General features: G+C 46.0%; 120 protein-coding genes, 1 tRNA gene, 1 other RNA gene and 1 other annotated feature (2 of these 123 running past the window's edge). Of the genes, 61 read left to right on the plus strand and 61 right to left on the minus strand.

What is annotated here, in order from left to right; all coding sequences use genetic code 11:
- Window positions 1-638: the end of a cation-transporting P-type ATPase gene (locus KNO95_RS03560; RefSeq protein WP_214878315.1), read on the plus strand. 2026 nt of this gene lie to the left of the window's left edge; the window shows 638 of its 2664 coding nt (coding positions 2027-2664); the start codon falls outside the window, past its left edge; it ends in the stop codon at window positions 636-638.
- A 60-nt stretch (window positions 639-698) separates the two neighbouring features.
- Window positions 699-827 (plus strand): hypothetical protein, encoded by a 129-nt coding sequence (locus tag KNO95_RS14445; RefSeq protein WP_026826038.1) that lies wholly within the window; start codon window positions 699-701, stop codon window positions 825-827.
- Window positions 828-892: 65 nt separating this feature from the next.
- Here the strand turns inward: KNO95_RS14445 and KNO95_RS03565 are convergent, their stop codons facing one another.
- From KNO95_RS03565 to KNO95_RS03575, 3 genes are all read right to left on the minus strand, one after another.
- A complete protein-coding gene (locus KNO95_RS03565; RefSeq protein ID WP_026826037.1) occupies window positions 893-1165 on the minus strand; it encodes a hypothetical protein in 273 nt (90 codons plus the stop codon).
- A 64-nt stretch (window positions 1166-1229) separates the two neighbouring features.
- Complete coding sequence (locus KNO95_RS03570) at window positions 1230-1871, minus strand: hypothetical protein (protein WP_026826036.1); 642 nt, start codon at window positions 1869-1871, stop codon at window positions 1230-1232.
- Between the two features lie 84 nt (window positions 1872-1955).
- The gene (locus KNO95_RS03575) at window positions 1956-2312 is read right to left on the minus strand and encodes a PilZ domain-containing protein (RefSeq protein WP_026826035.1); all 357 of its coding nucleotides are present in this window, start codon (window positions 2310-2312) and stop codon (window positions 1956-1958) included.
- A 147-nt stretch (window positions 2313-2459) separates the two neighbouring features.
- On the opposite strand from KNO95_RS03575, the gene KNO95_RS03580 reads away from it, so the two are divergent.
- Window positions 2460-2708 (plus strand): hypothetical protein, encoded by a 249-nt coding sequence (locus KNO95_RS03580; protein WP_026826034.1) that lies wholly within the window; start codon window positions 2460-2462, stop codon window positions 2706-2708.
- A gap of 39 nt (window positions 2709-2747) precedes the next feature.
- Here the strand turns inward: KNO95_RS03580 and KNO95_RS03585 are convergent, their stop codons facing one another.
- From KNO95_RS03585 to KNO95_RS03610, 6 genes are all read right to left on the minus strand, one after another.
- Entirely contained in the window at window positions 2748-3443 is a 696-nt protein-coding gene (locus tag KNO95_RS03585) for a queuosine precursor transporter (protein ID WP_026826033.1), read from the minus strand.
- A 533-nt stretch (window positions 3444-3976) separates the two neighbouring features.
- Complete coding sequence (locus KNO95_RS03590) at window positions 3977-5170, minus strand: hypothetical protein (RefSeq protein WP_026826031.1); 1194 nt, start codon at window positions 5168-5170, stop codon at window positions 3977-3979.
- A gap of 207 nt (window positions 5171-5377) precedes the next feature.
- A tRNA-Thr gene (locus KNO95_RS03595) sits at window positions 5378-5448 on the minus strand.
- Window positions 5449-5555: 107 nt separating this feature from the next.
- Entirely contained in the window at window positions 5556-7949 is a 2394-nt protein-coding gene (locus KNO95_RS03600) for an immune inhibitor A domain-containing protein (protein WP_026826030.1), read from the minus strand.
- 138 nt (window positions 7950-8087) lie between these two features.
- Window positions 8088-8879 carry a class I SAM-dependent methyltransferase gene (locus KNO95_RS03605; protein WP_026826029.1) on the minus strand — a complete coding sequence of 264 codons (792 nt, stop codon included), beginning with the start codon at window positions 8877-8879 and terminating at the stop codon, window positions 8088-8090.
- Window positions 8880-8919: 40 nt separating this feature from the next.
- Window positions 8920-9231 carry a hypothetical protein gene (locus KNO95_RS03610; protein WP_026826028.1) on the minus strand — a complete coding sequence of 104 codons (312 nt, stop codon included), beginning with the start codon at window positions 9229-9231 and terminating at the stop codon, window positions 8920-8922.
- Between the two features lie 181 nt (window positions 9232-9412).
- On the opposite strand from KNO95_RS03610, the gene KNO95_RS03615 reads away from it, so the two are divergent.
- The 7 genes from KNO95_RS03615 to KNO95_RS03645 all read left to right on the plus strand — a co-directional run bounded on the left by KNO95_RS03615 (window position 9413) and on the right by KNO95_RS03645 (window position 16305).
- Window positions 9413-10276, plus strand: coding sequence for a cation diffusion facilitator family transporter (locus KNO95_RS03615; protein WP_026826027.1), 864 nt, complete (start codon window positions 9413-9415; stop codon window positions 10274-10276).
- Window positions 10277-10363: 87 nt separating this feature from the next.
- Entirely contained in the window at window positions 10364-10840 is a 477-nt protein-coding gene (locus tag KNO95_RS03620) for a GNAT family protein (protein ID WP_026826026.1), read from the plus strand.
- Between the two features lie 47 nt (window positions 10841-10887).
- Window positions 10888-11877, plus strand: coding sequence for a LacI family DNA-binding transcriptional regulator (locus KNO95_RS03625; RefSeq protein WP_026826025.1), 990 nt, complete (start codon window positions 10888-10890; stop codon window positions 11875-11877).
- A 109-nt stretch (window positions 11878-11986) separates the two neighbouring features.
- The gene (locus tag KNO95_RS03630; RefSeq protein ID WP_026826024.1) at window positions 11987-12925 is read left to right on the plus strand and encodes a carbohydrate kinase family protein; all 939 of its coding nucleotides are present in this window, start codon (window positions 11987-11989) and stop codon (window positions 12923-12925) included.
- Window positions 12926-12927: 2 nt separating this feature from the next.
- Window positions 12928-14358, plus strand: coding sequence for a sucrose-specific PTS transporter subunit IIBC (locus KNO95_RS03635; protein ID WP_026826023.1), 1431 nt, complete (start codon window positions 12928-12930; stop codon window positions 14356-14358).
- Between the two features lie 19 nt (window positions 14359-14377).
- A complete protein-coding gene (locus tag KNO95_RS03640; RefSeq protein WP_026826022.1) occupies window positions 14378-15796 on the plus strand; it encodes a glycoside hydrolase family 32 protein in 1419 nt (472 codons plus the stop codon).
- Between the two features lie 95 nt (window positions 15797-15891).
- Entirely contained in the window at window positions 15892-16305 is a 414-nt protein-coding gene (locus KNO95_RS03645; RefSeq protein ID WP_026826021.1) for a YhfM domain-containing protein, read from the plus strand.
- A 32-nt stretch (window positions 16306-16337) separates the two neighbouring features.
- On the opposite strand, the gene KNO95_RS03650 is transcribed toward KNO95_RS03645, so the two are convergent.
- Entirely contained in the window at window positions 16338-17183 is an 846-nt protein-coding gene (locus KNO95_RS03650; protein ID WP_026826020.1) for an alpha/beta fold hydrolase, read from the minus strand.
- A 116-nt stretch (window positions 17184-17299) separates the two neighbouring features.
- On the opposite strand from KNO95_RS03650, the gene KNO95_RS03655 reads away from it, so the two are divergent.
- The 5 genes from KNO95_RS03655 (at window position 17300) to KNO95_RS03675 (ending at window position 21322) form a co-directional block, all read left to right on the plus strand.
- Window positions 17300-18307 carry a helix-turn-helix transcriptional regulator gene (locus KNO95_RS03655; protein WP_026826019.1) on the plus strand — a complete coding sequence of 336 codons (1008 nt, stop codon included), beginning with the start codon at window positions 17300-17302 and terminating at the stop codon, window positions 18305-18307.
- A 200-nt stretch (window positions 18308-18507) separates the two neighbouring features.
- The gene (locus KNO95_RS03660; RefSeq protein ID WP_214878317.1) at window positions 18508-19368 is read left to right on the plus strand and encodes a metal-dependent hydrolase; all 861 of its coding nucleotides are present in this window, start codon (window positions 18508-18510) and stop codon (window positions 19366-19368) included.
- An 8-nt stretch (window positions 19369-19376) separates the two neighbouring features.
- The gene (locus KNO95_RS03665) at window positions 19377-20141 is read left to right on the plus strand and encodes a DUF817 domain-containing protein (RefSeq protein ID WP_026826017.1); all 765 of its coding nucleotides are present in this window, start codon (window positions 19377-19379) and stop codon (window positions 20139-20141) included.
- An 89-nt stretch (window positions 20142-20230) separates the two neighbouring features.
- Window positions 20231-20656 (plus strand): hypothetical protein, encoded by a 426-nt coding sequence (locus tag KNO95_RS03670; protein ID WP_214878319.1) that lies wholly within the window; start codon window positions 20231-20233, stop codon window positions 20654-20656.
- Window positions 20657-20797: 141 nt separating this feature from the next.
- Window positions 20798-21322, plus strand: coding sequence for an LptM family lipoprotein (locus KNO95_RS03675; protein WP_026826015.1), 525 nt, complete (start codon window positions 20798-20800; stop codon window positions 21320-21322).
- Between the two features lie 401 nt (window positions 21323-21723).
- Here the strand turns inward: KNO95_RS03675 and KNO95_RS03680 are convergent, their stop codons facing one another.
- Complete coding sequence (locus KNO95_RS03680) at window positions 21724-22026, minus strand: hypothetical protein (protein WP_214878321.1); 303 nt, start codon at window positions 22024-22026, stop codon at window positions 21724-21726.
- Window positions 22027-22233: 207 nt separating this feature from the next.
- On the opposite strand from KNO95_RS03680, the gene KNO95_RS03685 reads away from it, so the two are divergent.
- The 4 genes from KNO95_RS03685 (at window position 22234) to KNO95_RS03700 (ending at window position 26104) form a co-directional block, all read left to right on the plus strand.
- Window positions 22234-23094, plus strand: coding sequence for an ABC transporter permease subunit (locus KNO95_RS03685; RefSeq protein WP_026826012.1), 861 nt, complete (start codon window positions 22234-22236; stop codon window positions 23092-23094).
- Window positions 23094-24134: an ABC transporter permease gene (locus tag KNO95_RS03690; protein WP_026826011.1), complete on the plus strand. Its 1041-nt coding sequence runs from the start codon at window positions 23094-23096 to the stop codon at window positions 24132-24134. The genes KNO95_RS03685 and KNO95_RS03690 overlap by 1 nt, the downstream gene beginning before the upstream one ends.
- Window positions 24135-24239: 105 nt before the next feature.
- A complete protein-coding gene (locus tag KNO95_RS03695; protein ID WP_214878323.1) occupies window positions 24240-25151 on the plus strand; it encodes an NAD(P)-dependent alcohol dehydrogenase in 912 nt (303 codons plus the stop codon).
- A gap of 263 nt (window positions 25152-25414) precedes the next feature.
- Window positions 25415-26104: a VOC family protein gene (locus tag KNO95_RS03700; RefSeq protein ID WP_026826009.1), complete on the plus strand. Its 690-nt coding sequence runs from the start codon at window positions 25415-25417 to the stop codon at window positions 26102-26104.
- A gap of 21 nt (window positions 26105-26125) precedes the next feature.
- Here KNO95_RS03700 and KNO95_RS03705 read toward each other — a convergent pair whose 3' ends face one another.
- Window positions 26126-26935: a GGDEF domain-containing protein gene (locus KNO95_RS03705; RefSeq protein WP_026826008.1), complete on the minus strand. Its 810-nt coding sequence runs from the start codon at window positions 26933-26935 to the stop codon at window positions 26126-26128.
- Window positions 26936-27153: 218 nt separating this feature from the next.
- Here KNO95_RS03705 and KNO95_RS03710 point away from each other — a divergent pair, with 218 nt between their 5' ends.
- The 3 genes from KNO95_RS03710 to KNO95_RS03720 are packed head-to-tail and all read left to right on the plus strand — an operon-like array spanning window position 27154 to window position 28972.
- Window positions 27154-27690, plus strand: coding sequence for a Rossmann-fold NAD(P)-binding domain-containing protein (locus KNO95_RS03710; RefSeq protein WP_026826007.1), 537 nt, complete (start codon window positions 27154-27156; stop codon window positions 27688-27690).
- Window positions 27687-28073, plus strand: coding sequence for an NUDIX hydrolase (locus KNO95_RS03715; protein WP_026826006.1), 387 nt, complete (start codon window positions 27687-27689; stop codon window positions 28071-28073). Before KNO95_RS03710 ends, KNO95_RS03715 begins: the two co-directional genes overlap by 4 nt.
- Window positions 28070-28972 (plus strand): alpha/beta fold hydrolase, encoded by a 903-nt coding sequence (locus tag KNO95_RS03720; protein WP_214878325.1) that lies wholly within the window; start codon window positions 28070-28072, stop codon window positions 28970-28972. Before KNO95_RS03715 ends, KNO95_RS03720 begins: the two co-directional genes overlap by 4 nt.
- Before the next feature lie 16 nt (window positions 28973-28988).
- On the opposite strand, the gene KNO95_RS03725 is transcribed toward KNO95_RS03720, so the two are convergent.
- Window positions 28989-30212, minus strand: a complete 1224-nt coding sequence (locus KNO95_RS03725) for an MFS transporter (RefSeq protein ID WP_026826004.1) — start codon at window positions 30210-30212, stop codon at window positions 28989-28991.
- Between the two features lie 67 nt (window positions 30213-30279).
- Window positions 30280-30533 (minus strand) — a binding site (T-box leader).
- Window positions 30534-30634: 101 nt separating this feature from the next.
- Between KNO95_RS03725 and KNO95_RS03730 the strand changes: the two genes are divergently transcribed.
- A complete protein-coding gene (locus tag KNO95_RS03730) occupies window positions 30635-32287 on the plus strand; it encodes a M3 family metallopeptidase (protein WP_214878327.1) in 1653 nt (550 codons plus the stop codon).
- Between the two features lie 23 nt (window positions 32288-32310).
- Here KNO95_RS03730 and KNO95_RS03735 read toward each other — a convergent pair whose 3' ends face one another.
- A complete protein-coding gene (locus KNO95_RS03735) occupies window positions 32311-33549 on the minus strand; it encodes an MDR family MFS transporter (RefSeq protein ID WP_026826002.1) in 1239 nt (412 codons plus the stop codon).
- A gap of 127 nt (window positions 33550-33676) precedes the next feature.
- On the opposite strand from KNO95_RS03735, the gene KNO95_RS03740 reads away from it, so the two are divergent.
- On the plus strand, window positions 33677-34441 hold the full coding sequence (locus KNO95_RS03740) for an AraC family transcriptional regulator (protein WP_051545976.1): 765 nt from the start codon (window positions 33677-33679) through the stop codon (window positions 34439-34441).
- Here KNO95_RS03740 and KNO95_RS03745 read toward each other — a convergent pair.
- The 5 genes from KNO95_RS03745 to KNO95_RS03765 form a co-directional block, all read right to left on the minus strand.
- Window positions 34428-34589, minus strand: coding sequence for a hypothetical protein (locus tag KNO95_RS03745; RefSeq protein WP_161634150.1), 162 nt, complete (start codon window positions 34587-34589; stop codon window positions 34428-34430). The genes KNO95_RS03740 and KNO95_RS03745 overlap by 14 nt on opposite strands.
- Before the next feature lie 248 nt (window positions 34590-34837).
- Window positions 34838-35122, minus strand: a complete 285-nt coding sequence (locus KNO95_RS03750; protein ID WP_026826000.1) for a hypothetical protein — start codon at window positions 35120-35122, stop codon at window positions 34838-34840.
- Complete coding sequence (locus tag KNO95_RS03755; RefSeq protein ID WP_214878329.1) at window positions 35106-35585, minus strand: helix-turn-helix transcriptional regulator; 480 nt, start codon at window positions 35583-35585, stop codon at window positions 35106-35108. Before KNO95_RS03755 ends, KNO95_RS03750 begins: the two co-directional genes overlap by 17 nt.
- A 29-nt stretch (window positions 35586-35614) precedes the next feature.
- Window positions 35615-35911 carry a hypothetical protein gene (locus KNO95_RS03760; protein WP_026825998.1) on the minus strand — a complete coding sequence of 99 codons (297 nt, stop codon included), beginning with the start codon at window positions 35909-35911 and terminating at the stop codon, window positions 35615-35617.
- A 98-nt stretch (window positions 35912-36009) separates the two neighbouring features.
- Window positions 36010-37215: a cation:proton antiporter gene (locus tag KNO95_RS03765; RefSeq protein WP_026825997.1), complete on the minus strand. Its 1206-nt coding sequence runs from the start codon at window positions 37213-37215 to the stop codon at window positions 36010-36012.
- A 118-nt stretch (window positions 37216-37333) separates the two neighbouring features.
- Between KNO95_RS03765 and KNO95_RS03770 the strand changes: the two genes are divergently transcribed.
- The 5 genes from KNO95_RS03770 (at window position 37334) to KNO95_RS03790 (ending at window position 40708) form a co-directional block, all read left to right on the plus strand.
- Window positions 37334-37702 (plus strand): PH domain-containing protein, encoded by a 369-nt coding sequence (locus KNO95_RS03770; protein WP_026825996.1) that lies wholly within the window; start codon window positions 37334-37336, stop codon window positions 37700-37702.
- Between the two features lie 99 nt (window positions 37703-37801).
- Window positions 37802-38482: an LPXTG cell wall anchor domain-containing protein gene (locus tag KNO95_RS03775; RefSeq protein WP_026825995.1), complete on the plus strand. Its 681-nt coding sequence runs from the start codon at window positions 37802-37804 to the stop codon at window positions 38480-38482.
- Window positions 38483-38488: 6 nt separating this feature from the next.
- Complete coding sequence (locus tag KNO95_RS03780) at window positions 38489-39157, plus strand: hypothetical protein (protein WP_214878331.1); 669 nt, start codon at window positions 38489-38491, stop codon at window positions 39155-39157.
- A 153-nt stretch (window positions 39158-39310) separates the two neighbouring features.
- A complete protein-coding gene (locus KNO95_RS03785) occupies window positions 39311-39718 on the plus strand; it encodes a GNAT family N-acetyltransferase (RefSeq protein ID WP_326931452.1) in 408 nt (135 codons plus the stop codon).
- A 9-nt stretch (window positions 39719-39727) separates the two neighbouring features.
- Window positions 39728-40708: a Gfo/Idh/MocA family protein gene (locus KNO95_RS03790; RefSeq protein WP_026825993.1), complete on the plus strand. Its 981-nt coding sequence runs from the start codon at window positions 39728-39730 to the stop codon at window positions 40706-40708.
- 139 nt (window positions 40709-40847) lie between these two features.
- Here the strand turns inward: KNO95_RS03790 and KNO95_RS03795 are convergent, their stop codons facing one another.
- Together KNO95_RS03795 and KNO95_RS03800 are read right to left on the minus strand one after the other, a co-directional pair.
- Entirely contained in the window at window positions 40848-44234 is a 3387-nt protein-coding gene (locus tag KNO95_RS03795) for a dynamin family protein (protein WP_026825991.1), read from the minus strand.
- Between the two features lie 16 nt (window positions 44235-44250).
- Window positions 44251-44871: an NAD(P)-dependent oxidoreductase gene (locus KNO95_RS03800; protein WP_026825990.1), complete on the minus strand. Its 621-nt coding sequence runs from the start codon at window positions 44869-44871 to the stop codon at window positions 44251-44253.
- A 175-nt stretch (window positions 44872-45046) separates the two neighbouring features.
- Between KNO95_RS03800 and KNO95_RS03805 the strand changes: the two genes are divergently transcribed.
- The 5 genes from KNO95_RS03805 (at window position 45047) to KNO95_RS03825 (ending at window position 49327) form a co-directional block, all read left to right on the plus strand.
- Window positions 45047-46138 (plus strand): FUSC family protein, encoded by a 1092-nt coding sequence (locus KNO95_RS03805; protein ID WP_026825989.1) that lies wholly within the window; start codon window positions 45047-45049, stop codon window positions 46136-46138.
- A 252-nt stretch (window positions 46139-46390) separates the two neighbouring features.
- Window positions 46391-46858 carry a hypothetical protein gene (locus KNO95_RS03810; protein ID WP_026825988.1) on the plus strand — a complete coding sequence of 156 codons (468 nt, stop codon included), beginning with the start codon at window positions 46391-46393 and terminating at the stop codon, window positions 46856-46858.
- 137 nt (window positions 46859-46995) lie between these two features.
- Window positions 46996-47238, plus strand: a complete 243-nt coding sequence (locus tag KNO95_RS03815) for a WGR domain-containing protein (protein WP_034771062.1) — start codon at window positions 46996-46998, stop codon at window positions 47236-47238.
- A gap of 65 nt (window positions 47239-47303) precedes the next feature.
- Window positions 47304-47831, plus strand: a complete 528-nt coding sequence (locus KNO95_RS03820) for a PH domain-containing protein (RefSeq protein WP_026825987.1) — start codon at window positions 47304-47306, stop codon at window positions 47829-47831.
- Window positions 47828-49327 carry a PH domain-containing protein gene (locus KNO95_RS03825; protein WP_026825986.1) on the plus strand — a complete coding sequence of 500 codons (1500 nt, stop codon included), beginning with the start codon at window positions 47828-47830 and terminating at the stop codon, window positions 49325-49327. The genes KNO95_RS03820 and KNO95_RS03825 overlap by 4 nt, the downstream gene beginning before the upstream one ends.
- Window positions 49328-49539: 212 nt before the next feature.
- Here KNO95_RS03825 and KNO95_RS14450 read toward each other — a convergent pair whose 3' ends face one another.
- Entirely contained in the window at window positions 49540-49662 is a 123-nt protein-coding gene (locus KNO95_RS14450) for a hypothetical protein (protein ID WP_255349577.1), read from the minus strand.
- Window positions 49663-49944: 282 nt separating this feature from the next.
- Here KNO95_RS14450 and KNO95_RS03830 point away from each other — a divergent pair, with 282 nt between their 5' ends.
- From KNO95_RS03830 to KNO95_RS03845, 4 genes are all read left to right on the plus strand, one after another.
- On the plus strand, window positions 49945-51207 hold the full coding sequence (locus KNO95_RS03830; RefSeq protein ID WP_026825985.1) for an NCS2 family permease: 1263 nt from the start codon (window positions 49945-49947) through the stop codon (window positions 51205-51207).
- 752 nt (window positions 51208-51959) lie between these two features.
- Complete coding sequence (locus KNO95_RS03835) at window positions 51960-52682, plus strand: hypothetical protein (RefSeq protein ID WP_026825983.1); 723 nt, start codon at window positions 51960-51962, stop codon at window positions 52680-52682.
- 122 nt (window positions 52683-52804) lie between these two features.
- Window positions 52805-53392, plus strand: a complete 588-nt coding sequence (locus KNO95_RS03840) for a hypothetical protein (protein WP_152538885.1) — start codon at window positions 52805-52807, stop codon at window positions 53390-53392.
- Between the two features lie 25 nt (window positions 53393-53417).
- Window positions 53418-53879 (plus strand): NUDIX hydrolase, encoded by a 462-nt coding sequence (locus KNO95_RS03845; protein ID WP_026825981.1) that lies wholly within the window; start codon window positions 53418-53420, stop codon window positions 53877-53879.
- Window positions 53880-53927: 48 nt separating this feature from the next.
- On the opposite strand, the gene KNO95_RS03850 is transcribed toward KNO95_RS03845, so the two are convergent.
- The gene (locus KNO95_RS03850) at window positions 53928-54638 is read right to left on the minus strand and encodes a GntR family transcriptional regulator (RefSeq protein ID WP_026825980.1); all 711 of its coding nucleotides are present in this window, start codon (window positions 54636-54638) and stop codon (window positions 53928-53930) included.
- Window positions 54639-54775: 137 nt separating this feature from the next.
- Between KNO95_RS03850 and bglA the strand changes: the two genes are divergently transcribed.
- From bglA to KNO95_RS03880, 6 genes are all read left to right on the plus strand, one after another.
- Window positions 54776-56212: a 6-phospho-beta-glucosidase BglA gene (bglA, locus tag KNO95_RS03855; protein ID WP_026825979.1), complete on the plus strand. Its 1437-nt coding sequence runs from the start codon at window positions 54776-54778 to the stop codon at window positions 56210-56212.
- Between the two features lie 89 nt (window positions 56213-56301).
- Window positions 56302-57111 (plus strand): MBL fold metallo-hydrolase, encoded by an 810-nt coding sequence (locus KNO95_RS03860; protein WP_051545975.1) that lies wholly within the window; start codon window positions 56302-56304, stop codon window positions 57109-57111.
- Between the two features lie 69 nt (window positions 57112-57180).
- Entirely contained in the window at window positions 57181-57504 is a 324-nt protein-coding gene (locus KNO95_RS03865; protein ID WP_026825977.1) for an ArsR/SmtB family transcription factor, read from the plus strand.
- A gap of 87 nt (window positions 57505-57591) precedes the next feature.
- The gene (locus KNO95_RS03870; protein WP_214878333.1) at window positions 57592-58416 is read left to right on the plus strand and encodes an SDR family oxidoreductase; all 825 of its coding nucleotides are present in this window, start codon (window positions 57592-57594) and stop codon (window positions 58414-58416) included.
- 192 nt (window positions 58417-58608) lie between these two features.
- Window positions 58609-59163: a helix-turn-helix domain-containing protein gene (locus KNO95_RS03875; RefSeq protein WP_026825975.1), complete on the plus strand. Its 555-nt coding sequence runs from the start codon at window positions 58609-58611 to the stop codon at window positions 59161-59163.
- Complete coding sequence (locus KNO95_RS03880; protein ID WP_051545974.1) at window positions 59156-60109, plus strand: alpha/beta hydrolase; 954 nt, start codon at window positions 59156-59158, stop codon at window positions 60107-60109. The genes KNO95_RS03875 and KNO95_RS03880 overlap by 8 nt, the downstream gene beginning before the upstream one ends.
- Window positions 60110-60143: 34 nt before the next feature.
- Here the strand turns inward: KNO95_RS03880 and KNO95_RS03885 are convergent, their stop codons facing one another.
- Complete coding sequence (locus tag KNO95_RS03885) at window positions 60144-60980, minus strand: alpha/beta hydrolase (RefSeq protein WP_026825974.1); 837 nt, start codon at window positions 60978-60980, stop codon at window positions 60144-60146.
- Window positions 60981-61164: 184 nt separating this feature from the next.
- Between KNO95_RS03885 and KNO95_RS03890 the strand changes: the two genes are divergently transcribed.
- On the plus strand, window positions 61165-61923 hold the full coding sequence (locus KNO95_RS03890) for a glucose 1-dehydrogenase (RefSeq protein ID WP_214878335.1): 759 nt from the start codon (window positions 61165-61167) through the stop codon (window positions 61921-61923).
- A gap of 16 nt (window positions 61924-61939) precedes the next feature.
- On the opposite strand, the gene KNO95_RS03895 is transcribed toward KNO95_RS03890, so the two are convergent.
- Window positions 61940-62734, minus strand: a complete 795-nt coding sequence (locus KNO95_RS03895; RefSeq protein ID WP_026825973.1) for a helix-turn-helix transcriptional regulator — start codon at window positions 62732-62734, stop codon at window positions 61940-61942.
- Between the two features lie 151 nt (window positions 62735-62885).
- A complete protein-coding gene (locus KNO95_RS03900) occupies window positions 62886-63146 on the minus strand; it encodes a DUF1294 domain-containing protein (RefSeq protein ID WP_026825972.1) in 261 nt (86 codons plus the stop codon).
- Window positions 63147-63354: 208 nt separating this feature from the next.
- Here KNO95_RS03900 and KNO95_RS03905 point away from each other — a divergent pair, with 208 nt between their 5' ends.
- Entirely contained in the window at window positions 63355-64137 is a 783-nt protein-coding gene (locus KNO95_RS03905) for a LysM peptidoglycan-binding and 3D domain-containing protein (protein WP_026825971.1), read from the plus strand.
- A gap of 46 nt (window positions 64138-64183) precedes the next feature.
- Here KNO95_RS03905 and KNO95_RS03910 read toward each other — a convergent pair whose 3' ends face one another.
- Window positions 64184-65404 (minus strand): cation:proton antiporter, encoded by a 1221-nt coding sequence (locus KNO95_RS03910; RefSeq protein ID WP_034771057.1) that lies wholly within the window; start codon window positions 65402-65404, stop codon window positions 64184-64186.
- 110 nt (window positions 65405-65514) lie between these two features.
- On the opposite strand from KNO95_RS03910, the gene cls reads away from it, so the two are divergent.
- Complete coding sequence (cls, locus tag KNO95_RS03915) at window positions 65515-66981, plus strand: cardiolipin synthase (protein WP_026825970.1); 1467 nt, start codon at window positions 65515-65517, stop codon at window positions 66979-66981.
- A 45-nt stretch (window positions 66982-67026) separates the two neighbouring features.
- Here cls and KNO95_RS03920 read toward each other — a convergent pair whose 3' ends face one another.
- The 5 genes from KNO95_RS03920 to KNO95_RS03940 form a co-directional block, all read right to left on the minus strand.
- The gene (locus KNO95_RS03920; RefSeq protein WP_026825969.1) at window positions 67027-68004 is read right to left on the minus strand and encodes a hypothetical protein; all 978 of its coding nucleotides are present in this window, start codon (window positions 68002-68004) and stop codon (window positions 67027-67029) included.
- Window positions 68001-69029 (minus strand): DUF58 domain-containing protein, encoded by a 1029-nt coding sequence (locus KNO95_RS03925; RefSeq protein WP_026825968.1) that lies wholly within the window; start codon window positions 69027-69029, stop codon window positions 68001-68003. The genes KNO95_RS03920 and KNO95_RS03925 overlap by 4 nt, the downstream gene beginning before the upstream one ends.
- A gap of 1 nt (window position 69030) precedes the next feature.
- The gene (locus KNO95_RS03930) at window positions 69031-69939 is read right to left on the minus strand and encodes an AAA family ATPase (RefSeq protein WP_026825967.1); all 909 of its coding nucleotides are present in this window, start codon (window positions 69937-69939) and stop codon (window positions 69031-69033) included.
- Window positions 69940-70052: 113 nt separating this feature from the next.
- Complete coding sequence (locus tag KNO95_RS03935; protein WP_026825966.1) at window positions 70053-70751, minus strand: amino acid ABC transporter permease; 699 nt, start codon at window positions 70749-70751, stop codon at window positions 70053-70055.
- A 7-nt stretch (window positions 70752-70758) separates the two neighbouring features.
- Window positions 70759-71607 (minus strand): transporter substrate-binding domain-containing protein, encoded by an 849-nt coding sequence (locus KNO95_RS03940; RefSeq protein ID WP_214878337.1) that lies wholly within the window; start codon window positions 71605-71607, stop codon window positions 70759-70761.
- 259 nt (window positions 71608-71866) lie between these two features.
- On the opposite strand from KNO95_RS03940, the gene KNO95_RS03945 reads away from it, so the two are divergent.
- On the plus strand, window positions 71867-72400 hold the full coding sequence (locus tag KNO95_RS03945) for a GNAT family N-acetyltransferase (protein ID WP_214702010.1): 534 nt from the start codon (window positions 71867-71869) through the stop codon (window positions 72398-72400).
- A 132-nt stretch (window positions 72401-72532) separates the two neighbouring features.
- Here the strand turns inward: KNO95_RS03945 and KNO95_RS03950 are convergent, their stop codons facing one another.
- The 6 genes from KNO95_RS03950 to KNO95_RS03975 form a co-directional block, all read right to left on the minus strand.
- Window positions 72533-72985, minus strand: a complete 453-nt coding sequence (locus KNO95_RS03950) for a GNAT family N-acetyltransferase (protein WP_214878339.1) — start codon at window positions 72983-72985, stop codon at window positions 72533-72535.
- 18 nt (window positions 72986-73003) lie between these two features.
- Window positions 73004-73714 (minus strand): MBL fold metallo-hydrolase, encoded by a 711-nt coding sequence (locus tag KNO95_RS03955; protein ID WP_214878341.1) that lies wholly within the window; start codon window positions 73712-73714, stop codon window positions 73004-73006.
- Between the two features lie 12 nt (window positions 73715-73726).
- On the minus strand, window positions 73727-74344 hold the full coding sequence (locus tag KNO95_RS03960; RefSeq protein ID WP_026825962.1) for an NUDIX hydrolase: 618 nt from the start codon (window positions 74342-74344) through the stop codon (window positions 73727-73729).
- A gap of 154 nt (window positions 74345-74498) precedes the next feature.
- Complete coding sequence (gene parC / locus KNO95_RS03965; RefSeq protein WP_214702007.1) at window positions 74499-76904, minus strand: DNA topoisomerase IV subunit A; 2406 nt, start codon at window positions 76902-76904, stop codon at window positions 74499-74501.
- A gap of 2 nt (window positions 76905-76906) precedes the next feature.
- On the minus strand, window positions 76907-78874 hold the full coding sequence (parE, locus tag KNO95_RS03970; RefSeq protein ID WP_214878897.1) for a DNA topoisomerase IV subunit B: 1968 nt from the start codon (window positions 78872-78874) through the stop codon (window positions 76907-76909).
- 126 nt (window positions 78875-79000) lie between these two features.
- Entirely contained in the window at window positions 79001-79405 is a 405-nt protein-coding gene (locus KNO95_RS03975; RefSeq protein WP_214698617.1) for a CoA-binding protein, read from the minus strand.
- A 341-nt stretch (window positions 79406-79746) separates the two neighbouring features.
- Here KNO95_RS03975 and KNO95_RS03980 point away from each other — a divergent pair, with 341 nt between their 5' ends.
- Entirely contained in the window at window positions 79747-80790 is a 1044-nt protein-coding gene (locus KNO95_RS03980) for a GGDEF domain-containing protein (protein ID WP_214702006.1), read from the plus strand.
- 15 nt (window positions 80791-80805) lie between these two features.
- Window positions 80806-81819, plus strand: coding sequence for a tyrosine-type recombinase/integrase (locus tag KNO95_RS03985; protein WP_214702005.1), 1014 nt, complete (start codon window positions 80806-80808; stop codon window positions 81817-81819).
- Window positions 81820-81881: 62 nt separating this feature from the next.
- Here KNO95_RS03985 and KNO95_RS03990 read toward each other — a convergent pair whose 3' ends face one another.
- The 3 genes from KNO95_RS03990 to KNO95_RS04000 form a co-directional block, all read right to left on the minus strand.
- The gene (locus tag KNO95_RS03990; protein ID WP_214702004.1) at window positions 81882-83027 is read right to left on the minus strand and encodes a hypothetical protein; all 1146 of its coding nucleotides are present in this window, start codon (window positions 83025-83027) and stop codon (window positions 81882-81884) included.
- Window positions 83024-84235 carry a hypothetical protein gene (locus KNO95_RS03995; RefSeq protein ID WP_026825956.1) on the minus strand — a complete coding sequence of 404 codons (1212 nt, stop codon included), beginning with the start codon at window positions 84233-84235 and terminating at the stop codon, window positions 83024-83026. The genes KNO95_RS03990 and KNO95_RS03995 overlap by 4 nt, the downstream gene beginning before the upstream one ends.
- Window positions 84236-84310: 75 nt before the next feature.
- Entirely contained in the window at window positions 84311-85471 is a 1161-nt protein-coding gene (locus tag KNO95_RS04000; RefSeq protein WP_214702003.1) for a MalY/PatB family protein, read from the minus strand.
- A gap of 114 nt (window positions 85472-85585) precedes the next feature.
- Here KNO95_RS04000 and KNO95_RS04005 point away from each other — a divergent pair, with 114 nt between their 5' ends.
- Window positions 85586-86248: a M48 family metallopeptidase gene (locus KNO95_RS04005; RefSeq protein ID WP_214878343.1), complete on the plus strand. Its 663-nt coding sequence runs from the start codon at window positions 85586-85588 to the stop codon at window positions 86246-86248.
- An 11-nt stretch (window positions 86249-86259) separates the two neighbouring features.
- Here the strand turns inward: KNO95_RS04005 and KNO95_RS04010 are convergent, their stop codons facing one another.
- The 4 genes from KNO95_RS04010 to KNO95_RS04025 all read right to left on the minus strand — a co-directional run bounded on the left by KNO95_RS04010 (window position 86260) and on the right by KNO95_RS04025 (window position 90400).
- Entirely contained in the window at window positions 86260-87165 is a 906-nt protein-coding gene (locus tag KNO95_RS04010; protein ID WP_214701999.1) for a methyl-accepting chemotaxis protein, read from the minus strand.
- Window positions 87166-87322: 157 nt separating this feature from the next.
- Window positions 87323-88621, minus strand: a complete 1299-nt coding sequence (locus tag KNO95_RS04015; RefSeq protein WP_214878345.1) for a hypothetical protein — start codon at window positions 88619-88621, stop codon at window positions 87323-87325.
- Entirely contained in the window at window positions 88618-89916 is a 1299-nt protein-coding gene (locus tag KNO95_RS04020) for a hypothetical protein (protein ID WP_214701995.1), read from the minus strand. Before KNO95_RS04020 ends, KNO95_RS04015 begins: the two co-directional genes overlap by 4 nt.
- A gap of 100 nt (window positions 89917-90016) precedes the next feature.
- The gene (locus KNO95_RS04025) at window positions 90017-90400 is read right to left on the minus strand and encodes a DUF302 domain-containing protein (protein ID WP_214701993.1); all 384 of its coding nucleotides are present in this window, start codon (window positions 90398-90400) and stop codon (window positions 90017-90019) included.
- 161 nt (window positions 90401-90561) lie between these two features.
- Between KNO95_RS04025 and KNO95_RS04030 the strand changes: the two genes are divergently transcribed.
- From KNO95_RS04030 to KNO95_RS04045, 4 genes are all read left to right on the plus strand, one after another.
- Window positions 90562-90957 carry a Spx/MgsR family RNA polymerase-binding regulatory protein gene (locus KNO95_RS04030; RefSeq protein WP_026825949.1) on the plus strand — a complete coding sequence of 132 codons (396 nt, stop codon included), beginning with the start codon at window positions 90562-90564 and terminating at the stop codon, window positions 90955-90957.
- Between the two features lie 265 nt (window positions 90958-91222).
- Window positions 91223-92323 carry an AI-2E family transporter gene (locus KNO95_RS04035; RefSeq protein ID WP_214701991.1) on the plus strand — a complete coding sequence of 367 codons (1101 nt, stop codon included), beginning with the start codon at window positions 91223-91225 and terminating at the stop codon, window positions 92321-92323.
- A gap of 271 nt (window positions 92324-92594) precedes the next feature.
- Entirely contained in the window at window positions 92595-93839 is a 1245-nt protein-coding gene (locus KNO95_RS04040; protein ID WP_214701990.1) for an MDR family MFS transporter, read from the plus strand.
- Window positions 93840-93982: 143 nt separating this feature from the next.
- Window positions 93983-95476, plus strand: coding sequence for a peptide MFS transporter (locus KNO95_RS04045; RefSeq protein ID WP_026825946.1), 1494 nt, complete (start codon window positions 93983-93985; stop codon window positions 95474-95476).
- Window positions 95477-95517: 41 nt separating this feature from the next.
- Here the strand turns inward: KNO95_RS04045 and KNO95_RS04050 are convergent, their stop codons facing one another.
- On the minus strand, window positions 95518-96813 hold the full coding sequence (locus tag KNO95_RS04050; protein ID WP_026825945.1) for a glutamine synthetase family protein: 1296 nt from the start codon (window positions 96811-96813) through the stop codon (window positions 95518-95520).
- Between the two features lie 189 nt (window positions 96814-97002).
- On the opposite strand from KNO95_RS04050, the gene KNO95_RS04055 reads away from it, so the two are divergent.
- Window positions 97003-98040: an SDR family oxidoreductase gene (locus KNO95_RS04055; protein ID WP_214701989.1), complete on the plus strand. Its 1038-nt coding sequence runs from the start codon at window positions 97003-97005 to the stop codon at window positions 98038-98040.
- A gap of 26 nt (window positions 98041-98066) precedes the next feature.
- On the opposite strand, the gene KNO95_RS04060 is transcribed toward KNO95_RS04055, so the two are convergent.
- Window positions 98067-98387: a YflT domain-containing protein gene (locus tag KNO95_RS04060; protein WP_026825943.1), complete on the minus strand. Its 321-nt coding sequence runs from the start codon at window positions 98385-98387 to the stop codon at window positions 98067-98069.
- An 86-nt stretch (window positions 98388-98473) separates the two neighbouring features.
- Window positions 98474-98689, minus strand: coding sequence for a hypothetical protein (locus KNO95_RS04065; RefSeq protein ID WP_214878347.1), 216 nt, complete (start codon window positions 98687-98689; stop codon window positions 98474-98476).
- Between the two features lie 98 nt (window positions 98690-98787).
- Between KNO95_RS04065 and KNO95_RS04070 the strand changes: the two genes are divergently transcribed.
- Window positions 98788-99846 (plus strand): GTP pyrophosphokinase, encoded by a 1059-nt coding sequence (locus KNO95_RS04070; RefSeq protein WP_026825941.1) that lies wholly within the window; start codon window positions 98788-98790, stop codon window positions 99844-99846.
- 87 nt (window positions 99847-99933) lie between these two features.
- On the plus strand, window positions 99934-100371 hold the full coding sequence (locus KNO95_RS04075; RefSeq protein WP_026825940.1) for a MarR family winged helix-turn-helix transcriptional regulator: 438 nt from the start codon (window positions 99934-99936) through the stop codon (window positions 100369-100371).
- A gap of 84 nt (window positions 100372-100455) precedes the next feature.
- Here the strand turns inward: KNO95_RS04075 and KNO95_RS04080 are convergent, their stop codons facing one another.
- The 5 genes from KNO95_RS04080 to KNO95_RS04100 all read right to left on the minus strand — a co-directional run bounded on the left by KNO95_RS04080 (window position 100456) and on the right by KNO95_RS04100 (window position 105877).
- Window positions 100456-101103: a class F sortase gene (locus tag KNO95_RS04080; RefSeq protein WP_251129235.1), complete on the minus strand. Its 648-nt coding sequence runs from the start codon at window positions 101101-101103 to the stop codon at window positions 100456-100458.
- Complete coding sequence (locus tag KNO95_RS04085) at window positions 101048-101845, minus strand: DUF4397 domain-containing protein (protein WP_026825938.1); 798 nt, start codon at window positions 101843-101845, stop codon at window positions 101048-101050. Before KNO95_RS04085 ends, KNO95_RS04080 begins: the two co-directional genes overlap by 56 nt.
- Window positions 101846-102093: 248 nt before the next feature.
- Window positions 102094-102801: a glycerophosphodiester phosphodiesterase gene (locus KNO95_RS04090; protein WP_214701987.1), complete on the minus strand. Its 708-nt coding sequence runs from the start codon at window positions 102799-102801 to the stop codon at window positions 102094-102096.
- Window positions 102798-104270 (minus strand): carboxypeptidase M32, encoded by a 1473-nt coding sequence (locus tag KNO95_RS04095; RefSeq protein ID WP_214878349.1) that lies wholly within the window; start codon window positions 104268-104270, stop codon window positions 102798-102800. The genes KNO95_RS04090 and KNO95_RS04095 overlap by 4 nt, the downstream gene beginning before the upstream one ends.
- Before the next feature lie 74 nt (window positions 104271-104344).
- Window positions 104345-105877 (minus strand): FAD-dependent oxidoreductase, encoded by a 1533-nt coding sequence (locus KNO95_RS04100; protein ID WP_214878351.1) that lies wholly within the window; start codon window positions 105875-105877, stop codon window positions 104345-104347.
- Window positions 105878-106070: 193 nt separating this feature from the next.
- On the opposite strand from KNO95_RS04100, the gene KNO95_RS04105 reads away from it, so the two are divergent.
- Window positions 106071-107042, plus strand: coding sequence for a D-alanyl-D-alanine carboxypeptidase family protein (locus tag KNO95_RS04105; RefSeq protein ID WP_251129238.1), 972 nt, complete (start codon window positions 106071-106073; stop codon window positions 107040-107042).
- 334 nt (window positions 107043-107376) lie between these two features.
- Window positions 107377-108858 carry a sodium/proline symporter PutP gene (gene putP, locus KNO95_RS04110; protein WP_026825933.1) on the plus strand — a complete coding sequence of 494 codons (1482 nt, stop codon included), beginning with the start codon at window positions 107377-107379 and terminating at the stop codon, window positions 108856-108858.
- A gap of 43 nt (window positions 108859-108901) precedes the next feature.
- Here putP and KNO95_RS04115 read toward each other — a convergent pair whose 3' ends face one another.
- The 8 genes from KNO95_RS04115 to rnpB all read right to left on the minus strand — a co-directional run bounded on the left by KNO95_RS04115 (window position 108902) and on the right by rnpB (window position 115181).
- Entirely contained in the window at window positions 108902-109207 is a 306-nt protein-coding gene (locus tag KNO95_RS04115) for a hypothetical protein (RefSeq protein ID WP_026825932.1), read from the minus strand.
- Between the two features lie 15 nt (window positions 109208-109222).
- On the minus strand, window positions 109223-109777 hold the full coding sequence (locus KNO95_RS04120; protein WP_026825931.1) for a hypothetical protein: 555 nt from the start codon (window positions 109775-109777) through the stop codon (window positions 109223-109225).
- A gap of 79 nt (window positions 109778-109856) precedes the next feature.
- Window positions 109857-110678 carry a YihY/virulence factor BrkB family protein gene (locus KNO95_RS04125; protein WP_214698655.1) on the minus strand — a complete coding sequence of 274 codons (822 nt, stop codon included), beginning with the start codon at window positions 110676-110678 and terminating at the stop codon, window positions 109857-109859.
- Between the two features lie 103 nt (window positions 110679-110781).
- The gene (locus tag KNO95_RS04130; protein ID WP_251125018.1) at window positions 110782-112200 is read right to left on the minus strand and encodes an alanine/glycine:cation symporter family protein; all 1419 of its coding nucleotides are present in this window, start codon (window positions 112198-112200) and stop codon (window positions 110782-110784) included.
- 67 nt (window positions 112201-112267) lie between these two features.
- On the minus strand, window positions 112268-113170 hold the full coding sequence (locus KNO95_RS04135; RefSeq protein ID WP_214701984.1) for a Gfo/Idh/MocA family protein: 903 nt from the start codon (window positions 113168-113170) through the stop codon (window positions 112268-112270).
- 52 nt (window positions 113171-113222) lie between these two features.
- A complete protein-coding gene (locus KNO95_RS04140) occupies window positions 113223-113405 on the minus strand; it encodes a hypothetical protein (protein WP_251125019.1) in 183 nt (60 codons plus the stop codon).
- 121 nt (window positions 113406-113526) lie between these two features.
- Complete coding sequence (locus KNO95_RS04145; protein WP_214701981.1) at window positions 113527-114690, minus strand: THUMP domain-containing class I SAM-dependent RNA methyltransferase; 1164 nt, start codon at window positions 114688-114690, stop codon at window positions 113527-113529.
- A 123-nt stretch (window positions 114691-114813) separates the two neighbouring features.
- An RNA gene (rnpB, locus tag KNO95_RS04150) (RNase P RNA component class B) lies at window positions 114814-115181 on the minus strand.
- Window positions 115182-115301: 120 nt separating this feature from the next.
- Between rnpB and KNO95_RS04155 the strand changes: the two genes are divergently transcribed.
- Window positions 115302-115343: the 5' portion of a hypothetical protein gene (locus KNO95_RS04155; RefSeq protein ID WP_214698660.1), read on the plus strand. Its footprint extends 363 nt past the window's final position; 42 of the gene's 405 nt are visible here — the first part of the coding sequence; its start codon is at window positions 115302-115304; the stop codon falls past the right edge of the window.

Consider the following 115343-nt stretch of genomic DNA (forward strand, 5'->3'; position numbering starts at 1 on the left):
ACTTGAAGAAAACAATCCTCTTCTTACTCCCTACAAACGGTGGACAGGCGTTACTCGTTGCGATGAGTATCTTGCTTGGGGCAGCAGCACCACTCAGTCCTGTTCAAATTTTATGGGTGAACATGGTCGTCGCAATTACCTTATCACTGGCAATTGCTTTTGAACCTCTTGAAGAGAGCACGATGAAGCGTCCTCCACGACCGGCGAACGTGCCACTTCTCAGTCGCTATTACATTTTCCGTGTCACATTCGTGTCGATATTGATTGGAGGAGGTAGTTTGTGGATTAATTACATGCTCGGTGATTTCGATTATTCAACCGAGAAATTACAGACAATTACCTTAAATGCAATCGTCATGGCACAGTTGTTCCATTTATATAACTGTCGCACCGAGTTGGTCCCTGCGTTCAATCGTCGGTTCTTCGACAATAAGATCGCTTTCCTCGTATCAGGTTTACTCATCGCTCTTCAATTGTTCATCACGTACGTGCCGTTCATGCATACGCTGTTCGGGACTGCACCACTTACGTGGGAAGATTGGATTTACCCAGTGGCATTTGGAGCCGTGGTGTTTGTCATCGTTGAAATCGAAAAAGCTATCTCAAGACGAGTGATCGGAAATCAAAACATTCACTAATACGTTTCATGTATGTAGAAAACGGATAAACAAATGGAGTAACGACGAAGGAGGGATACGATGAAACGAGATGAATCACAACCAGGGGTACATCCAGATCCAATTCCAGATGATGAATCGAACCCGGCTAAGAAGCCGGCTCCGACACAACACCCTGACCCAAATCCCGAAGAAGAGTCGGACGAATAAACAAGTTACCTGTGTATAATAAAACCTCCTCGTCTGAATCGGCGAGGAGGTTTTTGGTGTAGAGGTTACTTTGTCATTTTTGAGGAACGGCTGTTTTGTAGACGATTGAACTTTTTCTCATCCGTATGTTCTGTGATGATAAAATCACCGACGGGACATTCCCATTTTCCTTTTGCGACAACGCATTCACGCAATGTCACCTGGTCATCATACAGATCAAGCTCTAGTGTTTCTTTTAAAAATTGATCTACTTTTTGATTTGGCACTTTAGCATATTCATTCAATTCGAGTACTTCATTTTTAACAGTCACATAAGATGTGACCTGAAAATAGCGCATGTGATGGTCTCCTTTATAACAAATCTAATTTTTAGTATAGCCGTTTATGAGACAAAACGGGACATCAATGTTGCATTTCAACACGTTCGCGCTTCGGAGGAGCTTCGTTAAACGGTTTCTGATGTCGAATGATGAGCCAGAAGATTAAGCCGAACAGCGGGATGTACGGAAGTGGCCAAAGGCTCATCTTATAGCGTTTCGCATCCCGATTCATTAATGTGATTTGAATGAACGCCAATAAGAAAAAGTCAACGGTCATTGTTCGCACAAACTGATTATTCTCTACATACGACCAATATTCTGAGACATTTCCCGTATTCGCGGCAGCGATGAACAGTCCGATCGTCACCAATAGCAACACGACACCAAGGATACGCGTCGGAAGCGGTTTGACCGGGGTCGGATAAGGAGATTGTCTCGCAAAAGCCAAATAAGGAGCGAGTAAGAAGCCACCTACGAAAAAACTACTGATGGCAGCGATGAGCGGATTCGGCTTCAGCTGATTCACTTCTGACCAAAGAAGCGGGAACATCGCTAACGGAAACACACCTAAGATACTAAAGAGTGAGAGAGAATAGCCTTCATACGCATCGGTATTATAAGTCAAAAAGTCGATTAGAAAGCGCCCGTCAAACGGGACGTTCTGACCTAAGATGGCCAACGCGATGGCCGCCCCCCATGGAATCAATAAAAATTTTCTAGTCATACGAACACCTCGCCAATGATTGATAGTTGTAGTATACCCTCTTTTGTAAACACGAAAAAATGAGAAGATGCATCATGCATGTTCTCATTTATTTTCACGTGCATACGTTTTAATCATCGTGACGAGTTGTTGGGTTTCTTCCATTTTTATATCAAGCATGATTCCATAGTCATAAAGAGTTCCCAATTGATTGCGATGTTTAACGTATCCAATCAGTTCGATCGGTTGGAGAGTTGGAACGAGATCGAGGACAAAATGTACTTGTAAGTCATTAGAAAGTGGAAAAAGATAATCCGAGCGTAATTTTAATCCGTGAGAACTTACATTGAGAAGTAGCCCCTCGCCATCATATAATTCTTTGTCTCCCCAAATCAGTTTGTAAGGAATTATACGCGGATTTGGTAGTATATAGCGGAAAGTTTCCTGTCTGCGATAACGCATCAATTCACCCCATTTCTCTACTCGTTATATCGGTACTGGATAATTAAAAATGAAGAGGAAATGCTTATAAAATTATTATGTACTTGCTTTACAAAAGTGAAAACGCTTTCTATAATAAGTGTACGTTTTGAACAGGGAGGAGATCAGATGAATGTCCATGATTTACTCCGGCGATACGCGATTCAATCACCAGTCATCTACGAAAAAAAACATAACGGGGAATGGGTTAAACTTGAGCGTTTGCCTGTCTATACCATTCTTGAAGTTGAAATGAATGATCAAACGATCGAGGCGGTCGCCATTGATGCGTTTAAGGCCATCACAGTTTGTCGAGATGAGACGTCGATTGAAGCCGCTCGGCCTTATGCTGTGCGTATCCAAATCGAACGACCATGAAGAAATGCCGTAACTTCAAACGAGAAGTTACGGCATTTCTTATGCAGCATCTTGTTTTGTTTCGTCTTGTGGATTTGTCCGTTTTGCATAATACATGAATGGTGTAGCCATCCATGCAATTACAAACTTCGCCACGTACGTCGTGATAAAGATATTCCACCAAATGTCCCATTCCATCCCCCAGAAAGCGATAATACAGAACGTGAACGTATCAATCAATTGAGATAATACGGTCGAACCGGTTGTCCGGAGCCATAGCTTTTTCTCGCCCGTTTTTGCGCGAATTTTCGAATAGACGAAGACATCGAACAACTGAGAGACTAAATAGGCGGCAAGGCTACCGAGTGTGATCAATGGTAGCATCGAGAAGAGTGCCTCAAAACTCTCGTGCATGAAGAGCGCCTCTTCAAACGGTTCATACAAAAGGGCGTACTGCATGAGTACCGTTGAGACGATCAAAATGAAAAATCCGAGCCATACCCCTTTTCGGGCAACTGCTCGCCCGTATTTTTCATTCAAAATGTCCGTCGCTAAGTAAAGCGAACCGTAGACGATGTTACCGAGCGTAAAAATGTATCCGCCAATTACAATCTGTTGCGTGACTTGAATATTTGCGACGACAGAAGCCATCGCAATCCAAGCGTATAGTCCGACCCGACCAAATAATTTGTAGCTAACGACGAGAAGACCGAGTGTAAGGATGGCGGAAGGAATCCATAACCATTCGTTTAGCATGAATCATGCTCCTTCCTTTAACTATTCAATAATTTCAACTTTTCAAGTTTATAGAGGAACGGAAATGATGTCAAGGTGAGGGGGGATGAAGAAGTTCTCGTTGATGTGTACCAGCAATCAAAAAGTACCTCCTGAAACATTCAGGAAGTACAGCTTGTTGACTAACATGAATAATATCGCTCGCCTTTTTGGCGCCCACGCTTTCCTGCAGGAGTCGAGGCGTCGTCGGGCGAGCAACGCAAACGGTCGTCATCTGGCGGCCGTTTGTCTTTTTCTGAGGCCTCGACGGCCGAAGAAAAAGCTCGGCAGGTGCTTTTAACCGCTTGGTTTAGCGGTATTCTTGATGCCTCCGACGAGAATCGAACTCATGCTTCAGCATTACCATTTCCATTTTGGGATTTAGTGGGAGAATATTCAGGAGAGGTATGGCTTGGTTGAGCTATTCTGTAAGTCATTATTGTAAGTTATTGGTGTTTAATACTATGATTTCGCCTGTGCATGAGCGGTAAGTGTGCACAATGCTGTGCACAAAATTAGTTGTAGGTAAGGGGAGAATCTGATATCACTGACTCGATATAGCCTTTCTCAAAGGTTAAAGAGGATTCCATATCCGAGAGTAACGTAATCAGTTCATCTTGTTCAGATTGAGTAGCTGAGTATCGTGAAGTAAATTCTTCATAACCTTGCAATGCTCCCAATAAGATTTCTGTTTTTTCGAGTGCGATGCTGTATTCTTTCGTAACTCGTTCATCCCTTGTGTTTTCAATCGCATATTTTAAGTCGCTCTCGTATTTGATTGCGATTTGAAATATAGTTTCGATAGATTGAGGAACATAACTAGGTTCGTGTGTTCTTAAGAAGTCTTTCGCAGCGGAAATATCAAATAACATACGATCAATATAACTAGTGATGTGGAACGCGCTGTTCATTTCATCTTGCGTGTATGCGACCGTGTCATTAAACTCGCTTCTGCTATCGACTTGTAGAATTGTATCTTCTAATTGAATCTTATATAAGCGTTTCGTACGTGTGCTCTCTGTATATTCAACCGGCTCGTCCCAACTCTCCCAAGTGTCGGAGAGTTGCATTGTTTCAAGTGAATATGCCGTTGCCTGCAAGTCCTCTTCAAGTTCAAACAAATTTTGCGTGTGTAACTCGACCGCGTCTTTTAGTGCCATCTCATTCACAATCTCAGACGCTTTCTGTAATTGGTTGCGAGAAGTGGTGATCAATTCTTCCATCGCATCGAAACGAGCTTGGATTTCTTCCAAAGGGAGGTCGCTACATGGTCCATCGCATTCGCTCATATTTTTCTTAATGAGGGTGAGAAGGGCGTCGGTCCGCGTAATAACTTCATTTACTTCGTTGTATCGATCTGTATATTCAGCAGGAACTTTTGGTAAAGGCGTGAGTTCGTCCATCACTAAATTAGTATCGACGGTAGCTGTATCTTCATTATCATCTTCAAGAGTGGCTGATGACTCACTTTCGACCTTGTCAGTTTGCTTAACAGTTTCGTCCGGTTGCATAAAAGTGAAGACAAAACCAAAGAGGATTGAAGCGACTAACACTCCATTGATTCTACGTAATGTACGTTTGTATCTTTTTTTAACCTCAACGCTACCAGTGTAATCGTTTTTTCTTTTCCAATAATCGTGTCTAGCAATCCCTGCGATGACAGCGACTGTAAATGCGATTGCTGTTAAAATTTGAAATTGCGAAGGCATGTTCCTACCCCTTTCTTATTATCAGAACTATCGTACCATCTATAGTATATATACCTATATTTGTTAAATAAAGTTTCGATTCAACAAAATTGCGCTCGCGACACCGAAAAACGAAAACTGTGCCATTTTTGTGCCACACCAAAAAGAAAGCACCTCCTGCAAGAAACAGGAAGTGCCCTAAACCGCATTGTTAAGCGGTATTCTTGATGCCTCCGACGAGAATCGAACTCGTGCTGCAGCATTACCATTGCTGAGGTCTGCCACTAACCTACAGAGGCGTTACACCCACTATGTTACACAGGTTAATCGCCTTTTTCAAGCTTTTTCAGAATAATAAGACCTCTAGTCTTCGGTAACCGAAGACTAGAGGTCGGATGAATCATGCTTATTTTGTTCGGATCCACACAGCACCTGCAGAGTTGTCTTTCGCTTCACCGACTACGTCAATGACAAGGCCGTATTGCGGGAGTTTACGTCCTGCATCTGGAATGAGTGAGTTGATGTACGAATTCGCATCATTGAACTGCTTCACGCCAGCTTGTGCTTTGTAGTCATAGATACCACGACTTGGTGAATCGATATACCAAGCGAGCGTCTTATCGAGACTGAATGCAGCGTCAGCGATTTGGTAACGTGTGCTACCTGTCACTGTCTGTTGTCCATTCAAGTTACCGATAAGCGCTTGTGGATGTGAATCGACGACACCGAGGAAGCCTTCACCAGGGTGGACACCGACCCAGTTGTCTGTATACGAGTCATCACCGTACCATACGACTAGACCTGTGTTGTATTTCACGCCACGGCCGTTGAGAAGACCCATATCCGACCCGGCATGGTTACGCCACTCGAGGTAGTAGTAGTGTGGTTTTGAATCGTATCCGTCTGAAGAAACGAATCCATCGAGAGTGACGGCTTCAGCGCCTTCCGCATCATCTGCGAAGAGCGTTGTTGATTCTGATTTGATTGACAAGTTGTCGACTGCGAAGCCTTTCATCGCGACGCCGCCGTCTGTCACGTATTCAAAGACGATTTGAACATCTTGTCCAGCAAATTGTGAGAGGTCGTATGATTTGTTGACCCATGCACCGTTCGTCGTCTCAGCAGGGTAACCTGCTTCGTTTGCACCGTTGACGTCGTCACCGAATACATCGAGAACGACTTCTTGACCACCGCTGAGGGCTTTAATGTACAAGTAATCATAGTCAGATTCGACTTCATAGAATGAATCGAATGTGAGGACTCCGTCAGCACCGAGTTTCACACTTGGTGTCGCCATCTCTGTGTGGATGTCGTCACCCTTTGTCGAGTAGTAATAGCGATCGCCATAAGCTGGTTCGATTCCTTTTATCTTCTTATCAGGAAGGTTGACTTTGACGATGCCTGGGTTGTTTGATTTCGTCACAGACTGGTCGAGTTGTGAGACGAACCCTTGTGAGTTGATGTCTTCAAGGTCGACTTCTGTGATGTTCGCCCAGTTTCCACCCATGATTTTTTGGAAGTACTCTTTGTTTTGTGGTGAGAAGCTTGTCGGTTCCGTACCTGCGACTTTACCGGCCCAGCTACCGCCACTCATGATAGACCATGACTGTACCGGCTCACCTTGACCTGTGTACTGCGTATCGTACTCATCTGGAAGACCGAGATCATGTCCAAATTCGTGTGCGAAGACTCCGACTGCGCCATCTTCAGGTTGAATCGTATAATCGTACGCAGCCATTTTTCCGCCCCAGTAAGGAACTGTAGCTTCTGTGTCGGCTACTGGATATACACCGTCGAGAACCCAGCGGTGTGACCAAACCGCATCGTCACCAAGCGCACCGCCACCAGCTTCTTGACCAGTACCTGCGTGGATAATCATCAAGTGATCGACGAGACCGTCCGGCTCGTTGAAATCGCCGTCTCCATCTAAGTCGTAAAGGTCATATTGGTCGTGCTCTGCGAGGTCGATACCAGATGCGACCGCTGCATTCAACGCATCTTTGACGAGTTGACGTGGACCAGGCCCGACGTTATCGTGTCCACCATCACCTTTGTCCGCCCCATAGTCTTTCGCAGTCCCTGGAACGGTCAACCATTCAGAAACTTCACCATCAACTGTGTAGCTTCCACCTGATTGTTCTTCATAATACTGTTTGAACGTCCGGACTTTCTCTCCATTGAAGAGTTCGAATGACTTGTCACCAAACATATAGTTCTCGTAATGTTCTTTACTGAAATTATCACTATACATATAGCCCGGTTCTTGGATGATGTTGTTGTGTTTGAAGTCGCTATACTCGACGAGAAGGACGAGGACTTTGTCTTCACGAACAGCTCCGTTGTATGCAGACTGTTGTGCAGGGGATACTTTTACTTGACCATTTGGTTTTCCTTTTCGATAGTTCGCTTGTCCTTTTTTCGCTTTGTCGAGAATTCGTTCTGTTTCTTTTTCGAATTGAGTATGTACCTTCTCTTTTGCTTTTGAAGCCTTTTCATTCAGTTTTTCATCATGCTTATGTGGATCTTTTGCTGCACCTTGCTTTTTCGAGATATATGCGTCGACCGCTTTCATACGTTCAGATGCAGATAACCCCTTTTTGATGACGCCCCGTTTCTCGAGCGCTTTCGCGAGACGGTCTTCGTCGATAATGTTGTGGTCGAACGGAGCGAGTTCGCTCGTTGCCGGACCGGGTGGCGCAACCGCTAAAGGGGCAGCACCTGCAGCCGGAACGATACTGACTGTCATGGCAGAAGTCATGAGAGCCGCGAGTGTCGTTCGACGAATAGAACGTTTTTTCATTTGTGTGAACCTCCTGTAAATAGATAATGGGAAAATGTGTGAGCTTGATGTAAATGTACCTTTTGTGTCTGATTAATGTCAATATTCAGAAAATAATAAACAAAAAAGGAGTCTAATGACCTATTTAGTCAATATGAACTAAATAGACTTAGACTCCAAGTCGATATATCCGTAATGGAACTTCGACGTTTTACGTTTTATATGAGTGAAACCATAGCGTTCAAAGGTATCGCTCTCAAAATGCGCCTTCAAGACAATTCGTTTCTTGGCTACTCGTTTTGCTTCTGCAATCAACTCTTGAGTGAGAGGAGAAGTGTCAGCGATCGAGCGAAGTGGGTTCAAATGAACCGATTCTGAAATCGTTTTTTCAAACATCGGATCAAAGTAAATACAATCAAACGAATTTTCCGCACACGTTTTCAAATAGTCGAGTGAATTGGCGTGAACGACCTCAATGCGGCGCATCGCCTCAGTCACATGCTCATCTTTTTCTACCCAAACGGCCATGCCTTCTCGAACGAGTTGCGCCGTGATAAATTGACTTTCGATTCCGACCATTTTTCCTGTTGTGCCGACTGCATGGCTCATGACGATGCTGTCCGATCCCAGACCGAGCGTACAATCTAACATTCGATCACCCGGTTTAGCTTGTAATGCATCAATGAGTGGATCTGTTCCACCACGACTAAGTTGTTTCACTCGAAAGACCGAGCTAGAAGGATGAAAAAAGAATGGTTCTGTACTGTGCAGTGGTGTGTATTCGACGCGTCGTTTATCAAATACAAGTACATCTTGGTGATGGCGTTTCTTCAGCTCATCAATCGAATGTTTGCGTCGATCGACAAACTTCAACTTGTACTCTGCAGCATATCTATGCGCCCGAGACAAAACTTCGTCTGTCGGGCGTAAACAGGTGGTTACGATATACATGTTACTAGCTCCTCCATAAAAAATGAGACGCCGCTGCGTCTCATTTTTTCTTACTGAGTAAGTCTGATAGTTCATCGATAAGTGCTTTATGAGAAGCAAGTTCTTTCTTCTTCTCATCGTTCACGTTCACCGGACGCTTTGAACGGCTTTGCAGTGCTTCAAGCGTCTCATCGATTGATGATTTCAACGTATCTCGTTCTTCAGGTTTCAAGGATACTTCATGCGGATTTTCTCCAGAGGCATCTAACTCGCGAAGGCGTGCCATCAATTGCTTCGCCTCGCGATTCAAATCGACGAGTAATCTGTCAATTTGTTCCAATCTTAATTTGATTCCATCTCGTTCTGTAAACATTTGTTTCACCTCTTTTTACGGTTTAACCCTAAGGTCTCTTCCTGTTTACTTTACCATAAAATTTGTTAAACGAAACTACCGGGAATTTATTCCATTTATTTTGGCTGTAAGAAACATTGTTTCTCTATCCCCACATGAAGTTCACCTGCTATACTAACTGAGCTAAAAAGGAGGTGGGGGGATGGAAACGACAAATCATCCACCAAAAGCGCTCAAAGGAGCGATTGTATCGATCACAACCTATTTGATCTTATCTATAGTAAAAGTATTTTTTGGTTATCTATATGAATCTGAGGCTGTGCTAGCCGATGGATTCAACAATACGACAGATATTATCGCGTCGGTCGCCGTATATATCGGAATTCGGGTTGCGGCTTTTCCTCGAGACGCTGAACATAAATACGGACACGCGAAGATGGAAACAATCTCGGCGTTGGTTGCTTCATTGATCATGGTTGCAGTCGGTATCTTTGTATTCTTCAATAGCCTGTCTAACTTAATCGGAGGAGAATATGCAGAACCGAACCCATTAGCAGCCGTCGTCGCGTTAGTCAGTGCGCTCGTCATGTTCGCTGTATATCGCTTCAATTTGAATCTTTCGAAGAAAACAAAATCACTGGCGCTAAAGGCAGCGGCGAAAGATAACTTGGCAGATGCGATGATTTCGATTGGGGCAACACTCGGTGTTCTATTCGCATATTTTCAGCTCCCTTGGATGGACACGGTTTTGGCAGTTGTCATTGCCGGTATGATTATCCGCACAGCGATACAAATCTTCTTAGATGCCACACATCAACTCTCAGATGGGTTCCCGCCACATCTTGTGGAATCATATGAGGAGACAATCGAACAGTTCGAACGGGTGAAAGAAGTCCGTGAAATCAAAGGACGACATTTAGGGAATCACGTGATGCTCGACGTGACAATTGCAGTTGATGGGGATTTGACGGTGGATTCGGCTCATGAATTGTGTGACGAAATCGAACGGAAACTGGATGAACAACATGCTGTCGACTCGGTTCATATTCATATTGAACCGATATGACGTTCGGTTATCTTTTGCGCTTCATGAGTAGATTCGTTTATAATAAGCGCAGACAGATATTGAACTACTAGTTAAGGAGGGCACGGGATGAACATCGTGCGTCAACCTATTCGCCAAATTGATGAGATCGAATATGAACACTTTCAAAAATACGGAGAAAACTCATATGGTGTTTCTGCCGAAGAGTTGAAAGGCATCTTTGAAGAGATGGGGACAGAACAACTCTATCACGCAAAAGAGCACAGCTATGGAGAAGACTTTTATTATGATTTGATGGTCGACGACGAACTTGTCGGTAAAGTATTGTTGCTCAAGCTTGCTAGAGTATATCAACTCGACCTGATGGTGTTTGATCCGTATAAAAATAAAGGGTATGCGACTGAAGGGCTACGTCTTGCCTTACTAGATTCGGAGTTATTAGACGGACAGACCGTCCGCGCTGGCATTCCACCAACGAGTCCTCACCAACAAGAGATGCAACAAGTCCTTTTGCGAAATGGATTCGAAAAGCGGAACGGCCTGTATTATTTAAATTTTAAGAAACGATATGTAGTAAACCATTAAGCTGACGGCGTCTCGCACGTCAGCTTTTTTCATATGGAGGGGTAAGGATGAAACAAGTCACCATTAAAGATATCGCCGAGCTCGCAGGAGTCGCAAAAAGTACAGTCTCGCGCTATTTGAACGGAGGTTCTGTCGGCAAGGCGACGAGAGAAAAACTCGACCGGGTCATTCGAGAGACGAATTATGAACCGAATCAGTTCGCGCAAAGTCTCAAGTCGAAACAGACGAAGATGATTGGTGTCATCGTTCCACGGCTCGATTCATATGCATCCTCGCGGACGATGATGGGAATTGACGAACGGCTTACTGATCGAGGGTATCAGATGCTCGTCGTCAATACGGCACAGCAGACAGAGCGTGAAATCGAACAGTTATACAACTTGACCAAACAAAAGGTCGCAGGGATCATTTGGCTTGGGACAACGGTCACAGAGCGTCACCTTGAGGCAATTGAAGCGATTCAAATCCCTGTCTTACTGATTGGTCAGCAGCATGACAAGGTGCACAGCCTCGTATATCCGGACCATGAAGCGGCTTTTGCACTTGGTACACAATTCACGGAGTGGGGTCATCGAGACGTAGTCTATGTCGGAGTATATGAATCGGATATCGCGGTCGGCCAAGACCGCCGCGACGGATTTTTAAAGGCGTTTCATGAGTCGGGGGCACACGTCAAAGTCATTCAAACGACGTTTAAGATTGAGGACGCCATTCCAATCGGGGAACAATTAGCGAATGATATCGGTTCAGTCTCTCTCATCGTCTGTGCGACAGACAACATCGCACTTGGCGTATTGAAAGGATTGGCGAATCGTGGCATCTCTGTCCCGAATGATGTTTCTGTCAGTGGATTCGGAGGCTACGATTTTACGGAAGTCTTACATCCATCCATCACGACCGTCCATCTTCCATATCGCCGAACTGGTGCTAAAGCAGCCGATATGATGTTGCAACTTTTACATGGTGAACAAGTTCCGATGAAAACGTTCACAAATTTCGAATTAAAAGTGCGCGAAAGCGTTGACAATATAAAATAAATGATTTATATTCGTGTTGCGGAACCGGTTCCGTAACATTTTTTTAAATCATTTTGGAACCGGTACCAATCATACTTAGAACTTATTATGATTTATGGAGGTGGACGATATGAACACCGTACATTGTATCGGCGAATTGTTGATTGACTGGGTATGTGAAGATGCGTCAAGCGATCTCGTTAAAGGGACGACGTTCGTCAAGAAAGCAGGAGGCGCACCTGCGAATGTCGCGGCAGTCGTCAGTAAGCACGGGGGACAATCGAGTTTCCTCGGACAGGTTGGAGACGACCCGTTTGGTCTCTTCTTGAAACAGACGTTAATCGAGAACGGCGTCCGAACAGAAAACCTTGTGGAATCTGGAAATACGACATTTGCATTCGTATCGATTCAAGAAGACGGAGAGCGGGACTTCACATTCCGTCGCGGAAGTGACGGAGAGTTCGCTTTCGAGTCGATCGACTTATCGGTAATCGAGTCAGGAGACATCATTCATTTCGGCTCGGCGACAGCATTACTTGATGGAAAATTGAAAGACGCGTACTTCAAGTTATTGCAATTTGCAAAGCGGGATGGCTTGTTTATCTCGTTCGACCCGAACTATCGAGATGCATTGATCACGGACCTCGAGCAATTTAAACAAGATGCGAGACACTTCATCGCGGAATCGGACTTCATTAAATTGAGCGAAGAAGAAGCACACTTGTTAACCGGAGAAGAACAACTAGAAGACGCTGTTCGTGCACTGCTTGAATTAGGTGCAAAACAGATTGCCATCACACTAGGGTCTCGTGGGACGTTGATTGCGACAAGCGCGCATCATGAAATCGTTCCTTCAATCTCAATCGACAGTGTCGATTCGACGGGAGCGGGAGATGCGTTCGTCGGTGCCTATTTGTATCGTTTGGCGACACTCGGATTTGATTCGGCGCGATTACTGGCTGACATTGAATATGCAAACGTAACAGGAGCATTGACTTGTACGGCATACGGCGCTATACCAGCCATTCCATCACGAAAACTTGTAAATGAAACGTTAGGAGGGAAATGAAAATGGATTACAAAAAAGAAGCAGCATCGATCTTAGAGGCGATTGGTGGGAAAGAAAACGTTGCGGCAGCCGCCCACTGTGCGACTCGCCTTCGACTCGTATTGAACGATGAGTCGAAGGTCGATGAGAAAGCTCTCGAACAACTCGATGTTGTCAAAGGGACGTTCTCTACGGGAGGACAATACCAAATCATCATCGGACAAGGTACGGTCAACAAGGTATATGCCGAGTTCTCACAGATGACTGGTCTTGGAGACATGTCAACGACAGACGTGAAGTCAGCCGGAGCGAAAAAGATGAACCCGCTCCAACAGTTCGTCAAAATGTTATCGGATATCTTTGTTCCAATCATCCCGGCCATCGTCGCCGGCGGTCTCTTGATGGGGATCAACAACTTATTGACGGCACCGGATTTGTTCTTTGACGGACAATCGTTGATTGATCAGTATCCAGGCATGGCGGATCTCGCAGCGATGATCAATACGTTCGCAAACGCTGCCTTCGTCTTCTTACCAGTACTCATAGGGTTCTCCGCAGCCAAGCGGTTTGGTGGTAATCCATATCTTGGTGCGGCACTAGGAATGATCATGGTTCACCCGGACTTGATTAACGCATATGCACAGGCAACGGTTGAAGACATTCCGGTTTGGAACATCTTCGGTCTTGAGATTGAAAAGTTAGGATACCAAGGACAAGTCTTACCAGTCCTCGTCTCGACGTATATTTTATCGAAGCTTGAAATCAACATCCGGAAGTTCATGCCGGCGTCACTTGACATCTTGCTTACGCCATTACTTTCACTTCTCTTCACAGCGTTCATCACGTTCGCTTTCGTGGGTCCAATCACACGTGAAGCAGGGAACCTAATCATTGATGGATTGGTGTGGACGTATGATTCACTCGGATTCGTCGGTGGCTTGATCATGGGTCTTCTCTACGCCCCAATCGTGATCACAGGGATGCACCATAGCTTTATTGCGATTGAGACACAGCTTCTCGCTGATATCGCCGAAACAGGCGGATCGTTCATCTTCCCGATCGCTGCAATGTCGAACGTCGCGCAAGGAGCGGCTACTCTTGCGGTCTTCTTCTTGACTCGCGATAAGAAGATGAAAGGTGTAGCTTCTGCATCAGGGATTTCAGCATTACTTGGAATCACAGAGCCTGCCATGTTCGGGGTCAATTTAAAACTTCGTTATCCGTTCGTTGCAGCCATCGTCGGTTCAGCCATCGCGTCCGCGTTCATCGTTGGAAACGACGTATTGGCAGTAGCGCTTGGTGCTGCTGGATTACCAGGGATCATCTCAATCGCACCGGGGTCAATCATCTCGTATATCATTGGCATGGCGATTGCATTCGCTGTGACGTTCGGGTTGACATTCATCCTTGCGAAACGACAAGCAAAAAAAGAAGCGGTCAAACAAGCCGCGTAACGAAAAAGGAAGTGACACTATGAATTGGACGAAGGCCGAACGTTATCGTTCACTCCGTGACGTGAGCGCCCTCGAGATGGAGGTGCTCCGTGCAAAGACGACCGCATCCCCATGGCGGTTTGGATACCACATCCAGCCGCCTACGGGCCTCCTCAACGACCCGAACGGCTTCACGTATTACGATGGAGAATACCATTTATTTTATCAATGGTTTCCGCTAGGGCCAGTTCACGGTCTCAAACATTGGTACCATGTCAGTTCAACCGATCTCGTCCATTGGACAGACCGCGGGGTGGCGTTAGTCCCTGAAACGAAAGAAGATTCCCACGGTGCCTACTCTGGAAGTGGTTTCGTTGTAGACGACACCCTTCATGTGATGTATACCGGGAATCATCGCACAGACGATTGGACGCGTCACGCCTCGCAAATTATCGGTGTATTGCGTGACGGGATGATTGAACGTCGCAATGTGGCCATCCCGGATATTCCAGCAGGCTATACGGAACATTTCCGTGACCCGAAGGTGTGGGAAGAAGATGGAACGTATTACGCGATTGTCGGTGCGCAACGCACGGATGAGACGGGATGTGTCGTCTTATATCGTTCGACAGATTTAAATGACTGGACGTTTTTAGGTGAAGTAAAGACCGAACTCGAAGAGTTTGGTTACATGTGGGAATGTCCTGATGTGTTCGAACTTGACGGGAAACACGTGCTCATCTTTTCTCCGCAAGGGATCAAGCCCGAGGGTCATCGCTACCACAACATCTATCAGTCCGGATATTTGACCGGTGACCTCGACTTGAATACGAGTACATTCAACCACGGTGCATTCGAAGAATTGGACTTCGGGTTTGACTTTTACGCCCCGCAAACGACGGAGCATGATGGCCGTCGCATCTTAGTCGGTTGGATGGGCTTACCGGAGATTGAATATCCGACAGACCGGTACGGCTGGGCGCATGCATTGACGCTACCTAGAGAGCTGTCTCTTGAAAATGGCGTATTGAAGCAACGACCAGTCCCTGAAATGAAGCAACTTCGAACTAATCAGTTCGTAAATGAATCAGGCGCGCATATCGAAGTGATTTCGCCCGAACGTTATGAATTGGAATTGTCGACGTCCGGAGAAGACTTCGAGCTCGAACTGTTGAAGACAGAAGATGAGTCGCTCGTGATTCGGTACGAGAAAGAAACACAGGAATTGACCATCGATCGGACGAATGCGGGTGAACCGTTCGCAACCGAGTTCGGGACGACCCGAACAATAGTGCTCGATGTCACATCTTTACATCTGTTCGTCGACTCGTCGAGTGTCGAATGTTTCGTCAACGACGGTGACGCCGTGGCAACGCTTCGTGTTTTCCCAAATGATGACGAGAAACGGATTCGCTATGTCGGAGAGGATGCAACTTTGGTTGGTTGGAAATATGAATGAGTGTAAAAGCTGAGCGATTGCTCGGCTTTTTTATTTTGCAAATGTTGAAACCGTTTTGATTGATAATACGTACATTAGACGAGAGGAGTGAAATGATGGATAAATGGATTCGGTGGGCAGGTGAAATTCGTAAGGCGACATTGTCTTATAAAATCGATACAGAAGAACTGGAACGAGAAGAAATGGAACGCGTGATGGTGGCGGAGTCAACGGAGCGTGGAACATTCAATCCAGAAGTAGCGTTAGAGTTTCACGAATTGGATCAGGTTAAGGTGTTCGCGGAAATGCTACGAAGTTCAGAAGAAATCGAAGAAATCGAAATCGAAGTGGCACCCGATTTTGATCTTACGGTGCAATATAAAGGTGGAGAGAAAGAGCGTTATCAGCTTTGGCTCGGTCAATTGAACCGTCCAAGTGTACTCGCGGGATTTAATCGAGCAGGCAGTCTATGGAAATTGCCAGAACATACGACCAATCATTTGATACAAGTTTTGGGATTGGATGGTTAATAGAGAAAAAGCACCTCTTGTGTTGAGATGCTTTATGAGTTAAATCGGATGAATCGTTCGATTTGTCGCTCTGACTTTCTCGCGTGCCGTCCGACCCAAATCAAGTGACCGGGACTGTTCAGAATCGATAGTTGAGCATGTGGGATTAAGCGCTTCGCGTAATGGGCATGGCGAACCGGAACGGCCTTATCGTTTTTGGAATGGACGATATAGGTCGGGCAGGTGACACCGAGTAAGACCTCACTTGAAACACGTTGTTTCAAATCGAACTGTGCACCGAGTCCAAACGCCATCTGATTCGCGACACGTTTAAGGAGGAAGATGTCGTAGGGTGACACCTCTTCTCGAATCGTCTCGAGTGCCAACACACTTGTCGATTGGATCATACGGGCTGTCGCTTCGAATGGATGTTTTTGAATGGCACGAGCGATGAACTGTTTCATGATGTATTGAAGTGCGATAAATGCGGGTTGGACAACATTTCGACTGACCGTGTCCCGATATGGAAAATCGACGACACTCGTCACAGCGGCAGCGAGTGTCAAGCTGAGTACACGCTGATTCTGTGAAGCGAGCTCGATGGCGGTCGGTCCTCCTGCAGAGATGCCATAGACATGATACCGCTCAATCTGTAGCATCTGCATCAAGTGATGGAGTTGTGTCGCAAACGCTTGAGGAGATGCTGAAAAAGAGTAGGGAGTTTCTCCATATCCAGGCCGAGATGGGACAATGACCCGGAAACCGGACAAAACGAGTTGGTCCACATGGTATGGTTCTAGACTTGAGGATTGGGTCCCATGAATCAGTACGATGACGGGACCGTGACCACGGTCTATATATTCGATTTTTGAGCCGTTGACGTGTGCATAATATTTCACTAGAGATGGCGCCTCCTTAAACAGTTTGTAATGGAAAATACCTTTATTTCGTGGAAATAAAATGATAATGTCTGTTTATACATAATTTAGATAGAGAAACGAAAGGGGATAGAACCGTGAATAACCGAGAGCGGTTACTTGAAGTTCGACGTTTCTTCGAACGTTACACGGACGAAGCGAATCCAAAGACACTAGAAGATTTGCTCGAGTACTTGTCAACGATTGGAGATACTTCTAAGTTAGCAAAAAAATCGGTGAAAGACGATATCCAGGCACTGAATAATTCGGGGTTTGAAGTGCAGGATGAATTGGAGAAGAATGGTCTCGCCAAAAAATATTGGCATTCGGCCCGCTTATTTGAGATTCATGAACTTCGGATGATGGTCGATGCGATTGTCGCAGCGAAATTTATCTCGGAAGACGTGACCGAGGAAATCGTAGAGAAGCTTCAAATGCTGACGAGTATCCCTGAAGCGAAGACGCTACAATCGATCATCAAGACGCCGAAGAAAAAACACGGACACATTCCTTACCATATCGACCGAATCCAACGAGCTATTCATGAGCGAAAAGCCATCTCGTTCCAGTATACAGATGTCGTCGGATTCGATGTGACGAAACGAACGTTCCCGCTTCGCCGTGACGGAGAACGATACGTCATCAATCCGATTGACTTGCATTGGAATCACGAGCAGTATTACTTGATCGGTATTGACGAATCGATTGGAGAAGTGCGAAACTACCGGGTCGACCGAATCGTCAACTCAGAGATTGTGGAAGACGGCACCATCCGTCCGAAACATCACCTACCTGATGATTACTATCAAAAGTCGTTCAATATGTATAACGGTTCTGACGAACAAATTGTCTTGTCTGTAGACGAACGAGTACTCCCGGTCATCTTTGATAAGTTAGGGGAGGACGTTTCTGTGTCGGAATATGAAGAACGATTCCTCATCCGTTTCGATGCGGCCGTATCTGACGGATTCATTTACTGGTTGCTCTCATTAGGCGCACAAGTAGAAGTGGTCGAACCGCTCACACTTCGTGACCATATGAAAGCCACGATTGAGAAGATGGCAACTACTTATGAATATACAAGCATTCATTCATCCATCGAGTAAGCAGATATGCTATACTGCTTGCGACACTAGATGAAGGGGGACAGGCGGATGTTGAATTGGATGCCATTGATCATTCCGATTGTCGCTGTCATTTTCGTAACGATCGTCGCAAGACGCGCCATGAAAATGGATAAAGAGAATTAATAAGAAGAGACATCGTCCAGGACTGGGAGATGTCTCTTTCGCTATGGAGGTAGAACGTGGATACGATTACGCATACGTTATTCGGTTTGACACTATATGGTGCAGCCGATAAACGTGATTTACAACAACATGAAAAACGAGCCTTGTTCGTCACGACACTCGTCGGGAGCCAAATCCCGGACAGCGATGTGATTTCTCGGCTATGGGACACAGAAGGCATGTATCAGATGTGGCATCGCGGCATCACCCACTCGATTTTCCTCGTCCCGCTCTTTGCCTTGCTCATCTACATACTCGTTCGTCTTCTCTTTCGCGTGACAGATATCCGCTATTTTTGGTGGGCACTGTTGTCCGTGTTCATACACAACACATCTGACTTGTTCAATGCGTGGGGGACGGGCTACTTTGAACCGTTCTCGGACGTGAGGATTACGTTTGGTGTGATTCCAATTGTGGATTTCGTCTTTTGGGGGATCTTCTTGGTCGCCTGGCTCGTCGCCCGTAAACAAGAAGTCCGCTATAAGACATATCGGTATGCATGGGCGTCTCTCGTTTTGTATGTCGCGATTCAAAGTGCGCAAGGAGCTTACTTGTATCAGACATATGCAGATGAACATGACGAAGTGGCGCTATCGGCTTCATTTATCCCAACTCAGTTCACCGTCATCACGAAGACTGACGAGAACGTATCGCTCTTTAAAGATTCCATTTATCAAGAAGCGACCTTGCAATACGAATTGACGAGTGCCGAAAAGACGAGTCTTGAGCCATTGTTTGAAGCGAATCAAGAGGCGCTTACTCTGACAAAATGGTCACCGTTCGTCGTCATCGTGGCAGACGAAGAACGGCTCGGCGTCTTTGACCCACGTTTTTATGACGGAGAGTCTTCATTTTTATACGAATATATCGAAAGGTAGGGCAACGGATGGGACGTATACGTTATCTCTTTATCTTCGCTTACGAACAGGCACTCAGTTGTATCTTTCCGGTCGCCATCTTTGGTGCGCTTGCCGTCACAAAGTTTGTCGAGTTGCCACTTCCTCGATATGACGTCTTACTCATCTGGTGTTTGTTCGTCCAAGTGGTCCTCGTGAAAACGGGACTCGAAACGATGGAAGAAATGAAGGTCATCAGCTGGTTCCATGTCATCGGTCTTGGTCTTGAACTATTCAAAGTGCAGATGGGGTCATGGAGTTATCCAGATGAGGCGTTCACGAAAGTGTGGGGCGTCCCGCTCTATGCCGGATTTATGTATGCGAGCGTCGGAAGTTATGTCGTTCAGGCGTGGCGTCGTCTCGATTTACAGTTCACGAAAATGCCGAACCCGATCATCGCCTTCGGACTTGGCATCACGATTTACTTCAACTTTTTTTGGCATCATGTGTGGCTAGACCTACGATGGCTATTGATCGCACTCATCTTTTTGGCGTTCGGCCGTTCGATTGTCTCGTATAAACTCGATGACCGTCGATTCGAGATGCCGGTCGTCCTATCGTTCTTCTTGATTGCTTGTTTCATCTGGCTGGCAGAAAATATTGTCACCTTTTACAACGGCTGGGCGTATCCGGATCAGTTGAACGGTTGGGCCCTCGTCGATTTAGGTAAACTGTCGTCATGGTTCCTACTCGTCATCATCAGCATCCTCCTTGTCGCTTGGCAAAAGCGAAAACTGGAATATGAAATAACTTAAACTCGACTTGTGTCGAGTTTTTTGATTGAGAAGAAGAATCGAATCCTTTTTCGAGGGAATTCGTATTAAAGATTGAGGTGATTGGGTTGTTGGAGGTTGTATTCTATTGGTTGATTGGATTATTGTGTCTAGGTTCACTTGTCATCTATTGGATGGATTGGCGCAAGACACGCAATCGTGTAAAATTAGGCCAAGCCGTTCTCGCGGGCATCGCGTCAATTGTTCTTGTTGGAATGGCAGGTATGGAAACGTATGACCGCATGACGACGAATTACATCGTCGAGACCGGAGAGTGTTATGTCGTTGATGACCGATCATCGAAGGGTTCATCGAACGTGACGCTATGGTTCGGCAAGCGATCATATGGTTTCAAGGAAATTCCGGACGTTACATATGGTCCAGGATATGTGTTTACATGTCGCGCGACGATGACGAAGCAGATGCAATCAGGAATCGATTATGAGTTGCGCACACGAGATGGTGAATTATTGTATTCAACCAAGTTAGAGGATTGATGAGGTGACGGATACTTACTTAAATTAGAATTCGTCAATTTTGAATTCACTTTTGAAAATGTATGAAAAAAGGAGAAAGATGTAAATAATTAAAGGGTAAATGGTATATTATACGTATGAATCATCATGGGGGGCATTGAGTTGAAGAAAATGCTTATTTGCTTGATCTTATTGATTGCGACCTTGAGTGGCTGCGGATTGGGTGCATCGCAACAGATGCCAATCGAACTGTATAGTGGAAAACCCTTACATATCGCCGTGATCGGGGAACTACCGGAAGTTGAACTAGAACAGGTGAAATTCAATACGATATCTTTTCAAGAGTTAGAGAATATCAATACTATTTCTTCTGCATATGATGCCGTCTGGATCATGAACAGTCAATTTGATATAGCGGATCAAGAGAGATATGTAGAAGTCTATACAGCTTTAAGTATCCCGATCTTCTTTATCGGTACGAAAAAGAGCTATCTTCCATTCGTATTTGAAGATATGACTTATAATGATGCACCAGACATTCCAGGCGACTATGTCGCTGGTTATTTGCAAATTGACCAGGAACAGTTTCAATTCTGGGGTTTTGAGTTGAACGACAACGAAGTAACCGAGCGGAATGTTTTAGATGCATATATGCGAATTTTTACAGTGATTAGTGAGTTACAGTAGTTGAGTAAGTAGGAACATCGCTCTTAAGTGCGGAATTTTTCGACATTTTTGGTCAAGTTGACATATAAAGCATCTACTGAATTTGCACGTGTAGCAATGAATGTAGGTTGTGACATCGAATCATTGTTAAACGAAAACGTGTTCGAGGCTAAAAACATAGCTTCGTACACGTTTTTATTGTCATTTTTTCTTATATGTACGCGATAAAAGTAGCATGATGCTGATAAAAGCTAGTCCTCCTACCATATTTGTTACGAACAATATGTAGTGAGACGAGAAGAGACGTGATGTGGCCTGGTATAAAAATGAAAATGCAATCACTACAAAAATGAGAATTCCAAAAGGGTTAGCGAAAGTCGCAAATAATTTATTTTCCATAGTCACGCTCCACTTATGATTATTTACTTTTTCGATTGCATCATGCGTGTCCGTTTTCTATCTAAAAATATCGGAAGGAGATTCAAGAAAATTGCGGCAATCGTCAAGAACCATAGCGCACGCGACATGCCGGGTACGACATCCGATATGGGAGCCCAGTCCTCAGACTCCACCCACATATTGAGCAAGCTATACTCGGCGCATAGCGTGAGAGCAGTCAAGGATAAGGCGATTGCCATTGTCAGTTTATAATCTTTCTCCATCATAAAGACAGTCAAGTTCAAAAGCGTGGCTCCAATCGCTGCTAGTCCAAATATAATCCACATGTTTCAACCTCCTAAATATTTCTACAAATTCATGATAGCATACATTGTGATCCACATTAATTTCTGAAAATTGTTTCTATTCACATAATAATTATGCTAGAATCAATAGAACGTGTCTTTGGATATAATTCCCTTTACAAAATGAAAGAATACCGGACATCCTTTCACGCGTTTGGTTGAGATAAGTAATTTAAAGGAGACAGAACTATGGGCTATATTGCACGGAAATCTGCACATCTTGTCATCGCATTTTTTGTCTTGATTGCGATTAGTGCCTTACCGACGCTCGTCGTTCAGACCGATTTTAGTCTGACGAATTACTGGAGCGGCATCCAACAACAGTTGGACCAACTGCAAAAGCTTGACGAGATTACATACTACAACATCACCGCTCAAACAGATTTACCTTTGTTGCCGGAACTTGGACCGCTCGTCAAAGAGTCGGTCATCATTTTTACGACAGCACTCGCCCTGTCGACTATGCTTGGTCTCATGTATGCCTACTTCTATTATCGTAGCGGTAGTCGTGTTCGCACGGTTCTACACCAAACGAGTCAGACGCTTGAGATGGTGCCTGATTTATTTTGGTTAATCTTTTCACAGTTTCTCGCCATTTCCATACATAAAGCAACGGGATTTGACCGAATTGAAGTAGCTGGCGGGTTTGCCGAATACATACGATTTCTACCGATTGTCACTTTGACACTTACGACATTGTTCTTTTTTATCAAATGGCTGACCATCCATATCCATGAACAAGAGGCCATCCCTTACCTTGAACTTGCCCAAGCGAAAGGGATTCGACCGAGTGGACTATTTTGGAAGCATTTGTTGCCGAACATCATCTATCGCTTTTACCTCTTTTTTCGTTCAAACCTCATCACCATCTTATCGACGCTTCTCATCGTCGAATATTTATTTAACGTCCAGGGACTGTTTCGATTCGCCGCCTACAATCCACAGATGGAGATCTTGCTCGTCATTTTATTCGTCATCTATATCCCGATTTTTCTGTTGGATCTATTCATTGAGTGGATCATTCCGAATGCCTGGAAAGGAGGGATTTGATGCGTCGAGTATTATTACGTGATCCGATTTTTATCGTCTGTTTCGTCATCGTAGTCGGTCTATTGTTGATGAGTTTTGGAAATACCGTACTTCGTGATGGGAACGTTGACCAAACCCTTATGCTCTACTCGGATGAGGGGAGACTCATCGGAATCCCACCACTTGAACCGTCAAAAGATCAGTGGCTCGGGACGGATAATGCTGGATATGATTTGTTTCAGATGTTCGTCGAAGGTTTTAAGTGGACTGTCGGGATTTGTGCGATTGTCGCGCTTGGGCGCATGACGATCGGTTTATTGGTTGGGATTCCGCTTGCTTTCCGCGGAGCACGATTAAATCACTTCTTTAAAACGTTGCTCGATGGATTCTTGATTTTACCGATTTCTTTACTCGCATTGATGATGCTCGCGTCGACGATGACATTTTGGGATTCGACACAAGTACCTCCACTATTGGAGCGAGTGAAGATCGAGCTAATCGTCTTAGTCGTTCTCGGACTACCTGCCGTCACGTTATATCTCATCACTGAGATTCGCCAATTGCTACAACAAGAGTTCATGATTGTTGCCGAGACGCTTGGTGGGAGTGTCTGGCATCGTGTGAGACTACATCTCTTGCCCCATCTGATTCCGACGCTTGTCATCGTCTTTATGCAACAGTTCGTGCAGACGCTCATGTTGCTCATTCATCTTTCGTTGTTTGGGATTTTCTTCGGAGGAACGGTTCTATTACATGAAGGGATCATGCCGACCGTCTATGAATGGTCTTCGATGTTTGGATACTACTTCAGACAATTCACAGCAATGACATGGATGACAAATCATCTATTCCTTGTCCCGGCGATTGCGCTCGCTGCGCTTATTTTTATCTTTAATGTATTGACGAGTCGACTCGAACGGGCATTCCGCCTACGTCGCCAAGAACCGAGGGTGACCGAGATGAAATTTGCACAATCGGAAGCGGCAGCCGCGTCACTCGACAATCCGTTTTCACTCGTCGATGTGAGTTTATCAGTAAAGAATGAACCGGATGATCTCTGAAGATATCATCTGGTTTTTTTTATGTGCCAAATCGACTGAACGGTCACGATTGCGGGAACGTATATAACAGAATGAGGTGGTTAGTCAATAAAGGAGTGAATCGACGTGAAAGCTGCGATTTGTACCGCATATGGGGGTCCAGAAGTGATCGTCATCCAAGAAGTGGACCGACCGAAGCCGAAAAGCAATGAGCTGCTGATTCAAGTACATGCATCGGCCGTTCATTCAGGAGATCGGCGACTTCGTGCACTGGACGTTCCTGCACTCGGAAAACTACCGATGCGAATGGTAATGGGGTTCAAGGCGCCAAGACAACCGATCCTTGGTGTCGTGTTGGCAGGTGTGGTGGTAGAGGTCGGTGGCGGTGTAAAGAGTTTTCAAGTAGGAGACAACGTCTATGCGCTCACGGGAATGCGGTTTGGCGGATATGCAGAATTCGCTTGTGTGAAAGAATCAAAATGTGTGGTTCAGATGCCTGAGCATGCCAGCTTTATTGAGGCGGCGGCACTTCCATTTGGAGGGACAACCTCGTTACATTTTTTACGGAAGGCACACATCGACCGGGCGAAGAACGTTTTGATTTATGGTGGCGCAGGTGCTGTCGGTTCGACTGCCGTTCAGATTGCGAAATATTTTGGTGTACATGTCACAGCAGTTTGTCACGAGCGGAACGTGGATCTCGTGAAGCGACTCAGGGCTGATGTGGTCGTCGATTATACGAAAGAGGGGTATGACTTTGAATTAAATACGTATGATGTGGTCTTTGATGCCTCAGGGAAAATCGATAAACGATTAGCGAAAGCCCATGTGAGCGAGAACGGGACATTCAGTTCTGTTGCGGGACAGGGACCGGCGAGTGAACGCAAAGAGGATTTGATATTTTTGAACGAATTGTTTGAATCAGGAGCATTGCAACCCGTCATTGATACGGTTTATCCACTCGATGAGATTGTTGAGGCACACCGATACGTCGAACAAGGTAAAAAATTTGGGAATGTGATCGTGACAGTCAATTAGGAATAAACACCAGAGGATGAGTTGTTGATGCCATCAAGTGCAACGGATGGAACGCATGAATACGGATATCTGTTGTGTAGGGAAATCTTTATTGGTTTAGATGGATAAAAGACGCATGATCATTTGTCTATCATTTTCAATCCGATCGGGGTTGGGATGTTTATTGAATCATGCCTATAAAATAATGTTATTTCACATACCATCAGTGTACAACTTATCATTGAATTGAACCTAGTACAAAATTGTAACCGAGGAGGAATATCATGAGAATCACAGAAGTTACACTTTACACGAACCGGCTTGACGAAATGAAACATTTCTATTCGGAAAAGCTTGGACTATCCGTCGTTGACGAAGATTCGACCCGATTGCGAATCAACTTAGGGGAAGATACCTTGATATTTCAAGGGGCAGTAACGGACCAAGAGCGACAATACCATTTCGCAATCAATATTCCGGCTAACCGGTTCAAAGAAGCGAAGGAATGGATCATGTCACGTGTCCCGCTTTTAACCGAAGAGGGGGAGGACGAAATTTATTTTGAAGGAATCGATGCATCATCGCTTTACTTTTACGACGCGGACGAGAATGTCGTTGAGTTGATTGCTCGACATTCGATTAATCCGGAAAGTAACATCGAGTCCTTTTCGTCAAATGAATTTCTTGGAATCGGCGAGATGAGTTTGACGGTAGAAGACCCGTCTCTCGTCGCTCAAACGTTTGAAAAGATTGGTGTGGAGCGGAGGGATGGTAACCCAGTCGACCCCCATCATTTAAACTTCATTGGTCCTCCAAATCACGATACATACATTCTGCTCGTACCTCGAGGGCGCGTTTGGCTCTTTTCACCAAAATTGTCGATTCCGAGCCCGATTCAGATGGTACTTGGTCAACAATACATCGTCGAAATGGATGAGAAACACGAATTTCATATTCACTCCATCAAAAAATGAGTTCACGATTGAACTCATTTTTTAGTCTTTAGATTCGACATATCGATGAATTTCTTCTAATCGTATGGTTGCGTTCTCTAAGTTCACCTCAAACGATTTGTCTGAGCATGGAACTTTAAGAGCTTTGCCATTTTGAAGAGAATAATCTAGTAATAATGGTCTGATTCGTTCATGTACAATTTGTGCATTTTCGATGGAGGTTCGAGGGAAAATCATGGCGAACGTGTCTTGTGCAACCCGATATTTCTTATCTGTTCGTCGAGTCGCTTCATGCAGCTCGTCACTAAAATAGTCCAAAAACCACTCATATTCACTTGAACCGTACCGTTTCTCAAAATCATCGAGAATCGGCAATGTGATGAATGCCACCACGAACGTTTCACCGTGGCGAATCAACCGATCCCGTTCAGCCTCTACATCCATCAAAAACCGATCTCGGTTATCAAAACCGGTCTCCGGGTCGATTGCAATCAACTGACTGACTCTCGCTTCCGCAACCTTTAGTGAAAACTGGGCATGAAACAGGTTGACTTGTAGCCAGTAAGACAAACCCGTCAAAACCGCTAATAGTAATAAAATGTATAGTTGCGCGGTAGCGGCCGTCGCATACACAGGCATGTTGATTAAAAAGTAAGCTGCGAATCCTAATAGAACGAGTACACCAGACCCGCGATGTATGAGCAAAGTTGAAAGATAAAGAATCGGAATACAGATCATCCACCAAACAGGTAGATGATTCACGATCAACAGAGAGGAAAATAGAATACTACATGTCAACGATACAACGATGAGTGCAATCAGTTGTAGTGACATCGCTGTCCATAGTCTCATAAGTATCCTCCCTCTTGAAAGAAATAAATTGCAATAGTAACACTATTATCCATTTTCCGAAATAGTGATTGTTCAAACCGATTCAAACACTTGTTTCATTATAAGTGATTCATCCTGTTATGAAAGGCTTATTTTTGAAAAGACGTGAATGTTTCCGAACACTTCTTTACGAAAAGAAGAATGAATGATTGGTGTATAATGGAAATCGAGGTGATGGCATGAATCGAAAACACATATTGCTCGTCGGGGGGACGGGGATGTTGGCAGGACTCACATCTTATTTAGCGATCGAACATGATGTCACGGTCATTGGACGGGATAAAGAAAAAATGGCAAGCATCGTAAAACAGAATCCTGAAACGTGTCATCCACTGATTGTTGACTATCGCGAGGAAGAAGTACTTTCAAACGCACTACAGCGAGCAGTGAAACAAAACGGTCCGTTTGATCGAGTCATCGCCTGGGTGCATCGTGGCTCAGGGAGAGCGATGCAACTCATTTTGGATCATTCGGAGACTGCAGAGGTGATACATATTTTAGGTAGCCGGGCGAATCCGGAGTATGAGAAGGGCGCTTTATATATACATGAACAACAAACATATCGACAAGTTCAATTAGGTGCGAAACATGATGCAGGAAACTTACGCTGGTTGACGCATGAGGAAATTGTACACGGTGTGATTGACGCCATTGAGCACTCATCCGATTATCAATTAATCGGTCAATTGGTAAATAAGGGAGGTATGAATGGATGAAACAGTGGATTGGATCAGCTGCTTTATGTATGAACGAAGAAAAGAAAGTCCTGTTCGTAAAGAATCGTGACGTACAACAATGGAGTTTGCCATCAGGTGGTTTAGAAGATGGGGAAACGCCGGAACAATGTTGTCTGCGTGAAGTGTTAGAAGAGACGGGCTATCGCATTTCGATTGATCAACGACTACATATCAAACGAGCTATCATCTCAAGTTATCGAGTCGAAACGCACTATTTTTCGGCAACGTGTGACGAGCGGATGGCGACCGCAACTATCGACTCGGACATCGATGAAGTCAAATGGTGGTCGATTCATGAAATAGAGCGATTGGAACTTGCATTTCCAGAGGATCTTGAGCTGATTAAACGGTGGAGTATATGAATAGTTTGATTGAAGTCAATGGACATCACATGGAATATCGGTTATTCGGTTCAGGGGAACGTCTTATCGTGATCACGACAGCTATGGGAGGTTCATTCGAAGAGTGGGTTTCTCTTTCTGAACAATTAAGTGAGTCGTATCAAGTATTACTTTATCATCGTTCCGGTTATGGTGAGAGTGAGATGAATAGGCGTTCGAGTCGAACGTCATCTCATCTTTTTGAATGTACTGAATTATTGAATACCCTTCAGCTAAATCAACCAATCATATTAGTCGGTCATTCTTACGGAGGTCTGTGCGCGCAACACATGGCCAAAGTTTTTCCGAATAGAGTAGGAGGCATCGTACTCGTCGATTCTACTTCCCATGATTTTTCTATATTAGACGACATAGAAACCCCGGTGATGGACCGTCAATATTCAGATGAAGATTGGCGGACGATGTGCCATTCCTATGCAATCCTTTCAAAAGAAGAACTAGTGAAAGTTCATCAGCCAGAACTTTCACTTGAGCAACAAGGCTTATCATCAGATGCACGCGCACGTCTTAAACGATTTTATCAATCTCCGCAATTGTATAAAACGATGTTGGAAGAAGAATCGTTCTGGTGTGATGACGCCGCGATCATCAAACAAATGGGCACTTTTTCATCGATTCCGTTAATTGTCATCGGCAGAGACCATGAAGCGATGATTCAGGAAGGAATAAATGGAGGGGTGCCTGAGTCAGAAATTCGCTTACTAGAAGAGACATGGCATGAACTCATTCATCAACAATTGAGTTTATCGAATCAATCGGAACTCATCATCGCGGAGAATGCAGGACACCAAATTCACTTGCAACGACCAGACATTATCATCGAGGCCATACATCGAATCGAACGAGCCAGTCGCATTTAAACGACCGGCTCATGAATCAAGACGCTTCTTCAATTTGATTTTGAGTGAAATACTCCCGTTTCAAAGGATCGCGCATGACATACATCGTGTAACAACCGATTAGGAAGAAGGCAATCGAGAATGCGAGATAGACCGGGCGAATCCCAATCATTTCGGCAAGGAGTCCAATCCCGAATGTGAGGACGATGACGAGTAGCGACTCTGCCACATTGATAACGCCCGAGAACCGACCCATGATTTCGACAGGAACATGGTGTTGATAGAATGACAAAAATCCGGTATTGGCGAACGCAAGCGCGAACGTAAGAATAAAAAATCCGATGGAAGCTATCGTGAACGAAGAAGAGCCTGCGAACAGGAGATAGCCGACCGGGGTCATGATTGCCCCGAATCCGATACAAAACGATAAGGATAAACGGTGACTCCATCTTGAATTGATGAGTGATCCAACGATAATCCCAATCCCAGCGATACTGACGAGAAACCCATATCGGCTCTCAGACAAGTGAAGGACTTGGGTCGCAAATGACGCTTCCAACGAATCGAGTCCAGACATGAAGATGGTCATGAGACAGAACAATCCATAAATGAGCGTCACATATCTGGCATTCGAAGCGAATCGGATAACGACCTTCCAATCGTCAATAATCATCCGAATAGAGAATGGTTCAACAGACGCTTCTACTCGAAGATGAGATGGAAGGCGCGATAGCATAGCGACCGAGACAACGAGTGCGAACGCGTTCACGAAAATTGCGGTTGTTGGACTCCCAACTAGGAAGAGTAGTCCGGCAATTGTTGGACCTAAAATAAACCCGGATGACTGTACAAAGTTCTTCATCGCATTGAACTTTTGTCGATTCGAGGCAGGTACGAGTCGCGTCATGTAGACCAGACTCGATGATTCGAATAACGAGCTCATAACGTTGAGAAGAAAGACGATCCCGTAGATGAGCCACAGTGACTCGATCCAGCCTAAGCTGAATACGAGGCTCGCACGTAGACCATCGAGTAACATCATCAGTCGCCTCGTATCGACCCGGTCAATCAGGCTACCTGACCAAAGATTGGAGATGAGCGATGCGAGTGGGACTAATACATAGAGAATCGATACGGCGAAAGGGGATCCCGTCATCTCAAGTACAATCAAGTTGAGCGCAATAAAGTATACCCAGGCACCGAGATTTGAGATTCCGACACTGACGAGCAGTAGCGCAGAGGTTTTTCGAAACGATTTCAAGCGTATCACTCCTTCTATTTTTGATCACTTTCGGCACGAAAAAAAATCCCACCCCCAAGAACGAATTCTTGGGGACGAGATTCTCATCGTGGTGCCACCCCTGTTCGTCCGCACGTCACCGCACGAACCTTGTTCGGTACTGCCGAACGAGTCGGACTATACCTCAACTCTATAACGGGAGTGCCCGTCGCCATATCCCTCGGGGTGAGTTCCATAGCGCTGCTCGGAGTCTTGTTTCGATCAATCCTCTTTACCCCTTTTCACCGGACGGGGCTCTCTACGAAAGATTCATTGATGTACTGTTCTCTTCATCGCGTTTATCAGATCATTTTCGTAAGGATAGCATATTGTGAAAAAATTGGAAACAAAAATTTCGGTTATAACCATAATATAGAAAGTTAATTAAGAATTGAGGTGCAGTGTTGATTAACTATAAAGAAATAAAAGAGACGAACCAAGTACTTGCGACTGTTCATAAAATTGATTCCAATCAGTTAGATGGCTTCATTTCGAAACATTCAGCATTGATTGGGAAATATGATGAATACGTCACAAAGAGCTATATTGACCTTCAGCGAGACATCGATAACGAAGAAGCAAATCAAAGACAACATCATGTTCAAATCGTTATAAAACCTGCACTCAATGAACTCAAAAGACATGTTTCACGAATTACCTTACAGTCTATAGAGGATGAGCATCATGTCACTCGCCTAATGCGAAATCGGATGAGTCTTTATCATGAAGAGAATGTTAATTTATTGATTGAAGAGGATCAACTCATACAGAGATATATGCAAGCAATCGGTCAATTGACTGACCCGACAGATGATTCTAGATCGATTGTGGAACTTCAAGGAGACCTATACGATGTTGACGAAGCCATCCGAAAACAGGCTTTTACGCATATGTATAAAGCGTATGTCTCAAAAGAAGATGTCATTAATGAATGCTTGAAAAGTCTTATTCAAAATCGGGAACAGCAGGCACAACGCTTAAATGATAAGAGTTACCGTGAACTAGCCTTCATGAAACTAGGACGTTTAGATTATGGACCTGAGGAATGTATAAGATTTGCGAATCAAGTGAGTGAACATGTTAAGCCACTTCGCCGCTCATTCCAGCAGCTACAGACAAAGAAGTTGAAGAAATCGAAACTTTCGCCATGGGATTCATTGATTTCTCCTTTTTCGGATGATCACAATCTATCTGTTTCGTCGAATGAATTAATCGATGGAACGGAACGAATCTTGAATGAAATCGATCCTTACTTTGAAAAACTGTTTATTGACATGCGTGCGAAGGGCCATCTCGATCTATCACCTCGACCGAATAAAGCGGAAGGTGGATTTTGTGAATCTTTACCTGACTCAAAATCATCTTTCATTTTTATGAACCGTTTCGGCGGATTTGATGACTACATTGTGTTATTGCATGAAATGGGTCACGCCATCCACCATGATTTCTCACAGCAACACCTATTTTTCGAAGCGCAAACCATTTCGTTTGAAGTCGGCGAATTCGCAGCCATGTTACTAGAGCTATTTTCGATGGACCATTGGACAACTATCTTTTCAGATGAACGAGCTTTAATTCAAGCTAAACTGGAACATTTTCGATTGATTATCGAATTTTTGCCAAGTGTTTTCATCGTGGATCGGTTTCAACACAATCTATATGATCTAGAAAAGAATATAGATTCATTTGATGATATCTTCAAACGCTTGGTTGATCAATACGATACAGATTTGATTGATTGGAACGATGTGAGCGATGTAAAGGGTAAACAGTGGATGCGTGTCATTCATCTTTTTGAAACACCATTCTATTACATAGAATATGCGCTCGCTCAGATTGCTGCACTTCGCATGTACATGCAGTACAAGCAACATCCAGTCAACACTCTGAAAAAGTATAGGAAAGCATTAGCTTTAGGTGGTACTGCTTCTGTCCTTGAAACTTATCGAGTAGCAGGCGTATCCTTGTTTCCATCTGAGGAAGAATTGGTCGAGTTGACTGATTTCTTAAATGCTGAAATCGAACAGCTAGTGAAGCAACTGAATAAAATCGATTGAATCAGACATGAATGTTCATATGACTAAGAGGCTTGGTGTTTAATTATAGTCGGTAATTCATTCAGTTGTTTTAAAATTGAGCGATAGAAGAAGATTGCGAATATGCCAAAGCCAATATACGTCATGGTCATCCAAATGGGTGACACGAATTCATAAGCCGATACACTGATTGCGCCGATTAGAAGCGCGCCTCGGTAACGTAGACCATTCACGGCCAAGTATTGACTGCGGAGATGGTCTTCTATGAGTCGAACTAGTATGGCTTGGTGGATGGGTACATATAGCAGTTCTCCAAACGTGAAACAAGCCGTACCGATTACTAACATGGAAAGATCATGTGAAACCGGTAAGATGGCGAATCCAAGACTGAACAGTGTGACACCCGTGTATAGTAGCGCACGTTCAGAGATGGATTTAGTCCAACGCATCAAAACGAGACCGAGCAGTAACACGAGAATCGTATTCTCCGCTCGAAGCAATCCGAGAACACTCGTCCCATCTAGTGAGAAATGGAAGAACGGGACAGCGTGTAACGTTTCAGCAAAGTGAATCGCGAGATAATGCGTAAGCTGCAACTCTAATGACAACGTCAAAATACCTGCGACGAGGTATTTCAAAAAGAGTTGGTTCCTCATGACCGTCTGGTATCCCGTCCATACACCAGTGGGGTTCTGTCCTTTACGCGGAAAAGGTTTATAGTTGTCTTCGAGTTTGAAGGAAATCAGGAAGACACATCCGAATGAAAGAATGGCTGCCGATACTAACAAGTAGAAGAGATGCTGTTCGAAGAAAAAGCCGCCGATTAGGCTACCGATGACGATGGACCCGTTCATGAGCCAGTAACTGAGTGTATACAAATATTTTCGCTGCTCGGGTCGGCTATCATCGATTAAGATGGCTTCGTTTGCTGGCGTGATGGCACTACTCAAGAGATTACTAAAAAAGAAAAAGATAAATAATAAAACGGCACTGTCGATTACTTGAGAACATGCGATTGCCATACCGATATAACATGCGAAACGTAGTACTTCTCCGATGAAGAGAATTCGCTTTCTTCCGTAACGATCGGACAGATGGCCTCCATAGAGACTTGCGATGAATGAGGCAATCATCGTCAAGACGATGAGCGGTCCGGTCTCGGTTGCACCGAACTGGCGAACAAAATAAATCGTCAAAAAAGGGAATACGGCGGTTTGAGTCAGCTTTTGAAAGAAGTTCAAGCCAAGTCTTACTTTTAGGTTAGGATGAAGCGATTGAAACATGTGAATCACCATCTTTTCATAAGGTCAGTGAAGTGGCCGCTTAACTGTTATGAACAGTATGCGTGATTTGAAGTGAATCATCGTGCACTATATTGCTCGATTTTTGCGCAATAATCTGGAGGGGTATATGGAACAATTATTTACACTGCCTGACGTCGTCATACGTTACGTCTCCTCTAGTGGGGATTGGACGACAGAAAGAGAAGAGAGCAAAGAAGACATCGTCTGGGTGCTCGTGTTGGAAGGGAAAATTGGGATTGAGGTGGATGCATTCGAATATCGTCTCCAAGACAGCGAATCGATTGTGGTTCAACCGAATCAGTCCTATCGACTATTCGCTGATTCAACTGAAACGACTTATGTGAGTTTTCGGTTTATTGCGAGTCGATTGAACGGGTTTGAAAACAGGGTCAATCCAATGTTTCCTTCCATAGCGGTCATGTCGACAAGAAGACTGTTAGGGGAGTGGTCAAGTCGAGGATTTTTAGAGATTGATATTACAGATGATGTGATGACGTTCATTCAGAGTCACCTCATCCACACTTCTTTAGATGATGAAGACTTATTTGCACCGGTTTTGCGTGTCATTCATGATTCTTATCATACGGAGCTTCGCATCGAAGAATTGAGTCGAATCGTCCATCAAAGTAAGTATCAGTTCATACGGAACTTTCGAGAGCGAATCGGTCAGACGCCGTATCAATACATCACGAGACAACGCCTGATTCATGCGAAGTCGCTCCTTCGCTATTCGAATCTTACACTACTCGCAATCAGCCAAGAAGTCGGATTCAATAGTTCGGCTCAACTGAACAAGCATTTCACGGAATGGGTAGGCTGCACCCCGGCTCGATTCCGTGAGAATAAAGGGCATCAGCTCAAACGTGATTAGAGAGCTTCAATCGATCTTGAATTTGGTGGGGGAGGGCGTTGAACGGTCCCTTCAAGCGTTGTACTGCATCCACATGATAAAACGTGCTCGTCTCCTTCATATTCATCATCTGGTCACCCAAATCGTATAGGAAAACGTGTTTATTCATCCCGAGAGCAATCCCGAGTTCAACATGTGCGCCTTTACCTCCAGGCAAGAGGATGACGACGAAGTCCGCTGATTGAATTCCAGAAACCTCTTCTTCGCCAATCGAGCGTAACGCATCAATTGAAGCGGCGCGTAGTCATACGTGTGGGTGTGGCCGAGCGCAATCAGCTCATTACACATGAACCGTACGTCTTCGATATTTGAAAAGCTTGAACCGACATAAAATCGCATGTGAAAACCTCCAATTCGTTATAGATGATTCATCTGGTAAAGAGCCACTTTATAAAATAAAATGATCAACAAGCAGCAAAGTACAAGGAAAGAAATCACGCTAATCAGGACGAATTTCATCAAAGAAAGTGGAACGTATGATTGAATCAAGCGTGTCAAATAAAGCGAAGAGAGGACGAGCAAAATGATTGTGCCGATAAACCAAATGGAACCAGTCATTACATTCGGAATCAGCCAAAAATAAGCGATTGTCATCACGATTAGACTGAAAGCCATCATCAAATCTTTACGCTTTCGCGTCATCTGACACCTCTTGCTGATGTTCCAACTTCAATCGTACCTGTTCGGCATCCTCTGCATCAAACGTGCTGTACCACCTCACATGGTTGAGATCGATGATCCGATAATGTCCGCTGATGATATTTTGCTGAAGAGTGAAGTGGGGACCTTCCTCGATTTCGTGCCAAAAAACACGTCCGCCGAGCGTCTTTTCTTTCGGTTCGTATGTGTTCGCGGTTGCGATCAGTTTGACGAACTCGACAGGATCGTCACCAATTAGGTGTATGAGAACCTCACTCTCATTGAACAGCGCGCATAGCGTCACAACCGTCGACCAACTCGCTTCATTCCGCTCCTTCTCGATTTGAATGAGCGTTTTTTTGGATATGCCGAGTAAGTTCGCCATCTCTTCCTGTGAATTCTGGGATTCGATACGAATCAATTTCATTTTTCGAGAGACTTGTTCAATAAATTCGGATTTTTGCATAAGCGCTCCTTCCTTCCTGTTTGTCTGAATTACAGCGTCGCTGAGCTAATGAAAATCAAGATCCACGAGATTCCGAGAAACACGGTGAATAAAAAGAGACAAACGATGACATAACAGCAAATGTATTGCCAATAGGACAACCGTTTCGATTGATAAAAATGGTATGTAAAACTGAATGTCGCAATGCCGATGACTAAGAAAGCGGCGAGATCCCAGATGATTCCGACTTTCAAGAACGATGGAGTAAGATATGATGCAACAAGAGCAAGTACAATCGTCACCACTCCAGTAGAAATGGCAGCGGATGGTGTTGAAGTATTTTCCAACAAATCACCTCCTAGTATATTACAAGTGTAATTTTACACTAAAAGTGGACAATGTCAATTTCAGAATCTAAAAAACCCTTCTCTAAGGAAGGGTTCCGTCACTCGTCATGTTTATTCGTTAAATATGTCGTCAGTGGATAGACGCCGATGCTTTGTAGCACAAGAGAGAGAAGAATGACGGCAAACGCGAGAGATATCATTTCGCTCGAGCCGTTAATGTTCTCTGCCTCTAGCCAGAGGACGAGGGCAATCGACATCGTTCCTTTAATCCCGGACCAAGTAAGGAGAGAAGTCGCTGTCAAATCGTCTTTAAATTCTCTACGCCATTCGGGAACGGTATAAACTAGACCGCCGACGACGATAAACCGGGTCACGATTGAAAGTAAGAATAAAAGAACAGCGAACGTCCAGAGAGATACAGACAAATAGCTGGTCGCCTCGATTCCAATCAATAAGAACAAGAGGGCGAGCAATATCGGAATGACGATATCCCAGAAACCATCAAGATGACGCTTGACCGATTCGTAATCCGCTTTTGTTCCGAGTTCGTGTGACAACATCATACCTGCTGTCACCGTTGCGAGGACACCAGACACTTCTAGCGCATCGGCGAGATAGAAGGCGCCATATGCAGTCACGATCGTCAACATGACGAGCTCATGCTTTTTAAAGCTGACAATCATCAATTTCTTAAGTAAAAATCCAGAAATGAAGCCAATACCGATCCCACCAGCAGACACAATCAAAAAATCAGTTAAAAAGCTGAGCGTGGAGAATCGTTCTCCAGTCGCGAACATACTGAGAAAGATTGTGAAGATGACGACACTCGTCCCATCGTTCACCATCGATTCGCCTTCGACGACGTCCGCAATCCGCTTCTCCCCTTTACTCCGTTTTAAAATCGCAGTCACGGAAACGGGGTCGGTCGGAATCAAGATGGACGCTAATAAGAAGGAAGCGGTCAACGTGAGCGGGGTGAAGAGCTCGCTGATCCAAAACGTGCCATATCCCATCAAGATGGCGGTCAAGACAAGACCGACCGTACTCAATATCGCGATGATCCCAAAGTTATCTTTCAAGTCGTTATACTTAAATTGATAGGCCGACGTAAAAAGTAAAGCCGGCAGGAACACTTCAAAAATCATATCTTTCGTAATGAATACGGAATCAAAGAAAGTGATATAAGATAGTCCAATCCCAATCAAGACCAAGATGACCGGGACAGGGAAGTAATTTCGTTTGGAATCAATCAAATAAATGAGATAGCCAATGAGTAGTAATGTGATGACCTGTTGCGCGATCATGACGACGTCCTCCTCTACATCAACATGCTATACACTATCTTCCCATTCAAGGTCTAATCAAACGAGAATTGTGGAATATAGGGGATAGTACATTCAATTCATTAAGGAGGGAATCAAGATGGGAAACCCGATTGGAGATTTATCTTGGACGTTTTATTCGGAGTGTGAGGTGCCGAGTGATATCACGGAGTCATTCATCGACGGGGAGCGAGCGGTCGCTGCCTATAAGACAGTACGTGACGTCGCTGTCTTCACGAACAAACGTCTGATTGTGCGCGACGCGCAAGGACTCACGGGGAAGAAGATTGAAGTCTACTCGCTTCCGTACGACTCGATTAATATGTACTCGACGGAGAATGCAGGAAGAATGTTTGACTTGAACTCCGAGGTTCAATTGTTCACCCGTTCCGGTACAATTAAAATCAATCTGAATAAAAAAGTGGACGTGCGTAAGTTCGACCGATTGCTCGCAGAAGCAATTTTGTAAAACAGTGGACCGAGAACTCTCGGTCTTTTCGTTTGGATTTTTCTGACAATCTCTTATCATACATGATACGATCATACATAATGTGTGACGGAGGTTACGATGCGATTTACAACCCGATTATTGATGATCATGCTCGGCAGTTTGATGTTGGTGACTGGATTTATCCATCTGGCTCGTCTATTTTGGGAATGGTTTCACGACCCGACAGACGGTGGAATTATACTACGTTTTTCTGGGAAAGATGGTGTTAGCGGCGACGCATTTGATGGGAAGCTCCGTATGTGGAAAGATGATGATCTTCCATTTTTAAAAAATGACTTTTTAGACTATACGTTCGGAACAGGTGGGACGGTAACAGAGACGGGAAATTCAGTCTGGATGTGGTTCCTTATTGGAGGCTTGATCGTTCTCCTGATTTTGACGCTCAGCATGCTACGTAAAAGAAAGGGTGTCGTCTCGACCATTGATTTCTCAAGAAACAGTGTGAAACGGGGAAACAGAACGACGAAAGCAAAAGGATTTGTAGAACCCAGTGAGATCCAATGGACCGATAGTGCGATTCGGAATGCGCTCATCCAGTTCAATTTGGATTTGCCGATTTCCTCAAGACACCAATCGAATGAGACGGTGTTGGATTGGTTCAAGCGGATCGGTGTGGAAGAGGTGGACCTCTCGCCTTATTGGAAATCAAGATATATAGACGAAGTGGTGAGTGATGAAGAATCTAGACGGTTTCGAGAGGCATTACATTTCAAGCGATTGGAAGACGGTAAGGGGTGATTGTGTATGAATGATGAAATAGAGGTGGTTGATTCCGATACGCGCAAGTCAATGGGTTCAGCTCGTTTGGTCAAGTCCAATCATCACTTCTACATCCATTGGAATGGGTTGATCATGGACTTCAATCGGCATGAATATGTGGCGGGTATTCGAATCATTGACGAGAATCACTTGTTCATCTGGGCGTTTACGTTAGAAGGGGAACCAACCAATGCGTGGGTGCTAGATGTAGACGGCGACATCAAACATTCATTTCACGCAGGTAACGCGATTGAAGCGGTTGAGATCAATGATACCGGGATCTGGGTTGGTTACGGGGACGAGGGCATCTTTGGAGAAGGGATCTCGACCGAGGCTCTCGTCTGCTTCTCAAAAGAGGGAACCGTACGTTTTCAATATAATCAAGAGGTCAGAAAGGCCCCAGTTCTTCATGACTGCGACGTGATGTGTACGTCAGAGAAGGGGGTATGGGTCATCTCTTCAATCGATGGTCGTCTCGTTCATGTCCATGCGAACGGGTGGATTGAAATATATCCGATGCCACGTCATCTCCTTGACTGTTCGTCGTTGATGATTGAAGACGGTGTTGCCTATGTCGAGAAAGAAGGACAAATTTATCGTTGGCCGTTTAAAGAGAGAGAGCGTGCCGAAGTCTTTCAGAATGATAACAAATGATAAAAGATTATTTTAGCTCATTACATATTTCAAATACCGTATTCAATATCTAATTATATATAAACAGAGGAGAACTAAATGATCTTACCAATCCATTCTAATATGCAAGAAGACATTCGCAATTTTTTTGTTGAATAATGGGGTTCAGCTCAAATGGTCGTCTCCTCGGGAACCTACGATTGTACAGAGCTCGGAGGATTTGTCTACATGAAATCAAATCAAATTCACGGTCTTGTTACATATGTTATGCGGGATGAGGAAATAGAAATCATATCTCTTGATAGCCTGATGGAGAATTGTGGGATTGGCTCTCGCTTACTCCAGACTGTTGAAGAAATTAGTATGAAGCATGGCGTTAAGCAATCAATTGTCATCACAACCAATGATAATTTGAGAGCACTCGGCTTTTATCAACGTCGTGGCTATCGTCTAGAACGAATCATTCATGATGCGGTGACGAGAGCAAGAAAACAGAAATCGACAATCCCACAAGTCGGATATGATAAGATTCCTTTATTGGATGAAATCCTACTCATCAAAAATCTGAAAGAACAGAAATGAGGAATTCACATGATCCGTTTTGGTATCATTGGTACAAACTTCATCACAGACTGGTTTATCGAAACAATCAATCAGTTGGACTACGTAGAAGTGACGGCACTTTACTCGCGCACGGAGTCGCGTGCTAACGAATATGCAGAAAGTCACTGCATCGTACATACGTTCACATCACTTGAAGAGATGGCGCAGAGTGATGTCATCGATGCGATCTATATTGCGAGCCCGAACTCGCTTCACGCCGAACAGAGCATCTTGTTCATGCAGCATGGCAAACACGTCCTGTGTGAAAAGCCGCTCGCCTCGAACGTTCAGGAAGTTACTCGTATGATTGAAGTCGCGAAGGAGAACGAGGTCGTCTTACTTGAGGCACTCCGTAATCTATTCATGCCGAACTTTGAACGGGTTCAACAGGCGATGGAGCGAATCGCTCCGGTACGTCGGGCCGTCTTCAATAAATCACAGTATTCTTCCCGATACGATTTGTATAAACAAGGGAAAAATCCGAATACATTCAATCCCGATTTTTCGAACGGGTCATTGATGGACCTTGGCGTCTATTTACTCGGTCCCGCCTTGAAATTGTTCGGTCAACCGAATGACGTCCAGGCGAGCGGTGTCAAACTCGAATCTGGAGTGGACGGAAGCGGGACGGTCATCCTTTCCTATGATGGCCTTGATGTAGTGGTCATGCACTCAAAGATCCATGCGACATCGACGCCTTCTGAGATTATCGGGGAAAAGGGACGCATCATCATCGATGATATTGCGACGTGCGATGATGTCCGTCTAGAGTTACGGGATGGCACATCAGAAATCATATCAGAAGCGCAGAACGCTCCGATGTCATATGAAATCGAAGCGTTCGTCCGAGCAATTAAAGCGGAGGATACAGAAACGGCTGTGCACTCAGCGACCGATATGATTCGCTTAGCTAATGTGATGACGACCGTGCGCAAACACGTTGGTGTGGTCTATCCAGCAGATAAATAAATATAAAACGGTCCTTGATGTCGTCTGCACATCAAGGACCGTTTCCATTATTCTTTGTTCAAATAGAGATACCTTAGAAACAATCCCAATACAATCGTCATGACGACGGCAGGGATGAGTCCAATTAGAAGTAGTGTGTTCATACCGTTTCCTTTCTGAGTGACTCGAGTCGTTCATGCATCTCATCAAAAGAATGGCTGTCCGTTAACAAGCTGAGCTCTGCATCGGCAAGTACCGTCACTTGAGTCGACCATTCTCGTTCAATCTCGATTTCGGATTTCTTGATTTCTACGTTGGCCCGCTCAACTTGCTTCGTATGAATCGTTTCAAGACGCGACCGAATCATATTGCGAAGAAGTGAGGTCAACTCATCTTTCAGTTGCGTCCGACCGTCTCCCTCGAAAAATTGACTCGCGTTCTTATAGCGCTTCAATACCGACTGATAAGGTGGTGTCTCGAGATGAATCGGTTCGACAGCCTGTCGTAGCCATGCCACGTCGAGTTCACGGTCGAATTCAAGCGTCGGAAGGAGAGATGCTTGACGTTCGGTCGACCGTTCGACCAAGGCGACGAACTCACGTTTAACGTATCGCTCCAACCGATACTGGAACACTTGGAGCTCTTGTTGGATGTCATAGGCGTATTTATCGAGCGTACGTCCAAGGGCACGCTCTAAGCTCTTCCTTGACCCATCGACCTCGACCGGATGGAAGGTTTCCTTGACGAAGTCTGAGAGGCGGAGGAGTGATCGCGTCTCGAGGTGGGCGAGGAGTTCTTTCGCTTCCCGGTCAAATAGGTCGATGAGAGCTGACACATCGAGTGCCGGCGGGTTCTCGAATAAAGCAATCAATTGCTTTTGACGATGTTCTTTCGCCGACGCGTCCTCTTTCGCTTCGTTCAATACACGATCAAATGCAGCGAGTAGCGCTGTCGTTTCTTCCTGGATACGCATCGCGTTCGCGAGACGAAGGTCTTTGTCGACATAGCGTTCAAGCGTCGAGACGAATCGATCGAATCCTGCGTCATCCCCCTGCATGGCGTTTCGGCTTGAAATTGGAAGGACGGTCGGTCTACGGACACCGAGCGCGGTCAACTGTTGTGAGACATAGTTTGTGACCGCATTCCGCTCCTCATCATCTGTCGCAAGATCGGAGGCGTTCACAAGGAAGAACATCTCGTGATCTCCCGTCCCTTGGACACGACCGAGCTGGATGACGAGCTCCCGGTCCGCTTCCGTGAACGCATGATTATAATACGTGACGAACAAGACGGCGTCCGCGTCACGCATGTAACCGAATTGCACCTCGCTGTGTCGGTTGAACTGTGAATCGGCTCCTGGTGTGTCGACGAAGACGATGCCACGTCGTGCCCAAGGGGAGTCGAGGTACAGTTCAATCTCTTTCACGATACAGCTTTTCTCTTCTTGTGCGACGAACGCGCAGAACGTGTCATAGTCGACGGTCTCCATTTGCCCGAGATAATCGAGCGGTGCTGATTTAACAGCATTGACGAATGGGTGGTCGACATCGAGTGAGGCGAGGGAAGTCCCATAATCTTGCAGCTCATCCTCAAGTTCATCGCGTGATTTGAAGGTGATCATCGCCGTTCGATTCGTCCGGCCGTTCGGCGGAACAATCTTCGTGATTGACGCCGTAAGCGGGTTCGGTGAGGTCGGTAGAACTGTCTCCCCGAGAAGGGCATTGAGGGTCGAAGATTTTCCGGCCGAAAACGCACCGAAGATGGCGAACGTGTATTGTTCATGCTTCGCACGCTCGATTTTCTTGCGTAATGTCGAGACACGGGAGCGGAACAATGGATGATTCTCTAATATTTCACATACCGCATTTTCATAAGAAAAATTAAAATCAAATAAGTCATAATCATCTTCTAAAAACGATGTCGATGCAACCTCTGATTCAACAACATTCGACTGTTTTTTAGGGAGGTACGTCGCGTCGACATAGTTTCGAACGGCTAACTGATCTAATTGATTCGAATCAAGTTGGAACTCCTCATATTTTCGAATCGAGTCCAAACGGTTGGAAAGACGAATCCGTAACGCTTCCGTATCGAGCGCTTCATACAACTCATCTTCTTCAGCTGAAAATAGTTCCAAGCGCGTGTCGACTTCAGCTTTCATGTACGTATCCGTCGAATGGACCCAAGGTTCTGATACTTTCGTCACCCATGTCGCCAGGGCCGTCTCGATGTCACGGCTGAACTGTAATACCGTGTCACCGCTGAGTGATGCGCCGGACTTCACTTGTTCAGTGATGAGTGAGCTCGGTGCAATCGGGAGGACATCGCCTTTCGGTAGCAAGGTCTCTGGAAGTTTCAAATCCCGAATGATGTCTTCCGCGTACTTCACGAGGTGCGGACGTAAATTCATATCAATCAAACGGTTGAACTCTTTGACCGCCACGTCTTCACGACGAGTGCGTTCTTGCTTCGTTTTCTCTTTCGAGAACAAAAAACCGACCTTGAAAGAGGGGGCACAACTCTCGAGATAGGAACGTAGCAATTCACGGAATTCATAGGTCATGATCGGTGCACTCTCGACGATTGGCGCCTGATGTTTGAAGAATTCGCGACGGAACGATGTCCACCATGCCCGTTTCTTCTCAAGGCGGTGCAGGCGAGATTGCATTTCCTTCGGACTCTTCTCATAGGTCGGCAATTGATCCAACGTCGATTGAATCGATGCTTCGTTGCGTCGGACCAACGTATGAATCAATGCATCAGCATGCTCGACTTGTTGCTGTTTCGATTCTTTGATGACTTGTCGAACATACGACCGCAAGCGCTCGACTTCGTTATAAGGGTGCTGTACATCACGAAGTGAAATATAGAATGTATCGTTCGGGACGATGTCATGATGACGGAATGCTTTCGTCAATGACGCCTTGAAGTCTACAAAGGAGAGCTCCCCTTCGTCGTGCTTGTCGATTTGGTTAATGATGATGGAGTAAGGACGTCCTTCCCGACTAAATTGTTTCATCAGGCCGATGTTTTGTTCCGATTGGACATGGTTGTAGTCCATCATGAAGAACAGGTGATCGGCCAAGAAGAGCGAGCGCTCCGTCGCTTGGCGATGTCGTTCATCCGTTGAGTCAATCCCTGGCGTATCCATCAACACGACGTGTTCATCAAATGGGAACCGGTCAATCGTATACTCGACTTCCTTGATTTCCTCGACTTTGCAATAGTCACTGATATTCGATAGGGAAGAAGAATCTAATGAAATCCAATCCGTATCATTGATCGCGACAGCTGCCGCTGATTCGCCACCACGTAATGTGACGATATTCGCACTCGTCGGAATCGGACTTGTCGGAAGGAATCCGTCCTCTAGCCAGTCGTTGAGCAATGTCGACTTCCCGGCTGAGAAGTGACCACAGACGGCAATCCATACTTCTTCATTCGTTACTTTTTGTAGGGCGGTCCGGGCGAGTCGTGCAGCGTCCGTCATCTCCTCTTGTTCAAACGTCAAAGCGAGCCGTGCCAATTGTTCTTGTTGTTCGTGCATGTTTCCCATCCCCTAATTATGATTCCGTCGTGATGCCGACACGGTGTCCGACATAGTCATCGTCCGTTAAACAAGCCATCACCAAATCGGCGACATCGTCCCTCGAAATTGGACCTGAATGTTTAGTCCCCAATACCTCTTTTGACACGATGATGTCTCCGCTCGATGGTTCATTGATCAGTTGAGTCGGGCAAATGACTGTGAAGGCCAATCCGGAATCTCGTAATAACTCGTAAGCCCGAGCGTGATCTTCGGCAGCGGTCGTCGTTGAGCGTTTCGATTCGCTCGTTTCAAAGCGGTAATTATCGCTGTCATGTGCCTGCAAGATGCCTGCGGTCCCGACTGTGATGATGCGGGACAAATCAAACTGTCGCATCGCTTCAACGACGAGTGGTGTGAATGTAGACAATACATTTTGTTTGTCCGTCCCTAACGCCGAGATGACGACGTCTGCAGATCGAACCGTTTCAATGACAGCCTCTCGGTCGGTCGCATCTCCTAGAATTTCATCGATCCCTTCATTGGAACCTAGCGACTGTCTTGTTAGAAGTGTGACGCGATGTCCCTTTTCGAGTAGGCGTTCAAGCACCCGTTCCCCTGTACGGCCACTTCCGCCGAATAAAGCAATTGTTGACAAGTAAACCCCTCCCCATCAAGATGAAAGAAATATCCAACGCCATCATAACACGGAAGCGTTCACAAAACTGCCTGAAATGGTTCATTTCCCCTTGAAAAGAATATGGTACGTTTTAGAATTGAGGAAGAAGGCAAAAAATACATATGACAGGTGTAAGAGAGGAAGGCACCACTACATGAAATTTGGGGCTAGAACTATTAAGACCGGACTGTCGGTCGCAATCGTCTTGCTGATTGCCGAGGCATTTCAATTCCAACAAATCGTCGTCCCGGCACTCGCTGCGTCACTGGCACTTCTGCCGTCTGTCTATCAGACTGGGCTTCGCCTAATCGAGGAGATGAAAGGGAATCTCATCGGAGCATTGCTTGCGGTCGGTTCCTTGCTACTGACTCCGAATCCGACACCGATTGCAATCGGATTCGTCATCATCATCGCCATCTCCATCCTTCTCTTTTTAAATTTAGAATCGACGACGCGCACCGTTATCTTGACGACGATTCTAATCATGGAAGGGGCAAGTCAGTCCGATATGCCGGTTTGGGTGTTTGCGGGCGAACGTTACTTACTCATCATGATGGGGATTACGGTTGCGTTAATCGTAAACGCACTTTTGTTCCCACCTCGGTATGAACGGAAACTCGAAGCACAAGTAACCGATGTCTTTCAAATGGTCGTCCGAATCGCGCGTTTGTTTGCTGAAACGGAAGGCGGTCGTTCATCATTCGAGTCGCTACCTGAAACGAAGAAGTTGCATAGTGACTCAAAGCAAACATATGCTTATTTTGAAGAAGAAATTAAAGCGAATCGCTGGCTTGAGAAGAAGACGCCGATTTTCCGACGAGCCGTTATTAAATCTAAGATGATTGAGACGAACCGGGCTGCACTCCATGTCATCGAGAAACTTGATCATGACTTCCATACAATCGAACAACTCCCCCCGCAACTAAGCGAAGAGTTGTATCGCCATATTCGTCACTTGTTACGTCGACATGAGCGTCTGTTTTCAGCCTATGAACTCGAGAACGAACATCTCATCGACAGGGAAGAGGATCTCATCCATGAGAACTTTGACTTTGCGAAACTGATGATTGAGAGAATGAGAGAAGAAGAGGAAGAACTCATTCTCATCGTTGTGCCACTCGTGGCGACGATGACCGATTGGGTCAAGGCAATGAATGAACTCGAACGCTATCTTGTAACTGAAATGAAGAAACATGGGGACAACTTAAAAGTGGAACCACGTAAGAAATGGTTTTTCGAGGATTAAGGGACGAGCAAGCCATCAAGAAAATTACAACCACCATTTCATAAGACCATGAATGAGTGCACAGAATCGAGTGTACCTTCGTGGTTTTTTGTAGTGATTTTTTCTTGATTATCAGTCGATTATAAAGGGTGAATAGCTACTATAAAACAATGAGTTTACAACAATGCATTTGGTAATAAACGTAAATTATGTTAGTCTAGAGAAATCATTGATAACGTTGCCTTTATGACTTGATTTTGAAGGGGGATGCACATGAACAGGATTTTAGTAACACTCTTCCTGATGACCGCCATGATGATGTCTTTGATTGGTTGTGGCGCGACATCCTCTACTGAAGAAATTGATCCTCGCCCAGTTATCTCATTTGATGCCGGAACCATTCTCGCAGATGCTCAAAATCATCAAATAAAAATGTTAATGTTATCAAGTTTACCGATGGATACGGTAGATGTGGCAGGGGCAGTCGAAGAGCTAGAAGGATTCAAAGCAGAAAATGATATATACCTTGATGAACTGAACGGATTGAAACAGAAGGAAGCGACTTCTGAAGACTATAAAATGTTACTTATGGAATATCTTCAAGAAGAAAATGACTACATCGACAAAACGATTGAAGCCGTATACGCCAAAGATCTTTCTCGACCGAGTCGATTTTCAATGGAAACACTCTATGCGAGAGCGAACGAAAAAATCGCACGATTCCGCTACGAGCCGAAGTAAAGCTATTATCCATCATCACACTCGAGAGAAATTACGAAATACGAAGGAAACGAACCGATTAAAAGGTTCGTTTTTTCTGATTCATCCGAGGTACAATCATCTTACTCCATAAAACTTTGGGACGGAAGAGGATTTAAATGATCAAACGGTCGTTTGAGCAGGTTACGAAGTATTGGAACATTTTAGTTGATGGCGATGAGTATGCTGTAAACTACGGAAAAATAGGGACGATTGGAAAGGTACAAGTAAAGTCTTTTGAGTCAGATTTAGCGTGTATGAAAGAGGCAGAGAACCTCATTCGTCAAAAGTTGAGAAGTAGAGGATCAATTATATTTGATGAGTTAGATGAACGCTTAAGTACATTCCCGACCGAATCCTGAAACTTTTCGAGAAGAAACACGTATACAATAGAGACAGATACATAAGAACGATAGGGGGATTCACCATGTCAGAAACAACACCGACACCAGAAGAAGGTGTCACACCACAACGAATCAGTGGAACACTTCCAATCGAGGCACGTGCCGTCTTCCGGTTATCAAGTGCGATTTTTTATATCATTGGACTTCTCGTCACGGGAGCGCTCGTGGCTGCCGCATATTGGTTCGACTGGCCGACTTGGCTACAGGTTGGTTTAATCGTGCTACTCGTCATCGATGTCGTCTATAGCTTGATTGATCTCATCTGGTTCCAAAAGTGGAAACAAGAACGATTCACGTATGACGTCCAGCCGCTCGAGATTCGGATTCATCATGGAATTATCACGACACACGATGTGCTCATCCCGATGACAAAAGTCCAGTATGTCCATGCGGCACAAGGACCGCTTCTCCGTAAATATGGGTTACAGACCATCACCATCGGGACAGCGGCCGGATCTCATGACATCTATGCAATCGAGGAGTCATTCGCCAAGACACTCCGCGAGCAGATTGCCATCTATGCACGTATTGAAGAGGAGGATGTCGTATGACCGAGACTGCGTTAACATGGCATCGACTCCCGAGTCGCGTTTTGGTGCTGCGTATTCTCGAAGTCATCAAGTCGTTCGCCATTCCAATCGTCTTACTCTTTGTGCTTAACAACGACTGGGAATCGACATTCGGAATCATCATCCGCGTCGGAATCTTACTCTTCCTATTACTCGACATTGTCCAAAAGTTCTTTGGATGGTTAAACTTCCGATATGCACTCGATGAAAAGACCGTCTATGTCATCGAAGGGAACTGGTTGAAAAAAGAAAAGTCGCTTCCGCTTTATAAAATTCAAAGCGTCCATTCCAACAGCCCGTTCCTCTATCGATTGCTTGGTGTCGTGGAATTGACGTTCGATACGAATGCCAACAGTGACGATGCATCATTCAAACTGGCTGGTGTCTTTCCGACCGAAGCCAAACGACTTGAAGAGATTCTCGAGCAAGTTCGTCATCGGAAACAGAATGCACAAACCGAAGGCGATTCTGAAGAGTCGGATGCGACACCTGAACAGTCAGAGCCGTTACCAAGCCGTCTGTTATACGCCTTGTCGACGCGCGAAATCGTGTTGGCTTCCGTCACATCGCTCTCTGTCTTCGCCATCTTCCCTGTCGCCTCGACAATCATCTCGTCGATTGACGACTTCATCAACTTGGATGGGGCGTTCAATCAGGTCGAAGATTATGTCATCCGTGCGTCCATCATCGTCATCGGTCTTCTCGTCATCGGGGTGTTGATGCTATCGGTCGTGATCGGCATGGTCATCAACTTCTTGAAGTATGGGAACTTCCGGCTCGAGCGGAGAGGGGAGCGCATTCGTGTCGAAAAAGGATTGTTGAACCGGAGTGCGAAAGAGATCCCATATGAGAAAATTCAAGCGATTCGCATCAAGGAGACGTTCATCCGTCGCTGGTTCCACATCGTCGGAGTCGAACTCGTGGCAGCAGGGACGATGGATGAATTGAAGGACGAGTCGTCGACGATTCTCCCGTTCGTGCGGCGTGACCGGGCGATGCGCGTCCTACGTGAACACTTTGCGTATTTCACATGGTCGGATGAATTGCATCGACTCCCGAGACGGGCGTTAGGAATCAAACTACTACGAATCAGCTGGTTCGGCTTCATCCTATCAGGACTCGTGCTCTACTTCTTCCGAGATTACGCATGGTGGCTCCTCCTGTTATGGGCCATTATCATCGGAGGACGCGTGCTCAGTTACGTCACAACCAAGTATGTCCGCACCGATCAATTCATTCAGTTACGGACTGGAGCATTCAACGTCCAATCGTTCTTGACGGACAAACCGCGAATCGAACAGATTCAAGTGAAGCAATCGCTCTTGCAACGTCGGTTCGGACTTTGTACGGTTCAATTCTCGACTCGAGGAGGATTCTTGTCCATCGAGACAATTGACGACATTCCGAAAGAAGAAGCGGACGAGATGCTCGTCTGGTTCTCTCGTTATAACGAACTCAAAGAAAAACGCTCAGGATAAAGTTTCCTGAGCGTTTGAATTATTTGTGATTTTCGTGTCAAATGATGTTTCTCTTACTGAAAACGCGGATAAAGTATGGTATGATGCAAGTAGAAAGAGACCGGTGCTCGACACACCGACCTCTGGCTTACAGGCTACCACTTTAAGAGTGGTCCCAGCCGCCACAATGGTTAGTGAATCAGAAAGTGACCCATCTCATTGCGCCGAGGGGGTCATTTTTTTGTGCGTTCAGACGTTGCACGATCGGATGTTCGGTGAATCACCAAGTGAACGATGATCGGAGCGAGGATTGGGATCATGACATAATCTCCAACCCAGGTCCAAAGTTGTTCCATCCGCACCACCGCCTTCCTCCATTGTGGACTTGGCGGCTGACCCCACTATTGCTGCGTTAACCTGCCCCTTCATTATAACAGATTTGTTCGTAAAATGACGTTAAAAATAAGAACAAACGTTCTTGTTTTTCAAAATGAATCTTTTGATGGAATTGGTCTCATGAATGGGTCCAAAGAAGGAATTGAGTCGAATCGCTCTTGCTTGTTAGATGTCTGACAGGATATAATCAATTTCGTGTGTATACACGGGTGGGTGAGGGTGCCAATAAAGGATTGATTCCTATGGCAAAACAAACAGAATGGAAAACAGAAACATACGGGGGCGTGCTGAACTTCCTGGCGACAGCATACATCCCGGCCGTGCATGCGGCAATTTTGACACAAGCCGGACTCCCGTTCGAAGGGGCGCTCGTCGGAGCGATTTTGACAAGCATCATCGGGACGTTGATTGCGGGATTCTTCAATCTTCCGCTGCTCTTGTTACCGGGGATGGGGATTAACGCGCTCTTCACGTACACGCTCGTCTTGCAGATGGGCTTGAGCTGGCAAAGTGCGCTCGCCGTCTCGTTCGTCTCAGGTGTACTCGTCGTATTGTTGACGGTGACCAAAGTGGCGAGGAAATTGGCGAACGCCTTTCCACCAATCATTCATGACGGATTGACGGTCGGTCTCGGCCTCTTCCTCATCTTGATTGGTCTCGAGGCGGCTGGAATCGTCTCAGGCGGGGGTGGGGCATTGCTCCACATCGGTGACCTCGGTGAGCGTAACGTCCAGGTGGCCTTTTTATCACTCTTCGTCGCCATCTTGCTGTTCTTGAAGATGGGACCGAGCAGCTTCCTTTGGACGATCGGTTTCGGTGTCGGACTTAGTGCCGTGATGGGAACACTAGAATGGACGGGAAGCTTCGCATTGACACCATTTTTCGAGTCATTCGGCACGGTATTCGGAAACATCTCGTTCGCGGAATCTGCGTCTCCGCTCTTCTTGGTCGCGGTCGGTGTACTGACGCTCGTCTTGTTGATTGAAAACATCAGCTTGATCCAGAATCAGACACGGGCAATCGGCAAAGAAGAAGAGGCGCCGAAAGGTCTCGTCGCACAAGGTTTGTCGACGATGGCCGGGGCCATGTTCGGGTCAAGCCCAACTGTCTCAACAGTCGAAGTGGCTGCCGGGATCTCGGTCGGTGCACGAGGCGGGATTGCTTCATTCGTCACGTCTGGATTGTATGTGGTATCGCTCATATTGCTACCACTCTTTGCAATCATCCCTGTGACGGCGATTGCACCGGTGTTGATTATCATCGGCATGATGATGTTCCAAAACGTGAAGCATTTGCCTCTCGATAACTGGGAGCATGCCTTCCCGGCGATTCTCGTCATCATCATGATCCCGTTCACATATTCCATCGTCGATGGGATCGGTCTCGGGTTCATCGCATACACGATGATTGTTTTGTTCAAGAAGGGCTACCGGTCACTCAGTCCGGTCGTCGGTGTCTTGACCGTATTGTTCTTAGTTTTCTTCTCATTACCAGTCTGGTTATAGAGACACGCACGGCATCGTTCATCACGAACGGTGCCCTTTTTATAAGAATCGAATGAGACGGTTCATGCTATAATCGCTGTAATTCGTGACTCCTCAGTCAAAAATGGATTCCAATCCCTCAATAAAGAACATTCATCACTAAATGGGGCATTCGAAGTGACCAGGATGTATGCGTATGTGGATTTGAAGAGTGGAAGTTTGGTGAAGATGATGAAGTAAGAGAAGTGTGGATGCTCGTTCAATGAACGGACATTTTTTTATTCGTCGGTAAATAACTGAATATTCCGTTAAGGTGCATGGTATAATATTTTTAATCCTATTTCCAAATAAAGGATTAAATTTATGAGGGGAACCGTCACTTGAGATGAAATCGAATATACATAAACGGAAACATCAATGAAGCAAGCCAAGACAATCTTTGTATCAGGAATTCTATTCTCCTTGCTAATGGTCGCCTTCATCTCCTATTTCGGTCAACTAGGCTATCGTTACTATTCATCAATAGATATCTCAGGGAGCGGCATTGCGATTTGGTCACTGACTGTCATGACAAACGAAAGTTATTAGGAGGAGGAAGAAAACAATTACGGCTCATTCTCGTCCGACTGGCGATGATTCATGGATCGAACGCGTTTGTTGCGTCATCATGTTTTACTTCATATGTCAGTCGTCACAAACAGCCGCACGCCGAATTGATTCACATCAATCACGCGATGCTGCTGAAATCTTCAGGGTGATGAAAGGAGAAACACATGCAACGAATGACGAGCTTACTCATATGTTGTGCCGGACTGCTTGCAAGCACGACGACCGTATCAGCCGAGATGACAGAATCTTCGCCGGAAGGATTTGCGGATGCATATTTTTATGACATTGTGATGGATCATATTCGAGGGGACGACCCGACTTACTATCATATGACCGACAGCGAGAACATCACGTTCGGTCCGTTGTTAGAGACGTATATCCCGTCAACCTCTTGCTACAAAACGGGGGAAACGTGCACGTTCGTCCCTAAAAAAGAATATGTAGCGACCGTCTTTCAAGATGATGAACCGGTCAACGTGATCGGAACGTATGAACAATCAGCGGGTACATATGCGTTCTCAACGTTCGGTTCAGATAAAGAAACCCCAAAAGCGTTGATAGACGTACAAGGCGATCTCGTGAAATACACAGAAAAGTCCGCGTGGTTTGATTATGACGGGGGCATGTTGACGGCACTGACAACCTACTCAAAACAGATGGTCAGCGGGGATGCAATTTCAACGAAGGACTTCCAAACCTTATTGATTGAAGAGCATGCAAGTCTCGAGGAATCTGCTGAAGAAGGGATGATGGGTGGCGCGGGTGACTATTCGGATGAAGCAAAATCAAACAATCCAACATCGAGCCTCAATCGATTGATTGGCTTTGCGGTGTTAGCGATGTTTCCATTCGGATATTGGTTCCTCAAGAGACGAAAAACAGCATGATGTCAAAAGACTTATACAATCAACATGGACCTTTAGAAATAGTGATCATACCGAGTCATGCACTGAAAGAAGGAGAAGCAAACCGATTGATTTTTCGACATCTGAAGAATGAGGACTTTCCATTGCGCATTGAACGGAAACGGACTGTGAAAGCTACGAGAAAACAACGCTTCTCTTTTGAACGGCAAGAAAAGCATGTGACGACCAAAATCATCAAGAATCTTGAGACATTAGAATCGGAACTAACTCTCTCTCTGTATGAGGTGCTTGTCCTCTATATAGGAGGAGATTGGGTCGTAAGTTATTACGAAGACGGGTTGACGCTTCAAGGAAACCAAGTGAGACATGTCGTGACAGCTGGTATTGTCCAAATCGAGACATTCTTTGAACATGTGGTTAGAGGCGCGTTTCCCATCAAATTGGCGTTTGGTTTAGGTGGAACGTACGGTCCTCGTGAGAACGTTTATCGCTTCACGTTGCATAACCCAGACTGGAGAGGATTGATTGAAGAGGAATTATTGCCTCAGCTTCAAGTTCCGAAGGCGAAGAATGTGTGGCAGTCCCTTTCATATCCGACATACGAGCAGACATTTGATACGTTTACTACTGAATTTCATCCAAATATACTAGGAAATTTCATACTCGCACATGATGCTGACGATACGTACTCTTTCATTGATCATGTGAATGGGGATATCAAGATTTTTTGAATTCTAAATACAGAGGGGTAGTGTAGTGAGTTACATACAACATATGCGTCAATTAATCGGATCGAATCTATTAATCACTATAGGATGTGGAGTCCTCATCGAACAGGACAATCAAATTCTATTGCAACACCGAAAAGATCATCGCGTTTGGGGAATCCCTGGTGGCGTTATGGAGCCTGGGGAATCATTTGAAGAGACAGCCATCCGTGAAACTCTCGAAGAGACGGGGCTCTCCGTGGATAATTTGAAACTGTTCGGAATCTATTCTGGTGATGAGGGATATGCCACTTATGAAAACGGTGATCGCGTCTATAGTGTTCAAGTCATCTTTTACACCCATTCATTCTCAGGAGAAATCGCTCAATTGACAGACGAAAGTCACGAACATCGATTTTTCTCAAGAGAAGACCTACCGCGATTACATCAACATCAACGTCGGTTCATTGACGATTGGGTCGAACAGGTTAATTTCCCCGTCGTGAAGTGATATTCATCTCGCGACAAACAACCCCTCATGCACGCATGAGGGGTTTCTTCACATATAGGGTCCGTTCGCCTGAATGACGAACTGCGAATGTGCGTAGTGGTAGGTGATCCGTGAATAGTCGAAAGGCTTCCCGTTCGTCAGATGAAAGATCGTTTCGATGCGAAGCGTTGGATCATTTTCTTGCAATCCGAGGTGTTCCGCTTCCACGTCCGTCAATCGCCCGACCTGTAGATACATGTCAGAAAAACCAATTGTGACACCGAGCGCACTTTGGACATAATCGAAAATAGAGTCGCCCACAATCTCGCGATTCAAATAAGGGACGATGGCTTTTACATAATACGATTCTTCATGACAAAGCACTTCCCCGTCCACATATCTTACCCGTTCGACCCGGTACACATCGTCAGTCACGTAAATCCCGAGATTTTCCGCAACCGTAGCGTCTGGCTTCACGACGGACACATCAATCACATCAGACGTCAAGACGCGGTCTCCGAGATTGCTCTTGAACCCTTGGGTAGAGAAGAGGCTCATATAGCCAGGTCGATTATGTCGTCTGACGAAAATGCCGCTTCCCCGCAGTTGAAAAATGACACCCTTTCGTTCGAGCAGCTCTAAAGCTTTCGTGATGGTGCTCTTGCTCACCGCATATTGATTCATCATCTGCTCAAGGACAGGGAGCTTATCGCCTTGTTTTAAGTTTTGTTCATGGATGTATTGTTCGATTTCATTCGCGATTTGTTGGTATTTTAGCATGGTCATTCCTCACTTTTTCGTCACTGGTTCTATTATATCATGAAAAAAACAAAAGTAATTCAATGTACCGACCTTGTATAATTGTACCGGTACAATTATACTTGCCATGTATGATATATCAAAAGGAGGAACAGAGGATGAAGACGTTACCTAAAGATTTCCTATGGGGAGGCGCACTCGCCGCTCATCAATTCGAGGGTGGTTGGGACGCTGATGGCAAAGGACCGAGTGTCGTCGATGTCTTGACGGCAGGTGCACACGGCGTCGCGCGCCGGATCACGGACAAGGTCGAACCGAATGAGTTCTATCCGAACCATGAGGCGATTGATTTCTATCATCGTTACAAAGAAGATGTGGCCCTCTTCGCTGAAATGGGATTGAAATGTTTACGTACATCGATCGGGTGGAGTCGCATCTTCCCGAACGGGGATGATGCAGCACCAAACGAGGCGGGTCTCCAATTTTATGACGACTTGTTCGATGAGTTACTCAAACATGACATCGAACCGATCATCACGCTCTCGCATTTCGAGATGCCGCTCCACCTTGCCCGTGAATACGGTGGCTTCCGCAACCGTGCCGTCGTCGACCATTTCGTCCGCTTCGCGGAGGTCTGCTTCGACCGTTACAAAGACAAGGTCAAATACTGGATGACGTTCAACGAGATCAACAACAAGATGGACGTCAACAATCCGCTCTTCTTATGGACGAATTCGGGTGTTCTCCTAGAAGAAGGGGAGAATGCCCGCGAAGTCATGTATCAGACGGGGCACCACGAACTGATTGCGAGCGCCCTCGCCGTCGCCAAAGGGAAAGAAATCAATCCGGACTTCGAAATCGGGGCGATGGTGTCGCATGTCCCAATCTACCCGTATTCATCGAACCCGGACGACGTCATGCTCGCCGAAGAGATGATGCGCCAACGCTATTTCTTCCCGGACGTACAAGTACGTGGGTTCTATCCGAGTTACGCATTGAACGAGTTCGAGCGCGAAGGATACAACATCCCGATCCTTGAAGGGGACGAAGAGGTTTTACAGAACGGGAAAGTCGATTATCTCGGCTTTAGCTACTATATGTCGACGACCGTGAAGAGTGACGTCGTCGCGGACAACAGCGGAGATATCGTCAACGGTGGTCTGCCGAATGGTGTCGAGAATCCGTATATCCAGTCGAGTGACTGGGGCTGGGCGATTGACCCGGTCGGTCTCAGATATGTGCTCAATCGTCTGTATGACCGCTATCAGATTCCGCTCTTCATCGTCGAGAACGGATTCGGTGCCGTCGATGAGATTGTCGACGGGAAGATTCATGACGCATCCCGAATCGATTATTTGAAGGCCCATATCGAACAATTGAAGCAAGCCGTCCTCTATGACGGGGTCGACTTGATTGGGTACACCCCTTGGGGCATTATCGACATCGTCTCGTTCACGACAGGCGAGATGAAGAAGCGATATGGGATGATTTATGTCGACCGTGACAATGAAGGGAACGGCTCGATGGAGCGGATGAAGAAAGACTCGTTCGACTGGTATAAGCGTGTCATCGCAACGAATGGAGAGAATCTATAAATAAGATGAGCAAAGAACTGTGAAATGTCTGCAGGTCTTTGCTTATTTTCGTTATAATGTAGAAAATGACGATCCAGGAGGGAAGCCTGATGGAAGTGAAACAACATGGACCGGTGACGGCCGTTAGTGCCAAAGTAAAGAACGGTCCATTCGAAATGTCGATGTATGTGTATTACATCGACGGCATGATCATCGATACGGGGACACGGACGATGCTACCGTCTCTCCAATCGTTTTATGAATCGGTCCCAATCGACCTTGTCAGTATCACACACCCTCACGAAGACCATATCGGAACGGCAGCTTGGCTTGATCAAACGTACAGGGTACCGATCTACATACGTGAATCCGCATTGGAAATGTGCCGAACGGGACTAGACATCCCGGATTACCGGGCGCGCTTCTCCGGTGACCCGGAACCGTTTCAACCAATCCCCTATCATGACAATCAAATCACGTCAGAACATCATTCCTATGAGGTGATCCATACACCCGGCCATGAACCGAATCACGTCGTCTTATACGATGAGGAGAACGGTCGACTGTTCTCAGGTGATTTGTTCGTCCATCCGTATCCGAAAGTGATGATTCCAGAGGAGTCGGTCCCTGAACAGATCCGTTCGCTCAAGCGTGTCCTGACACTTGATTTCGAGGAAGTATACTGCCAACATGCCGGGCGTCTCGAACAGGGGAGGGCGCAATTGACTAAAAAGCTTGACTACCTAGAACGCTTGACCGATGACGTGATCACGAAAACGGCTGCGGGCTATACGATTGACGATATCAACGCCCATCTCTTCCCTGATCCGTCACCGCTCGTCAAAATCTCCAAGCGGGATTATGACTCCAGGCATATGATTTCAAGTATTCTTCGGGAAGTCTACGAACAACTTCGTTGACAGAAGGCGGATCACCTAGTATTCTAAATGTAGGATTAAACGTTTAAACTTTTAAACGGAGTGATGAATATGAAACAAACAGATACAACACCCGAGTTATCGCTTTCTTTATTTGAAGATGCGATCCCACTGTTCCAAGTATTAGCCGATGTCAATCGGCAACGGATCATCGTCGAGATCGCCAAACATGAACGCTTGAACGTCAATCAGATTGATGAAAAGATCGAGTTGTCTCGACCGGCCATCTCGCATCATCTTAAACTGTTGCGACAAGCGGGCATCGTCTCATCCGAGAAAGTCGGGACAGAGAACTTTTACTTCCTGACGCTCGAGGACGCGGTCGGACTGCTGAAGGCACTGACACGAGCGATTGAAGACGAATGCATCCTTTGACCTTTCTTTTTGGAAACAGAGAGAAAGGCTTCTTTTCCACCAATACGTTTAAAAGTTTAAACATATAAACATTAAAAGGGAATGAACATGAATCAGAAACAAACCATTGTCATCACAGGAGCATCGAGAGGAATCGGCCGGGCAACGGTCGAACTGTTCAGCAAACGAGGCTGGACTGTCGCTGCGACGATGCGACAACCTGAGAATCATCAAGAGTTGTCTAATCTGAAAGGGGTGTCGCTCTATCAGCTAGATGTGACGAACGAGACGAGTATTCGAGAGGCATTTGAACAAATCGTCTCGGATCACGGAACGATCGATGTGTTGTTGAACAATGCCGGGTACGGTGCGGTCGGGATTTTCGAGGAAGCCTCGCCGGAACAGATTCAACGGCAATTTGATACGAACGTCTTCGGGGTCATGAACGTGATTCGGGCAGCACTTCCATACTTACGCAAACAGCGGAGCGGACGGATTGTGACCGTCTCCTCCGTCGGTGGACAGATCACATTCCCAATTTACAGCTTGTATCACAGTTCAAAATGGGCGATTGAAGGATTCATCGAATCGCTTCAGTTCGAATTGGCACCATTCAATATCAACATGAAATTGATTGAACCGGGACCAATCAAGACAGACTTTTACGGTCGTTCCCAAGAACTCGTTCGCGACCAACCGCTCGATGTATATGATGACTATACGGAGGTCGCACTTCATAACACGAACGTCGCTGGTGCGAACGCCGAAGGACCTGATGTCGTCGCCGAGACGATTTGGCGCGCTGCGACCGAACGGAAGAAACGACTCCGTTATCCATCGGGTAAACAGGCAGGGTTATTGATTGCGCTCAAGCGCTATCTTCCGAACCGTCTATTCTTCGCGATTGTTCGAGGTGTCGTTGAAAAGAAGTAATAAATCACATCCTTTTTGTTTTCTATGGAAAATGAGAAGGATTTTTTAATGGTGTTTTTGAAGATGCATCACCTCACGATAGTGTAACCACAAACTTGATGACTTTTTGGATACAGATAGACATCTATTCAGGCTCATGATATTATCATAAGTAATAATATTATTAAATGTGATAATAATGAGGTGAAGATGATGGACCAAGACGTTTTAAAAAGCCTGTTGAACCCGATTCGCATGAAAATCTTTCAACATGTTCTGATGAATGAAGGAGTGACGACCGCTGATTTGGCAAAAGTACTTCCTGATGTACCGCAGGCGAGCCTCTATCGCCATATCAACAAGATGGTACAAGATGAAATCTTATCCGTCGTCAGCGAGAACAAAGTACGCGGGGTGTATGAGAAGGTGTACGCGATTCAAAACAACCCGTTGACCAGCATCAACAAGATTGTGGAGAAAGAGGACCGCGAACAACTGTACATGGTCTGTTATACATTCACGATGTCACTGCTCATGGATTTTGGGAACTATCTGAAGCGCGACTCGATTGACCTTCAGAAAGACAAAGTTGGATTCCGAAGTATCCCGCTTTATCTGTCCGATTCTGAAAGTGATCGATTCTTAAAAGGTCTCTATGATCTATTAGAAAGTATGCTCGAACATGAACCGTCAGAAGAACGGACGTTACGAAAATTCTCCTATGCCGTCATGCCGGTCGGAGAAAAGGAGGAAGCGGAAGATGTATAAACAAGAAGAGGTATTGATTCAAGGAGAAACAATGATTGCTGCTACCCTCACGTCACCCAATCAGAATCAGTCGAACTTTCCAGCCATCGTCCTCATCGGCGGTACGGGAGGATTGAACCGGGACGGAAACGGGATCGGATTCAAGTCGAATGTGTATAAAGACTTAGCAGAATGGCTGTCGACACAAGGATTCGTCACGTTACGCTATGACAAACGTGGGGTTGGCAAGAGTGGCGGCAATCGAAGTAGCGTCGGTCTGACAGGACTCGTTGATGACGTGACGGCTATCGTACGTTATCTGAAATCTCATGACCATGTCTCACAAGACATTTTATTGCTCGGTCATAGTGAAGGATGCATCGTCGCAACGCTCGCGGCCGAACGTGAATCCGTTTCCGGTCTCATCCTGTTGTCCGGTGCCGGTGTCGCCTTGAAGACGAGCATGCAGGAACAGGCATATGCTTTGCTCGAAGAAGTGAAACGTACGAAAGGAATCAAGGGCAAGCTGCTTCGACTTAGCTTGAACGAGAAGTCGGTCATCGGGAAACAAGAAAAACTGTTCGAGCGCGTCACAGCAACGAATCAAGATACGATGCGGATCCAGCTGATGAAATTTCCTGCCAAATGGTTACGGGAGCATCTTGCTTACACAAACGAGTCGTTTCGGGAACGATTGGTTCAGTTGAACATTCCGACGCTCGCACTGACAGGGGACCGGGACGTTCAAACGGACGTCCAGCATCTAGACGAGCTCGACGCACTTCACGCGGAACATATCGAGGTACAGAAGATTAAGGATATGGACCATATGTTGAAACATTTCGACGGTGAGATGAGTATTTTGGACGTGAAAAAACAATATCGTTCACAACTCAGGGAACCGCTCCATCCTGAGCTACAGCATCAACTTCACGAATGGCTCATCCACCACAATTGGACATCATGACGAAAAGACAGCGGATTCTGCTCCGCTGTCCTTTTTACGAATGTAGGAATCGCTCGACGTTTCCCATCGAGAAATGACGGCACCACTGAACAAAGTGTCCGCCTGGTACGGCAATCAATTGTACAGAGGGATGGAGTTGTCGTTCCGCTCGTTTGACATGATAAAGCGTCCGTTTCGCCTCTTTCAAACCAATACCTGTGAAGTCTGCATAGTAAAGTTGCGTCGGGACTTGGAGCCGTTGTAGCAAGTCGGTGAAATCAAGTCCGTCATATCCGAACAACAAATGTAATCCACCGGACGACAGACGTGCCGGACGCTCGAAAGCTGTTCGAACGTTTGCGGTCGGTTCAACCCCGATCCGTCGACAGAACACTTGGAACCGCTCTTCAGAAAACGTGGAGTCACTCTTGTTCATGCGAGCTTCAAACCAGTTTAAAAGATGTTGTGGAGAGCAGTGATACAGTAGTCGCAAAAGCGGGAAGGTGAAGCCGAAGATGCCGTATTCACGATATGGGAGCACAGCATTCGGTTTATGACCTTGGTCGAGTAGTATTAAGCGCCTGACTCGGTCGGGATAATGGACCGCGTAGGCGAGAGCAATCGCGCCCCCCATCGAATGACCGATTAATCGAACAGCATCAAGTTTTCGAGAGATTCGATACGACTCGACCCAGTCCGCTAGTACTTTGGATGTGGCGTATGTATGTAGCCCCTCACTTTCACCAAATCCCGGTAAATCTAAGAGATGGACTTCAGATTTTTTATGTAGGGCTTCAACGAACTGTAATCCTTGCGATCCAGTGAAGCCCCCACCGGGAAGGAATAATACGGGATCACCTTGGCCATGAATCGTGACTTGAAATTGTCTCACGTCATCTCTCCTCTATACAATGAAGTGGTTTCCATTCAAGTATAAAGATAGTTGGAAATCAATTGAAGAAAATTTTCTATGTTTCTGAATGGGGTCGCTGACAAATGCGGGTATAACATAGTGACAGGCAAATCTCTGTCATCACGCATCATGTACGTTCTGACCTTCAAAGGAGGAATGATGAATGAAGCTTTCGGGGAAAACAGCAATCGTCACAGGTGCTGGTTCTGGTATGGGGCGAGCCATCGCCAAACTGTTCGCGAAGGAAGGCGCGCGGGTCGTCGCCTTCGACTTGAATGAAGATGCTGTTCAGGCAGTGGTCGAAGAAATCAAGATAGGAGGCGGGGATGTCGTCGGCATCGCTGGTAACGTAGCGAATCAATCGGATATCGACAACCTCGTCGATAAAGCGAAAGAAACGTACGGGTCGGTCGACATTCTCGTCAATAATGCGGGGATCATGGACAACTTCATGACCGTGGGTGAAGTGACAGATGAATTATGGGAACGGATCCTTGCCGTCAATTTGACCGGGCCGATGAAACTTTCACGTGCCGCCATTCAAGTGATGGAGAAGCAGGACCATGGTGGCGTCATCATCAATAACGCATCGGTCGGAGGCTTGTTCGGTACAAGAGGTGGTGCGGCGTATGTGGCATCCAAACATGCGTTAATCGGGTTAACGAAAAACATCGCGGCGACGTATGGCACGCTTGGCAAGATTCGAGCAAACGCCATCGCACCGGGTGGCGTCAATACGAACATCGGGTCGACGATCACGGCACCGAGTGAACTCGGGATGCGAGCCATTCAAGGGGCGGGGGAAGCGCCGATGGGAGAGCCGGAGCAGATTGCGAACGTCGCGCTCTTTTTAGCATCGGACGATTCAAGTTTTGTAAATGGAGATGTGCTGAAAGCAGATGGCGGTTGGACGGCAAGATAAACGAAAAGAGCCGAAATCATTCGGCTCTTTTCGTTTTGTACTGTTTTCGGTAAGTGAGCGGCGTCACGGTGTGATGTACTTTAAACATTTGAACGAAGTGACTGACGCTTGCGTATCCGAGACGATTGGCGATGTCCGCGATGCTTTCGTTCAAATCTTCTAACAGCGTGGCAGCTCGTTCCATTCGCTTCATCTGCACATACGCAATGGGAGATGTGTCTCCAAAGGATCCAAACAAGCGAGAGCATTCACTTCGACTCACATTGCCCGCATGAGCGATTTGAGCTAACGTCGGCCTGTCTTCTATGTGAGCGTCGATATAAGCGAGCATCTGACGAAGGCTCTCGCGTTTCTTCTCATGCTTCATCGCTTGACCCTCTTGCTGAATCCAATAACGCCAGATGACCGTACACTGCAGTGTCGCATCCATTAATGCGAGCGGTCCGTCCGCTTGAGAATGTTGGACGGCGCGTTCAATCGTCTGAATGACAGATTGATGTCCCTGTTCCTGTTTTAAAATATGTATGGATTTTTCCGAAGTGAGATGTGGTGTTACATATCGCCTCGCCAGATCGGGATGGAACAAAGCAGCGGGATCAAACTCGAGTAGCCTCATCCGCGACGCTTCCTCGATTTGTTCCACCATGATACTTTGTCCTCGTGCCAAGAGGACGGCTTCTCTCGAATCAAGGTTGAGGCTCACTCCGTTCACCCGAATCAAAGACGTTCCAGACTCGCATAGCAGAACGGTGAAGCAATCGGTTACCTTTAATGTCATTGGCCCATGACGAATCATTTCGATACTCTTCAAAAACGTCTTCCTCCTCACTATGATCATTTCCCGACATTTCATTTCGATTGTTCACGGAGAAACACTTTAAAACGAAAATAAAGTGGGACGAATCCGACATTTCAAATCGTCGATCAGTAATAGGCGCAATCAAGTTTCTTCTATATAACGCCTAAAAGATTAGCCATCCTGTAAATGCGGCATGAACGAGGATGGCGACAGGTACCCCAATCCGGAATTTAGGCTTCAGCGTCTTGTGGCGAAAGATCCGCATCGCCAAATACGCTCCAAAAGCTCCACCAACCCAAGTCATCGTCAATAACGTACGCTCCGAAATACGCCAAGCCCCGACGCGAGACCGTCGTTTATCGACATAAAATGACACAAAGGCTAGTAAATTAGTCACAATGTAATACAGCAGTAATAGTTCCAAAGACCAAAACCTCCTTATTTCTCTCTTCATTATATCTTAAAATGGCTTTACAAAGCCGTTCTAATAGATTAAAACAATTTTCTGAAACCTCTCATCCTCGCGAATTGTTCTGTAAATGAACTGATAACACTCTCATATCGTCCTGTAATCGCAGTGAAACATATAGGTGTTACAGTAAGGGGGCGTTAGAAAAGGGAGGAATATTCTTATGAAAAAACCACTATTGACACTAACGGCACTCGCTGGCCTTAGTTTAGGAGTCGCTGCTCCAGCTTCGGCAGCATCAACACACACAGTTCAGTCTGGAGATACACTCTATCGTATCGCCGTGAACAACAACGTCTCTGTAAATGACATCAAACAAGCGAACGGCTTAAACTCAAATATGATTTATCCGAACCAAGTCTTGAAACTTGGAAAGGCAGAAGCAAAAGCTGCTACTGCATCAAAAACGTATACAGTTAAATCAGGAGATACACTTTATCGTATCGCATTAAACAACGGGATCTCTGTCAATCAATTGATGACTTGGAATGGTCTTAATTCAGATCTTATTTTCCCAGGGCAACAGTTTGCCGTGAAAGGTGCAGCAGCTGCGTCAGTAGCAAACGATGCGAAGACATCAGCACCAAAGACTTCAACATCTAAGCCTGTCACTAAAACAGCATCGTCTACAACGCAAACCCAAGCTCCGGCTTCAGGTAAGACGATGACTGTTGAAGCAACAGCTTATACACCATACTGTGCTGGATGTTCTGGTATCACAGCGACAGGTATCGACGTTCGTTCGAACCCGAACCAAAAAGTCATCGCGGTCGACCCTTCTGTCATTCCGCTCGGCTCTAAAGTATGGGTTGAAGGATACGGTACAGCCATCGCAGGAGATACTGGTGGTGCCATCAAAGGGAATAAGATCGATATCTTGATGCCGACACAAGAGCAAGCGCTCAACTTCGGTCGCAAGTCAATTACAATCAAAGTCTTGAACTAATTCAAGATAATCAAGGACACTGCCATCGGGCGGTGTCTTTTTTTGTTTAACCCTTCTCCCAAGGATTCTTCACTTTCGTCAGTCCGAGTCGCTTCGCGAGTGGCTTAATCGTCAATCCATGCAAGGCGACAGACGTCACGACTAAACCGAGTGTGATCGGTAACATCCGCTCCGCGTCTTCAATTCCCAGTTCGGCGATTTCTTGGGCAAAAAAGCCGGTCACCGTCATGGCGACGATTCCACGAGGGGCAATCCAACTGATGAGCGCCCGCTCTTGCATCGATAACGGGGAACCGAGGAGCGACGTCTGTACCGAGATCGGTCGGATCAAGAATAAGATCCCAACAATCGACAAGAGAAGCGGCCAGTCGAGAATGGCGAGTAAGCTATCACGTGTCAAACTCGCCGTCAAAATGATGAAGACGGTCGACACGAGTAAGATGGAAATGTTCTCTTTGAACTCACGAAGCTGTTTCAGGATATGCATATGTCCATGCTTAGAATTTGCCATCGTCAATCCCATGGCCGTCACAGCCAATAGCCCGACTTCGCTCATGACCCATTCGCTGATTGAATATACGAGAAGGACCCCGGAGAACGTGAGGGTTGTTCTTAAATATTCAGGGACTTTCTCATTCCCGAACAAACGAATCAATAGATGTCCGACAGTGATCCCGAAGGCAACGGCGACGATACAGGACCAAAAGAATGGCAAGTGGCTCGCGAGCCCGTCATTTTGATAGAAGATGAAACCGACTCGGACGACGAATAATCCCATCAAGGCGCCGAGCGGGTCGACAATGATGCCTTCCCATTTCAAGACTTTGGCCGGACGTGCGGATAAGTTGGCTTGCCGTAGTAACGGGATGATGACGGTTGGTCCGGTCACGACGAAGATCGCACCGAGCGTGAACGCCGGCAACCAATGAAAATCGCCGACCATAATCAGTAACACCGACGTCAAAATAAAGGAAACGAACACACCGACCGTGACGAGACGAAAAATCGATTTTCGCAAATCATCAATCTCTCTGAATTCAAGACTGAGGCTTCCTTCAAATAGGATGAGCGCCACCGCGATCGAGATGAGCGGGCTATATAGGTCCCCTAATATCTGACCTGGTTCTAACCAACCGAAAATCGGTCCGACCAAAATCCCGGCAACCGTCATAATCAAGATGGCTGGGAAGTCAAAACGCCAAGCAAGTAACTGCGAAAGTGCCCCGATGAGGACAAGTAGGCTGAATCCAATCATCATGTCTTCCATATGCTCCCCCCGTTTCTTCACTTCTTCATTAAATGTATACCCAAATCACGAAAAACATTTGCTAACATTGCCCGATTTCGGGTAAGAATTGAAAGAAAGGGAGGGATACGATGGAAGTGACTATCGGACTCATCATCGTCATATTGACATGGCTCATCTTACTACTTAATCTCACGTTCGCCATCACCATCATCTTTTTCGAGAGACGAGACATCGGGACGACATGGGCGTGGCTACTCGTCCTCTTCTTCTTACCACTGATCGGCTTCTTCGTTTATATCTTCTTTGGCCGACTGATCAAATCTCATAATTTTTATGAAGTGGAAGAAGAAAAACGCGAAGCGTATCATCACCATGTCGAAGAACAACTCGATCAACTCGACCGTTCTCTCGCACCGTTCGATCACCCGCTCCTTTTGAAATATCGGCGGCTCGCTCGTCTGAATCTCGTGTCAACGAATGCGTTGATGTCTTTTCACAACGATATCAGCGTCCTGCACGACGGAACTGAAAAATTTGATCAGCTGTTTCAAGACATCGAACGAGCGACGAAAGAAGTCAATATTCAATATTACATCATCCAAAACGATCCACTCGGGCAGGCATTAATCCGCCTGTTAACGGAGAAGGCGAAACAAGGGGTACGCATCCGACTCCTTTATGATGCTGTCGGATCGAGGGGACTTAGACACAAGCACTTCAAGGACTTACTCTCTCACGGTGGGGAAGTCAAATCCTTCTTCCCGTCAAAACTCGGCATCAATTTCCGCGTCAATAATCGAAATCACCGAAAGCTTTGTACCATCGACGGTGAACTCGGCTATATCGGGGGATTCAATGTCGGGGATGAATATCTCGGCAAGGATGAACATTTCGGTTATTGGCGGGACGTCCATTTACGGATCTCCGGTGATGCTGTCAAAGAGTTGTTAGAACGCTTTATCTTGGATTGGAATCGCTCTGTCCCGACGCGAACGAAGGCACAAAAAGACGACTTCATTTGGCCGTCGGAAGGGATCACTCATCACGCGTCCCCCGTTCAAATCGTGACATCGGGTCCGAACTCGTCGACGGAGCATTTAAAGAATATGCTCGTCAAAATGATCACGCAATCGAAAGAATGTATTTATATCCAGACGCCTTACTTCATTCCAGATGCGAGTTTCCTCGATGCCTGTCGCATCGCGCTCATGACAGGTACCAAAATCAAACTGATGATTCCGAACAAGCCCGACCATATGTTTGTCTATTGGGCGACTTATGCGAACGCGGCAGAGCTTGTGCGTTATGGGGCAGAGGTCTTTACGTACGAGGAAGGGTTCCTCCATGCGAAGACGCTCGTCATCGATGGAGAAGTCGCCTCAATTGGGACGACGAATATCGATGCTAGAAGCTTCCGTCTCAATTTTGAAATCTCAGCGCTCGTCTTTGATCGGGATGTCGCACAATCCGTCATCGATGCGTTCGAACGAGACGAATCGAATGCCGAGCGCTTGACGATTGAACGATATGAGTCAAGGACTCGCTTGATTCGCTTTAAGGAGAGTGTGTCCCGTCTCCTCAGTCCGATTCTTTAGTGCAAAAACATCCGGCAGAGGATTTCCTCATGTCCGGATGTTTTTTTAACGCCTTTTCAATTGTGCGACAAGATGTTCGAATGAATCATTGATGTCTTGTGGGGCTTCTTTGTCACCATACTCAGCAGCTTCTAGCCATTCAGCGTAGAGTGTATGGTTCGTGAACTCGATTCGTTGTAACCAGTCGGATACTGTCTCTTCACGAAGACGCGGATGCTGCTGTTCCAACTTTCGTCCCGTTTCAAGAAGGTGAATCTGACGAGGGGAGCGGACGATCCGCTTATCCGAAAGCGTCGGATGGTAAATACTCCTCGGAATCATTCCATCTTCCTGGATGTCTTTTCGTTTCTGTAAATAGAAGAACAAGCCTACCCCAATCAATAAGATGACAACGAAGGCCCCGATATAGAACAACGAGTTACCCGATGCCGACTTGAGCAATGTCTCCTGCGCCACCGTCTCCGCATCTAGGTTCGGGTTATCTGGGACGAGGAACCGGTTCACGCGGTCATTCGGATCGAGTACGATTCCGTCAAACCACCCCCCAATCCACAGAAAGAACGGACTGATCCAGGCGACGACATTTCCGAACAACAGCTCTTTGATTGTACGAATGACGAGGGAAACGGCTAAACCGATGCCTAAACCGAGGACAAGCATCGTCACCATTCGTTTATAGTCACGCCGATAATACAAGTTCCGTTGCCAAATCAAAAAGATGAATGGAAAGAGCACCATTGCAAGCGGTTGCGATGCCGGAGGGAATAACCAGTCCGCCACCAAGAATAGTACACTTGCCATCGCATAGCGGTCGGTCCAATCTAACGTCCGAATGAATGCATGGACGTATGTGAAGACCAATAGCAGGACACTCATCTCATACGAGAAGTAAAGGGCACCGATACTCATGACTGTCTGGACGATGAGTTGTATGTTCCGAGGGAGACGAAGCGTCAATAAAAAGAGTAGTGGAAACACATGTCCAATATAAAATGCTGAAAAGACCCACCATAGCCATCTCATTGACCGTCACCCCCTAACCGTAAAATCGATTGATTCCCGCTATATTTAGCTACTTTTCGCTCAAACAAGGAGCGAGCAAGTGGAAAGTCACTCTCAGACAGACAGGCGAACGTCGTCATGATCTTCCGGAAATGCACCTCGCCACTTCCTGGTTGTAGGTCATACGTGATCCCATCTTTCGTGAGGGTCGGGACAATCAGCCCGTAACTCGCGTTTTCTTTCTCAAAATCACGACATAATGCGGCCGCTTGTGAGATGAGGCGTTCCATCTGATAGGTGAGGGCCCGCCCATCCTTCGTCAACAAGTCGAGGACGATGACATATTCATTCGTTTGTACCGGTTGTTCAGTACGGGCGAGCAGTTCGCCCGTCTTTGCATAGGCGGACCAATACAGCTGTCGCATCGGTTGTCCGTGATATGGGGTGACCGACTGGAACGTCTCCGGGTCGCGATAGGCACTATGACGAACCATCTCCTCACCAGGGAGAGTAGGCGGGCGTTTTGGAATCGGATAAGGCGAAAACTCAGGGAAGACATAGCCGATGCGTGGGAGTGAGTCCTCTTTGTAGAGAGAAAACATGCGCAACGGGTCCCGGATTTCCAAACCGATCGCTTCGAGACGAACCGGGCCCCGCTTCTTCGCATAGAGCGGAATCGTGAAGTCGACGGTCGCATTTGTCTCGACAAAATTTTCCTGTCGCCAGAACGCATGTCCTTCCGATTCCACGGTCGGATGTAAATAGCCGGATAGGCGGACGACGCCAAGCGGTACTTTTGCCGTCGATACGAGTTTCAATACATAGACGGCCTCGTCGTTCGGAAATAATTTCAGTTCTTCTGTGAGGTCGACATGAATCTGTTCGGCCAAACGAAACATGAAGGAAGGCATGATCAGTGCATATAGACTGAAGCCGATCAATAGACTCGCAATCAAGACGCTCCCATAAAGTGCCGTGAAGACCCCGACGACGAACAAGAGCCACATATAGCCGGACTCGAGATAGCGTGGGCTGACTAACTGCATGTTACACCTCTGAAGGGACCGGGATGGTCTCGAGTACAGATTTGATCAACTTTGACGGATTCGTCTTTAGCGACGCTTCGACCGTCAAGACGATCCGGTGCCCTAAAATCGGAAGCGCGAGTGCCCGAATATCTTCCGGAGAGACATAGTCTCGACCTTCCATATAGGCATGCGCACGGGCTGCCATTGTGTACGCAAGCGTCGCTCGTGGACTTGGCCCGACCTCGACGTCGCGATGGTGACGAAGTGACTCCATCAAATCAAGCAAGTAATCTTCCATCGCCTCGTGGAATCGGACATCTCGTACTTCTTGCTGCATGTTCAACAGTTCGTCCGGTTGCAGTGAGAAGGATTCGGTAGCGAGGTGCTCATTGCGAATCAAGCGCCGCTCGGAATCTCTCGAAAGCGGGGCGAGTGTCAACTTGAATAAGAAACGGTCCAATTGAGCTTGCGGAAGCGGGAACGTTCCTTGACCGTCAAACGGGTTTTGTGTGGCGATCATGAAGAAAGGATCAGGTAACTTGAGTGACACTTCCCCGAGTGTCACTTGACGTTCCTGCATGGCCTCGAGCAACGCGGATTGTGTACGTGGTGTCGTCCGGTTGATCTCATCGACGAGTAAAATCGAAGTGAAGATCGGTCCCGTCCGACGTTCAAACGTTCCTGTCGTCGGATTGAACAATTCCATCCCTAAAATATCGCTTGGTAATGTGTCCGGAGTACACTGTACACGTTGAAACGTAGCCGAGATGGAGCTTGCCAAGCTACGGGCGAGTGTCGTCTTCCCCGTACCGGGACGATCTTCAAGTAAGACGTGGCCTCCCGATAGTAACGCAATCGAAGCGAGCTTGATGGCTTTCGCTTGACCTATGATTTGATTATTCAAATGTGAAACCCATGGATGGTTCATTCAAAATCCCCCTATTATTTTTCTGATAATTAAGAAAATCATAGCATAATCACTTCATGAGATGTATCAAAAATCCATTTCACTAAAAAAGACCGACCGGCAGAGCCAGTCAGTCAACGTTTCGGAGAATCTAAGTATCGTTCAAAATGACGTTCGAGCCATTCCTGAAAAAATGACATGAACGTACAGATCGCCCAGTAAATCAATGCCACGACGATATAGACCGTCATGTAGTCGAACTCTCGTCCACCGACAATCTTGGCCTTGTTAAAAATCTCAGGTACTGTGATCATTGCGGCGAGTGAACTCGCTTTGATTAAATCGAGAAAGACGTTCGAAAGCGGGGGGAGGGCGATCCGTGTCGCCTGCGGCAAGACGACACCTTTCAATGTCAACCATCTTCCCATCCCGAGCGAACGTGCCGCCTCAACTTGTCCTGAATCGACCGCGCGAATCGAAGAGCGGATGATCTCAGCGATATAGGCGGCAGAGTTCAAACTGAACCCGAGAATCGCTGCCGTCAAAGCGGCGAACTCGATCCCGATGAACGGGAAACCCGAATAAAGGATGAACAAGATAATCAAGATGGGCACGCCACGCATGAACGAGATATAAAATGTTGATGGATAGCGAAGGAGACGCGTCGGAGACAACTTTCCTAATGCCAAAACGAGACCGAGCACGAGACCGAAAAACATACTGACGAATGAGATCCAAATCGTATTCGGGAGCCCACCCAATAAATAAGGGAACGATTCTATGGCTAGGTCTACGTCAAAGATAGCGTCCCACTTGATATCTGAGAACGACATGTCGACCTTACTTCGTTTCGACGATTGTTGCGTCTACGTCGGGCTCAACCGAGACATCCGCACCGTTATAGAATTGCTCAGACAATTCTTTGACCGTACCGTCTTCAAGCATCTCATCCATGACACGGTCGATGTTCTCTTGGAGCTCGTCGTTTTCATTATCCATCAAGAATGCGACTTCTTGTGGGTTGTAGGCGATATCCGGGTGAATTGTAATATCAAACTCAGGGAAGAAAGCAAGAGCAAGCGTCTGAAGATAGTAATCGTTCAAGATGACATCGGTACGTCCTGTCGAGACGTCACGCAAATACTGGTCGTTCGTCGCGTTGTCATAAATCACTTCTTCTGCTCCATATTCACGTGCTACGTCCATGAAGACAGTCGTCGCTTCGCCAGCAGCTCTTTTGCCTTTCAAGTCTTCGAGTGATTCAATTCCAGATAGGTCGCTCTTACGAACGATGGCAGTCCCGTACGTATACTTATACGGTTTCGAGAAAGCAAATTTTTCTTTACGGTCTTCGGTGACGGAGATATCGTTTGCTGCGACGTCAATTTGTCCGTTTTGAACGCCCGTCAACATATTGTCAAACGCCATTTCTTTGAACTCGATCTCGAGGTCGAGACGTTTAGCGACTTCTTTCATGAGTTCGACGTCAAAACCTGTCAACGTGTCGCTCTCTTCTTCACGGAAAGAAGCGGGGTAGAGGGTGCCGGCAGTCCCGACTGTCAATGTCCCTTCTTCCTGAATCTCTTCCCACGGTGTCATGTCTGCTTGATTCGTGCTATCATCACCACAAGCGGCAAGCGGGATTGCTAAAAATAATGTTGAGGCCAAACCTTTTGTCGTTCGTTTCACAAGAATTCCTCCTTAGATGTTTCATCTGTCTAAAAATAGCATGACTTCAGCGGTCTAGCAACTGTGAAGCCCAGTTTATACAGTTTCATATAATATTTGAAACGTTTATTCATAAAGCGCTATCATTCTTCTGAATGCAAAATTCATTTGATTAATACAGAAAAGAGTTATTTATGAAACAGATGATAAAATGCCATAAAATCAGAAGAAAAGGAACTGAACAAACGAAGAGGTGTAAATGGGGAAAGAGGTGCAGGGAATGAATCCTATACAAATAAAAGAGTTAATTGAGGAAGACATCAATCGAGTAAATGACGCAAATGATCCATTTCCAATCATCGGTCGAATCATGCCAAGATATATGAATGGAAAATGGACATATGTCGAAGAATTAGATAAGGAAGTCACGGAGATAACATTTCCGGACGATCGATTAGACTGGAAACAATATATCGGACATGACAATCGCATCCTGTTTTTGGCGATGGATGCAGATGAATGTGTCGGACAAATCCGACTCGTGAAGGATTGGAATCGATTTGCATACATTGAAAATATCGCGGTCCGTCAAACACATCGTAAGCGTGGGATCGGACAAATGTTACTTGAAACAGCCGAACAGTGGGCAAAAGAGAAACGGCTGATCGGCTTATCACTCGAAGCGCAGAACGATAATCTCATCGCTTGTCGTTTCTATGAAAGAGAGGGATTTCAACTTGGAGGAGTCGACTCGATTAAACAATACGCGAATCCACAAATCGAATTGACTTTGAACTGGTATAAGATTTTTTAAGGATAGGGAACTGTAATGTAGAGCAATTTTTTTGCTCTCTTTTTATTAGTTTACATAACATATATTATCAGTAAAAATAAGAACTCATCTCATTACATTAGTATACTTATGATAGTGAGATGAGATTGATTGTTAAGACGCATGCGTAAATCGGATCAATGTGACACCCGGTTCTGGTTCAAATTCAGCACTCGGTTCGAATCCGAGCTTCGTGTAAAGACGTTTTGCCGGTCCATTATGTTTACCGGTATGCACATAAACAAGTCGACCTTCATGAACGCTTAGTACATGATCAAGTAACGTCGTGGCCAGCCTCGATCGAAAATATGTCGGATCAATGCACAGTTTTGTGATTTCTACGGTTTTTTCTGATGCCTCGTAAGTCACGAATCCAATCAACCGCTCCTCGATGTACAATCCGTAGCTCGTACCTGGTAAGTTTTGTATCACGTCGATTGTCTCATATCGAGCCGGTATCTCATCAAACCCTAGCAATTCCGCTTCCACAGCATAGGCATTTCGTTGTATCTCAAGCATCTGCTTGGCTTGATCAAATTGTTTGATTGGGATTTCTTGTAGCTGCATGCCTTACCCCTCCCGTCATCAGATAAATTTTCTTGCCCGCTTCCGTTCTGCCCGCTTCAGCGCCAAATAGAGGCGGTGCGTTCCTTTTAATGGTGCACCGTGTCCGATGAATGTGAGGAGTGGTGCCAAATCCACTAACCGTTCTGCGCTCTCGACAGCAACGGTCCGGTTCCACGTCGCAAGTCCGGGAAGTGGGAACAATGGACGAACATCCCCCGCCACCGCCGCCCCTCCTTGCGATTGAAACGCATCTCCTGCGAATAGCACCCGATTTGTCTCGTCATAATAGGCGACAGACCCTGGCGTATGGCCCGCTGCATCAAGGACACGTAGACCGAATAGCCGTTCACCAGGTTCGAGTAACGTGTCCGGTGTGGAACGGAGCGTCGGTAACGACCCCCGAATTTTCCTCTGTTCTCCCTCATCAAGCGATCGGTCTCCTGACAAAAGACGGGCATCACGGCGGGAGATGAAGAGCTCGGCGAGCGGATGTTCCGCTTTGATGATGTCTACCCCGCCGACATGGTCTTCGTGGGCATGCGTCAACAATATCGCCAGGAGCGGCTTGTCGAGCTCAGCGATATATGACAGGATATCGGTCGCGTTCCGCTTCAGCGCCGTATCAATCAAGACGAGACCGAGGTCATGTTCAAACAGTTGAACGTTGATCGGCAGAACGGGAGCGTAAAAAGTTAGTTGATGGATATGTCCGTATCGTCTTACTTTCATCGAAAAAACCTCCTAATCAAATAGAGTGGTCCAGTCTTCTTCTTGCCAATGCGCATCGAAGCACATATGAATCTGTTCAATCGTATTTCGGGCAAGAGAGAGTTCCGGTAAATGGTCACGCTCAAAGAAACCGACGTCGCTCGTCTCAATGCCAGCAACCCCCTCTCCGTCACCGATCAGCGCACACTCGATAAAGAGTTTATAGTAATGCTCGGAAAGTGGCGGATGGGGATGTTCGTGCATATCGAACAACGCGAGTAGACGCACAGGAATCACATCCAAACCAGCCTCTTCTTCCACTTCTTTAATGATATTCGTCGCAGGAGAACGATTTACTTCACAGAATCCACCTGGTAAGGTCCATAATCCGTCTGACCGCTCCTTGACGAGCAATAGTCGATCATCTTTAAAGACCACACCACGTACATCAAGCTTCGGTGTCGGATAACCGTTCACATGCGTCAGTTGTAAGATGGCATCATTCGATAAGTCGGAATGACGTTCGAACATTTCTCTTGCGATTTCCTGCAACTCTTCATACCGTTCTCGGTCAAATTGATCATGTGTGAACGTAAGACCGGCCTGAGACAGCGCCTGAATCCGTTTTGCCCACGTCAGCCATTGAGACATATAGATCCCCCTATCTTTTGTCTTATATGTTCTTTCGGCAAATCGAGGCATTCTTCCTTTTTGGTTTTTACATTCCCTTGAAACAGTCAGGCGCAATGAATTCACAAAAAAAGTCTGTGAGTGGCATAGTCGCCGACCCACAGACCTAATTTGATTAATCGAGATACACATCTTCAATCTCGCCGAACGAATCTTCGTCAAAGACGAATGACCCATTGGCATAGCGATCGAGTAGCGTAAGGGTTTTGGTGCTCACTTCTTTCACTTTTTCTTTACCGACGATATGAAGCGTCTCATCCCCATGTACCGGGAGCGCACGACGGATTTGATGCGGTTTCGATTTGACCTCACGAATGAGCATCGTTCCGCGAAGGTTGCGGTTCGTACAGTCGAACTGGTCTTCGAGTTTCATCTTCTTGACCGCTCCCCGTTGTGTAACTAGGACGAAAAGAGGTGGTGTGAAGAATGAGAAGGCATCGGAGACGACGTCACCGTCTTTCAAATTCATGGCTTTTACGCCCGCCGCCCGCTGTCCGACGACCGGAACATCTTCTTCTTTGAACCAGAGTCCATATCCACGCTCTGAGACGAGGAACAACTGTCCAGGACCGTCGCTAATTCCGGCAAAGACGACCTCATCGTCACTTTTCAGTTTCAAGGCCATGAGCGGTTTCGATTTCCGCTGCGCGTCATAGTCACGTAACGGCGTACGCTTGACCATCCCGTCTTTCGTCACGAAGAGGCAATGGGCATCTGTTTCGAACGTCGAGACGACGTCTGCCGAGATGACCTGCTCCCCTTCGATTGGAACGAGGTTGGCGACATGTTGCCCAGCATCCTTCCACTTTGATTCTGGGATCTGGTGGATCGGAATGAGGAGGTAGCTTCCTTTGTTCGTCCATACGAGCAAATGGTCCGTTGTCATCGCCTGTGTCGTCAGAAGAAGACGATCCTTCTCTTTCATCTCTGGCAAGACGTCACTCGACGCCCCGTACGAGCGCATCGAGGCACGCTTGACATACCCGTCGCGGCTGACGAAGACCATCGTCTCTTCGACAGCGATCATGACTTCCGTCTTCAGTTTCAATTCCTCGACTTCTGACTCGATGATTGAACGACGGGCATCCCCGAACTCATCACGTAACGCCGTAAGTTCTTTCACGATCAGTTTCCGTTTCGTCGCGTCCACCTCAAGGATGTTCGAAAGGCGAGCAATCTCTTTTTGGAGCACCTTCGCTTCTTTTTGCAACTCGACGATGTCCGTGTTCGTGAGTCGATACAATTGGAGCATGACGACGGCTTCGGCCTGGCGTTCCGTGAATGAGAACCGCTCCATCAGTTTCTTCTTCGCGTCCGCTTTGTCTTTGGCGGAACGGATCAATTCAAGCGTCTCATCGAGGACGGAGATGGCTTGTTCCAAGGCGTCGACGATTTCGGCGCGTTTCTTCGCCTGTTCAAGCTCGAACGTCGTCCGGCGTGTCACGACTTCTTCGACGTGCTTCAAATAGGCGTCGATGATTGGGATGATGCCCATCTGTTTCGGGGTCCGGTGCACGATGGAGACCATGTTGTAGTTATAAGCGAGCTGCAGGTCCGTATGCTTCAAGAAGAAGTGAAGGACACCTTCCGCGTCCGCTTCTTTCTTCAATTCGATGACGACCCGAAGGCCTGTCCGATCCGTCTCGTCACGGACTTCCGCGACGCCTTCGACCTTTTTATCGAGGCGGAGCTCTTCCATCTTTTTGACGAGGTTCGCCTTGTTCACTTCATACGGGAGTTCTGTGATCGTAATCTGTTCACGGCCACCTTTTAATTTCTCAATCTCGGACTTTGCCCGGATGATGACCTTCCCTTTACCGGTCTCGAACGCCTTTAGGATGCCGTCTTTCCCCATGACCGTCCCTCCGGTCGGGAAGTCAGGACCTGTGACGTACTCGAGCGCGTCTTTCGCCGTATCGACCTGTCCTTTCAAGCGCGCGATGGCGAGGTTGAGGACTTCCGTCAAGTTATGTGGCGGGATTTCCGTCGCATAACCGGCTGAAATTCCTGTCGTCCCGTTCATGAGCAAGTTCGGGAGGAGTGACGGCAAGACGAGCGGCTCTTCCGTCGAGTCGTCAAAGTTCGGCGTATAGTCGACCGTATTCTTCGCGATCGACGTCAGCATGACCCCCGCAATCTTAGAGAGACGCGCTTCCGTGTAACGCATGGCCGCTGCCGGATCACCATCCATCGACCCGTTGTTCCCATGCATGTCGATGAGTGGATAACGGAGTTTCCAGTCCTGAGAGAGACGTACCATCGCCTCATAGACGGACGAGTCACCATGCGGGTGATAGTTCCCGATGACGTTCCCGACCGTCTTCGCAGACTTCCGGTACGGTTTGTCGTTCGTATTCCCTTCATGGTGCATCGCATATAGAATCCGGCGCTGTACAGGCTTGAGCCCGTCTCGCGCGTCCGGCAAGGCACGGTCTTGAATGATATATTTCGAATAACGCCCGAACCGGTCACCAACGACCTGTTCGAGAGATAGGTTTAAAATGTGTTGAATCGTCGACATCGTTACATCACTTCCTCAATCGCTTTAGTCACATGTTCATTGGCGATGATCGAATCATCTTCCTGGAGTCCGAAGGCGACGTTCTCTTCGATCCACTCACGCCGGTGCGTGACGTTGTCACCCATCAAGACCGAGACACGCTTGTCCGCGACGGCAGCATCGTCGACTGTGACCCGGATAAGCGTACGCGTGTCCGGATTCATCGTCGTCTCCCAAAGCTGGTCCGCGTTCATCTCACCGAGACCTTTATAGCGTTGGAGGATGTAGCCTTTCTTATACACCTTGACGAGCTTCTCGAGCGCTTCTTCGTCCCAGGCATAATCGAACTGTTCGGACTTGCCTTTCCCTTTTGAGATACGATAGAGCGGTGGTAAGGCGACGAACACGCGACCCGCCTCGACGAGCGGTCGCATATAACGGAAGAAGAATGTAAGGAGGAGCACTTGGATGTGTGCACCGTCCGTATCGGCATCCGTCATAATGATGACCTTATCAAAATTACAGTCGTCCAACTCGAAATCGTGTCCGACTCCGGCGCCGATCGCATGAATGATTGTATTGATTTCTTCATTCTTCATGATGTCCTGGAGTTTCGACTTCTCCGAATTGATGACCTTCCCGCGTAGCGGGAGGATGGCTTGGAACGTACGATCGCGCCCTTGTTTAGCTGAACCACCAGCCGAATCCCCCTCGACGAGGAAGAGCTCATTCTTTGCTGCATTTTTCGAGGTCGCCGGTGTCAATTTTCCGTTCAAAATGCTCGAACGTTTCTTTTTCTTGCCGTTACGGGCCTCTTCACGGGCTTTTCGAGCCGCCTCGCGTGCCTGGGCCGCACGAATCGCCTTTTTGATGAGCATCGTCGCCATCTGTGGGTTCTCTTCTAAGAAGATCGTCAACTGCTTCGCCATGACGCTGTCCGCGCTCGCACGGGCTTCTGGTGAACCGAGTTTAGACTTTGTTTGTCCCTCGAACTGGAGGAACTCCTCAGGGATTCGGACCGATACGATGAGCGTGAGCCCTTCGCGGACATCACTGCCGTCTAGATTCTTGTCCTTCTCTTTGAGCAAGCCGTTCTTCCGCGCATACTCGTTCATGATTCGGGTCATTGCCGTCTTAGCACCGATTTCATGTGTCCCACCATCCCGGGTTCGGACGTTGTTAACGAAGGAGAGGACATTCTCTGAGTAGGCGTCCGTGAACTGGAACGCGAGTTCGATTTCAATCTCGTTTTCCGTCCCTTCGAAGTAGACGATTGGATGGAGCGTTGCCTTATCGTCGTTCAAATATTGAATGAACTCTGCAATCCCCTCCTCGTAATGGAACGTTTCTTGGTTGTCAGCACGCTCGTCTGTGAGCGTGATCGTCAACCCTTTTAAAAGGAAAGCCGATTCACGTAGACGTTCGGCGAGTGTGTCATAATTGTAAGTCGTTGTCGAGAAGATGGTTACATCCGGTTTGAAATAGACGCTCGTCCCGGTCTGGCGTGTCTTTCCTGTTTCAATCAGAGTCGTTTGAGGCACACCGCCGTCAGCGAATGTCTGCTCAAACACTTTACCGTCTCGATAAATCGTCACGATGACCTTGTTCGAGAGAGCGTTGACGACCGAGGCACCGACTCCATGGAGTCCGCCTGACGTCTTATAACCACCTTGACCGAACTTACCGCCGGCATGTAGAACCGTGAAGATGACTTCGGGTGTCGGCTTTCCTGAAGCGTGCATCCCTGTCGGCATACCTCGTCCGTGGTCACGAACCGTGATCGCATCATCCTTGTGGATCGTCACATCGATTTGACCGCCAAAACCGGCGAGCGCCTCATCGATCGCGTTGTCGACAATCTCATAGACGAGATGGTGAAGCCCGCGATGGTCGGTTGACCCGATGTACATCCCCGGTCGTTTCCGTACAGCCGTGAGTCCTTCGAGCACCTGGATGGCGTCTTCATTGTAATTAAATAGATCTGTTGACATAGCAGTCACCTCAATTTCGAACACACGTTCGTTTTTCTTTCCTATTGTATAGCTGTTCATCGATTCTGGCAAGCCTCCCTCGACAGCTGTTGCTGAAAAAAAGGAGACCTACCAAGGAGGTAGGTCTTATCCGAGTAGACGAGCATGCTCCACGTACAGGCAACGATTCTCGATATAATCGAGTCCAGCATCGCGTACGATCTGCTCTGCCTCAGTACTTGAGAGCCCGAGCTGATTGAAGACGAGCCCGACATCTCCATGTCGTACCGCATCTTCCGCGACACCTGCTAAAAATTCGTTGCGACGGAACACGTCGACGATATCAATTCTACCCGGGATGCTCTCGACGGAAGGATACACCTTGCGGCCGTTCCATTTTTCGAGCATCGGGTTGACAGGGATGACGGTATAGCCGACACGGAGTAAATACTCCGCAATCTGGTTGGCCGTCTTGTTTGGGTTGTCGGACACGCCGACGACCGCGATGGTTTTCGCTTCAGACAAAAGTTGTTTCAAACGCTGATCATCCATCCAAAATCCCCCTTTAGTTTACGTTTACAGTGTAACGTTACCTTCCTAACGGTTTCAAGTCTTATTTTCATCATAAGGTATAATGGTTCATCATTTCAATCTCAAGACAAATCAATATGGTTTACATAACAAATTATTGTATACCTTTTATTTTGCGATAAAAATGATTTAATGATTAACTGACCGATAAGCAAACGAAAGTACAAATCAAGAACCTTGCGTGAAATATCTATTTCACGCAAGGTTAGATACCGAGTATAGGCAATATTTATATAGTGTTTTTATGACTTTTATACAAATATGATTCTTCTTTCGATATACTGAAAAGTAGGAGGTGTAAGATGAGGACAGCTTATGAAGTTAGTCGTGGAACACTGTATAATGAGCGCATCGCTTTTTACGGAAATGTGCTCGCTTGGTTGGTCCACTTCCTATTTTGTATTTTATTTTGGCGACTAGAAGTAAACTCACTTTTCATTTCAAACGGATTGAGCGTCGTCTATTATACAATCTCGTTTTATTTCGTACATAAACGGTGGTATGGTATTTTCTTCACTGGGCTCTTCGTCGAGGTCATCTATAACGCCATCATCTCGACGGTCATCCTCGGATGGGAGATCAATATGCATTACTTTATTCTCATGATGGCCTACGGTGTCTTTTTCATGCCGAGTGTCTCAAGGGGCCAACGAATTTTAACCACGGCCCTTGCGATGCTGATTTATAGCCTTCTATTCATCTATGTATCTGACGGCATCGAGACCCTACCGATACACGTAGAACAAGCGCTTGGACTCTTTTGTATCCTATCGACCGTTATGATGATTGCAGGGCTCTCCTTCATCTTCGAGTCCGCTGTCGTGGCAGTGACGGATGAACTCGAACTGTCGAACGAGCGGTTGCAAATCCTCGCCTCGACCGATGGGTTGACCGGGCTATTGAATCGTAAAGTCGGTCATGAACGAATCTCCGAAGCAATCGAGCAGACCACTCGGGACGGTGTACCATACGCGCTCGCGCTCGGTGATATCGATCGATTCAAATCTTTCAATGAAACATATGGTCACGACTGTGGAGATCGTGTCATCCAACAGGTTGCCTCGACCCTATCCGATGTCGACGGGATTACGGTCCGTTGGGGGGGAGAAGAGTTCCTGATCTTCCTATCCGACCCGTCCGACGACTTTTACGAGACAATCGAACAGTTAAGACGACATATCGAGACAACGTATCTCGATTACGCAGGCGAACGACTTCGTGTCACGATGACGTTCGGACTCGCGGTTCGCAGTGGTTTTGATACGATTGAAGAGATAGTGAAAGAGGCGGATGATTATCTTCGAGAAGGTAAGCAAAACGGTAAAAATCAAGTCAGATTAAACTGAAGAAAGGAGATTTCAATGAGTATTTTTCGTCAACTTGGACAGCGATCGACACCTACGACTACGAAACGATTCGAGTTGAATGGTCTGCATCGACTACCGACATTTATTCAATATTTTTTTCACCATCTAGCAGCCAAACACTATTCAAAACAAACGGCACAACGCTACGTTTATGATGTATTGGACTTCTTTCGGTGGGTCGAGCATGCAAGCGGGACTGAACTAGACCCTGAAACAATTGATTTAACGGCATTCATCGAGATTGACCATGCTGGGGCAGAAGCGTATGCGACCTATTTAGCCCTCGACCTCGAGAACGCACCGAGTGTCATTAATAGAAAACTATCGACATTACAATCCCTGTTCAATTATTTGATTGAGACAAACCAGGCAGCAGTGAACCCATTCCAAGCTGTGGAACGTCCGAAACGAGGCAAACGGAATCCAGTCTATTTGACAGAGTCGGAATGGCTCGACTTCTCCACGCTCGTACGAAGCAACGTCGGGATGACGAACCGCGAAGCGAGTTATTATGAAACGAATCGCACGCGCGACTTTTTGATTATCCAACTGCTCGGACTGACGGGGATGCGCGTGTCCGAGCTCGTCGGACTCAATTGGTCCGATATCAACTTCGAGACGGAAACGATCCGTGTGATCGGAAAAGGGAATAAAGAACGTGTCATCCCGATCGCCAGCCCACTCCATCCCCTCCTTACTGAGTATAGACACGTATCGAATGATGGAGCGGTATTTCAAAATGATAAAGGGAGACGTATTGCTGTGCGGACGGTTCAACATGTGCTGAAAGGCCACATCGATCGGTTAAAGCCGTACCTTCCCTTTTTGACCCACAAACAAGTGACACCACATAAACTTCGACATACATTCGCGACAAGACTTGCAATGAGTGGGATTGACGTGTTGACGATTCAGCAACTTCTCGGACATGAATCGGTAGCAACGACCCAAGTTTATGCCCATATCGGTGACGAACGCAAAAAACACGCGGTATTAGGTTTACAATAATATGTTATGTTAACTATATATCCAAATATAAACACCACCTAATTTATAGGTGGTGTTTATATTTAAATGCTAGACATTGACAAAATTAAAATCGTATCATCAATGACTATAAAGTAAGCATTTTCGTATGCAAAACGCTCTTCTAATTCCAAATCAAAGAGGATGACCCCGCTTGTGAGTCCATCTGTATACTCATGGACGAGATAGCGTTGACTGATGACACGTTCAAAAGGGTTCACATCGATATAGCGTGCCCCTGTGGTGATATCAATGACCTCTGTATGCATATCACTTTCATCAACTTTTATAAAAATCGTTGAACCGATGTCGTCATATGTGAAGTCGAGCGGTTCATAGGCGCCCCAATCGACGACTGACACTTCATGTAACACATCTGGTGCCGTCAAGTCATAAATGACTTCCTCGTTCAATGCATCGACAAATGCAGAAAATCGAAGGATACCATCGTTATCCCCAAGATATTGAACTGTATCCCCTTCTCCATGTAAGCGAAGAATATCATCAAAAGGCAATTCATCTTGTTGGTCCCAGATAGCCTCGACCGCTTCGTCTAGCGTGCATATGAGAAGTGCCTCGGAGTGGTCAATCGGATCATCTGGAGAGATTCGTCCGTTATCGAGCGCGTCATAATAGTCAAATTCATCAAGTCTCGCGTTACACACAATATATGGCACACCATTAAAATTAGTAGTGAACAAGTACAACTCACGAAAACGTTCTGTTTTGCCGACGAGTCGTTCATCCCGAATGCGTTCACGTTGACCCGTCACTCGATCGTATAACCACGCCTCATCAGATTCAGATGATTCAAACGCCGTCAAAAAGAGGAAGTAACGGTTATCAAGTACCCAAAACAACGTACTATTTCCTCGTTTTTCAAACATTGTTAGAACTTCCTCGGTCCCCTCCTCATAAGAAAACGCAATCAACTCTGTCCTGATCACACCTTGCCCATCTGGTATCTCATTCAAAAAATACACGATGTCCTTATCCACGAAGAGTTTTGCATAGCCGTAGTCTTCATACGGATGACGATTTAACTGTGTAACCTCAGCGTTCTCTTCATCAAAACGAAAAAGAGAAAAAGTCGTGCGACCTACTTTTTCTCGATAGTAGACAGAAGATGACGTGACCGCTATTACATCTTCGTGGTCGATAGGCATGGCCCGTGCGTCAACGATTCTCATAAGGCACCTCTCTCATAACCAGAGTCAGCAGGTTCGACAGTAACAAGACCTGGTGGTCGATTCGGAAACGTAATCCGTAAATGAGCATATTCAATCACGTGTTGATGTGGATGATTCTTGTCGATCCAGCGAATCGGTTGTTGATTCGCAAGAGCATGACCAATTTTCTCTTCCATCTGAAATTTAGAGATATCTCGATAAGCAACTTCTTGAATATAGGTTTCTTCATCAGGCTCGAACTGCTGCCAAATTCCCATGACAAGTTGTCCAAGTGCTGACACACGTCGTTCTGGTAGCGTGATCGTTCTTAATGTCTGACTCACTTCTTTCAGACATTCGTTCGCGTCGTCCGATACGGCGAACAACCGTTTCTCCGTATTATTCATGACGCGATAGCGGCGTTTGCGATTCTCGAGTCTGAGTACTTGCGCATAAGGCTCCACTGGTACCCCATGAAAAAACGTTTCTGTCCCGCCCCACGCGAATCCGAATGACGGGTCAAACTTTTGAATCGTCTGCATGAACGACATCATAAAGTCCTCGACTTCTCTCCGTTCTAGCCGTAGCCACTCGGCAAGGGCAAGTGTCCCTTTGTCTTTTGAAATCCGGTCGACTGGGAAGAACAGTTCCCCGTCCGCCAAACGATGCGGTTTCAATTCGACACCATTCGCTCGATAATCGGTTGATGGTCGTCCGCTTCTTCCTGAATAGATGACCCATTCATCATCTGTGCTTTCGATTGCGTATGCCTGATGGGCCCATGGCGGGGTCACGTATAAGGCCGGATACTCCTCGAACGTGTCGAGATGAATATACGAGCGGTCATTCCAAAGGTGAGCGACGAGTCGGACGACTTCTCCCGTTTCTGAATCTTTCGGCGCGATATAATTTCCTGTATCACCGATGAATGTCAATACATGAAACCCATACCCGTTATATAAATGTCGGACAATCCGTTCGAAAACGGCAGTTACCATCCGCTCGAAAAGTGGGTGATCTACATTCCGGTCAAGCGTTGGCGAGTCAACCGTACACATGAGCCATCCCATCCGTTCATATAGACGAATGCGTAGGGGATAGGAGATTAGGGGAGAAGAACTCGCATGAATCTCAGTTAAGCGGATATTGGACATATTTTCGACTTCCAAGGTGAATCCACTACGCCTTAACTGCTCTTCCATCTTTTTCTTCCAATTGATTTTCTCCATGCTATCCACTCACTTTCTCTCATCATCTCATTGTGAATTTTTCCCGATTCTCGTTTTAGACAAACGCTTTTCGTTTCATTTGTACATGTGTACATGTAGCCGTGCAATCGCTTCATCTAAAAGTTCACGACGTGTACCAATATTCATACGCTCGAACATTTCTCCGTGAGGACCGAACGGACCGCCTGGTGACAAGAAAACGCGGACATCTCCGTGGAGCCAAGACTTTCGCTCTTCTACGGTCATCGGGAGCTCCGAAAAGTCGATCCAAAGTAAATAACTCGCCTCGGGACGTGTTGTGTGGAGCATTGGTAGATTCGTTTCAATCGAATCAATCACCTCATTCATTTGTTGCTCGAGCTCTTCCCGTAACTGATCGAGCCAGCGTTCCGCACGTCTATCAGTATACGCCGCGATAATAGCTGTGTTCGCAAACGGTGTAGGTAGGACATGATGTTTGTTTTGTACTTTGATGATCTGTTTACGCCAATCATCGACTGTACAGATGATATAGGATGCGAAGAGCCCGGCAATATTGAATGCTTTCGATGGTGCACTCACCGTGATGACACGTGGGTCGAGCGAGCCGATGGCAGTATGTTTGTGAGATGGAAATGTCAAATCAGCATGAATCTCATCCGCAACGACGATGACATCGTACTGATTCGCCAGTTCTACCACTTTCGTCAATTCTGCTTTTGTCCAAACACGTCCGACCGGATTATGCGGAGAACAAAGCAAGAATAGAGACGCTTGTTTCATCGCCTCCTCGAGTGCGAAAAAATCCATCTCGTAACGCCCGTTTTTCTCTGTCAAAGGCGCATCGAACACTTGACGTTTCGAACCGACGACTAGCTCATGGAACGGTGGATAGACAGGTGACTGGATGACGACCCCATCCCCCACTTCTGTCAACGCCTCGACGATGTGCGTCAACGCCGGAACGACCCCGCTTGAAAACATGATGTGTTTCGGGTCAACATTCAAATCGTGGCGACGATCATACCAAGAACGGACGGCTTCTTGTGCCTCTCTCGCGAATAAAGTGTAACCAAATTCTCCTTGTGCAGCTGTTGAAGCAAGCGCCTCTGAAATAGATGGTGCAGTACGGATATCGATATCCGCTACCCATAATGGCAAGACATCTTCCGACAGATGGAACCATCGCTCTAAGCCATCCCACTTCACTGAATTTGTGCCTTTACGTACGAGTTGTTGTTGTAAAATCGATTTCATGTTCATCCCTCCTTCTCTTACTGTATCAAAGTTGATTCGACTACGTAGTAAAAAAGCATGGCGGATTGTCATCGACTTCGTTATACTCAATCGAGAAATGAAAGGAGATCGCCTATGCACGTCAACATCATTCGAAACAAACGAAGGAAAAGAGCCGCATTTCACGTCACTCCGGACGGTATCGAGCTCCGCATCCCGGAACGTTTGCCGAAACATCTCGTCGACCACATATTAGAAGAGCATGATTCATGGATTCGTGATACATTGCAGAATCTCCCGAAACAAACGTCCGTTCTCGATGAAGGACTCATCCTCCACGGGAAGGTCTATCCGACTAGAAAAGATGATAAGAAGACAATCAGACATGACGGTACTTCATTTTTGGTGCCGAACGCTTGGGACGAAACTACGCTCTGGCAGAAGTATGAGACATGGTTACGCAAACGCGCCTTACACTATGTGAGTGAACGGGCACCATTATATGAAGAACGTCTAGATGTCCGAGCAACGAACGTTCGAATTGCCCATCAAAAGACACGTTGGGGATCTTGTAGCTCGAACGGGACCATCTCCATCAACGTCCGACTCATGTTGGCGCCGATAGAGATTATGGACTACGTCATCGCACATGAGTGGACACATCTCGTGCACTTCGACCACTCCGCTTCATTTTGGAAGACGTTGCGTACCGTTTATCCAGAAATGGATGGTGCGAAGGGTTGGTTGAAACAATACGGACATACGTTACAACTAAAAAAGCCGACCGACCCGTCCTAGGGTCAATCGGTTTACAGGTTGGAAGTGAACGTGTCGGCCGTATCATGTAACTCGGCAGCGGCCTGTTCGAACGACTGGAAGCGCTCCATCGTCTGTTCCATCGTTTTGGCACTCGATTGAATTTCTCGATTAGACGCAGTGACACCTTCTACAATTTTTTGAAGTTCAAGGTTCATCCCTTCCGTATTCGAATTGACATCTACGACGGCACGTTCGACCATACGGGAAAGATTCCGCACCTCCGTTGCCACGACATTGAACCCGAGACCATGCTCCCCGGCCCGTGCTGCCTCGATGGCGGCATTAAGGGATAATAGATTCGTTTGAGCCGCAATTTCTTTTATAGACAAAGCAATCTTGGCGATATCATCTGCTTGACGTCGTAAATTTTGCAGGGCGTTGAGATTGTCAGCAGCATCTTTCGCAAGCTTTTCAATCGTTTCATTCAATTCGCTCGTATCGTTCAACCCCGTCTTCGCCCGATCATCGAGCACATCGGTCATTGATTTGAAACGATACGCATACTCTTCAATCACCTGTTGACGTTTGGTGATATCTGATGCAATTTTTACGACACCAATGACCTCGTCCCCATCAAGGATCGGCATATATGTTGCCTCGAGCCAAATCGTCTCCCCTTTCGCATTCTCGCGCTCCACCTTATCCGAGAAACTGAATCCGTTCCATAATTTCTCCCAAAATGCAGGATACTCCGGGCTATTCACAAAAGATGAAGGACAGAAGAGATGATGCTGCATCCCGATCATCTCTTCTCGTTTGTATTTCATCGCTTTCGCGAACGTATCATTCACATCGACAACACGGCGTTGGCGATCGAATCGGATCATTGCCATGTTCGTCTCGATGGACCGAAGCACGTCGACTGAAGTCACATCTTTCTGGTTCAAAGTACTCATTCTCAATACCGACCTTTCTTTTCAATAGGATATTCGTACGAAATCGTGAATTAAAGTGTAACGTAACGAATGGCGTCCCATCTCACGCTTTTTGTACAGAAGGTCAATATCTTGAGTTTGAAGTATTTACCATTTATAAAGACGCCAAAAGGCGCCTTTATTTCTTTAAATCTGGAAAGTAAGAGAAGAAGGTTTCTACACCGGCACTTGTCAGTTTGAACGTCTGGTCTCGTGTTTCATCTGTCACATAGACATCCACTTTTTTAGACCGTTTCTTGAAGCTTAACTGAAACTCTTGTCCTTTCCATCCGTCGATGATGGTGAGAAGCGGATAGTCCCCCATTTCCCCAGCTCGATCCACTGGTTCTGCCTCCTCAAATGCGTTCATCAAATCAGACATGTCGATGCCTGCCGCACGCAATGTGTCCGGATAATCCAATGTAGCCGCCCCATCCAACGGTGTTTTATGGAGAAAGAAGAATGGGCCGCGCGGTACGGAAGGGTTAGCAATGATATTTGCATTGATATCTTCCTCAATGGATTTTTTCGTGGCAAACTCGCCTTTCGTGTACGTCAAGCTGACATCCTCTTTCACACGCTTTCCATTTTTCATGTATGAGAATGTGTAAAGAGGCGTCTTTACACCTGGATCGAGTGTGTCTGATTGAAGTACCCGCTCGACTTGTAATCCTTCGAACTGGATGGGTTCATGTCCAAATTCATCCTCATCCCAAACAACAAACGGTTGGAGTGATGTCGTTCCGTTTGTTGCCTCGAAATAAAAATAGGCTTGTTTCAATTTGTCATTATAGCCAAGCGCAATCTTCGCGGTTCCCATTTGAGCATTATACGGCTCAATGAATGAGATTGGAAAGAGGCCTTGTTGTTCTCCGATTGTTAATCCGATTGTTCCATTTAATGGGGTGGTCACGTGAACCATGGTCTCTTCGAATAGGTTAATCGGCATTCCAAGATATTCTGAAGGATCACTCTGCTCTGCGACTTTTTCCTCCTCTTTCGTACCCACTTTGATCAAAGGGACGTGCGGAACCTCCACACCGGATGTCAAATCAAGAAAATCCGGGAGCTCATCAATCTTTCCTAACTTCATTCTTGTATAATCTCCATCATAGCAAATGGTATAGTTCTCTTTTCCTTTTAGGAAGGTCACTAATTTATAGTTGTTTGGATCGTAGTCAGATATCATCGCTTTTCGATTCAAAGCATATGAATTAAAGACCGTCACATCCCCTTCAATTTGTGTGATCGGCTCGCCTGTGCATGCACCGAGGATATGACTCGCCCACGTCTCCGACTTGGCATCCATACGACCCGAATACAAATCTCTCACAACCCATTGCTTTGGCATATAGTCTAGCTTCACGACATCCGTTTCTCGAGTACCACAACCTACTAATAAGCCAACCATACACAATATGAATACGATTCGTTTCATAACGACTCCCTCATCCGCGGAAAGATATCTAAGAACGCTTCCGCCCCTTCGCTTGATAGTTTAAACGTTTGATCACGAAGCGGATCTGTCAGATAAATATCGACTTTTTTGGAACGTTGTGTATAACTGATTTCGAATTCTTGACCTTTCAATCCATCGATTAACGTTAAGTATCGAAAGTCCAAAGACTCTCCTGAACGGTTGACCGATTCCGCTTCCTCTAGTATCTTCACGACTTCTTTGGATTCTTTTTTCGTTGCCTCGAGAAAGTCAGGATGACTTAGTGTTTTTCCGTCAAACGTTTCACGATGTGCAATGACTCTTAGTCCTTCTTCAAATGCAGGCATCCAATCCTCGAACATCGGGGTAGGCTCTTCATCTTCCTTCAGCAACGTACCGGGCACGAAACGTGCCGACATCGTTTCAGTCACTTGCTGTCCTTTTTTAATATACGTGAATTCATATAAGGGAATAGACTCTTTCTCATTGAGTTCATGAGATTCCGCGATGGACTGGATACTTAATTCAGAAAAGACAGTATTTTCTTTTGACTCGGGGTCCTTCAGCCCTACAAACTCAATAGGATGTGGCATAAAATAATGACCGTCATATGAGTAGAGAATGTATGGACGAAACGATTTTTTATCATATCCAATGGCAATCTGTTGATTCGGCATCTCGATTCCAATCGGTTCAAACTGGGCGATTGGATGTCTGATCACTTTACCATCAAGTTCAATTTCAAGATTGCCGTATAGTGCCGGGGTGACCTCTAGTAACGTATGCGGGAACAGGGTAATCTGTTTCCCATCAAAGTCTAGCACGTCTGCTTCCGCTAACTTGTCCTTTAAAGATGACGGCGTTTGATCAACGCTAGGTAATCGAGGAACTCTGATGCCTTCAGATGTCCCCACAAAGGATGGGAACGCGTCGACCGTTTCAGCCATCAATTGATTCGTATAGCTTTCTCGACAAACGACATAGCGCTCGTCCCCTTCTAAATATGTGACCACTTTCATCATATAAGGATTAAGGCTAGACACGAGTTCTTCTCTTCCTGCAATCACCGTTTGATATACGGTGACGTCCCCCTTAAGCTCGGTCGTTCGTTCTCCTTCACATGCCGCAAGCACTTCTTTCGTTTCGTGAATCGGAACGATTTCCCCTTCTTTTGAATAACTTTCGACATTCCATTGGTCTTCTATGTAATCTAATTGAATCACTTCTATGTCAGATGTTCCGCATGCGCTTAATAGTGATGCTCCTACAAGCATCGCAATACCTCGCTTGAACACAAAATCCCCTCCAGTCATCGTACTATCCAATTTTACCATTATCTAACTGTTCTATACGAAAAAAATTCCGCCCATGTTTCATGAGCGGAAGGTAGAATCATTACTTGCTTTGGTCGATCGCACGTTGCAATCTAGATTCGACGTCTGCTGCGACGGCTTGTAACGATTCGTCATCGATGAGTCGAATCAATGCTGTCGGTTTCGGCATGCCGATTCGTGTATGGTCGTCTTTTTCGAACACCGCAATCTTACATGGAAGGAAATAACCTCCCTCTAACCGTTCGGATAGAACTTCTTTTGCCGCTTTCGGATTGCATACCTCTAAGATGCGATACTTCCCATCAATCCCTTGGCCCTTTTTCTCTAACGTGTCGCTCAAATCAAAGTCCCATAATACACCAAATGACTCCTCTTTGAGGGCTTCTCCAAGACGGTCGATGACGTCCTCAACGGTACGGTCAGACTGTACAGTATAATCAAACATCTTCATTCCTCCTTAGCGTGTTGTTCATGAGAACTGTACCCGCACGAAGTCTTCTTCAATCAAAAAGAAACTGTATGTGATTTGAAACATAATCCTGAAACACAACGTATAAAAAGAGATAATAGTTAGAACCAAACTGATGTAAAGGAGAAGTGGTTGTCGTGACGGTCACGGTATTCACGCATACGAGCTGTAGTTCTTCTAGAAAAACGATCGATTGGTTGCGGGAACAAAACATCCCCTTCATCGAAAAGAAATTGACCGACCAAGGTTTGTCCTTTGGCGAATTTAAAGAGATGTTAAGCCTGACCGAGAATGGGACGACCGACTTGTTGTCGGTCCAAAAGAGTGTCTATAAACAAGCTGCAGAGAAGCTCGACGAGATGTCGATACGGGAACTATACAGTTTTGTCGCCTCGAATCCCCAAATCTTAAAAAGTCCGATCGTCTTCGATCATCATCGGATCCAGGTCGGCTTCAGTGAAAAGGAAATTCGAACGTTTATTCCTCGGAATGACCGCATCGCTGAACTGAAACGCTTGCTCCACAACGCATAAATCGTGTCGCCAAGGCGACACGATTATTTTTTAGGTACGTTTTAACTTGGCTGCCAATCGGATTCCGAATGACTGTATTGGATGAATAGAATCGAGTGGATGAAGTTGATGATGCTCGACATTTCACCGTAAACAAACCCGTTCTGTCTCGTCAGTATACTTCCTATGTTGTAAGATTTTCAAGGTTAACATCTATTGAATCCTTTTCAAAAAACATTCATAGTAAAAGAGTAGAAAAATTATATTTGTATGAGGGGATAGAGCATTGGAGCTTAATCGTCAACTTATTTGGAAACTGAGTGTAATCGGGCTGATTTTACTCGTCTTATGGCGTGTCATCAGTGAACCGGATACCATCTCACGTGTCTTACAGTACACGTTCCAGTTACTGACCCCAATCATCATGGGGATTGCCATCGCCTTGTTACTCAACACCGTTCTCTCCTATATTGAAGAACGGTTCCACTTGAAGCGGTATCAGGGACTACTTATCGTCTATATCACGTTCATCGGCATCTTGGCGATTTCGGTCGTCACGTTGTTCCCGCGGATTTACTCGAGTCTGTCATCACTCATCGATGAGTTACCGGTATATATTCGTCAAATCGACGTGTTTTTAGGTGAAGTGAACAATTACTTGAGAGATTATAACGCGACAATTGCTCAGGCGATTGATTTTGCCCGCTTCGAGGAACGTTATTCAGGATGGGTTGAATTGGCCGTCCTCTCGTCCGTCAGTTATGTATCAAGCTTCACGATGACACTGATTAACTTCTTAATCGGGATTGTGATCTCCATCTATCTCTTGAAGGACAAAGAAGTCTTTGCCCGCATGTTCAAGCGTCTTCTCTACGCGCTATTACCCGTTGGTACTGCGAAGACGACGATCGATATCTTTCAAGAGATGGATTACATCTTTAAACGATACATTATCGGCAAGTCGCTCGACTGTCTGATCATTGGAGTATTGGCAGTCATCGGGCTCTTGATCATCGGAGCCCCATATGCGCTACTCCTCGGGATCATCGTCGGCGTCTTAAACTTTATTCCCTACGTCGGACCGCTCCTCGGGATGATTCCTGCGTTCATCATCACCTATTTCTATGATCCGTTCACGGCACTGCTCGTGCTCCTGTTCATCTTCTTGTTGCAACAGTTTGATGGATTGTGGCTCGGACCGAAGATTCTCGGGGATAGTGTCGGCATTACCCCGTTTTGGGTCATCACGTCAATCATCATCGGAGGCAGTCTATTCGGACTGGTCGGAATGTTCGTGAGTGTCCCAATCACGGCCATGATTCAAGTCGTCTTGTCACGACTCATCGATTATCGACTGAATCGGAAAAATTTGAACGAGTTACTTTGATTCTCCCCATGAAATTGTTGACATATTAAACAAATGTGTCATACAGTTGAAAAGAAGATTAATAATTAAAAGAAAGGAGAGGTTCCTATGTCAGTAGTATCTTCGAAAGCATTCACTCAAGTTCATACTGATTGGCAGGCACCTCTTCGATTGATTCATATCTAAGATGCCTGCCTATCTAGGCATGCATAAACAACGTGGGACGTCGTATGCCTTTATGCATATGACGTCCCTTTTGTGTATCATAAATTAAATAAAGCAGGTGACCTGTATGTTTCAAACACTCAAGCGGCTCGACCGCAACATTTGGATTCGTTTCTTAGGGGAGACGATCACGGGAATCATGATGTTCATGATCGCCCCATTCTTAGTCCTTTATTATAGTGATCAGTTAGAAAGCTACCTTCAAGTCGGAATCATCATGGCGACGGGTCCCATCATGGCCCTCCTCGGTTCGATGATCGGGGGACGGCTTGCTGACCTATATGGTCGAAAACCAATCATGATGATCGCCATCATAGGGGACGCACTCGCTCTCGTCGGGTTCGCCTTCGCTGACTCGTTTTGGCCGCTCCTTTTATTGAATGCAATGCTCGGGTTGACGAACTCACTCTTCCACCCTGCGGCAAGCGCGATGGTCGCTGACGTCACAGAGCCTGAGCATATGAACGAAGCATTCGGACTCTTACGGATGGGGCATAATATCGGTGCTGCATTCGGACCGCTTCTCGGGAGCGCGGTGCTGTTCATCGACCGTGAGCTCATCTTCTTTACAGCAGCGTTCGTCTTTGCCTTATATGCGCTCACACTCGGATACTTTATCAGAGAATCATTGCCGGAATTTACAGAAGATGAAACCCCGAGTAACCGAGAAGTGTTGCGCGTATTTTACAACGATCGCGTTTTTCTTATTTTCATCTTTGCAGGTATATTCATATCGATGGGATTTTCAGTCGTCGAGAGCATGCTGCCACTCTTTTTAAAAGAATCGCTTCCGACGTATACCGCACAACAAAATCCGTTCCCTTATCTTTTAGCATTGAACGGAATCATGGTCGTACTCTTCCAGTTCCCGATCGCATCAAAACTTGGGAATAGACCGTTTGGTAAAGTCATGTTGGCCGGAGCGACCGTATTTGGTATCGGCATGATCTTATTGGCGATTGTGCCAAGAACTTTGTTTGCACTTGATACGCCATATGTTCCTCTCGTAGGTATTTTACTCGCCGTTTATGCCTTTTACACGTTAGGTGAGATGATCATGTCCCCTGTTCAACAAACGTTCATCGCCTTGATTGCTCCGGAGAATATGCGCGGCGCCTACAACGGCGCTGCCAGTGTTCAGTGGCTGATCGGTGGAGTCACGGCACCGATCATCGCAAGTGTCTTTTTTGATAATCGTGCCGGGCACATCGCTCTAATCTTGATTGGTGGTGCGAGTTGCTTATCAGGCATTATTTACTGGCAACTCGGACGCTACGTCCAATCAACCGAAGCAAAACAAAAGACTGCTTAATCACTCATTGACCACTCTCTATTTTTATGAGACGTGGTCTTTTATTTCTTTTCATATTTATTAAAATTTGAAATTATCTTTCAATTTCACTTTACAATCATAATAATCCTTTTTATGATAAAACGGTTAAGGAGGGATCTTTCATGGAAAGGATCGATAAACAGACAATTGTGGATAGTGTTCCACAAAAAGGTTTTTTAGGACAACCGAAAGGATTGTTCACATTGTTTTTCACAGAATTTTGGGAACGTTTCTCATACTATGGAATGCGTGCCATCCTCGTATTCTATATGTACTATGAGGTTTCTGAAGGAGGACTCGGGCTCGACCGTAACGTCGCGCTATCGATCATGTCCGTCTATGGTGCGCTCGTCTATATGTCAGGAGTCATCGGGGGATGGCTCGCAGACCGTATATTCGGGACGTCACGTGCAGTCTTTTACGGTGGTGTGTTCATCATGCTCGGACACATCGTCCTCTCAATTCCGGGAAGTGTCGTCTTCTTGTTCATTTCGATGGCGTTAATTGTCATCGGTACTGGTTTATTAAAACCAAACGTATCAAGCATTGTTGGAGATATGTATAGCGAGACGGACCGCCGCCGTGACGCTGGATTTAGTATCTTCTACATGGGAATTAACTTAGGGGCGTTTATTTCACCACTCATCGTCGGACAAGTACAAAAAGACTATGGTTTCCATTGGGGCTTCGCCCTTGCCGCGATTGGAATGTTCGTCGGTCTTGTCGTCTTCGTCCTGACCCGTAAGACAAATCTCGGTCTAGCCGGGTCATATGTTCCAAACCCGTTGACGCCTGAAGAGAAGAAGAAAACAATTCGAATCGTCAGTATCGCCACTATCGCAATCGCTATCCTACTTGCGATTTTGATTCCACTTGGTTGGTTCACGATCAATACCTTCATCTCGCTTGTCGGAGTATTCGGAATTGCGATTCCGACATTGTATTTCATTATGATGTATCGCAGTCCAAAAACAACAGAAGTCGAGCGGTCTCGGATTATTGCTTATATCCCGCTCTTTATCGCTTCCGTCATGTTCTGGGCAATTCAAGAGCAGGGGGCAACAATCCTCGCAAGTTATGCGGACACACGGACTGACCTTGAGTTCTTCGGTTTCACATTGTCACCGGCTTGGTTCCAATCATTGAACCCGCTCTTCATCATCTTACTCGCACCGATCTTCGCTTGGTTATGGGTACGTCTAGGAGATCGCGAGCCGAGCATCCCGACGAAGTTCGCATTTGGGATTTTGTTTGCGGGAATCAGTTTCTTGGTCATCTTACTTCCTGCTTATTTCAGCGGTCCAGATGCCCTCGTCAACCCGCTCTGGCTCGTCTTGAGTTACTTTATCGTCGTCTTGGGTGAACTCAGTTTATCACCGGTCGGTTTGTCAGCTACGACAAAACTCGCCCCAGCCGCATTTTCTGCTCAAACGATGTCACTCTGGTTCTTGTCAAATGCTGCTGCACAAGGAATTAACGCACAGCTCGTCAAATTTTACTCACCAGAGAATGAAATGCTATACTTCGGAATCATCGGTGGTGCTGCCATCGTCTTAAGTTTGATCCTATTCGCGCTCGCACCAAAAATCAAAGTGTACATGCGTGGTATTCATTAATCATGAAACAAGCCAGCCGCTGAAGAGCGGCTGGCTTGTTTTTATTTTCGTACTTGAATGAGTGACAAGTAACGATCGACCATATTGTGATTAAAGTAGTCATGAAAGTTGTCTTGCTTCAGGGATTGAATCGATTCATGGAACGTCGCCGGGAGTGATGCGATTCCTTGGCTCTCAATCTGTTTTGCTGAATATTCGAACAAGTCGTCTTCATTCGGAGAAGACGGAACAAGTTGCTGTTCGATTCCCTCGAGTCCAGCATAAATGAGCGCAGCAAGTGCCAAGTATGGGTTCGCACTCGGGTCAGGATTACGCACTTCGACACGTGTCGCACTTCCACGAGAAGCCGGGATACGAATCATCGAACTGCGGTTCGATGGACTCCAGCAAATATTGACTGGAGCCTCAAATCCAGGAACGAGACGCTCGTACGACTCAGGGAGCGGGTTTGTAAAGATGGCAGTGGCGCGGGCGTGCTTTAAAATTCCCTCGATAAAATGACGAGCTGTTTTTGAGAGGCCATAGTCCGCATCAACTTCGTCGAACGCATTGTTTGTCGGGTTACCGGATTCATCATTCTTCCATACCGAGATATTAAGATGCATTCCCGAACCGTTCACGTCACGTAACGGTTTTGGTAAGAACGAAACAGATGCCCCTTTTTCTTTCGCAGCAATCTTGACGATTTCTTTGAAGAACTGGATATTATCCGCAGTATGGAGTGCATCGTCATATTTGATGCCAATCTCATGTTGTGCCGGGGCGACTTCATGGTGGACCGCTTCAATATTAAATCCGACTTCACTCAACCGATTCGCAATATGTTGACGTACTTCATAGCCTTTGTCTTCTGAACGTGTCGAGAAGTAACCAGCTTCATCATAAAACTCGCCGTTTTCGTCAAAAATAAAGAATTCTGGCTCTGCACCGACGAATACCGAATAGCCGTCTTTGGCGGCACGTTCGAGCGCATCTTTCAATACGTTCCGGGGATCATATTCGTATCGTTCGCCTTCTGGTGTGCAAACATCGCAGAAGAATGCCAAAATATTCTCATCACCATCTTGTTCATACCGTGGACGATCTAAATCCGGTCTCAAGAATAAGTCAGAGTTTTTGATGGAAGAGAACCCATTGATGGAGGAGCCATCAAACATTGTTTTTCCTTCAAATACTTCTGGCAACAATTTTGCCGAAAGCGTCAAGAGTTTCAAATCACCGAGTACATCTGAAAAGTATAGATGGATTTGGGTAACATTTTTCTCTTGTACCGTTTTCTCAATGTCTTGTTGCTTCTTCTTTGCGTCATCCTTGTCTGTTCCGAATAGATTTGCCATGATTCAAAAAAACCTCACTTCAATGGATTTGACAGGCAAGCTGTCTTTACGCACCGTTCGTACGCTTCTCTATAGTTCATAACCGACTTCGTTTTTTTCTAAACATGAAATTTCAAAAGAGGCAAAGTGGCTACATCAGCCGAGACTTGATATGATGGATGCAGAATGTCACAGAAAGGGAGAACGCGATTGTATATATTTATGACTGGTGGAACTGGATTTTTAGGAGGACGTCTCGCCAAAGAGTTGATTGGTCGTGGGCATCGCATCTGTATGCTCGCACGAACGCCAGAAAAGGTAAACGCTCAGTTCACGACTGAGGAACGTGAGATGATAGATGTATTGCAAGGGGATTTGACGGCGCATTCACTCGGTGCTGATGAACGCTTCATCGACTCTCACAGAAGAAAGGTTGATTTATTTCTACACATGGCGGCACTCGTCAAATTTGATGAAGAACTACGTGAAGCTCTGTTTGAAACCAATTTGACCGGGACGAAAGAGGCCCTGCGATTGGCCAAGGCGCTCAATTGCCGCCGCTTCTTCCATGTGAGTACGGCCTATACGCTCGGCGCAAAAGAAATCGGTGGTGAGACTTTGTACGATGTGTCGCAATCATTTTTAAACCCATACGAAGAGAGCAAGGCGCACGCCGAACGGGCGGTCTGGGACTCGCGTGAAGCGCTTGAGGTTTCCATCTTCCGACCGGCGATCATCGTCGGCGACTCAAAGACAGGTGAGGCTGATTCAAAATTTACGATGTATGGATACATGCGCGCCCTCGAGCTATTCAAACGCAAACTTGTGCGCCGGGGTCACGACTTTGAGTCCCTTCGCCTGATTGGATCTGCAACAGGTACTTCGAACCTCGTTCCGGTCGATTATGTGACAGATGTGCTCTTAGCAGCCATTGAGCATGCGAAAGCGGGTACCATCTATAACGTGACGAATGATACGCCCCCACGAAATGAGACGATGCTCGATTTTATGAAAGAGTCATTATCTTTCCCACATTTGATGATTTCTGAGACACCGACATCCACACTCAGTTCCATCGAACAGTCTTTTAACGATATGGTCAAAGTATTCAATCCGTACTTGAATCGCAATATTAAGTTCTATGATGAAAATACGAAGCAGTTGCTTCGGGATGCAGGATTTTCACCACTTCGACTCGATCATCAATCATTACGTCGCATTGTGAATGCATACTACCAAACAAAATAAAAATGGACCGGGGTACCGGTCCATCGTCATTTATCGCAAACTAAAACAATTTTACCGTCCTGAATCTCACGTTCGAGTGAATCTACCATCTCTTTTGTTAACCCAAGGCTCTCCATCTGTTCCATTCGATCATCTGAATTGCTTGTAAATTTGGAGAGAAGCGACTCAAACATTCCCTTCTCAGGGATACGATACGATTGAACACCCGCCTCTGCAGCCAATCGAACTGTCAATTCCTCGTCTTTTGCGAACAAATAGATGTGTTCGTTCACACAACCTCCTGAAACCATTTCATTTACTTCATGGTCGACTGTCGTCATATCATTCACTACTCTTGTTTCTATCATGCCCCATCCTCCTAGACGTTCACACTCATAATTTTACTATTTTTACTATTCCCCAAAAGTGAGGTGATAAACATGAACCCTATGGTTTATTCGTGGATTGTCCACACTTCGATATCAAAGTGTTGTACGATTCCCTGAATTCGCTCACATTCATCCTCAATCCCTGTTCGCCCTTCTAATCGAGCGGTTACCGTCAACTGATTCTCGACTTCTCGGATACGGGATATCCGATATCCTGCCTGTTGCAATAAGCCTGCGATGATTTCAATCTTCTCTTTCTCTGCAGATTGAAAGACATGCATATATATCATCTCCTTCCAAACCTCTCATCATACGTATGCTACCATATCGTTTCTCGTTTGAGATGATATACTATTGATAGAGAAAAGGAGTGATTTTCGTGCCTAAACAAGATCTAAATACAATCATGCTCGAATATTTGAATGAAAAGGAAGACTATGAAGCATTTGCGACGAAGCTGAAAGCACTCCTCAGCGAACTATTGACAGAAGCCGGTATTCAGTTTCATTCAATCGTTGCCCGTGCCAAAGAAGCAGATAGTCTATTTGCGAAGCTATCCCGAAAACCTTACCAATATCGGTCCTTACGTGATGTACAGGATTTGGCAGGAATTCGTATTGTTACGTACTTTCATGATGATGTGAGGACTGTTGCCCAAATTTTAGAAGATGAGTTCACCATCGATCGAGAACAATCGATTGATAAATCGACATTGCTTGACTCCAATGAATTTGGTTATCTTTCTGTACATTACGTCGTGGAGTTGAGTGACAAACGACTCGCACTTGGCGAATATCGTCGCTTTGCGGAAAAAGAGGCAGAGATTCAAGTCCGCTCGATTTTGCAACATGCTTGGGCTGAGATTGAGCATGACCTTGGATACAAAAATCCCAACGCTGTCCCGCCTGAGATTAAACGCAGCTTCAGCCGTGTCGCCGGTCTGTTGGAAATTGCTGATTCTGAGTTCGTGAACATCCGGAAACAATTAAGGACATTCGAACAAGAAACGGTGGAACAGATTCTTGAGTCTCCTGAGAAAGTGGCGATTACACGTGATAATTTGAATTATTATATCGCGAATGACAAAGTCGTTGAAAAGTTGGATAACGCCATCTTTAAGAGTGAGTGGCTACTCGAAACCGACCTCTCGGCCATCGTCGAACTGACACGCATGTTCCATTACGCAGATATTCGAACATTCAAAGACTTAAGTGATACGCTCTCAACTTATTTCACGCAAGCCATCCAATGTGCGACGCTTCTTCCTTCTTCTCTTTTACCAAGACAAGGAATGGGAGTTGTTTACGCCGTGCTTGCAAAACTTCTGGCAGAAGGAGATGAATCGCAAATCGAATTCTTCTTTAGACGCTTCTACCCGGACCTAAAGCATTACGAAGACATCATTCAACAAATTAGAGTGAAAGACGAGCCGCTATAACTTTACAGACAACACCTTTTTAATGTAGAATGTTTCTATGTTCTGAAGTATATATGAATAATATTAAACTAGGAGGTAGTTTAGAGGATGACCACACCTGTACAGACCACTTCACGTCGTCAGCTCGTCGCTGATGCTGAACGTGGAATCCGAATGAACTATCGCGGAGTTAAAAAAAATCTCCGTTCGATGTTCTCACAATACTTGACCCGCAATGAATTCTTCATTCTACGTTCTCTTTGTCAACAGAGTCCTCAAATCGCCTCTGCACTGTCAAACGAGTTTCAATTTTCGGCTTCAATGATTACAGCACTCGCTGATGAGTTAACGAAAAAGGGCTTAATCTCTCGCGAGCGTAGCGAGCGTGACCGCCGTGTCGTTGAACTTCAGGCGACCGATGCCGGTCGTGAGTTGTTTGAGACGCTAGAGAGCATGAAAATCGAATATTTGTTAGAAGTGTTTACTGATTTTTCAGATGACGAACTCATTTTACTCTCAAAATTATTAGATCGTATGGATGCTTAACCTATAAACAGACCCCACCCGTCCAGGGTGGGGTCTGTTTTACTTTAAAAGGAGATGCGAATCTTTGATTCGCATCTCCTTTGTTTATTTCGTTTCAATCAAGTGTGCTGTGACAACGATCCGGTCACGATATCCTAGCTTCTCATCGTATGGTCCCGCGCAAGTAATCAGTTGAATCCGTTTTGCCTGAGTGGCCGCAAAAATCGAAGCGAGCGGAACTTGTTCAAGGCGATATTGTTTTACACTGACGACTTCATATGTTGCGACTTGGTCTTTCCGTTGGAGCGTCATCAGTTCTCCGATCGGAAGTTGATCCAGATTCGCAAAGATAGCTGGACCGTTCAAGTCATCGAGATGACCGGATAACACAACATTTCCTGTTGCGCCTGCCTTCGCACCGTATTGATACCAGCCAACTTGATTTACGTCAGCCGGAGTATCCATCCGTCCAGCATCATCCTTCCCGACTGCTTCAATCGATGCATCAACATCGATTGATGGAATCACAAGCCGGGACGGGACGAAACTATTCGAATGAAAGGATTGACGATCGACCTGTTTTGACGTCAAGACGATTGGTTTAGCGAAGTCAGCCATCGGCATGACGAATGATCGATCAGGTGCATCGGCCTGGGCACTCAATAGGAAAAATGTGATGGTTCCTAAAAAGATGAGCTTAAGCGTCTTGCTTCTGACGACGAAAGACGTAGAATCCTGCCGCTGCCGCTCCAACTACCGCTGCTGCGAGCAACCAGTTCATTGATGCTGTTTGAGCGAGACCACCTTGTCCAGTCTCAGGAGCCATCGCCATTTCTCCGCCATCTGCAGCGAGGAGTACTTCAAACGCTGGTTCTCCTTCAAGGAGTCCGATAGCGAATGCCGTATAGTTCATACCACTTTCGAGTGCGACACCATCAAGAGCTTTGACGACATCAGTCGCTCCCGCTGGACGAACTTCAAGGTCATACGTGCCGGCATCGAGTGTGCCGTAATCACTTACTGCTTTGAACTCGAGGTTTGAGAATAGTGGGTCTCCACCTTTAGGTGCTACATCAACTGCTGGAGCATCCGGTGCGAAGTGAGCAACGCGAACTTTTGATTTACCGTCTTCGAAGTTCGCATCGTCTTCCATTGCAGCGATTTCGATGTTTTCAAGTTGTCCAATCGCAGCAGCTGTATAGAACTTGCCTGCCTCGATTGAAAGGTCTGCTGCAACGACGACTGTTTCTGCGTCACCTGCTGGCTTGATCTCAACGTTGTAATCCCCTGCAGGAAGAGTCAAGTAGTCAGTGAGGTCTTTGAATTCTGCTCCCTCGACCGCGACTTCCCCATCCACATACACGTCAACTGCCGGTGCATCAGGTGAAGCATGTAGCACACGGACCATCGCATTTTCATGTCCATCGGCGCTAACCGGTAAGATGAACGCGAAAGCCAGTGCTAGTGTACCAAGTAAAGACATCAACTTCTTCATGTGAAATATCCTCCTTTTTTCTACGGTAACCTACGACTTGCATACAATAAGTGTGATGCAGTGCTACATGGTGTGCTACATCTGATTGCTATGTAGCTCGGTGACATCTTAAACTTAAGACAATCCGACAGTGACGTAAAGGGGACACTATGTCCTGAATGTGCTCCGATATGTTATGGAATGAAAGCGCAACCTCTACACTACTTTAGATTCCCAATCTCGATTAAGTAAAACCCCTTAGTCTGCGACTAAGAGGTTTGATTTGCCCATTCGATATCATTCACAAAAATGGCATCGACTTGAAGAGCTAGGCAGCGCTTCATTTCACTAGCTGTCTTGATTGTATAAGGTCTTACAGGAATATCATGTTGTTTTAAGCATTCGATTTCTTGATCTGTGATGCGATTGATATGTGGATGGACCGAGTCGGCTCCTACAAATTTAAGATATCCGACAAGGTCATATAAGGGTTGTGCCAATAAAATCGCACACTCGATATCTGGACGCATTTGCTTCAACCGATGTATCGTCTCATGGTTGAATGAAGAGAAAAGGATACGAGACGGGTCGATTCCTGCCACTTCGATTGTATCGATGATGCGGGATTCAATCCCTTCGTAGCGAAGGACATCGGTCTTCACCTCAAGATTTAATCGGATTGATTCATCCCTCACAAGTTCGAGAAGTTCTTGTAGTGTCGGGATGACCTCTTGTTGAGAATATTGAACTCCGGCGTTAAATCTTCTCAGTTCGTTGAGTGTGTATGAAGACACCATACCGCTCCCGTCCGTCGTTCGCTCCAGTGTCTCATCATGAATGAGAACAAGCTCACCATCTTTGGTCAAATGAACATCTGTCTCGATTCCATCTGCCCCCGTATCCAGCGCGAGTCTGAACGCCGACATCGTATTCTCAGGTCGAAGTGCCATCACCCCACGATGTGCGAATCGTTTCATTTGGAAACAGTCTGATACTTGTCCATCAAATAGCGAACAAGAGGTTGCACCGAGATTTCTTGACCGGTCACTTGTCGAATAAGGTCATTCGGCGTCAGACGTTTTCCATATTGATGGACATTCTCCTGTAGCCATGCTTTTATCGGCTCAATCTCATCATCTTGAATCAGTGTCTCGAATTGAGGAAGGTCGGACTTCAAAGCCTCCGTCAATTGCGCCGCATAAATCAACCCGAGGGCATAGCTCGGGAAGTAACCGAATGAACCACCTGCCCAATGGACGTCTTGAAGGACCCCTTTGGCATTCGACGGCACATCGAGACCAAGATACTCTTTATATTTTTCGTTCCACGCCGCTGGCAGCTCATCGACGGATAATGTTCCTTGAATGAGCGCTTTCTCAAGTTCATAGCGGATGATGATGTGGAGACTGTACGTCAACTCGTCTGCCTCGATTCGAATGAGGGATGGCTTGGCTTCATTCACCCCACGATAGAATGTATCGAAGTCGATATCAGCATATGTTGGATGCAGTTGTTTGAGTTGCGGATAGACACGCCGTAAAAAGGCCTCGCTACGTCCAATGAAGTTCTCAAAGAAGAGCGACTGAGATTCATGGATTCCCATTGATGCACCCCCTCCTAAACCGAGTTCATCGAGGGTTGGGTCGATTTGCTGTTCATACGTCGCGTGTCCCGCTTCGTGCATCGTACCGAACAACGCATTCCGAAAATCGGCTTCATCATACTTCGTCGTGATTCGGACGTCACGACGGTTGATTGTGATCTCAAATGGATGCACGGTTGCATCGAGACGCCCGCGCGACAGGTCGTAGGCGACAACATTCATCCAGTCGTGACAAATTTTCTCTTGAACGTCTGCCGGCATCGACCAGTCTAGTGAAAGTGATTCTTTTGAAAGCTGCTGAATGAGGGGAACTAGTTCATCTCGGAGCGAGGCGAACAATTCGTCTAAGAGTCCAACCGTCATACCGGGTTCGAAGTCATAAAGCAGTGCATCGTACGGATGCTTCTCATAACCGAAATATTCCGCAAATCTTTGTTGGAATCCGATGATCTTTTTCAAATATGGAGCAAACATCTCCCAATCATCTTGATTCTTCGCTTTCTCCCAAGCGGTTTCCGCTTCAGATACAAGCGTCACGTAAGCTTGATACTCATCATGAGGAATCTTTGCGTTTCGTTCATATTGCGTTTTTGCAACTTCAAGTGAACGCAATTCGACTTCAGACAGTCCACCTTTTTCAGTCATGCGTTCTAATAAAGAAGCGAAAGACTCACTCGTTTGTCGTTTGAACGCCTCGGTCGATAAATATCCGATTGTTTCCGCACGGAGCGGTGCCGACTGTTCCGGCATTTGTGTACGCATATCCCAATATAAGAGAGAGATTGCTTCATCGAACGCACGCAATTGTTTAAAATGCTCACGCCATTCTTTTGTTAGTTCCATCAGTCATTCACCCCTATGTGTTGGTCTGTTCTCTTTCTACTTTATTATAGCTGTCAACCTTTGCCTATACTAGTTTACAAATCTTCTCGCTTCTTGTAGGGAAGTGGTTTTGTCGCAGGTCCTTCCAGGACGGCTCCTTTTGTATCGAACCGCGATCCATGACATGGACAGTCCCATGTCCGTTCCGCATTGTTCCATTTCACCGTACAACCGAGATGGGTGCATGTCAGATTGACAACATGGCAGCGGTTGTCTAAATCTCGATACACCCCTTTTGTCTGATAGTCCACTTGTACGATTCCACCTTCGTCTAGTTGCAGGTCCTCAACGCCCCGACGTTCGAGTACGCGTTCCATCGTCCCTTTTGCAAATTGTGTTGCCGTATCGAGATTGGTTTTGACAAATGAGCCGACATCTGTCGGTTTGACAGTTTTTCGTAGTGGAGACACCAGATCTGAAAAACGATTCGGATGACCGGTGAGCTGGTCTGCGAGTAAATTCCCTGCTGCAATTCCGTTAGTCATCCCCCATTTTAAAAATCCTGTCGCCACGAAGATATCTGGTTCCCGCTTAAACATCTGTCCTACATACGGGAGGGAATCTAATGTGATGAGATCTTGAGAAGACCAACGATACGTCGCCCGATTCGTTCCAAAATGATGTTGGGCATCGCTCTCCAGACGATCATAACGACTTCGGGTGTCCGTCACCTGTCCCGCTAAATGTCCTTCTCCACCAATTAGTAAATATGTTTTTCCATTATCAACATATGACCGATACGATCGACTGTTGTGATCGACACTTAAATACATCCCTTTCAGCGGATCTGTATCCGTTTCACAAGCAACGATATAGGAGCGCTCTACTGAAAATTTAGACACGTATAGCCCACGTAGGTCATTGAACGGATAATGGGTCGCAATCACGACCTGATTTGCCTGAACCCGTCTTCCTGTAGCAGTCGTGACAATCGGTCGTGGACCTTGACTCACTTCCATCGCCCTCGTCTGTTCATAGATATTTCCGCCGAGTCGGACAAAGCGTTCAGCTAATTCACGTAAGTACTTGACGGGATGAAACTGTGCTTGATTGCGAATTACTAAAGCTTGTTCGATTGTAAATGGAAGTGCATGATTCACTTCCTCTGTCGCTTCTCCCCCATCAATCTTTAGACGGCGGTAAGCATCGAGTTCTTTTACGAGTTCGTCATTTGGTTCAGTCGCATATAAATACGAATGTTCCAAAGAATAATCGCAATCGAATCCTTCGTTTACTTGATTCTGTAAATAGACAAGTGCTTCAGCATTGAATTCGTAGTAAAGACGCGCAACCGTTTCACCGAAGTGTCGAATCAATTTTTGATAAATCAACCCGTGTTGAACAGAACATTTGGCCGTCGTATGACCAGTGGTACCATGACCAATCTCTAACGCTTCTAAAAGCGTCACTTGCTTCCCCCGCTTCTGCAACTCATAAGCACAGACAAGTCCGGCGATCCCGGCTCCAACGACTACGACGTCAGCTGATTCTGAAACATTTAACGAGGGATACAAGGGACCCGTGTCATGCTGTCGCCAAATAGAATTCGTGAACGGATAACGATGCATGGAAAATTCTCCTCTCAAAGTAGTATCTCTACGTCTTTACCCAAATCTTCATTGTTTCCTCATCAATCATTGACCTAGTTCTTTATTTTAATAGCGAAAAAAGAGAGCGTTTTCTATTATGTTTAATGAGTAATGATAAAAGGAGGGACTTTTGTTGACCCGTAAAAGGAGACACCGAAGAAGAACGTACATCATGCGACGAATGATTGCAGCGGTTGTGTTGCTCAGCATCATCGCAATGATCCCGACCTTAGTCGGATTTAAACAAGACAAGGAATCACCAACACCTGCAGAGGCAGCCGCTCCGAAAATGGAACCGATGAAACAAGGTCCGGTCTTTCCGAATATTGAGATGGGGTCATGGGGTCCCAGTGAATCAACTATATTATCAAACGATGACATTTCCGTTGGAGCTTTGACCTTCATCAATGTGACGAAGCAGGAAATTTTAATCGATAAGAACGCAGACGATCGCGTGTTCCCAGCGAGCACAACCAAACTGATGACGGCACTGCTCGCCTACGAAAAAGCATCCGTCGCAGACGAGCTCGATCAATCAGTTATCACCATCCAAGCATCTACACTCGACATTCCATGGGATAGTCACATCGCCCATCTCACAATTGGTGATAAATTGACGGTACGCCAGGCTTTATATGCTACTCTTCTCGAATCGGGAAATGATGCTGCGAATAGTCTAGCGGAATATACGAGTGGGTCTACCGAAGCATTTGTTCAATTAATGAACGACCGTGCGAAAGTTTTAGGATTAGCTGGCACTCACTTTATGAATGCACACGGATACTCAGATCCGAATCATTATACAACGGCGAACGACATGGCTAAAATTGCCTTCGCATTCAGTACATACCCTGAACTTGTTGAAATTGCCGGGACTTATGAATACAAAGCTGAATTTGACGACATTGACGGAAACGGCAAACGGCGTTGGTGGTATCACCTCGGATCCGCTGTTAATGAAAGAAGCATTAACTATTCGAAATACGTGACGGCTACTAAAACAGGTTACACCGACGAATCCGGTTATACGATGGTGTTCATCATGCAACATGAAGAAGAGACGTATATCTTGGTCACAATGCAAGCAAAATCTGGGCAGACATTCCCGACGATGCGACTCGTTGAAGAGACAGCATTCCAATAATGATGAGAAAGAGCATTTAATCTATGCTCTTTTTTATTTTTTCTGAAAAGATATCATTTAATATTACATTAATGTTACAACAACAAGTCTGCAGCATTTCAAATATTCAGAATATTTAAACTTTTTAATGAAAGAAATTTGCTCTTATCCGTTGATATGATAGGCTTTAGAGCCGTTTTTATGAAAAGATGACAGTTTGCAATCATTCCAAAGGTTCTGTAAGGTAAACCACAAGTTCGCCTTTTCAACTTTTGTATTTGACTGTGTGACGACTTCACACAATCGCGAACGAGTTGATGAAATAGATTTTTTTAACTTAATAGGAGGTAATTCAATGCTATGGCAAGAATGGGTATCAATCGCGCTTTATCTCGTGATGATGCTTCTTATCGGATACGTCGCGTATAAGCGAACGACCGATTCATCAGATTATATGTTAGGTGGCCGTAAAATGGGGCCAGGAGTTACAGCCATGTCAGCCGGGGCTTCGGATATGAGTGGTTGGATGTTAATGGGACTACCAGGTGCAATGTATGCAACTGGACTATCAGCAATTTGGTTAGCCGTTGGATTGGTCATCGGAGCTTACTTGAACTACTTGTTAGTTGCTCCACGACTTCGCGTCTTCACAGAGATGGCGAACGATTCGATTACGATTCCAGACTTTTTAGAGAATCGGTTCCGAGATCACTCGAACTGGCTACGGATCCTATCCGCATCCGTCATCATCATCTTCTTCACGTTCTACACGTCAGCCGGACTCGTTTCTGGCGGGAAGTTGTTTGAAAGCTCATTCGGATTGAACTATCAGACAGGTGTCATCGTCACAATCAGTGTCGTCATCTTGTACACCCTTTTCGGTGGGTTCACAGCAGTTAGTTGGACGGATTTCGCCCAAGGCGTCATCATGTTCTTGGCACTCGTGCTCGTTCCTTTCGTCGCATTAACAGATCTCGGTGGAGTAGACACTGCTGTCAACTCTGCAACAGCAATCAATGCCGACTTGTTTGATTTATTTAAAGGTACGACAACACTTGGGATTATCGGTCTCCTCGCCTGGGGACTCGGTTACTTTGGTCAGCCGCACATCATCGTCCGCTTTATGGCCATTCGTGATGTGAAATCTTTGAAAACAGCTCGTCGTATCGGAATGAGCTGGATGACTGTATCGATTATTGGTGCCGTCATGACAGGTTTCGTCGGAATCGCATACTTCCGCGGTCAAGGAAATCCGCTTGGTGACCCAGAAACAGTCTTCATTCAATTCTCTGAAGTCTTGTTCCACCCGTTCATCACTGGATTCTTATTAGCTGCGATTCTTGCAGCGGTCATGTCGACCGTATCGTCACAATTGCTCGTTACGTCGTCTGCTTTGACAGAAGACTTTTATCGTAAGTTCTTCAACAAAGAAGCAAGTGAAAAAACAATGGTACGCGCCGGTCGTATCGGTGTCTTGGTCGTCGGGTTCGTAGCAACACTCATGTCTCTCAACCCATCTAGCACAATCTTGACACTCGTTGGATATGCATGGGCTGGATTCGGCTCAGCTTTCGGACCAGCAATTCTCTTGTCACTCTATTGGACGAAGATGACACGTCAAGGTGCCCTCGCTGGTATCCTCGTTGGTGCCATCACAGTTATTCTTTGGATTGTGACTGGACTCTCAACTGTCCTTTACGAAATGGTCCCTGGCTTCTTCTTAAGTATGTTGGCAATCGTACTTGTCAGTAACTTTACAAGCCAGAAAGAACAAAAACGCATCACTCGTGAATTCGGCGAAATGGAAGCTGAATTGGCAGCTGCGAAAAAAGAATAATACCACAAACAAAAACTCGGTTCCCTTAAAGGGACCGAGTTTTTTACATGGAAGCGGCTATTAACCATACACGAATCACGAATGGAACGAGCACTAATACGAGCATCGCGTTACGCATCCATTTGTTCCGATTCCAATAGTACGCCATCAATACGAACGGATGAAGCGCGACCAGTTCGTATGGGTTGAACCAAAACCAAGTAATGATCAATGCGATCAAATAATAGAGCACTGATTTTTCTTTCGTTGATCGATACTCACGCCACATATCATACGCTCCTTTAAAGAACGCAATGAATGTCGCAATCCAAAATAGAATGACAATCACATTATCGAATCCGCTAAACAACTGTGTAACCACCTTTTAGGAAGGATTTTCTACATAAAAACCGCCCCAATATATATGACGGTACGTAAACTCTTTACCACTCTCTACAGTAATTACAATCTCATCTTCCGTCAATACTAGAACGTGAACTGGCACTTCTCCTTGCCGTAACATCGGGCTAAATAGTTGGAACTGCTTGTTCAGCCATTTCCGTTCTGAGAAATTCTGATAGTGATGAAGCGCTAGCATAGGATGGCTCAAGTATACTATGCCAATCAATGCAATGGCGACTGGCGGCGACCCAATCTCCATCAAGAACGAAAAGACGAGTAAGAGTGACAAGATCGCATATCCGAATTCCACTAACTCCATGAAAGAAGCACGACTGGCGACGACATATTGAATGACTCGAAACATGAGATACAGGATGATACTGACCATCAAGTACTCCGAAAATGGTGATTGCTGAAACGATACGTTCAAATAGAATAAAACAGGTAATAGTAAAATCCACTTCCACAGATGTAAGGCGAGGTAAAACAATGATTGATCGATGAAACGACGATTGTGAACGAGCCGTTGCATATTCATGTTTCCCACCTCCGCTTAGATGATGTGACCTTACGTTACCATTCCCTATTCTTTTGAATGATAACTAATAATTACAAGTCTAACGAAGTTTTTCTTCCCTCTCGATCAGTGTCGCATTTAAGAGGCCTCCGAGTAAAATCACAGAGGCTGCTAGATAAAACCAAATCAATAAGACGATGAACGCTCCAAGTTGTCCATAAAACTGTTCGTAGTTCGCAAACTGTGAATAGTAACTGAACACATTTGACACAACTAGTATTCCGAGAGTCGCAAATGCTGCTCCAGCCCAACTATTCTTGAAAGTACCAACAACACTTGGCAACCACTTATAGACGAATACGAATACTATGAATAGAAGACTCGTTCCGATAATCCATCTAAAGTAAAACCAAATTTGAGCATAGGTTGTGACAATCTCATCGATGAATAGGATATACGAAGATACCTCGCGTAGCGCCGTCTCAATCACCGGTACGAGCAAAGAAAATGGAAGCACAAACATGAGTGCTAACGTGATGGCAATATCCTGTAAGATCCCTCTCCAAAACGCCTTGTTTCGGACTGCCCGATAGGCATCGTTCAAGGCCCGGACTAATGACTGGACAGCAATCGATGAAATCCAAAGTGCGGGTAAGATACTGAATGATGCCAATTTCAATTTTGAATTGTCAAAAATCGCCTCGATATTTCCTTCTAATAGACGATAACTTGCTTCTGGCATAATGAGCGACAATGCTTGAATCACATCGCCACTTGAAAAAGGTAAAAGTCCAACAATCCCCAACACGAACAACAAGAACGGGAATGTAGAAAGAATGAAGTAATAGGCTAACATAGCAGCTTGATCAAAAAATCGTTCTACAAAAAATCGCTTGACGATTGTCAAGATTACTTGTTTCATAATAATTCTCTACTTTCTTTAATTAAAATAAATACGGTATCTGAAATAATAATAAGTGAATGGAGAAAATGCTCCCTGAATCGGAAGCACTCCCATATATCGTTCAACTGATTTCTTCTTTTTTTGCTTCCCACGCTTCAATATGCTCCTTGCCAGGTAAATCTACATCATCTTTTAAGAATTCTGGGTCTTTGCCATCTTTCTTCTGGAGTATATAATCATCGAGGAGCGTCTTAGCAACTGTACTTAATCGGAAAATCGCGTACATATTGACAAGTGCCATCAACCCCATGAAGATGTCCGCAATCGACCAGACAAGTCCTGCCGAGCGTACCGAACCAAACATGACCATACCGACAACAGCAATCCGGTAAGTGATGAGATATCGTTTTTTTTCAGAAATAAATTCAATATTCGTCTCTCCATAGTAGTAGTTGGCCAAGATCGAGCTAAAAGCAAAAAGAAGAATCGCAACTGTCATGAGTGTCGTTGCTATCGGACCGATCTCAATGAGGAGCGCCTCTTGGGCAAGCTCGATTCCTTGAAACTCCTCAGAACCTTCCACACCCGAAATCAAGACAATCATCGCCGTCGCCGTACAGATGAATAATGTATCGACAAAAACACTGAGTGATTGAATCAATCCTTGTTTGACAGGATGGCTAACTTCAGCCGTAGCGGCGGCATTCGGTGCTGAACCCATCCCTGCCTCGTTCGAGAACAATCCACGGCGAATCCCTTGAAGGACAGCTGCTCCGACCGCTCCACCGAACAGTTGTTGGAAACTGAGGACACCTTCTGAGAAGATGGCCGAGAATACTTGTGGCACTACATCAAGATTCGTGAGGACGACCCAAATCGCTAGTAGGATATAACCACCCGCCATGATTGGTACAATAATTCCCGACAAAGTCGAGATCGAACGAATTCCGCCGAAAATGACAATTGCAGTGAGGGCGGCTAAAATCAGCCCGACCCATATCGTATCAATCTCAAATACATTGTTCACAGAGAGCGCAATCGTATTCGCCTGTACCGAGTTGAAAGCAAATCCAAATGCAAAGGTAATCAAAATGGCAAAGACGATCCCTAACCAGCGCTCCCCTAATGCCCGCTCGATGTAATATGCTGGTCCGCCACGCCAAGCTTTGCCATCATGCACTTTATATACTTGGGCGAGAGTACTCTCGACGAAGGCTGATGCCGCTCCAATCAATGCGATGAGCCACATCCAAAACACGGCGCCAGGACCTCCTAATGCGATGGCGGTCGACACACCGGCGATGTTTCCCGTACCGACACGAGCTGCCGTCCCGATTGCGAACGCCTGGAAGGAAGATACCTGACCTTTCTCATGCTTGAGTCCTTTCACAAATAGCAGTTTAAACATTTCAGGTAGCATTCGAAATTGAACGAATCCCATCCGAATCGTAAAATAAAGTCCTCCGGCAATCAAGACAAAGATGAGTAGGTACGACCATAAATAGTCATTGATTTGCATAATCAGTTCACGAACATCCAACAAAATCGCCTCCTTTTATCGGGTTATCGAGTTTTTACCCGCTCTGAATCTGACAGAAACAGACGATTCACTGCACATGTGTGAGTATCTCTTCACACAGTCGATGCGTCTCAAGACTATCCTCGGCAATGACCGACGTATTCGGTTCTCCGTTTACTAACCGAATGAACGCTTCGACCATGTGGATGAATCCGCGACGTTTCAAGTTCGACTCCCACGGGTCGAGTACCCATTCTCTCACCCCGTCGGGTCCATAATCCACAATCCGCTCGACGTCACGGCTGACACGCTTCACATTCGGAGACATGACCTCCATCACTTCCTCGGTGCAACCGTTATCACGGTTCATCCAACCGATTGCTTCAATCCCACCTGCAGTGAAGTGAATCACCACTTGTTTCAAAACGTCTCCGTCATAACGCGGAGTGACACGCAACCGTTCGACCGGACGAAGGTCGGTTAGATAGCGGAGTGTATCAACGACGTGAACAAAATCCTCGATGACGAATTCACGAAGCGTCGCCGGTTTATAAGTTCGGTTTTTTTGAATGAACACCATGTTCTTTTGTCCAATCTGTTTCAACGCTTGTGTCGCAGTCGCAAATCGACGATTGAAGCCGGTGACGAGATGAACATCGTTTTCTTTGGCTAACATGACAAGCCGTTCCGTCTCTTCAAGCATGAACGTGATCGGCTTATCAATGAAGACATGTTTCTTTTGAAGAAGACAGTACTCGGCTTGTTCAAAGTGTGCTGATGTCGTCGAATGAATCATGACAGCATCCATCTCTGACATCGTCACCTCCTTAAGGTCAGTGTATCCACCTTGGAAACGATACGTTGACAGCATAGCGTCGAGCTTCTGTTTATCCCTTGAAACGAGGTATACGTTGACGTCTTTTAATCCGGCATACACTGGCAGATATGCTTTTTGGGCCACATCACCAATTCCGACTACTAAAATATTCAATTTGTTCACTCCTTCAGTCATATGTAGAAAGCCCGAAGCGATTGCCTCGGGCTCACGTAATGGATACAATCTCAAAACTAGTGATCGGCTCACGAATCGCGTCCGAAACAATTTGGTAGGCAGCATTTAGCTCTTCTTGATTATTCAAGTTTGGCGCCCGGTTCATTTCCACATCTACCGTGCGGGTGGTCTGTTCTTTCGCATGTAACTGATATTCGACGGTATACGTCTGCATCACATGTCCCCCTTTTTATTATACATATGATATGTATAACCTGTTCATCGAATGATGAAACAATTGAGTAAGTGAAGGAAATTAGAAAAATGACCGCTCGATGGAACGGTCATTCTCTACATTAGTCAGATTTTTGATTCGTATCACGATCCGGACGTGGACGACGTTTACCGAAGAATTGATAATATTGTGTCTCAATGTTTCCGTTGTACAATTTACGACGCTTCGTCGCCGGGCGACCGTACGCTTTCTCGAAGTCTTCATAGCTCGTCAACATATAAACACTATATCCAGGGTATTTCGCATATTGTGCCCCGATTCGCTCGTACAAGTCGATGATTTCTTCTTCAGATTGGAGTCGCTCACCATATGGTGGGTTGCCGATGATGACACCGTACTCTTCTTTCGGCTTCAACGCGGCCGCGTCACTATGGACGAACGTGATTGCATCACGAACGTCTGCGAGTTCAGCATTATCTTTCGCGAGCTTCACCATCCGTGGGTCGAGATCAATCCCGTAAATTTTTAGGGGTTTATCCCACTCTGCCTTCTCGTTCGCTTCATTGATTGCCGCATACCAGGCTTTCTTCGGGATACATGCCCAGTCCTGAGCGAAGTATTCGCGGTTGATACCCGGAGCAATGTTACGTCCGATCATCGCCGCTTCGATTGCAAGCGTCCCTGAACCGGTGAATACATCATAAAACGGCATGTCCGGACGCCAGTTCGTCAATTGAATCATCGCCGCTGCCATCGTCTCTTTGAGTGGAGCTTGCGAATGAAGCTCTCGATAACCACGACGGTGAAGCGGACCGGATGTATCGATTGTGATGGTCGCCACATCTTTTAATAGTGCGACTTCAATCGGGAATTTTGCGCCTGACTTCGGCAACCACTCGCCTTCCTTGTGGTAACCACGTTGCATCGCCTCGACGATTGCCTTCTCCGTGATCTTCTGGCAGTCACGAATCGAGAACAGTTTCGACTTGACAGAACGTCCGTCAACCGTGAACGCCGCATCCCATGGCATGAGTTCCGTCCATGGTAATGCCACGACCCCGTCAAACAATTCGGTGAACGTCGTCGCTTTGAATTCTGCAACGACGAGTTTGACTCGGTCCGCTGTCCGCAACCACATATTGAGGCGAGGGATGTCTTCCATCTCCGCATCGATATAGACCCGTCCATTTTCCACTTCACACGTGTACCCTAAATCTCTCACTTCTTTTGCTACGAGCGCCTCAATCCCCATCGCTGCTGTCGCAATCAGTTTACGTTTTGCCATTACCTATCGCCTTCTTTCTACAAGGTATCATTCATTAATCTGTAAGTTATAAAAAGTTCATGAAAAAAGGAGTTCAAGTATATGTGCTTGAACTCCTTGTCGTTGTAAGTTGAGACTATGTTGTCCTGTAAGCCATGTTCTGTACTCCGGTGCTCATAACGGTCTCCCTGGCACGATGGAGTGACAATCATCTATCTACGCACAAGTGCGCCCTCCGTCCCGTTCGATTCCGGTCTGGAAGTTCCCCTACCATAGTTTGGGTTTCTCGCTCGTGGGGTTTACCTCGTTCCACTCTGAACGTTTCCGATCAGACTCCGTCACTGTGGCACTTTCAAGAAGCGTACACCGTATCCTAGGACTTAGGTGTTTCTTCTGCCGTCAACTTGCGTTGCCTACACTTATCTTTTCGTGTAGCACGATCACTACAGCCATCACAGGCTGTGCGAGCATGGACTTTCCTCAAGACTTGCGTCCCGCGATTGTCCAGACTTCATAGTCACTTCAACTATTGTAGCGGATATTTCAATGCTTGACAACTGAAATTCGAAACTTGATTTTACGAACAGTCAGCGATAAAATAAGGCGTGTTCATTGAATAAGGAGGGATTTTGATGCATCAGGATGCAAAAAACGGTTGGATTCAACGTCTAACC

This window comes from Exiguobacterium sp. ERU653, from assembly GCF_018617775.1.
In the GTDB taxonomy this organism is placed as follows: domain Bacteria; phylum Bacillota; class Bacilli; order Exiguobacteriales; family Exiguobacteriaceae; genus Exiguobacterium; species Exiguobacterium marinum.

Excerpts from the sequence above, each read along its gene's own strand:
- KNO95_RS14445 (WP_026826038.1), top strand. The coding sequence starts at position 699 with ATGAAACGAGATGAATCACAACCAGGGGTACATCCAGATCCAATTCCA.
- KNO95_RS03565 (WP_026826037.1), bottom strand. The coding sequence starts at position 1,165 with ATGCGCTATTTTCAGGTCACATCTTATGTGACTGTTAAAAATGAAGTA.
- KNO95_RS03570 (WP_026826036.1), bottom strand. The coding sequence starts at position 1,871 with ATGACTAGAAAATTTTTATTGATTCCATGGGGGGCGGCCATCGCGTTG.
- KNO95_RS03575 (WP_026826035.1), bottom strand. The coding sequence starts at position 2,312 with ATGCGTTATCGCAGACAGGAAACTTTCCGCTATATACTACCAAATCCG.
- KNO95_RS03580 (WP_026826034.1), top strand. The coding sequence starts at position 2,460 with ATGAATGTCCATGATTTACTCCGGCGATACGCGATTCAATCACCAGTC.
- KNO95_RS03585 (WP_026826033.1), bottom strand. The coding sequence starts at position 3,443 with ATGCTAAACGAATGGTTATGGATTCCTTCCGCCATCCTTACACTCGGT.
- KNO95_RS03590 (WP_026826031.1), bottom strand. The coding sequence starts at position 5,170 with ATGCCTTCGCAATTTCAAATTTTAACAGCAATCGCATTTACAGTCGCT.
- KNO95_RS03600 (WP_026826030.1), bottom strand. The coding sequence starts at position 7,949 with ATGAAAAAACGTTCTATTCGTCGAACGACACTCGCGGCTCTCATGACT.
- KNO95_RS03605 (WP_026826029.1), bottom strand. The coding sequence starts at position 8,879 with ATGTATATCGTAACCACCTGTTTACGCCCGACAGACGAAGTTTTGTCT.
- KNO95_RS03610 (WP_026826028.1), bottom strand. The coding sequence starts at position 9,231 with ATGTTTACAGAACGAGATGGAATCAAATTAAGATTGGAACAAATTGAC.
- KNO95_RS03615 (WP_026826027.1), top strand. The coding sequence starts at position 9,413 with ATGGAAACGACAAATCATCCACCAAAAGCGCTCAAAGGAGCGATTGTA.
- KNO95_RS03620 (WP_026826026.1), top strand. The coding sequence starts at position 10,364 with ATGAACATCGTGCGTCAACCTATTCGCCAAATTGATGAGATCGAATAT.
- KNO95_RS03625 (WP_026826025.1), top strand. The coding sequence starts at position 10,888 with ATGAAACAAGTCACCATTAAAGATATCGCCGAGCTCGCAGGAGTCGCA.
- KNO95_RS03630 (WP_026826024.1), top strand. The coding sequence starts at position 11,987 with ATGAACACCGTACATTGTATCGGCGAATTGTTGATTGACTGGGTATGT.
- KNO95_RS03635 (WP_026826023.1), top strand. The coding sequence starts at position 12,928 with ATGGATTACAAAAAAGAAGCAGCATCGATCTTAGAGGCGATTGGTGGG.
- KNO95_RS03640 (WP_026826022.1), top strand. The coding sequence starts at position 14,378 with ATGAATTGGACGAAGGCCGAACGTTATCGTTCACTCCGTGACGTGAGC.
- KNO95_RS03645 (WP_026826021.1), top strand. The coding sequence starts at position 15,892 with ATGGATAAATGGATTCGGTGGGCAGGTGAAATTCGTAAGGCGACATTG.
- KNO95_RS03665 (WP_026826017.1), top strand. The coding sequence starts at position 19,377 with ATGGGACGTATACGTTATCTCTTTATCTTCGCTTACGAACAGGCACTC.
- KNO95_RS03680 (WP_214878321.1), bottom strand. The coding sequence starts at position 22,026 with ATGTGGATTATATTTGGACTAGCAGCGATTGGAGCCACGCTTTTGAAC.
- KNO95_RS03685 (WP_026826012.1), top strand. The coding sequence starts at position 22,234 with ATGGGCTATATTGCACGGAAATCTGCACATCTTGTCATCGCATTTTTT.
- KNO95_RS03690 (WP_026826011.1), top strand. The coding sequence starts at position 23,094 with ATGCGTCGAGTATTATTACGTGATCCGATTTTTATCGTCTGTTTCGTC.
- KNO95_RS03700 (WP_026826009.1), top strand. The coding sequence starts at position 25,415 with ATGAGAATCACAGAAGTTACACTTTACACGAACCGGCTTGACGAAATG.
- KNO95_RS03705 (WP_026826008.1), bottom strand. The coding sequence starts at position 26,935 with ATGAGACTATGGACAGCGATGTCACTACAACTGATTGCACTCATCGTT.
- KNO95_RS03710 (WP_026826007.1), top strand. The coding sequence starts at position 27,154 with ATGAATCGAAAACACATATTGCTCGTCGGGGGGACGGGGATGTTGGCA.
- KNO95_RS03715 (WP_026826006.1), top strand. The coding sequence starts at position 27,687 with ATGAAACAGTGGATTGGATCAGCTGCTTTATGTATGAACGAAGAAAAG.
- KNO95_RS03720 (WP_214878325.1), top strand. The coding sequence starts at position 28,070 with ATGAATAGTTTGATTGAAGTCAATGGACATCACATGGAATATCGGTTA.
- KNO95_RS03735 (WP_026826002.1), bottom strand. The coding sequence starts at position 33,549 with ATGTTTCAATCGCTTCATCCTAACCTAAAAGTAAGACTTGGCTTGAAC.
- KNO95_RS03740 (WP_051545976.1), top strand. The coding sequence starts at position 33,677 with ATGGAACAATTATTTACACTGCCTGACGTCGTCATACGTTACGTCTCC.
- KNO95_RS03745 (WP_161634150.1), bottom strand. The coding sequence starts at position 34,589 with ATGAATAAACACGTTTTCCTATACGATTTGGGTGACCAGATGATGAAT.
- KNO95_RS03750 (WP_026826000.1), bottom strand. The coding sequence starts at position 35,122 with ATGACGCGAAAGCGTAAAGATTTGATGATGGCTTTCAGTCTAATCGTG.
- KNO95_RS03755 (WP_214878329.1), bottom strand. The coding sequence starts at position 35,585 with ATGCAAAAATCCGAATTTATTGAACAAGTCTCTCGAAAAATGAAATTG.
- KNO95_RS03765 (WP_026825997.1), bottom strand. The coding sequence starts at position 37,215 with ATGATCGCGCAACAGGTCATCACATTACTACTCATTGGCTATCTCATT.
- KNO95_RS03770 (WP_026825996.1), top strand. The coding sequence starts at position 37,334 with ATGGGAAACCCGATTGGAGATTTATCTTGGACGTTTTATTCGGAGTGT.
- KNO95_RS03775 (WP_026825995.1), top strand. The coding sequence starts at position 37,802 with ATGCGATTTACAACCCGATTATTGATGATCATGCTCGGCAGTTTGATG.
- KNO95_RS03780 (WP_214878331.1), top strand. The coding sequence starts at position 38,489 with ATGAATGATGAAATAGAGGTGGTTGATTCCGATACGCGCAAGTCAATG.
- KNO95_RS03785 (WP_326931452.1), top strand. The coding sequence starts at position 39,311 with ATGGTCGTCTCCTCGGGAACCTACGATTGTACAGAGCTCGGAGGATTT.
- KNO95_RS03790 (WP_026825993.1), top strand. The coding sequence starts at position 39,728 with ATGATCCGTTTTGGTATCATTGGTACAAACTTCATCACAGACTGGTTT.
- KNO95_RS03795 (WP_026825991.1), bottom strand. The coding sequence starts at position 44,234 with ATGCACGAACAACAAGAACAATTGGCACGGCTCGCTTTGACGTTTGAA.
- KNO95_RS03805 (WP_026825989.1), top strand. The coding sequence starts at position 45,047 with ATGAAATTTGGGGCTAGAACTATTAAGACCGGACTGTCGGTCGCAATC.
- KNO95_RS03810 (WP_026825988.1), top strand. The coding sequence starts at position 46,391 with ATGAACAGGATTTTAGTAACACTCTTCCTGATGACCGCCATGATGATG.
- KNO95_RS03815 (WP_034771062.1), top strand. The coding sequence starts at position 46,996 with ATGATCAAACGGTCGTTTGAGCAGGTTACGAAGTATTGGAACATTTTA.
- KNO95_RS03820 (WP_026825987.1), top strand. The coding sequence starts at position 47,304 with ATGTCAGAAACAACACCGACACCAGAAGAAGGTGTCACACCACAACGA.
- KNO95_RS03825 (WP_026825986.1), top strand. The coding sequence starts at position 47,828 with ATGACCGAGACTGCGTTAACATGGCATCGACTCCCGAGTCGCGTTTTG.
- KNO95_RS14450 (WP_255349577.1), bottom strand. The coding sequence starts at position 49,662 with ATGGAACAACTTTGGACCTGGGTTGGAGATTATGTCATGATCCCAATC.
- KNO95_RS03830 (WP_026825985.1), top strand. The coding sequence starts at position 49,945 with ATGGCAAAACAAACAGAATGGAAAACAGAAACATACGGGGGCGTGCTG.
- KNO95_RS03835 (WP_026825983.1), top strand. The coding sequence starts at position 51,960 with ATGCAACGAATGACGAGCTTACTCATATGTTGTGCCGGACTGCTTGCA.
- KNO95_RS03850 (WP_026825980.1), bottom strand. The coding sequence starts at position 54,638 with ATGCTAAAATACCAACAAATCGCGAATGAAATCGAACAATACATCCAT.
- bglA (WP_026825979.1), top strand. The coding sequence starts at position 54,776 with ATGAAGACGTTACCTAAAGATTTCCTATGGGGAGGCGCACTCGCCGCT.
- KNO95_RS03860 (WP_051545975.1), top strand. The coding sequence starts at position 56,302 with ATGGAAGTGAAACAACATGGACCGGTGACGGCCGTTAGTGCCAAAGTA.
- KNO95_RS03865 (WP_026825977.1), top strand. The coding sequence starts at position 57,181 with ATGAAACAAACAGATACAACACCCGAGTTATCGCTTTCTTTATTTGAA.
- KNO95_RS03870 (WP_214878333.1), top strand. The coding sequence starts at position 57,592 with ATGAATCAGAAACAAACCATTGTCATCACAGGAGCATCGAGAGGAATC.
- KNO95_RS03875 (WP_026825975.1), top strand. The coding sequence starts at position 58,609 with ATGGACCAAGACGTTTTAAAAAGCCTGTTGAACCCGATTCGCATGAAA.
- KNO95_RS03880 (WP_051545974.1), top strand. The coding sequence starts at position 59,156 with ATGTATAAACAAGAAGAGGTATTGATTCAAGGAGAAACAATGATTGCT.
- KNO95_RS03890 (WP_214878335.1), top strand. The coding sequence starts at position 61,165 with ATGAAGCTTTCGGGGAAAACAGCAATCGTCACAGGTGCTGGTTCTGGT.
- KNO95_RS03905 (WP_026825971.1), top strand. The coding sequence starts at position 63,355 with ATGAAAAAACCACTATTGACACTAACGGCACTCGCTGGCCTTAGTTTA.
- KNO95_RS03910 (WP_034771057.1), bottom strand. The coding sequence starts at position 65,404 with ATGGAAGACATGATGATTGGATTCAGCCTACTTGTCCTCATCGGGGCA.
- cls (WP_026825970.1), top strand. The coding sequence starts at position 65,515 with ATGGAAGTGACTATCGGACTCATCATCGTCATATTGACATGGCTCATC.
- KNO95_RS03920 (WP_026825969.1), bottom strand. The coding sequence starts at position 68,004 with ATGAGATGGCTATGGTGGGTCTTTTCAGCATTTTATATTGGACATGTG.
- KNO95_RS03925 (WP_026825968.1), bottom strand. The coding sequence starts at position 69,029 with ATGCAGTTAGTCAGCCCACGCTATCTCGAGTCCGGCTATATGTGGCTC.
- KNO95_RS03930 (WP_026825967.1), bottom strand. The coding sequence starts at position 69,939 with ATGAACCATCCATGGGTTTCACATTTGAATAATCAAATCATAGGTCAA.
- KNO95_RS03935 (WP_026825966.1), bottom strand. The coding sequence starts at position 70,751 with ATGTCGTTCTCAGATATCAAGTGGGACGCTATCTTTGACGTAGACCTA.
- KNO95_RS03945 (WP_214702010.1), top strand. The coding sequence starts at position 71,867 with ATGAATCCTATACAAATAAAAGAGTTAATTGAGGAAGACATCAATCGA.
- KNO95_RS03950 (WP_214878339.1), bottom strand. The coding sequence starts at position 72,985 with ATGCAGCTACAAGAAATCCCAATCAAACAATTTGATCAAGCCAAGCAG.
- KNO95_RS03955 (WP_214878341.1), bottom strand. The coding sequence starts at position 73,714 with ATGAAAGTAAGACGATACGGACATATCCATCAACTAACTTTTTACGCT.
- KNO95_RS03960 (WP_026825962.1), bottom strand. The coding sequence starts at position 74,344 with ATGTCTCAATGGCTGACGTGGGCAAAACGGATTCAGGCGCTGTCTCAG.
- parC (WP_214702007.1), bottom strand. The coding sequence starts at position 76,904 with ATGTCGACGATTCAACACATTTTAAACCTATCTCTCGAACAGGTCGTT.
- parE (WP_214878897.1), bottom strand. The coding sequence starts at position 78,874 with ATGTCAACAGATCTATTTAATTACAATGAAGACGCCATCCAGGTGCTC.
- KNO95_RS03975 (WP_214698617.1), bottom strand. The coding sequence starts at position 79,405 with ATGGATGATCAGCGTTTGAAACAACTTTTGTCTGAAGCGAAAACCATC.
- KNO95_RS03980 (WP_214702006.1), top strand. The coding sequence starts at position 79,747 with ATGAGGACAGCTTATGAAGTTAGTCGTGGAACACTGTATAATGAGCGC.
- KNO95_RS03985 (WP_214702005.1), top strand. The coding sequence starts at position 80,806 with ATGAGTATTTTTCGTCAACTTGGACAGCGATCGACACCTACGACTACG.
- KNO95_RS03990 (WP_214702004.1), bottom strand. The coding sequence starts at position 83,027 with ATGAGAATCGTTGACGCACGGGCCATGCCTATCGACCACGAAGATGTA.
- KNO95_RS03995 (WP_026825956.1), bottom strand. The coding sequence starts at position 84,235 with ATGGAGAAAATCAATTGGAAGAAAAAGATGGAAGAGCAGTTAAGGCGT.
- KNO95_RS04000 (WP_214702003.1), bottom strand. The coding sequence starts at position 85,471 with ATGAAATCGATTTTACAACAACAACTCGTACGTAAAGGCACAAATTCA.
- KNO95_RS04005 (WP_214878343.1), top strand. The coding sequence starts at position 85,586 with ATGCACGTCAACATCATTCGAAACAAACGAAGGAAAAGAGCCGCATTT.
- KNO95_RS04010 (WP_214701999.1), bottom strand. The coding sequence starts at position 87,165 with ATGAGTACTTTGAACCAGAAAGATGTGACTTCAGTCGACGTGCTTCGG.
- KNO95_RS04015 (WP_214878345.1), bottom strand. The coding sequence starts at position 88,621 with ATGAAACGAATCGTATTCATATTGTGTATGGTTGGCTTATTAGTAGGT.
- KNO95_RS04025 (WP_214701993.1), bottom strand. The coding sequence starts at position 90,400 with ATGTTTGATTATACTGTACAGTCTGACCGTACCGTTGAGGACGTCATC.
- KNO95_RS04040 (WP_214701990.1), top strand. The coding sequence starts at position 92,595 with ATGTTTCAAACACTCAAGCGGCTCGACCGCAACATTTGGATTCGTTTC.
- KNO95_RS04045 (WP_026825946.1), top strand. The coding sequence starts at position 93,983 with ATGGAAAGGATCGATAAACAGACAATTGTGGATAGTGTTCCACAAAAA.
- KNO95_RS04050 (WP_026825945.1), bottom strand. The coding sequence starts at position 96,813 with ATGGCAAATCTATTCGGAACAGACAAGGATGACGCAAAGAAGAAGCAA.
- KNO95_RS04060 (WP_026825943.1), bottom strand. The coding sequence starts at position 98,387 with ATGATAGAAACAAGAGTAGTGAATGATATGACGACAGTCGACCATGAA.
- KNO95_RS04065 (WP_214878347.1), bottom strand. The coding sequence starts at position 98,689 with ATGCATGTCTTTCAATCTGCAGAGAAAGAGAAGATTGAAATCATCGCA.
- KNO95_RS04075 (WP_026825940.1), top strand. The coding sequence starts at position 99,934 with ATGACCACACCTGTACAGACCACTTCACGTCGTCAGCTCGTCGCTGAT.
- KNO95_RS04085 (WP_026825938.1), bottom strand. The coding sequence starts at position 101,845 with ATGAAGAAGTTGATGTCTTTACTTGGTACACTAGCACTGGCTTTCGCG.
- KNO95_RS04090 (WP_214701987.1), bottom strand. The coding sequence starts at position 102,801 with ATGAAACGATTCGCACATCGTGGGGTGATGGCACTTCGACCTGAGAAT.
- KNO95_RS04095 (WP_214878349.1), bottom strand. The coding sequence starts at position 104,270 with ATGGAACTAACAAAAGAATGGCGTGAGCATTTTAAACAATTGCGTGCG.
- KNO95_RS04100 (WP_214878351.1), bottom strand. The coding sequence starts at position 105,877 with ATGCATCGTTATCCGTTCACGAATTCTATTTGGCGACAGCATGACACG.
- KNO95_RS04105 (WP_251129238.1), top strand. The coding sequence starts at position 106,071 with ATGCGACGAATGATTGCAGCGGTTGTGTTGCTCAGCATCATCGCAATG.
- putP (WP_026825933.1), top strand. The coding sequence starts at position 107,377 with ATGCTATGGCAAGAATGGGTATCAATCGCGCTTTATCTCGTGATGATG.
- KNO95_RS04120 (WP_026825931.1), bottom strand. The coding sequence starts at position 109,777 with ATGAATATGCAACGGCTCGTTCACAATCGTCGTTTCATCGATCAATCA.
- KNO95_RS04125 (WP_214698655.1), bottom strand. The coding sequence starts at position 110,678 with ATGAAACAAGTAATCTTGACAATCGTCAAGCGATTTTTTGTAGAACGA.
- KNO95_RS04140 (WP_251125019.1), bottom strand. The coding sequence starts at position 113,405 with ATGCAGACGTATACCGTCGAATATCAGTTACATGCGAAAGAACAGACC.
- KNO95_RS04145 (WP_214701981.1), bottom strand. The coding sequence starts at position 114,690 with ATGGCAAAACGTAAACTGATTGCGACAGCAGCGATGGGGATTGAGGCG.